The 111,146-nt window shown below is 57.3% G+C and carries 115 protein-coding genes and 4 pseudogenes (2 of these 119 running past the window's edge); 66 read left to right on the top strand and 53 right to left on the bottom strand.

From position 1 onward, the window contains the following. Positions 1 to 338 carry the 3' portion of a LamG-like jellyroll fold domain-containing protein gene (locus NLK58_RS08350; RefSeq protein ID WP_341582497.1) on the top strand. The gene continues 559 nt to the left of window position 1, outside the view, so 338 of the gene's 897 nt are visible here — the last part of the coding sequence; its start codon lies off the left edge, out of view; it ends in the stop codon at positions 336 to 338. A 418-nt stretch (positions 339 to 756) separates the two neighbouring features. Here NLK58_RS08350 and NLK58_RS08345 read toward each other — a convergent pair whose 3' ends face one another. Next, positions 757 to 969, bottom strand: a complete 213-nt coding sequence (locus tag NLK58_RS08345; protein ID WP_341582496.1) for a DUF6635 family protein — start codon at positions 967 to 969, stop codon at positions 757 to 759. Positions 970 to 1,662: 693 nt separating this feature from the next. Between NLK58_RS08345 and NLK58_RS08340 the strand changes: the two genes are divergently transcribed. Then, positions 1,663 to 2,106, top strand: coding sequence for a cupin domain-containing protein (locus tag NLK58_RS08340; protein WP_117618080.1), 444 nt, complete (start codon positions 1,663 to 1,665; stop codon positions 2,104 to 2,106). A 62-nt stretch (positions 2,107 to 2,168) separates the two neighbouring features. On the opposite strand, the gene NLK58_RS08335 is transcribed toward NLK58_RS08340, so the two are convergent. The 3 genes from NLK58_RS08335 to NLK58_RS08325 form a co-directional block, all read right to left on the bottom strand. After that, positions 2,169 to 2,459 carry a helix-turn-helix domain-containing protein gene (locus NLK58_RS08335; protein ID WP_117618079.1) on the bottom strand — a complete coding sequence of 97 codons (291 nt, stop codon included), beginning with the start codon at positions 2,457 to 2,459 and terminating at the stop codon, positions 2,169 to 2,171. Continuing rightward, positions 2,456 to 2,638, bottom strand: a complete 183-nt coding sequence (locus NLK58_RS08330; protein WP_117618078.1) for a type II toxin-antitoxin system RelE/ParE family toxin — start codon at positions 2,636 to 2,638, stop codon at positions 2,456 to 2,458. The genes NLK58_RS08335 and NLK58_RS08330 overlap by 4 nt, the downstream gene beginning before the upstream one ends. A gap of 371 nt (positions 2,639 to 3,009) precedes the next feature. Next, positions 3,010 to 3,507, bottom strand: a complete 498-nt coding sequence (locus NLK58_RS08325) for a DUF2780 domain-containing protein (RefSeq protein ID WP_117618077.1) — start codon at positions 3,505 to 3,507, stop codon at positions 3,010 to 3,012. Between the two features lie 104 nt (positions 3,508 to 3,611). On the opposite strand from NLK58_RS08325, the pseudogene dctP reads away from it, so the two are divergent. The 3 genes and pseudogenes from dctP to NLK58_RS08310 form a co-directional block, all read left to right on the top strand. After that, positions 3,612 to 4,286, top strand: a pseudogene (gene dctP / locus NLK58_RS08320) (TRAP transporter substrate-binding protein DctP); the annotation flags it as partial. Next, complete coding sequence (locus NLK58_RS08315) at positions 4,263 to 4,730, top strand: TRAP transporter small permease (RefSeq protein WP_227539522.1); 468 nt, start codon at positions 4,263 to 4,265, stop codon at positions 4,728 to 4,730. The pseudogene dctP and the gene NLK58_RS08315, both read left to right, overlap by 24 nt. Then, positions 4,720 to 6,024, top strand: coding sequence for a TRAP transporter large permease (locus NLK58_RS08310; RefSeq protein WP_341582495.1), 1,305 nt, complete (start codon positions 4,720 to 4,722; stop codon positions 6,022 to 6,024). The genes NLK58_RS08315 and NLK58_RS08310 overlap by 11 nt, the downstream gene beginning before the upstream one ends. A 49-nt stretch (positions 6,025 to 6,073) precedes the next feature. Here the strand turns inward: NLK58_RS08310 and NLK58_RS08305 are convergent, their stop codons facing one another. Beyond that, positions 6,074 to 6,388 (bottom strand): hypothetical protein, encoded by a 315-nt coding sequence (locus NLK58_RS08305; protein ID WP_227539480.1) that lies wholly within the window; start codon positions 6,386 to 6,388, stop codon positions 6,074 to 6,076. Here NLK58_RS08305 and NLK58_RS08300 point away from each other — a divergent pair. The 5 genes from NLK58_RS08300 (at position 6,293) to NLK58_RS08280 (ending at position 9,924) form a co-directional block, all read left to right on the top strand. Continuing rightward, complete coding sequence (locus NLK58_RS08300; RefSeq protein ID WP_341582494.1) at positions 6,293 to 6,727, top strand: thioredoxin family protein; 435 nt, start codon at positions 6,293 to 6,295, stop codon at positions 6,725 to 6,727. The two genes, NLK58_RS08305 and NLK58_RS08300, sit on opposite strands and share 96 nt — an antisense overlap. A 90-nt stretch (positions 6,728 to 6,817) precedes the next feature. Further along, on the top strand, positions 6,818 to 7,246 hold the full coding sequence (locus tag NLK58_RS08295) for a DUF4399 domain-containing protein (protein WP_117618074.1): 429 nt from the start codon (positions 6,818 to 6,820) through the stop codon (positions 7,244 to 7,246). A gap of 147 nt (positions 7,247 to 7,393) precedes the next feature. Next, positions 7,394 to 7,771, top strand: a complete 378-nt coding sequence (locus tag NLK58_RS08290) for a nuclear transport factor 2 family protein (RefSeq protein ID WP_117618073.1) — start codon at positions 7,394 to 7,396, stop codon at positions 7,769 to 7,771. 281 nt (positions 7,772 to 8,052) lie between these two features. Further along, a complete protein-coding gene (locus tag NLK58_RS08285; RefSeq protein ID WP_117618072.1) occupies positions 8,053 to 9,267 on the top strand; it encodes a serine hydrolase in 1,215 nt (404 codons plus the stop codon). Between the two features lie 117 nt (positions 9,268 to 9,384). Beyond that, on the top strand, positions 9,385 to 9,924 hold the full coding sequence (locus NLK58_RS08280; protein ID WP_162893695.1) for a hypothetical protein: 540 nt from the start codon (positions 9,385 to 9,387) through the stop codon (positions 9,922 to 9,924). A gap of 39 nt (positions 9,925 to 9,963) precedes the next feature. Here the strand turns inward: NLK58_RS08280 and NLK58_RS08275 are convergent, their stop codons facing one another. The 3 genes from NLK58_RS08275 to NLK58_RS08265 form a co-directional block, all read right to left on the bottom strand. Beyond that, a complete protein-coding gene (locus tag NLK58_RS08275) occupies positions 9,964 to 10,413 on the bottom strand; it encodes a hypothetical protein (RefSeq protein ID WP_341582493.1) in 450 nt (149 codons plus the stop codon). A gap of 418 nt (positions 10,414 to 10,831) precedes the next feature. Further along, positions 10,832 to 11,428, bottom strand: coding sequence for a DUF938 domain-containing protein (locus NLK58_RS08270; RefSeq protein ID WP_341582492.1), 597 nt, complete (start codon positions 11,426 to 11,428; stop codon positions 10,832 to 10,834). A gap of 141 nt (positions 11,429 to 11,569) precedes the next feature. After that, on the bottom strand, positions 11,570 to 12,379 hold the full coding sequence (locus NLK58_RS08265; RefSeq protein WP_117620320.1) for a class I SAM-dependent methyltransferase: 810 nt from the start codon (positions 12,377 to 12,379) through the stop codon (positions 11,570 to 11,572). Between the two features lie 71 nt (positions 12,380 to 12,450). Here NLK58_RS08265 and NLK58_RS08260 point away from each other — a divergent pair, with 71 nt between their 5' ends. Continuing rightward, a complete protein-coding gene (locus tag NLK58_RS08260; protein WP_162893694.1) occupies positions 12,451 to 13,491 on the top strand; it encodes an AraC family transcriptional regulator in 1,041 nt (346 codons plus the stop codon). On the opposite strand, the gene NLK58_RS08255 is transcribed toward NLK58_RS08260, so the two are convergent. Beyond that, on the bottom strand, positions 13,488 to 15,458 hold the full coding sequence (locus NLK58_RS08255) for a hypothetical protein (RefSeq protein ID WP_227539479.1): 1,971 nt from the start codon (positions 15,456 to 15,458) through the stop codon (positions 13,488 to 13,490). The genes NLK58_RS08260 and NLK58_RS08255 overlap by 4 nt on opposite strands. Continuing rightward, entirely contained in the window at positions 15,427 to 17,337 is a 1,911-nt protein-coding gene (locus NLK58_RS08250) for a 3-oxoacyl-[acyl-carrier-protein] synthase III C-terminal domain-containing protein (protein WP_117618066.1), read from the bottom strand. The genes NLK58_RS08255 and NLK58_RS08250 overlap by 32 nt, the downstream gene beginning before the upstream one ends. A gap of 234 nt (positions 17,338 to 17,571) precedes the next feature. On the opposite strand from NLK58_RS08250, the gene NLK58_RS08245 reads away from it, so the two are divergent. The 3 genes from NLK58_RS08245 to NLK58_RS08235 all read left to right on the top strand — a co-directional run bounded on the left by NLK58_RS08245 (position 17,572) and on the right by NLK58_RS08235 (position 20,447). Then, positions 17,572 to 19,263, top strand: a complete 1,692-nt coding sequence (locus NLK58_RS08245; protein WP_117618065.1) for a methyl-accepting chemotaxis protein — start codon at positions 17,572 to 17,574, stop codon at positions 19,261 to 19,263. A 122-nt stretch (positions 19,264 to 19,385) separates the two neighbouring features. After that, positions 19,386 to 19,958 (top strand): antitoxin Xre/MbcA/ParS toxin-binding domain-containing protein, encoded by a 573-nt coding sequence (locus NLK58_RS08240; RefSeq protein ID WP_205422287.1) that lies wholly within the window; start codon positions 19,386 to 19,388, stop codon positions 19,956 to 19,958. Further along, complete coding sequence (locus NLK58_RS08235) at positions 19,959 to 20,447, top strand: RES family NAD+ phosphorylase (RefSeq protein ID WP_341582491.1); 489 nt, start codon at positions 19,959 to 19,961, stop codon at positions 20,445 to 20,447. A gap of 411 nt (positions 20,448 to 20,858) precedes the next feature. Here NLK58_RS08235 and NLK58_RS08230 read toward each other — a convergent pair whose 3' ends face one another. The 4 genes from NLK58_RS08230 to NLK58_RS08215 form a co-directional block, all read right to left on the bottom strand. Beyond that, positions 20,859 to 21,527 (bottom strand): glutathione S-transferase, encoded by a 669-nt coding sequence (locus NLK58_RS08230; protein ID WP_341582490.1) that lies wholly within the window; start codon positions 21,525 to 21,527, stop codon positions 20,859 to 20,861. Between the two features lie 16 nt (positions 21,528 to 21,543). Beyond that, positions 21,544 to 22,506, bottom strand: a complete 963-nt coding sequence (locus NLK58_RS08225) for a DUF6635 family protein (protein ID WP_341582489.1) — start codon at positions 22,504 to 22,506, stop codon at positions 21,544 to 21,546. A gap of 90 nt (positions 22,507 to 22,596) precedes the next feature. Continuing rightward, positions 22,597 to 23,577: a ribonuclease Z gene (locus NLK58_RS08220; protein WP_117618061.1), complete on the bottom strand. Its 981-nt coding sequence runs from the start codon at positions 23,575 to 23,577 to the stop codon at positions 22,597 to 22,599. Between the two features lie 112 nt (positions 23,578 to 23,689). Then, positions 23,690 to 24,610 (bottom strand): patatin-like phospholipase family protein, encoded by a 921-nt coding sequence (locus NLK58_RS08215; RefSeq protein ID WP_341582488.1) that lies wholly within the window; start codon positions 24,608 to 24,610, stop codon positions 23,690 to 23,692. Positions 24,611 to 24,805: 195 nt separating this feature from the next. Between NLK58_RS08215 and NLK58_RS08210 the strand changes: the two genes are divergently transcribed. From NLK58_RS08210 to NLK58_RS08200, 3 genes are all read left to right on the top strand, one after another. Further along, on the top strand, positions 24,806 to 25,261 hold the full coding sequence (locus tag NLK58_RS08210; protein WP_117618059.1) for a GatB/YqeY domain-containing protein: 456 nt from the start codon (positions 24,806 to 24,808) through the stop codon (positions 25,259 to 25,261). Positions 25,262 to 25,412: 151 nt separating this feature from the next. Further along, the gene (locus NLK58_RS08205; protein WP_117618058.1) at positions 25,413 to 25,655 is read left to right on the top strand and encodes a hypothetical protein; all 243 of its coding nucleotides are present in this window, start codon (positions 25,413 to 25,415) and stop codon (positions 25,653 to 25,655) included. A 311-nt stretch (positions 25,656 to 25,966) separates the two neighbouring features. After that, complete coding sequence (locus NLK58_RS08200; RefSeq protein ID WP_117618057.1) at positions 25,967 to 26,605, top strand: SDR family oxidoreductase; 639 nt, start codon at positions 25,967 to 25,969, stop codon at positions 26,603 to 26,605. A gap of 322 nt (positions 26,606 to 26,927) precedes the next feature. Here NLK58_RS08200 and NLK58_RS08195 read toward each other — a convergent pair whose 3' ends face one another. Beyond that, positions 26,928 to 28,226 (bottom strand): OprO/OprP family phosphate-selective porin, encoded by a 1,299-nt coding sequence (locus NLK58_RS08195; protein ID WP_227539478.1) that lies wholly within the window; start codon positions 28,224 to 28,226, stop codon positions 26,928 to 26,930. Between the two features lie 326 nt (positions 28,227 to 28,552). Between NLK58_RS08195 and NLK58_RS08190 the strand changes: the two genes are divergently transcribed. After that, positions 28,553 to 29,248 carry a VWA domain-containing protein gene (locus NLK58_RS08190; protein ID WP_117618056.1) on the top strand — a complete coding sequence of 232 codons (696 nt, stop codon included), beginning with the start codon at positions 28,553 to 28,555 and terminating at the stop codon, positions 29,246 to 29,248. A gap of 68 nt (positions 29,249 to 29,316) precedes the next feature. Continuing rightward, positions 29,317 to 30,048: a molecular chaperone DnaJ gene (locus tag NLK58_RS08185; RefSeq protein WP_117618055.1), complete on the top strand. Its 732-nt coding sequence runs from the start codon at positions 29,317 to 29,319 to the stop codon at positions 30,046 to 30,048. A 5-nt stretch (positions 30,049 to 30,053) separates the two neighbouring features. On the opposite strand, the gene NLK58_RS08180 is transcribed toward NLK58_RS08185, so the two are convergent. Continuing rightward, a complete protein-coding gene (locus NLK58_RS08180) occupies positions 30,054 to 31,133 on the bottom strand; it encodes an alpha/beta hydrolase (protein WP_117618054.1) in 1,080 nt (359 codons plus the stop codon). A 260-nt stretch (positions 31,134 to 31,393) separates the two neighbouring features. Here NLK58_RS08180 and NLK58_RS08175 point away from each other — a divergent pair, with 260 nt between their 5' ends. Further along, positions 31,394 to 31,876: a hypothetical protein gene (locus tag NLK58_RS08175; protein ID WP_205422286.1), complete on the top strand. Its 483-nt coding sequence runs from the start codon at positions 31,394 to 31,396 to the stop codon at positions 31,874 to 31,876. 119 nt (positions 31,877 to 31,995) lie between these two features. Here NLK58_RS08175 and NLK58_RS08170 read toward each other — a convergent pair whose 3' ends face one another. From NLK58_RS08170 to NLK58_RS08160, 3 genes and pseudogenes are all read right to left on the bottom strand, one after another. Further along, the gene (locus tag NLK58_RS08170) at positions 31,996 to 32,439 is read right to left on the bottom strand and encodes a YHS domain-containing (seleno)protein (protein WP_117618053.1); all 444 of its coding nucleotides are present in this window, start codon (positions 32,437 to 32,439) and stop codon (positions 31,996 to 31,998) included. Between the two features lie 69 nt (positions 32,440 to 32,508). After that, positions 32,509 to 32,644 (bottom strand): annotated as a pseudogene (locus NLK58_RS08165) (glyoxalase); the annotation flags it as partial. 22 nt (positions 32,645 to 32,666) lie between these two features. Next, entirely contained in the window at positions 32,667 to 32,969 is a 303-nt protein-coding gene (locus tag NLK58_RS08160) for a 2OG-Fe(II) oxygenase (protein WP_117618052.1), read from the bottom strand. 123 nt (positions 32,970 to 33,092) lie between these two features. Here NLK58_RS08160 and NLK58_RS08155 point away from each other — a divergent pair, with 123 nt between their 5' ends. Together NLK58_RS08155 and mtgA are read left to right on the top strand one after the other, a co-directional pair. Beyond that, complete coding sequence (locus tag NLK58_RS08155; protein WP_117618051.1) at positions 33,093 to 33,320, top strand: hypothetical protein; 228 nt, start codon at positions 33,093 to 33,095, stop codon at positions 33,318 to 33,320. Beyond that, positions 33,320 to 34,012: a monofunctional biosynthetic peptidoglycan transglycosylase gene (mtgA, locus tag NLK58_RS08150; RefSeq protein ID WP_341582487.1), complete on the top strand. Its 693-nt coding sequence runs from the start codon at positions 33,320 to 33,322 to the stop codon at positions 34,010 to 34,012. Before NLK58_RS08155 ends, mtgA begins: the two co-directional genes overlap by 1 nt. Before the next feature lie 123 nt (positions 34,013 to 34,135). Here mtgA and NLK58_RS08145 read toward each other — a convergent pair whose 3' ends face one another. Both NLK58_RS08145 and soxC read right to left on the bottom strand, forming a co-directional pair. Further along, positions 34,136 to 34,714, bottom strand: a complete 579-nt coding sequence (locus tag NLK58_RS08145) for a c-type cytochrome (protein ID WP_117618049.1) — start codon at positions 34,712 to 34,714, stop codon at positions 34,136 to 34,138. Next, the gene (soxC, locus tag NLK58_RS08140) at positions 34,701 to 35,981 is read right to left on the bottom strand and encodes a sulfite dehydrogenase (RefSeq protein ID WP_117618048.1); all 1,281 of its coding nucleotides are present in this window, start codon (positions 35,979 to 35,981) and stop codon (positions 34,701 to 34,703) included. Before soxC ends, NLK58_RS08145 begins: the two co-directional genes overlap by 14 nt. A gap of 328 nt (positions 35,982 to 36,309) precedes the next feature. Here soxC and NLK58_RS08135 point away from each other — a divergent pair, with 328 nt between their 5' ends. Beyond that, positions 36,310 to 36,765 (top strand): DUF4112 domain-containing protein, encoded by a 456-nt coding sequence (locus tag NLK58_RS08135; RefSeq protein WP_117618047.1) that lies wholly within the window; start codon positions 36,310 to 36,312, stop codon positions 36,763 to 36,765. A 122-nt stretch (positions 36,766 to 36,887) separates the two neighbouring features. Here NLK58_RS08135 and NLK58_RS08130 read toward each other — a convergent pair whose 3' ends face one another. Next, entirely contained in the window at positions 36,888 to 37,799 is a 912-nt protein-coding gene (locus NLK58_RS08130; protein WP_341582486.1) for a DMT family transporter, read from the bottom strand. Between NLK58_RS08130 and NLK58_RS08125 the strand changes: the two genes are divergently transcribed. The 4 genes from NLK58_RS08125 to NLK58_RS08110 all read left to right on the top strand — a co-directional run bounded on the left by NLK58_RS08125 (position 37,782) and on the right by NLK58_RS08110 (position 41,351). Then, a complete protein-coding gene (locus NLK58_RS08125) occupies positions 37,782 to 38,822 on the top strand; it encodes a LysR family transcriptional regulator (RefSeq protein WP_341582485.1) in 1,041 nt (346 codons plus the stop codon). The two genes, NLK58_RS08130 and NLK58_RS08125, sit on opposite strands and share 18 nt — an antisense overlap. Before the next feature lie 137 nt (positions 38,823 to 38,959). Further along, entirely contained in the window at positions 38,960 to 39,949 is a 990-nt protein-coding gene (locus tag NLK58_RS08120; RefSeq protein WP_341582484.1) for a cyclase family protein, read from the top strand. Next, positions 39,949 to 40,575, top strand: a complete 627-nt coding sequence (locus tag NLK58_RS08115) for an NAD(P)H-dependent oxidoreductase (RefSeq protein WP_117618044.1) — start codon at positions 39,949 to 39,951, stop codon at positions 40,573 to 40,575. The genes NLK58_RS08120 and NLK58_RS08115 overlap by 1 nt, the downstream gene beginning before the upstream one ends. Before the next feature lie 62 nt (positions 40,576 to 40,637). Continuing rightward, entirely contained in the window at positions 40,638 to 41,351 is a 714-nt protein-coding gene (locus NLK58_RS08110; RefSeq protein WP_117618043.1) for an NAD(P)-dependent oxidoreductase, read from the top strand. Between the two features lie 170 nt (positions 41,352 to 41,521). Here NLK58_RS08110 and NLK58_RS08105 read toward each other — a convergent pair. Then, positions 41,522 to 41,716, bottom strand: a pseudogene (locus tag NLK58_RS08105) (YtoQ family protein); the annotation flags it as partial. Positions 41,717 to 41,852: 136 nt separating this feature from the next. On the opposite strand from NLK58_RS08105, the gene rhuM reads away from it, so the two are divergent. Further along, positions 41,853 to 42,782: a RhuM family protein gene (gene rhuM, locus NLK58_RS08100; protein ID WP_341582483.1), complete on the top strand. Its 930-nt coding sequence runs from the start codon at positions 41,853 to 41,855 to the stop codon at positions 42,780 to 42,782. Positions 42,783 to 42,837: 55 nt separating this feature from the next. Here rhuM and NLK58_RS08095 read toward each other — a convergent pair whose 3' ends face one another. The 4 genes from NLK58_RS08095 to fabG all read right to left on the bottom strand — a co-directional run bounded on the left by NLK58_RS08095 (position 42,838) and on the right by fabG (position 47,052). Beyond that, positions 42,838 to 43,035: a KUP/HAK/KT family potassium transporter gene (locus NLK58_RS08095; RefSeq protein WP_162893649.1), complete on the bottom strand. Its 198-nt coding sequence runs from the start codon at positions 43,033 to 43,035 to the stop codon at positions 42,838 to 42,840. Between the two features lie 560 nt (positions 43,036 to 43,595). After that, the gene (locus NLK58_RS08090) at positions 43,596 to 44,219 is read right to left on the bottom strand and encodes a PEP-CTERM sorting domain-containing protein (protein WP_117618040.1); all 624 of its coding nucleotides are present in this window, start codon (positions 44,217 to 44,219) and stop codon (positions 43,596 to 43,598) included. Between the two features lie 169 nt (positions 44,220 to 44,388). Beyond that, complete coding sequence (locus NLK58_RS08085) at positions 44,389 to 46,284, bottom strand: class I poly(R)-hydroxyalkanoic acid synthase (protein WP_341582482.1); 1,896 nt, start codon at positions 46,282 to 46,284, stop codon at positions 44,389 to 44,391. Positions 46,285 to 46,308: 24 nt separating this feature from the next. Continuing rightward, the gene (gene fabG / locus NLK58_RS08080; RefSeq protein WP_117618038.1) at positions 46,309 to 47,052 is read right to left on the bottom strand and encodes a 3-oxoacyl-[acyl-carrier-protein] reductase; all 744 of its coding nucleotides are present in this window, start codon (positions 47,050 to 47,052) and stop codon (positions 46,309 to 46,311) included. 277 nt (positions 47,053 to 47,329) lie between these two features. Here fabG and NLK58_RS08075 point away from each other — a divergent pair, with 277 nt between their 5' ends. The 11 genes from NLK58_RS08075 to hypE are packed head-to-tail and all read left to right on the top strand — an operon-like array spanning position 47,330 to position 57,313. Next, positions 47,330 to 48,466 (top strand): 4Fe-4S dicluster domain-containing protein, encoded by a 1,137-nt coding sequence (locus NLK58_RS08075; RefSeq protein ID WP_117618037.1) that lies wholly within the window; start codon positions 47,330 to 47,332, stop codon positions 48,464 to 48,466. Beyond that, positions 48,463 to 48,933, top strand: a complete 471-nt coding sequence (locus NLK58_RS08070; protein ID WP_117618036.1) for a cyclic nucleotide-binding domain-containing protein — start codon at positions 48,463 to 48,465, stop codon at positions 48,931 to 48,933. The genes NLK58_RS08075 and NLK58_RS08070 overlap by 4 nt, the downstream gene beginning before the upstream one ends. After that, on the top strand, positions 48,930 to 49,760 hold the full coding sequence (locus NLK58_RS08065) for an FAD/NAD(P)-binding protein (protein WP_117618035.1): 831 nt from the start codon (positions 48,930 to 48,932) through the stop codon (positions 49,758 to 49,760). The genes NLK58_RS08070 and NLK58_RS08065 overlap by 4 nt, the downstream gene beginning before the upstream one ends. Position 49,761: 1 nt before the next feature. Further along, positions 49,762 to 50,544: an oxidoreductase gene (locus NLK58_RS08060; protein ID WP_117618034.1), complete on the top strand. Its 783-nt coding sequence runs from the start codon at positions 49,762 to 49,764 to the stop codon at positions 50,542 to 50,544. After that, complete coding sequence (locus tag NLK58_RS08055; RefSeq protein ID WP_117618033.1) at positions 50,534 to 51,823, top strand: Ni/Fe hydrogenase subunit alpha; 1,290 nt, start codon at positions 50,534 to 50,536, stop codon at positions 51,821 to 51,823. The genes NLK58_RS08060 and NLK58_RS08055 overlap by 11 nt, the downstream gene beginning before the upstream one ends. Then, positions 51,816 to 52,316, top strand: coding sequence for a hydrogenase maturation protease (locus NLK58_RS08050; RefSeq protein ID WP_339750898.1), 501 nt, complete (start codon positions 51,816 to 51,818; stop codon positions 52,314 to 52,316). Before NLK58_RS08055 ends, NLK58_RS08050 begins: the two co-directional genes overlap by 8 nt. Continuing rightward, positions 52,306 to 52,590, top strand: coding sequence for a hydrogenase/urease maturation nickel metallochaperone HypA (locus NLK58_RS08045; RefSeq protein WP_227539476.1), 285 nt, complete (start codon positions 52,306 to 52,308; stop codon positions 52,588 to 52,590). The genes NLK58_RS08050 and NLK58_RS08045 overlap by 11 nt, the downstream gene beginning before the upstream one ends. Next, positions 52,587 to 54,923 (top strand): carbamoyltransferase HypF, encoded by a 2,337-nt coding sequence (hypF, locus tag NLK58_RS08040; protein ID WP_341582481.1) that lies wholly within the window; start codon positions 52,587 to 52,589, stop codon positions 54,921 to 54,923. The genes NLK58_RS08045 and hypF overlap by 4 nt, the downstream gene beginning before the upstream one ends. Further along, on the top strand, positions 54,896 to 55,171 hold the full coding sequence (locus tag NLK58_RS08035; RefSeq protein ID WP_341582480.1) for a HypC/HybG/HupF family hydrogenase formation chaperone: 276 nt from the start codon (positions 54,896 to 54,898) through the stop codon (positions 55,169 to 55,171). The genes hypF and NLK58_RS08035 overlap by 28 nt, the downstream gene beginning before the upstream one ends. Beyond that, positions 55,168 to 56,274, top strand: coding sequence for a hydrogenase formation protein HypD (gene hypD / locus NLK58_RS08030; RefSeq protein WP_339750901.1), 1,107 nt, complete (start codon positions 55,168 to 55,170; stop codon positions 56,272 to 56,274). The genes NLK58_RS08035 and hypD overlap by 4 nt, the downstream gene beginning before the upstream one ends. A 25-nt stretch (positions 56,275 to 56,299) precedes the next feature. Further along, positions 56,300 to 57,313, top strand: a complete 1,014-nt coding sequence (hypE, locus tag NLK58_RS08025; RefSeq protein WP_117620316.1) for a hydrogenase expression/formation protein HypE — start codon at positions 56,300 to 56,302, stop codon at positions 57,311 to 57,313. Between the two features lie 61 nt (positions 57,314 to 57,374). Here hypE and NLK58_RS08020 read toward each other — a convergent pair whose 3' ends face one another. Together NLK58_RS08020 and NLK58_RS08015 are read right to left on the bottom strand one after the other, a co-directional pair. After that, entirely contained in the window at positions 57,375 to 58,016 is a 642-nt protein-coding gene (locus NLK58_RS08020; protein WP_117618027.1) for a TetR family transcriptional regulator, read from the bottom strand. Between the two features lie 6 nt (positions 58,017 to 58,022). Beyond that, positions 58,023 to 58,784, bottom strand: coding sequence for an SDR family oxidoreductase (locus NLK58_RS08015; RefSeq protein WP_341582479.1), 762 nt, complete (start codon positions 58,782 to 58,784; stop codon positions 58,023 to 58,025). A 228-nt stretch (positions 58,785 to 59,012) separates the two neighbouring features. Here NLK58_RS08015 and NLK58_RS08010 point away from each other — a divergent pair, with 228 nt between their 5' ends. The 4 genes from NLK58_RS08010 to NLK58_RS07995 all read left to right on the top strand — a co-directional run bounded on the left by NLK58_RS08010 (position 59,013) and on the right by NLK58_RS07995 (position 64,326). Continuing rightward, the gene (locus tag NLK58_RS08010; protein WP_117618025.1) at positions 59,013 to 60,008 is read left to right on the top strand and encodes an NADP-dependent oxidoreductase; all 996 of its coding nucleotides are present in this window, start codon (positions 59,013 to 59,015) and stop codon (positions 60,006 to 60,008) included. 254 nt (positions 60,009 to 60,262) lie between these two features. Next, the gene (locus tag NLK58_RS08005) at positions 60,263 to 61,624 is read left to right on the top strand and encodes a glycine cleavage T C-terminal barrel domain-containing protein (protein WP_117618024.1); all 1,362 of its coding nucleotides are present in this window, start codon (positions 60,263 to 60,265) and stop codon (positions 61,622 to 61,624) included. 55 nt (positions 61,625 to 61,679) lie between these two features. After that, on the top strand, positions 61,680 to 62,609 hold the full coding sequence (locus tag NLK58_RS08000) for a methylenetetrahydrofolate reductase (RefSeq protein WP_341582478.1): 930 nt from the start codon (positions 61,680 to 61,682) through the stop codon (positions 62,607 to 62,609). Between the two features lie 13 nt (positions 62,610 to 62,622). Continuing rightward, positions 62,623 to 64,326 (top strand): formate--tetrahydrofolate ligase, encoded by a 1,704-nt coding sequence (locus tag NLK58_RS07995; RefSeq protein WP_376788085.1) that lies wholly within the window; start codon positions 62,623 to 62,625, stop codon positions 64,324 to 64,326. Here the strand turns inward: NLK58_RS07995 and NLK58_RS07990 are convergent. Continuing rightward, positions 64,318 to 65,436 (bottom strand): GlxA family transcriptional regulator, encoded by a 1,119-nt coding sequence (locus NLK58_RS07990; protein ID WP_117618021.1) that lies wholly within the window; start codon positions 65,434 to 65,436, stop codon positions 64,318 to 64,320. The genes NLK58_RS07995 and NLK58_RS07990 overlap by 9 nt on opposite strands. A gap of 331 nt (positions 65,437 to 65,767) precedes the next feature. On the opposite strand from NLK58_RS07990, the gene NLK58_RS07985 reads away from it, so the two are divergent. Continuing rightward, the gene (locus NLK58_RS07985) at positions 65,768 to 67,150 is read left to right on the top strand and encodes an L-serine ammonia-lyase (protein ID WP_341582476.1); all 1,383 of its coding nucleotides are present in this window, start codon (positions 65,768 to 65,770) and stop codon (positions 67,148 to 67,150) included. 26 nt (positions 67,151 to 67,176) lie between these two features. Here the strand turns inward: NLK58_RS07985 and NLK58_RS07980 are convergent, their stop codons facing one another. From NLK58_RS07980 to NLK58_RS07955, 6 genes are all read right to left on the bottom strand, one after another. After that, positions 67,177 to 69,747: an FAD-dependent oxidoreductase gene (locus NLK58_RS07980; RefSeq protein WP_341582475.1), complete on the bottom strand. Its 2,571-nt coding sequence runs from the start codon at positions 69,745 to 69,747 to the stop codon at positions 67,177 to 67,179. 233 nt (positions 69,748 to 69,980) lie between these two features. Then, positions 69,981 to 70,745 carry a PepSY domain-containing protein gene (locus NLK58_RS07975; protein WP_341582474.1) on the bottom strand — a complete coding sequence of 255 codons (765 nt, stop codon included), beginning with the start codon at positions 70,743 to 70,745 and terminating at the stop codon, positions 69,981 to 69,983. Continuing rightward, a complete protein-coding gene (locus NLK58_RS07970; RefSeq protein WP_341582473.1) occupies positions 70,742 to 71,272 on the bottom strand; it encodes an FMN-binding protein in 531 nt (176 codons plus the stop codon). Before NLK58_RS07970 ends, NLK58_RS07975 begins: the two co-directional genes overlap by 4 nt. Before the next feature lie 69 nt (positions 71,273 to 71,341). After that, entirely contained in the window at positions 71,342 to 72,880 is a 1,539-nt protein-coding gene (locus NLK58_RS07965) for a porin (RefSeq protein ID WP_341582472.1), read from the bottom strand. 307 nt (positions 72,881 to 73,187) lie between these two features. After that, positions 73,188 to 73,706, bottom strand: a complete 519-nt coding sequence (locus NLK58_RS07960; RefSeq protein ID WP_117618018.1) for a DsrE family protein — start codon at positions 73,704 to 73,706, stop codon at positions 73,188 to 73,190. Between the two features lie 342 nt (positions 73,707 to 74,048). Continuing rightward, entirely contained in the window at positions 74,049 to 74,663 is a 615-nt protein-coding gene (locus tag NLK58_RS07955) for a substrate-binding domain-containing protein (RefSeq protein ID WP_341582471.1), read from the bottom strand. Between the two features lie 13 nt (positions 74,664 to 74,676). On the opposite strand from NLK58_RS07955, the gene NLK58_RS07950 reads away from it, so the two are divergent. After that, complete coding sequence (locus tag NLK58_RS07950; protein WP_227539475.1) at positions 74,677 to 75,102, top strand: NAD(P)H-dependent oxidoreductase; 426 nt, start codon at positions 74,677 to 74,679, stop codon at positions 75,100 to 75,102. Between the two features lie 67 nt (positions 75,103 to 75,169). Here the strand turns inward: NLK58_RS07950 and NLK58_RS07945 are convergent, their stop codons facing one another. Next, positions 75,170 to 75,517, bottom strand: a complete 348-nt coding sequence (locus NLK58_RS07945; RefSeq protein ID WP_341582470.1) for a hypothetical protein — start codon at positions 75,515 to 75,517, stop codon at positions 75,170 to 75,172. 203 nt (positions 75,518 to 75,720) lie between these two features. On the opposite strand from NLK58_RS07945, the gene NLK58_RS07940 reads away from it, so the two are divergent. Both NLK58_RS07940 and NLK58_RS07935 read left to right on the top strand, forming a co-directional pair. Then, positions 75,721 to 76,005, top strand: coding sequence for a helix-turn-helix transcriptional regulator (locus NLK58_RS07940; RefSeq protein ID WP_341582469.1), 285 nt, complete (start codon positions 75,721 to 75,723; stop codon positions 76,003 to 76,005). A 34-nt stretch (positions 76,006 to 76,039) separates the two neighbouring features. Further along, positions 76,040 to 76,441 carry a DUF2784 domain-containing protein gene (locus tag NLK58_RS07935; protein ID WP_117618014.1) on the top strand — a complete coding sequence of 134 codons (402 nt, stop codon included), beginning with the start codon at positions 76,040 to 76,042 and terminating at the stop codon, positions 76,439 to 76,441. Between the two features lie 294 nt (positions 76,442 to 76,735). Here NLK58_RS07935 and NLK58_RS07930 read toward each other — a convergent pair whose 3' ends face one another. Both NLK58_RS07930 and NLK58_RS07925 read right to left on the bottom strand, forming a co-directional pair. Further along, positions 76,736 to 76,939 (bottom strand): DUF3185 family protein, encoded by a 204-nt coding sequence (locus NLK58_RS07930; protein WP_117618013.1) that lies wholly within the window; start codon positions 76,937 to 76,939, stop codon positions 76,736 to 76,738. Between the two features lie 306 nt (positions 76,940 to 77,245). After that, positions 77,246 to 77,917, bottom strand: coding sequence for a class I SAM-dependent methyltransferase (locus NLK58_RS07925; protein ID WP_341582468.1), 672 nt, complete (start codon positions 77,915 to 77,917; stop codon positions 77,246 to 77,248). Between the two features lie 61 nt (positions 77,918 to 77,978). On the opposite strand from NLK58_RS07925, the gene NLK58_RS07920 reads away from it, so the two are divergent. The 5 genes from NLK58_RS07920 to NLK58_RS07900 all read left to right on the top strand — a co-directional run bounded on the left by NLK58_RS07920 (position 77,979) and on the right by NLK58_RS07900 (position 83,487). Beyond that, entirely contained in the window at positions 77,979 to 78,884 is a 906-nt protein-coding gene (locus NLK58_RS07920; RefSeq protein ID WP_303287120.1) for a LysR family transcriptional regulator, read from the top strand. A gap of 129 nt (positions 78,885 to 79,013) precedes the next feature. Further along, the gene (locus NLK58_RS07915) at positions 79,014 to 80,114 is read left to right on the top strand and encodes a mandelate racemase/muconate lactonizing enzyme family protein (protein ID WP_117618009.1); all 1,101 of its coding nucleotides are present in this window, start codon (positions 79,014 to 79,016) and stop codon (positions 80,112 to 80,114) included. Between the two features lie 18 nt (positions 80,115 to 80,132). Next, a complete protein-coding gene (locus NLK58_RS07910; RefSeq protein WP_117618008.1) occupies positions 80,133 to 80,456 on the top strand; it encodes a hypothetical protein in 324 nt (107 codons plus the stop codon). Positions 80,457 to 80,528: 72 nt separating this feature from the next. Then, on the top strand, positions 80,529 to 82,559 hold the full coding sequence (locus NLK58_RS07905) for an alkyl/aryl-sulfatase (RefSeq protein ID WP_117618007.1): 2,031 nt from the start codon (positions 80,529 to 80,531) through the stop codon (positions 82,557 to 82,559). A 10-nt stretch (positions 82,560 to 82,569) separates the two neighbouring features. Then, positions 82,570 to 83,487 carry a homocysteine S-methyltransferase family protein gene (locus tag NLK58_RS07900; protein WP_117618006.1) on the top strand — a complete coding sequence of 306 codons (918 nt, stop codon included), beginning with the start codon at positions 82,570 to 82,572 and terminating at the stop codon, positions 83,485 to 83,487. Positions 83,488 to 83,500: 13 nt separating this feature from the next. On the opposite strand, the gene NLK58_RS07895 is transcribed toward NLK58_RS07900, so the two are convergent. Then, on the bottom strand, positions 83,501 to 83,776 hold the full coding sequence (locus tag NLK58_RS07895; RefSeq protein WP_227539474.1) for a hypothetical protein: 276 nt from the start codon (positions 83,774 to 83,776) through the stop codon (positions 83,501 to 83,503). A 191-nt stretch (positions 83,777 to 83,967) separates the two neighbouring features. Between NLK58_RS07895 and NLK58_RS07890 the strand changes: the two genes are divergently transcribed. The 4 genes from NLK58_RS07890 to NLK58_RS07875 all read left to right on the top strand — a co-directional run bounded on the left by NLK58_RS07890 (position 83,968) and on the right by NLK58_RS07875 (position 89,188). Continuing rightward, complete coding sequence (locus tag NLK58_RS07890) at positions 83,968 to 84,828, top strand: LysR substrate-binding domain-containing protein (RefSeq protein ID WP_117618004.1); 861 nt, start codon at positions 83,968 to 83,970, stop codon at positions 84,826 to 84,828. A gap of 68 nt (positions 84,829 to 84,896) precedes the next feature. After that, positions 84,897 to 86,780: a monovalent cation:proton antiporter-2 (CPA2) family protein gene (locus NLK58_RS07885; protein WP_117618003.1), complete on the top strand. Its 1,884-nt coding sequence runs from the start codon at positions 84,897 to 84,899 to the stop codon at positions 86,778 to 86,780. 91 nt (positions 86,781 to 86,871) lie between these two features. Continuing rightward, the gene (locus NLK58_RS07880; RefSeq protein ID WP_117618002.1) at positions 86,872 to 87,981 is read left to right on the top strand and encodes a histone deacetylase; all 1,110 of its coding nucleotides are present in this window, start codon (positions 86,872 to 86,874) and stop codon (positions 87,979 to 87,981) included. A 241-nt stretch (positions 87,982 to 88,222) separates the two neighbouring features. After that, a complete protein-coding gene (locus tag NLK58_RS07875; RefSeq protein ID WP_117618001.1) occupies positions 88,223 to 89,188 on the top strand; it encodes a putative zinc-binding metallopeptidase in 966 nt (321 codons plus the stop codon). Positions 89,189 to 89,206: 18 nt separating this feature from the next. Here the strand turns inward: NLK58_RS07875 and NLK58_RS07870 are convergent. Next, positions 89,207 to 89,776, bottom strand: a pseudogene (locus NLK58_RS07870) (NnrU family protein). Between the two features lie 149 nt (positions 89,777 to 89,925). Here NLK58_RS07870 and NLK58_RS07865 point away from each other — a divergent pair. Beyond that, positions 89,926 to 90,300, top strand: coding sequence for a hypothetical protein (locus NLK58_RS07865; protein WP_227539473.1), 375 nt, complete (start codon positions 89,926 to 89,928; stop codon positions 90,298 to 90,300). A gap of 40 nt (positions 90,301 to 90,340) precedes the next feature. Here the strand turns inward: NLK58_RS07865 and NLK58_RS07860 are convergent, their stop codons facing one another. The 3 genes from NLK58_RS07860 to NLK58_RS07850 are packed head-to-tail and all read right to left on the bottom strand — an operon-like array spanning position 90,341 to position 92,019. Further along, positions 90,341 to 90,685 carry a hypothetical protein gene (locus NLK58_RS07860; protein ID WP_227539472.1) on the bottom strand — a complete coding sequence of 115 codons (345 nt, stop codon included), beginning with the start codon at positions 90,683 to 90,685 and terminating at the stop codon, positions 90,341 to 90,343. Between the two features lie 23 nt (positions 90,686 to 90,708). Further along, entirely contained in the window at positions 90,709 to 91,368 is a 660-nt protein-coding gene (locus NLK58_RS07855) for a hypothetical protein (RefSeq protein ID WP_341582467.1), read from the bottom strand. A gap of 18 nt (positions 91,369 to 91,386) precedes the next feature. Next, complete coding sequence (locus NLK58_RS07850) at positions 91,387 to 92,019, bottom strand: helix-turn-helix transcriptional regulator (RefSeq protein ID WP_341582466.1); 633 nt, start codon at positions 92,017 to 92,019, stop codon at positions 91,387 to 91,389. A gap of 120 nt (positions 92,020 to 92,139) precedes the next feature. Here NLK58_RS07850 and NLK58_RS07845 point away from each other — a divergent pair, with 120 nt between their 5' ends. The 9 genes from NLK58_RS07845 to NLK58_RS07805 all read left to right on the top strand — a co-directional run bounded on the left by NLK58_RS07845 (position 92,140) and on the right by NLK58_RS07805 (position 100,339). Then, positions 92,140 to 93,021, top strand: a complete 882-nt coding sequence (locus NLK58_RS07845; protein WP_117617996.1) for a DMT family transporter — start codon at positions 92,140 to 92,142, stop codon at positions 93,019 to 93,021. Positions 93,022 to 93,080: 59 nt separating this feature from the next. Continuing rightward, on the top strand, positions 93,081 to 93,332 hold the full coding sequence (locus NLK58_RS07840; RefSeq protein ID WP_205422278.1) for a dimethylsulfonioproprionate lyase family protein: 252 nt from the start codon (positions 93,081 to 93,083) through the stop codon (positions 93,330 to 93,332). A 235-nt stretch (positions 93,333 to 93,567) separates the two neighbouring features. Then, on the top strand, positions 93,568 to 95,124 hold the full coding sequence (locus NLK58_RS07835) for a BCCT family transporter (protein ID WP_117617995.1): 1,557 nt from the start codon (positions 93,568 to 93,570) through the stop codon (positions 95,122 to 95,124). Between the two features lie 77 nt (positions 95,125 to 95,201). After that, positions 95,202 to 96,251 carry a mechanosensitive ion channel family protein gene (locus NLK58_RS07830; protein WP_303287107.1) on the top strand — a complete coding sequence of 350 codons (1,050 nt, stop codon included), beginning with the start codon at positions 95,202 to 95,204 and terminating at the stop codon, positions 96,249 to 96,251. 172 nt (positions 96,252 to 96,423) lie between these two features. Continuing rightward, positions 96,424 to 97,122 (top strand): Rpn family recombination-promoting nuclease/putative transposase, encoded by a 699-nt coding sequence (locus NLK58_RS07825; RefSeq protein ID WP_117617993.1) that lies wholly within the window; start codon positions 96,424 to 96,426, stop codon positions 97,120 to 97,122. 1 nt (position 97,123) lies between these two features. Next, positions 97,124 to 97,516, top strand: a complete 393-nt coding sequence (locus NLK58_RS07820; protein WP_117617992.1) for a DUF2750 domain-containing protein — start codon at positions 97,124 to 97,126, stop codon at positions 97,514 to 97,516. 313 nt (positions 97,517 to 97,829) lie between these two features. Continuing rightward, positions 97,830 to 98,528, top strand: a complete 699-nt coding sequence (locus NLK58_RS07815) for a crotonase/enoyl-CoA hydratase family protein (RefSeq protein ID WP_117617991.1) — start codon at positions 97,830 to 97,832, stop codon at positions 98,526 to 98,528. A 29-nt stretch (positions 98,529 to 98,557) separates the two neighbouring features. Further along, entirely contained in the window at positions 98,558 to 99,124 is a 567-nt protein-coding gene (gene yeiP / locus NLK58_RS07810) for an elongation factor P-like protein YeiP (protein ID WP_117617990.1), read from the top strand. Positions 99,125 to 99,154: 30 nt separating this feature from the next. Then, on the top strand, positions 99,155 to 100,339 hold the full coding sequence (locus NLK58_RS07805) for a YbfB/YjiJ family MFS transporter (protein WP_117617989.1): 1,185 nt from the start codon (positions 99,155 to 99,157) through the stop codon (positions 100,337 to 100,339). A gap of 77 nt (positions 100,340 to 100,416) precedes the next feature. On the opposite strand, the gene NLK58_RS07800 is transcribed toward NLK58_RS07805, so the two are convergent. The 9 genes from NLK58_RS07800 to paaX all read right to left on the bottom strand — a co-directional run. Then, positions 100,417 to 101,448: a carbohydrate kinase gene (locus NLK58_RS07800; RefSeq protein ID WP_341582465.1), complete on the bottom strand. Its 1,032-nt coding sequence runs from the start codon at positions 101,446 to 101,448 to the stop codon at positions 100,417 to 100,419. Positions 101,449 to 101,473: 25 nt separating this feature from the next. Continuing rightward, positions 101,474 to 102,949 (bottom strand): mannitol dehydrogenase family protein, encoded by a 1,476-nt coding sequence (locus tag NLK58_RS07795; RefSeq protein ID WP_117617987.1) that lies wholly within the window; start codon positions 102,947 to 102,949, stop codon positions 101,474 to 101,476. Between the two features lie 44 nt (positions 102,950 to 102,993). Then, the gene (locus NLK58_RS07790) at positions 102,994 to 104,097 is read right to left on the bottom strand and encodes an ABC transporter ATP-binding protein (RefSeq protein ID WP_117617986.1); all 1,104 of its coding nucleotides are present in this window, start codon (positions 104,095 to 104,097) and stop codon (positions 102,994 to 102,996) included. Between the two features lie 12 nt (positions 104,098 to 104,109). After that, entirely contained in the window at positions 104,110 to 104,943 is an 834-nt protein-coding gene (locus NLK58_RS07785) for a carbohydrate ABC transporter permease (protein ID WP_117617985.1), read from the bottom strand. A gap of 16 nt (positions 104,944 to 104,959) precedes the next feature. Continuing rightward, positions 104,960 to 105,865, bottom strand: a complete 906-nt coding sequence (locus NLK58_RS07780; RefSeq protein WP_205422322.1) for a carbohydrate ABC transporter permease — start codon at positions 105,863 to 105,865, stop codon at positions 104,960 to 104,962. Positions 105,866 to 106,013: 148 nt separating this feature from the next. Further along, complete coding sequence (locus NLK58_RS07775; RefSeq protein ID WP_341582781.1) at positions 106,014 to 107,270, bottom strand: sugar ABC transporter substrate-binding protein; 1,257 nt, start codon at positions 107,268 to 107,270, stop codon at positions 106,014 to 106,016. A 551-nt stretch (positions 107,271 to 107,821) separates the two neighbouring features. Then, positions 107,822 to 109,099 carry a hypothetical protein gene (locus NLK58_RS07770; RefSeq protein WP_162893693.1) on the bottom strand — a complete coding sequence of 426 codons (1,278 nt, stop codon included), beginning with the start codon at positions 109,097 to 109,099 and terminating at the stop codon, positions 107,822 to 107,824. Between the two features lie 475 nt (positions 109,100 to 109,574). After that, positions 109,575 to 110,471 carry an AraC family transcriptional regulator gene (locus NLK58_RS07765; protein WP_117617981.1) on the bottom strand — a complete coding sequence of 299 codons (897 nt, stop codon included), beginning with the start codon at positions 110,469 to 110,471 and terminating at the stop codon, positions 109,575 to 109,577. Between the two features lie 51 nt (positions 110,472 to 110,522). Next, positions 110,523 to 111,146 carry the 3' portion of a phenylacetic acid degradation operon negative regulatory protein PaaX gene (paaX, locus tag NLK58_RS07760; protein ID WP_341582464.1) on the bottom strand. The gene runs 342 nt beyond the window's last position, so the window shows 624 of its 966 coding nt (coding positions 343–966); its start codon lies beyond the right edge, outside the window; its stop codon occupies positions 110,523 to 110,525.

The following is a 111,146-nucleotide window of genomic DNA, read 5'->3' as shown; positions in this document are numbered from 1 at the left end:
ACGCTCCGTCATTGTTAGATGGCATGTGGCATCACGTAGCGGCGACCTATGATTCAGCAACGTCGACTAAACACATTTTTTATGATGGTTTACTTGTCGGGTCAAAGGTTGTGCCGGATCTCAATGTCTTTGGGTCAGATTTCTCATTAGGGAAGACTTATGGAACGGAATATTTCCAAGGTTTGCTGGACGACGTCCGAGTCTATGATGCGCCATTGAGTGCAGCACAAATCATGGCACTTGCAACTGCAACGGTTTCAGTACCTGAGCCTCCAACATTCCTGCTGTTCGGGTTCAGCTTGGCCGTTATCGCTTTCCGCAGGAGGAGTAAAAGATAGCGAACTAATACTGGTCATTTATCGAAAAGCCGGGACAGATTCATTTTCTGAGTTTCTGCCCGGTTGGGTCTGGTTGAAGCAACAGATAACGATACTTCATTTCGCCGACATTACCTTATTTTCAGCTCTGTTGATCGCGCCAGTCATTTTTATCAAATCTCGTTTTGCCTGGGGCCGGAAATGATTAAGCCTAGCTGTTACAGCTGTCGGAAAAAGTTTGAGCCATCTGCGCTGCGGGTTTCGTACTCAAAAAACTACTGCGAAGGCTGTGGCGTGGGGCTGTTTGGCGGGGATTACTTCGGTTTCCCCAAAAAGCCCGCCCCAACGACTCAGAAGAACCTGGCTGTCCATTTTGCAGTGCTGCTTCTCGGGGTTGCTGGCTTTTGGTTGTGGTTTTGGTTGTAGAAAACTCCGTTAACTAAAGTAAACCCGACTTGATCATGTCGAACATGTCCAGAATCCGCGCCACAAACTGGTCTTTCGGGCGAAAGCTGCTTTGGGTGCTGCGTGTAACGTCCCGCTGCAGGTGATCCAGTAGCTTGTGCAGGCGCCGACGATGCAAGCCGACCGCCGCCTGAACCGGATCGGAAATAACACCGGACAAGGCCGAAAACGCCGCCAATAAGGCCATGACAGCGACCATAACGCTGGCTGTTGTCGCCAGCGAAGGCTCCGGTGGAAACCAGCTTTAGTACCACCTGCCGATGGTTTTCACCAAGGATAAAGTCCTGGGCGGCCAGGGTCTTTGCGAGCATGGATGCGAGCACCACCCCGAGCCCAATGCCGCCAGGTGTAAACTTCTCGGAAAGTTTTGCCTTTCAGGGCCAGTAGGTTCAGGCCAGAGACCACAATATTGCGCCATTGCGCCGGAAAACCTCGGGGCCAATGGCCCCCTTGTGCATACAAGAGGCATAGGCGATCGCTTTGGAGAATGGGTCAGAGTTCAATGAACCGGGGCGAGAACATGAGTGCCACGCCGAAAGCCACCAGGGCCAGGGTATTGGTTACGAGATACGGGTAAAGAATCAGCCCCCAAATCAGGTTCGCAGTTGCCATGGAATGTCTGTCTCCGGTGGAAAGCTTCTACCTTAATCCGTTACGGGCCCCGTGCCCAAGAAACTATTCTTTGGTGGTTCAGGCGAGCCGACAACCTGGCGGATTCATTTTCGGTTTTCTGAGTGTGGTTTGCGCTCCCTGTTCTAAACTCCAATTACGACCAGGTGTTCTTGGGTGGGGCCCTTACGCCGTTTCACGACGAAGAAGTTACATACTAGCTCAGCGTGATGCTCTTAAAGGGCATGAAAAGCCGGGCAGGAGCACACTGATGAAAAGGCACTCAACCATCGTTAGACCGGGTGATTATGAGAACGCGCTGAGTGTAGTAGGTACGAATGTTACCGTTCTCGCCGCAAAGCAGATCACGCAGGGGCAGGAGTTTACATTTCAATCTGGGGAGAAAGGCATGGGGCCTCCCCCGCACAGTCATGATTGGGACGAGGCATTTTTTGTGCTCAAGGGAAGCGTCGACTTCAACTGCGAGGGCAGAATGGAGACCTGTATGCCGGGCACGCTGGTTTTCGTGCCGGGCGGAACCGTGCATTCATTCCAGTATGGGCCGGATGGCGGCGAAATGCTGGAAGTGACCGGTGCAGGGAGTAAGGCGACCCAGATGTTCGCAGCGGTGGACAAGGAAATCCCTCCGGGCCCACCGAACATTGAGGTCATCACGAAAGTGCTGAGTAAAAACGGCGTTACGTTGCACTTGTAGTGGAAAGCCGGCAACCTCTTGCTGTGCTTCTTGGATAGATCCCGCCACCCTCTTCTCGGATATCAGGCTAATGCCCGGTCGTCTTCAACCGCTTCCAGCTTTACCCGAAAACCACAGGCTGCGGCATATTTGCTGAGCGTTCCCCAGCTTGGATTGCTACGGCCACGCTCAAGCCTGGAGATGTTGCTTTTGTTCGTTCCGAGTTTCTTCGCGACATCTTCCTGGGTGAGGCCCGCTTTCGTCCTCATGGAAATCAGCTGGTCGATCAGGCTGAATTCTTCCTCGAGGGCATCGTATTCCTGACGAACCTCGGGATCTTTCAGCGCTTTCTGCTTAAACTGTTCGAAACTCATGATTTTTTGACCTCCTTCAATCGCTCTTTCGCGAGTTCCAGGTCTTTCTTCGGTATTTTCTGATCCTTCTTTACAAAGGCATGCAGAATTATAATTCGCTTGCCCTGCATGTAGCAGAAGATTCCTCTCCCGATTCCTTCTTTGGCTTTTGCGCGGATCTCGAAAAGCTCGTCACCCAATGACTTTGTGTGGGATCCATGGGTCCTCCCTTCATCGGGTAAAGCGCAGTGCTTGAAGGGTTAAGGACGTCATGGATCGGCCTCACTGGCGACTCGTCAATTCGGTTAAAGCGGGTTTTCTCGATCTTTACTCCCGCCCAATCAAGAAAAACGGGACAGATTCAGTTTCCGCCTGATGATGTTTCGGGCTCTCCTGTAACGTTCGGTCGGTCTGCCAGATGCCTCATGGAGGCTGCATAGCAACAGTGTCATTTATTTTCGGGAGCCATCACCAGCAGCTCCTGCAACATGCTGTAGCTTAGTCCCCAGATACAGGCATCGTGGTAGCGGCAACAGGGTAGGTTCAGCCCTCGTGTGGCCTTACCACTCGCTTATCCCGCCGGCGCCCAAAGGCTCTGTAATTGCCCCAGTATTGATGAGCCCACTCCCTGATCGCCCAGGAAACTCATCAGGATGGGAACAAACTGTTGGATCATGGCGCTTTCCATGCCCAGTGCGGAGAACGCCGACTGCACACCGTCCATGGACGAGATGTTGGAGAGCAGGCTGTCGCTCAGGCTGCTGCCACCCGCCAAAAGGCTGGATAGCCCCGTAGCTTTTCCGGTGAGCGTCCCCATTGTCTCGGCGCCGAGCTGGTTCTTGGCCAACTGCAGCAGTGCGCCTGTGCCACCCATTGCCTGAGTCTTGGTAACACCAAGCTGACCCTGCAGCTGTCCGACCAGTTGCTGCGCCTCACTCGTGACGTCTGTGGTTGAAGAAATCGCTGCCGAGCCTTTGGAAAGGGTGTCGTTCAGGCTCAAGGCGTCAACGGATGGAGCGAGGAGGTAGATGCTTGAAACCAGGAGGAACTGTTTGAGGATGGCGTTCATTGAGATTCCTTGAGAGAGTTGTTGGGACGTTAGTAACCTAAATATCGGGGCGCAGGATCTGAATAAAAGTGTGGTAAACCGAGACAGCTTTTCTCTTCTTCAACATGAAGATTTACAGCAACTCCCAGCTGGTCTCCGGAGACCAGACCAAGGAGTTCTCCGCCATGCGTTCCGGGCTGATCGATATGGCGGTCGGTTCTACCATTAACTGGTCGCCCCAGGTTCCGGAACTGAATCTGTTTTCCCTGCCGTTCCTGATGCCGGATTATGCCGCCATTGATGCGATTACCCGGGGGGAGACAGGTGAGGCGATCTTTGCCGCGATCAAGAAACGTGGTGTTACCCCGCTGGCCTGGGGTGAGAACGGCTTCCGCGAGCTGTCCAATTCCAAGCTGACCATTGATGAACCGGCCGATCTGGACGGGCTGAAAATTCGAGTTGTGGGTTCGCCGCTGTTTCAGGACACCTTTACCGCCCTGGGCGCCAACCCCACTCAGATGAGCTGGGCCGATGCCAAGCCGGCACTGACCACCGGTGCCGTAGATGGCCAGGAAAACCCGCTGTCGGTCTTCGACGTGGCGCGTATCGATCAGGTTGGCCAGAGCTACCTGACCCGCTGGCACTACATGGCAGACCCGCTGGTGTTTGCCGTCAGCAACCAGGTGTGGGACCAGTTCTCCGAAGAAGATCAGGCCCTGCTGAAGCAGGCCGCGATTGATGCCGGCCAGTGGGAGATCGAGAAATCCCGTGGCGAAGTGGACGCGATCCTGGCCACCATCGCCCTGATCGCGATCTGCGGGATCAGCCTTGGCAACGTCATCGTCCGCTACGCCACGGATGCATCGTTTGCCTTTACCGAGGAGTTTTCGGTTTTCTGCCTGGTCGTACTCACTTTTGCGGGAGCGGCGGTGGCTGCGCGCCACAACCAGCACATCCGCATCGAGCTGATTGAACACTACCTTCCACTCTGGGCGCGCAAGGTGGTTTACGTGCTGCAGTGGCTCGCTGGTGTGACCGTTCTGGGCATCATGACCTGGTATGGCAGTACCTTCGCCCTTCAGGAATACCAGTGGGAATCCCTGTCACCGGGGCTGGGGCTGCCCAACTGGATCTACGTAATCTGGCTGCCGTTGTTGTCAGTGGCCATCATCATCCGGATGACCCAGAACACGATTGATCGCCTGCGCGGCAAGATCGATCCGGAGGTGATTCATGAGTCCTGATCTGTTGATGATCGCCAGCTTCCTGCTGGCTCTGCTGATGGGTGTGCCGGTGGCTATAGCTCTGGGTGTGGGTGGTGTTGTCGGCATTGTGGCAGGGTTGCCTCTGGCCATGCTGGGTACCTTCGGCACCAACACCTACAACAGTGTGGCCAAGTACCCGCTGATTGCGATTCCGCTGTTTATTCTGACCGGCCTGATTTTCGAGCGTGCGGGGGTGGCCGCCAGCCTGGTGCGGTTTGCCCAGGCGATTATTGGTCCCCGGCATGGCGGACTTACCGTTGTCGCGGTGCTGGTGTGCCTCATCATGGGGGGGATGAGTGGTTCCGGTCCTGCCGATGCAGCCGCAGTGGCAATGGTCATGTTACCGAGCATGAAGAAGGCGGGCTATCCGCAGCCGTTCTCCGCTTCGCTGATTGCGGCTTCGTCGTCTACCGCGATTCTGATTCCGCCGTCCATTGCGCTGATTCTCTATTCCATTGTGGTGCCGGGCGTGGATTTGCGGGCACTGTTTGCCGCCGGGTTGTTCCCGGGCATCCTGGCGGGTGTGTCCCTGCTGGCGCCGGCGCTGTATTTTTCCAGGAAGTATCGCTGGGAAGATCCGGAGACGGTAGAGCGTCCGCCGCTCTGGCCCAGCTTCAAGGCGGCTTTGCCGGCGCTGTTTGCGCCGGTGATCATTCTCGGCGGGCTGCGTTCGGGGCTCTTTACGCCCACTGAGGCGGCGGTTGTGGCCGTCACCTATGGCGTACTGGTCGGCTGCCTGTTGTACCGAAATCTGGGCATCCGGGACCTGTGGAACCTGATGACCGAGGCGGCCGTTACCTCCGGTGTGGTCATGTTCATCATTGCGTTGGCCGGCATCTTTGCCTGGGCCGGCGCCACCCTGGGCACCTTCCAGCATCTGGCTGATGCGCTGCTTTCTCTCTCGGAAAACGGATGGGTGCTGCTGGGGCTGGTGATGGTACTGGTACTGATCGCCGGTATGCTGCTGGATGCAATTTCCATCTACCTGATCCTGATCCCGATTGTGCTGCCACTGATGAATCATTTCGGCTGGAACCCGATCTGGTTTGGCATTCTGCTGGCGATGAATATTGCCATCGGGCAGTTCACGCCACCGGTTGCCGTCAACCTGATGGTTACCACCCGTATCGCCAACATTCGCCTGGAACATACCATAGGCTGGGCGCTGGTTTTTATCGCGGCCATGGCTGCCAGCCTGCTGGTGGTGATGCTGATGCCGGGCATCGCGCTGTGGTTGCCGGAGAAGCTTGGTTATGTGGTGGGGCCTTGGTAGTGGCATTGTGGAAAACCGGGACACTGGATGTCTGCCTCGATCATGCCGTTTATGGCGATGACGCCCAGCCGAGCATGCCATCCTGTAGTACCTCGGTGTAGGAGGTCAGGTTCTTGAACGGACCGTCGTTCAGGCCGGCGAGTACGGCGTTGGCGATGTTGCCGATGGAGGAAGAGGGAATCAGTTTGCCATCCTCGGTCACGCCGGCCACTTCGATCACCGCCACGTCCAGTTTACCGAAGAAGCCGGACCAGGCGTGCTGGGCAACATGGGAGAGGTGAATGTCGATGTATTCCATCCGCCCTTCGTTGATTTTCTGCCGGCAGACCGAGTCACTCTGGTACGCCAGCAGTTCTTTCGTCATAAAACCCGAGTGAAAAACGTCTGCTCAGAAGAAGCTTTATCGGAACTGCTACAGTCCAGACCGGCTGTTCTTCTCCTCTTTGGCGGACCGCACTGCGGCGTCTGTCAGGCCATGAAACCTCAGCTCGAAAAGCTTGCCAGCGAGGAATTCCCGAAACTGGTGACCGCTTACATCGATTGCCAGGAAGCTGCCGGCCCGTTGTGTGCTGCTCGCGGTATCTTTTCTTTGCCTGTTGTCCAGCTGTGGTTTGGCGGGCAACGATTCGCGGAATTCGCGAGGGTGTTCTCCATCGGCGATGTGGGTGCTGCGCTGGAGCGGCCTTATGGGCTTTTGGAGTGAGGGGAAATAAGTCCGTCCCGGTTTGGCAGATATCGATACTCCATTTCGCCGGCTATACTGGCATTTCACGAATGTAAAGGAGGACGTGAAATGAACAGGATCGCAATCACCTTGTTTTCAGCTCTGTTGATCGTGCCAGTAAACGCGTTTGCTGAGAGCATGATGTCAGATGCCCCTGCAAATGCCGAAGTGTATTTTGTTCAGCCAAGCGATGGTGCAACGGTTGAGGGCACCTTCAAGGTCGTGTTTGGTCTGCGGAATATGGGTGTCGCGCCTGCGGGTGTCGAGAAAGCGGGTACCGGGCATCACCATTTGTTGATCGATACTGAGGTGCCGTCCGATTTGAGCAAGCCGCTTCCAGCCACCGATCAAATCAAGCATTTCGGCGGAGGGCAAACAGAAACCGAGATTACGCTGCAGCCTGGCGAGCACACTTTGCGGTTGTTACTGGGCAATTATGCGCATGTGCCGCACAGTCAGCCGGTCGTCTCTGAGCAGATCACGATCACGGTTGAATAATTGAGCGCGGGGTTTAGGGGCAGACAGGCCGGGGCAATCGACTCATTGTCGCCGCTCTGTTTTCTGGTATTCAGGGAGCCTGGTGCGCTACTGTTTATGAAATCCTGCGTATTCAACCTTGCCCGTTCTGGAACTTGGAGTGTATTCATGCAGCCAATGGATATTGTGGCTCAGTTCATCGCGGATATCCGTGCCCAGCGGCTGGATGAAGCAAAGGCCTTGCTGGCTGCCGAAGGGTTTGAATATGTGGGGCCGAACATGCGTTTCCTGAGCCGGGACGACATGCTGGCCTACCAGTTCGGTATGTTTGCCATTCAGAAAGACCTGGTTCTGCGTCAGCTCAGTGCCGACGGTGACCACGTGTTTGCGATCCTGGATTACCGTACCTACTTTGAGCCGATCGGGGATGTGCGCCTTGCCATCTGGTTTCGTGTGCGGGAAGGCAAAATCCAGTGCGTTGAAACTTTCTATAATGCGGCAGTGGTTGAAAACATGCTGGGAGGGAGCCTGCCTTCAGCCGACTGAAAAAAGAAACGTCCCGGGTTCCTTGTGATCATACAGAAACTCCGCTGGCTAAAGTAAACCCGATCTAATTATGTCGAACGTGCCCAGAATCCGCGCCACAAACTGGTCTTTCGGGCGAAAGCTGCTTTGGGTGCTGAAAGCGGGACTGAAACCGGGACGGATTTATTTCCCATGGCCTCCGGGGCTGCATAATCTCAAATCACGGCTGGCCGCGAGCTCCAGGATCATTGTTTAATAACGCCGCAATGACTCCAAAACCACATAATCAAGGAGCCTCCTCTATGGCGGAACTCAAACAGGTTGCCGGCCTCGCATCGGACCATCTTCCTAACATTGAAGGCCACCTTGACCGTCGCTATATCCAGCCTGGAAAATTGCCCGGCGCACTGACACTGGTGGCCCGGCGAGGGGAAATTGCCTATGTAAAAGCTCAAGGGCTGATGGATGTGGAGCGCAACAAGCCGGTCTGCCGGGATACGGTTTTCCGCATTTATTCCATGACTAAGCCGGTCACATCTATCGCCATGATGCAGCTTTATGAGCAGGGGCGGTTTCTGCTGGATGATCCCGTACACAAGTATATTCCGGCCTGGAAAAACCTGCGGGTTTATAAAAGCGGTGTCCATCCCAATTTCCTGACCGAACCCGCGACTCGCACCATGACCATTCGCGACCTGTTCACGCATATGTCCGGCCTGACCTACGGATTTATGAACCGCACCAACGTTGACGCTGCCTACCGGGACCTAAAGCTGGATGGCAGCCGGAGTATGACGCTGGAAGCACTGGTCAATCAGCTGGCGGAACTGCCGCTGGAGTTCTCGCCAGGTACGGCCTGGAACTATTCGGTCAGCACGGATGTGCTGGGGTATCTGGTGCAGCTGCTGGCTGATAAGCCTTTTGATGAGTATCTGCGAGAGCATATCTTTGAACCTTTGGACATGCCTGACACCGGCTTCCAGGTCCGCGACGATCAGCTTGACCGCTTCGCCGCCTGCTATCAGTACCAGCCCGGCGATCAGTTCAAGCTGCAGGACGATCCGCAGACGTCCCCTTTCCGGCACAAAAGTAAGTTTGTGTCTGGCGGCGGCGGGCTGGTTTCCACCATTGACGATTATTTCCACTTTGCCCAGGCACTTTGTCAGGGCGGAGAGTTTCGGGGGCGGCGGGTTATTGGTCGAAAAACTCTGGAATTCATGCGTCGTAACCACCTACCTGACAATCAGGACCTGCCAGGTCTATCCGTCGGTGCGTTCAGCGAGACACCTTATGCCGGGAGTGGCTTTGGCCTGGGCTTTTCGGTAAAGACTGATGTCGCCAAATCCCAGACCAACGGATCGGTCGGCGAGTACGGTTGGGGTGGCCTGGCGAGTACCAACTTTTTTATCGATCCTGTCGAGGAACTGGTGGTGATCTTCATGACGCAACTGATCCCCTCGTCGACTTACCCGATCCGTCAGGAGTTGCGGGCCATCGTTAATGGTGCGTTGGTGTGACCCACAGAACCCGATAACTCGGGGGAAAGCCGGGTAGGCCGAGCTATGAATGAAAACCGGGACGAATGTGAATGAAAACCGGGACGGATTTATTTTCTAATTGCCGAGCTCGATTATTTGCCCACCTTCGGCAACCGTCTCACTGTATTTCTCGCAGTTATTACGACAGCCGCCTACCAGGAGATGATGGCCCGTGGAGTGCCTTCGGAGTACGCCAAAACACTGGTGGGCGATCTGGGCTGGAAGGTTTACAACTGGATGCTAACGACCGTATCTGTGCCTTTTCGTGTCACTAGCCGCGACCCTGCAAAACGTATGGAGAGGGTTCTCCGGGCGCTAATGATTTTCCCGTTCAGTGCGCCGGGTGCTCCAGGTTATGAAGTGAAAGTATGGACGGAAGGAAGCAATACCTATACGCACTGGACCCACTGCCCACCACAAACCTTTGTTCGTCGCGTCATCGAATTGAATGGCGACCAAGGCGAGCTCGATGCCTTCTTTAAGTCCTGGTGTCTTTATGATTGGCCGGGTGCGGATGTTATCGCCAGCGACGGTCAGCACGGACATTACACTCGCCTGAATACCCTCTCCAGAGGCGATTCGAATTGCGATATGTGCTGGCATGGTTGTGCGAAGTCTGGAAAGGAGCGAACGTGAAAAACGGGCTGATCGAGTCAGCCCGCTCTCAGCCTTACCTTACTTCACCGGCAGCAAGGGGCACTGGAAGTAGGGCGGCGGGCCATCTGCAAAAGATCCCGGAGTGATAACCAGGTGATTCATGGATTCGTGATACTGGATGTCCTCATAGGATTTCAGAATCGGCACGAAGCCATGATACATGAACGCGGACTCGGTCCATTCCACCGTGTGAGTGAACCAGCGCCCACCGTTATAGGCGGAATTGCCAGGTGCTGCTTCGGCGACGGGCAGCTGACCTTGAGGGTTATTGGAATTTGTCACCACGTAGAGTGCGTCGAATGACTGAATGTTGTTGGCCCTGGGCGCAGGCAAGGTGGTGGTTCCTTTGGTGCCCCAGACTTCGCCATCACCCCAGAGGGCGGGCATGAAATTTGGCTGGCCGGGGTCGGCGTGAGCCAGACTGGCCATGAGAAAGCTTCCCAGTAAAAGCAGAGCGATACGTGACATGATGGATCCTCCTTGGCGGTATAGTTGTCGCGTTTTGCCTTCCGGCCCGCAGGATTTCCAACGGGCTAGGTGTAGCTTCTACCCGCCTCAGAGAGAGTTCCTCACATGACAATAAAAAAATCGTCACGGTTTCTTAACGACTTTCCGAAAGCCGGGACAGATGTATTTTTCGAGGGTCTTCCGGGTTGAATCAGGTTGAAGTGGTGTTGCTGGTACAAAGCACCCAGCATCTCGGCTAACCTTGTCTTCGAACGCACAGAAAGGGCTCTGTGTTTCCCAAGCCAGGAGACGCTGAGGCCCAGACAGGCCCTGGTAATCGTGCCCGGTTTTTGCTCGCTGTTCCAAAATGGCCGGGAAGTTGCCCGCCAGAGCGGTGTCGTGAACCAGGCGCAGATCAGTCAGTGGCTGAAACCGAAAGCTAATGGCTGAAAACCAGCAGCCGGTTGTTGGCTGGCATCGCGTAGTTTTCCGCCAGAATCAGGCCCACCGCCTCTGCCAGTGCAGATAGATCTTCCAGATCTCGTATGCCCATGTGGGGTGCTCGGGCTCTTAGATGCTGGTCAAACTGTCGGTTGCTGTCACTGGAAAACTGGCCCTGGTGATTGAACGGACCGTACAGGCAAAACACTCCGTCTTTTGGCAGGCGCTCCACGAAGTGGTCGAACATCTGTTCGATTTCATTCCATGCCATGATGTGGGCGGTGTTCGCTGAGAACGCCCATCGGAAGGAATTGACAGGCCAGTGGGCAGTCCCTACGTTCAGCTCAACCATGGGCAGGATATTCGGCAGCGCGGCCTGCTCCAGTCGAGGGCGACCTATGTGTGCCGCATCGGGATGGTCAGTCGGTTGCCACTGCAGGTGGGGCATGGCCTTTGCGAAATGTACGGCGTGCTGTCCAGTGCCTGTCCCCACCTCCAATACCCTGCCCGGTGCCTCAAAGATCTCACGCAGTCTCTCCAGGATCGGGGCTTTGTTGTTCTCACAAGCTTGAGAAAAGGGCAGGTTGGTAGTCATTGAGTCATACTCTCCGTTCTCTGAACGTTATCACAAACCGCTGCTGGTTTGGCGCTCCAGACCTGAATCCAGAGCCAGCAACTCCTGCAAATGCTGTAGCTCAGCCCCCGCCAGATGCAGTGACCCTGATATCGACAACCTTCACTCTTTTTTTTTCTGCGCCTGAATGGTTAAGGCTGGCATGGTGAATTCAACGGTCCCGTTATCGGTCAGAAAGTCCTTGAACGCCATGTCAGCTTCGCGCACCAGTTGCGTAAACTGCGCATCATCCAGAATCCCACCCAGGGTGAACACACAGGCGCGTTCGGTTGCGATCATGTTGCCGATAGTATCGAATCTCACGGTACCCAGTTGTTGTTTGATTCTCACGTCAGGGATGCCCGCTTCCTGCACAAGTTCGCGCAGGTGGCCCGCGTCACCGGCACTGAACGGCGCCCTGAAAGACTCCGCGACATCGGGGCCAAACAGGCTGTTCAGCACTTCAGCAAGCACCGCGTAACCCGGCGAACGGTGGATGCCATCGCAGACGGCAACCAGAAGGGTTCCGCCCGGTTTGAGCACGCGCCACATTTCCGCCAGCCCTTTTACACGGGAGTCAAAAAACATCAGGGCAAACTGGCTCAGAACCGCGTCATAACTGGCGTCAGCCAACGGAAGGTTTTCGGCCGGTGCCTGGAGCCATTTGATGTTTGGGCGCAGTTGCCGGGCCATATCCAGCATGTCGGGGTTGATATCCGCACCGGTGACGCATTCATCACCGACCATATCGGCGGCAGCCGAGGCCAGCACACCGGTACCGCAGCCCACATCGAGTATGGCTGTGCCACTGCGCAGGTTGGCTTGGACCGCAAGTCGCGGGCCCCACTGACCAAATAATGCGGGTACAAATTGTTGGTGATAGATTAAAGCAGGGCTTGGGGGTTTAGTTTCCACTTTGCTGAGTGAGGACATGGCAGCCTCCTTTTCCATCGTCGGGTCTCAATGGTGATCCGGTTCCCTTACGTCATATGCTAGGGACTACCATGAAAAGGAACCATAACCTGTCGTCCGATTCACTTGCCCAAACGTCCGGGACGGCAGGGGGCGTGGATGCACTCATCTCCAATGTGCTTGAGAACATCCGTCTGCAGGGAGCGGTGTTTTTTGCCTGGCGGCCCAGTTGGCCTTTCGCCACTGGCGTGCCGAATGAACGTCATTTCCGGGATCTGATTTTGCCGGCGTCTGATCAGGTGATCTCCTATCATGTTGTTATAGAGGGCCCCTGCTGGGCGACCGTGGAAGGCGAACCGCCCGTCAGGCTGGAAGGTGGCGACATTATCCTGTTCCCGCACGGCGACGCTTACGCCATTTCGAATCAACCTCGGGGGCCGTCTGACGAGGATATCGAGCCCGCCCAGCAATTTTTCGCGTTGATGGCGGCCGGTGAGCTGCCCCTGATCATCGAAAATGGCGGTGGCGGCCCTGGACAGAACCGACTGGTGTGCGGTTTTCTGGGGTGTGATCGTTATCCGTGGAACCCGCTGCTTGAAGGGTTGCCCCGTTACATCCTGCTTTCCCGCTCGGCGCTGGAGGGCCCTGTCAACGACCTGATTGATATTGTGCTCCGGGAGTGCGGCCATTCATGGGCCGGCAGCCGTTTCGTGATGCGGCGGCTGGGGGAATTGCTGTTCATTGAAGTCATCAGACAGTATCTGCAACACCAGGGTCTGACGAACAACCCCTGGATGCGGGGGCTTGCCGACCCGCTTATCGCAAAATGCCTTTCGTTGCTCCACAGTCGCATCGCGGAGACCTGGACTCTTGAAAAATTGGCCGCCGAGCTGAATTGTTCCCGATCCATTTTGGCTGAACGGTTCAGTAGGGTGATTGGGGTGCCACCCATGAAGTACCTGAGCCAATGGCGATTACAGGTGGCGGCGCGACTGCTGAGGGACCGGCCGGATAAAATCCTGTCGATCGCCTTAAGTGTTGGCTACGAGTCGGAGATGTCGTTCAGTCGCGCCTTCAAGCGTTCTATGGGCGTAAGCCCAAGCGTCTTCCGGCGGTCGGTCCAGGTTGGCTAGCGCCCCGCGGCCCAACTGCCCTGGGCCAGTTCCATGGCCCGATTGACTTCATCGGTTGGGATATCGCCCGGCTCACCCTTTTCGAGCGGGTCATAGTGAAATACATACAGCCGGGAGGCGAACTCGGCCACCGGCAATGAGGCTTCTCCGTAAAGCTCGCCGTGGCCCTGGGTTGAGGTGACAATCCCCTGGCCCCAGTTTTGCCCGCTGTCGTTATTGGGGTTAAAAAAGTAGACGCGCATAACCTCGTCTGAGTCCAGCGCAAGCCGCTGGATAGTGATGGCGTGCCAGCCAAGAAAGCGCGTGGCGCTGTCGGTCACCGCAATACCGGCCGGTTGCGGGTTGATGACCGGAATGTTGCCATTGTAGAAAGGATGGTAGGCCGCATAAAAATCCCGGATAAACCCTTCGAAGTCTTTAAGGCCACCGGTGAAAACGTCTACGGCAATGCGAAATCCGTGGCCAACATGATCGCCGTGGAATTCGGCGTTGACCCATTTGTGTGGATCTTCTCCACGCCCGACACTGCGTCGACCCATTTCAAAATAGATGCGATCCAGGTGCGGCACAGTCAGCAGTGATACCGCATCCACATCCACCGGCGGCTCGGTCGCCAGTCCGGCGCCGAGCTCCCGTGAAGAAATGCTGTTGCCTTCAAAGCGCATCACCACTTCGTCGTCGCGCGCCGCCCAGGCAAGGATTCGAAGCAGTTCTGCCGGCATGTTGTAGGCCCACATGGACAGGGCGCGCGATGACTGGCAGGTGGGATAGTTGCCCTGTCCGATTCCCAGCGGGAGCCCGAGCACGTTGAGCACGTCGGCGAGCAAGAAGCACTCGGGGGAGCGGCTGCTGCCAAAGACGGCCACAATTTTCTCGGCGGAAGCGTCGCAGAGTGACAGGCGTATCTGGCGCCACAGGGAAGGCGCTACCGGAGGTGCGTAGAGAATACCCCGCTCGAGCATCATGGCCAGGCCATAGGCACACTGGCCGGTCTCGGGAAACAGGGCCTCGTCAATCAGGGTATGAATCAGCGCGGGGTAGCAGTGAAACGCGTCGGCACCGGTGTAGCTCAGCCCCAAAGCCGTTGGAATCAGGGCGTTCCAGCGGCCACGCAGGTAGCGTATGAACACCGGCATGTAGGCCGACACCAGGCCGGTACTGTGCATGGCTCGGGCAAAGGCGATGGCCTCTTGCAGGAGGGCGGCGTCGTCCATTTCCGCCAGTCGTTCAGCGTAGACATCGAGGCCGGGATCTTCACGGCAACCCTCGGTGGGACTGAACACGGCGTTGATCAGTTGCAGCGCGTCGTCGCCAACTTCGCCACCCAGTGCGTCCGGTTTCTGCAGGCAGGCCGCAATCTGGGTCACCATCTGTTTGACACCAGCCACCTGGACCGGGCGTTGCTCGAGAATCCGCCAGACTTCGGCCACCAGATGTTCCAGAAGGTTCTCGTAGCCCAGGTACCGGAGCAGGTAGTGATACAGATTCTGAACGGCGTAGCCGAGCCCATCTGGCCGCAGCCGATCGCTCTCCTGGAGATCACTGACCACCAGATCGAGATTCATCGCCAATACCTGGACGAGAAAGTGATGGGCGTGTTCCGCCGAGATAGAAGGGTGTATGTAGTCGCCCTTGGCCACCGCCAGAAGGCGAATCTGGCTCAGGCTTTCGACCAGGGTCGCGACCGGCTCGCCATGGCGCACCGTACGCACGGCCAGGGAGGGCACCAGCGTCTGGGGATAGTCCCAGTCGCTACCCCCAAAGAACCCGGCCGCCTCAATGGCCGGCACGCGTTCGTAAAGCGCTTCCAGACCTTCGGGGCTGAACATCAGGGGCTGTGCCGCCTCGATCACCTTGAATACCGGCGAGACGCCCTCAATGGCATTGAGTTCAGCAAGGCGGTTGATGGCCGCGTCAATTCGCTGAAATGAAAATTTATGTATGGAACGCCTCCTTGATATCTTCAATCGAGGAATGCGCCTTCGTCGACGATGGGCTCATGGCGAGGGTGGTGGTCACCTCTGGCGCAACCATCGCCGGGTCCAGCGACAGGATCACGTAGCCACCGACGGCTCCGGCGCCGAAGCCCGGAGTGAAAACCATCGATCGTTTGCTGATCGCCCCGTCGAAGACGGCATCGGCCAGCGCGATCGGGATGCTCGCCGCTGAGGCGTTGCCGACCTCGGCGATGTTGAAGTAAATGTCCTTGGCGTCGATCCCCTGGGGCTCGGCAAGCTCGATGATCATTGTCTTGTTGGCCTGATGGGGCACGATTATGTCGATCTCAAGCCCGAGCTCGGAAAGCTCGCCCATCATCTGGTTCAGGTAGCGCTTGACCAACGCCTTGACCTCGGGGCCATAGACCGTGATGTCGTTGTCGAAATCGTGATTCGGCCAGATGATTGAGTTGACCTGACTGGCGGGTCCGCTCGCATAGGTCTGGACCACATGAATGTCACGTTCACCGTCGGACGGCGCGATCACCACGGCGGCGGCCCCGTCGCCAAAGATCATCCGCGACGGTCGGGCATTGCCGATCTTGTCCGAGAACTTTTCGGCCATGACCAGCAGGACCGGACGTTCAATCTCCCGCAGCAAGCGGACCGCCTCGGCGACGCCATACGGGAACCCGGCGCACGCAGCGACGATGTCGGCCGAGCAATGGGTCTGCATGATGCCCAACTGGCCTGAGAGCCAGGTGGCGGTCGACGGAATCAGTCGGTTCGAGGTACAGGAGCAGAACAGCACTGCACCGATCTCCTCGGACCTGCGACCGGCATGCGTCATCGCTGCCCGCGCGGCCTCAAGGGCGATATTCTCCAGTGGCTCGGCGGTATAACGGCGCCGTTCGATGCCGGTTTTGTCGGCGATTTCCTCCGCGCTCATGGGCGACCATGAGGATGGGGAGTTCCGGACCACATCCTCGTTTGAGCAGACGACCTCACCCTTGCGGATTGCCAGCGCCTCGATCTTCGGTTGGATTGGTGCATCGTCGCCGATCACCACCGGCGGATAGGGTCGCACGGGCTCGACGGAAGGATCTGGCGTCGGCGCTTGCTTCGCGCCGGTGATACCACTCTTTTCGTGGTTGATGAAGTCGAGCACGTGGCGGTTCTTCGGATAATACAGCACGACGATGTCGTCATCCTGCATCTCGGCCAATGGCTTCAGCCTGGCCTGGCTCCGGTCCCAGGGGTGCTGGTTGTGCAGCACCATCGCCCAGCGCCGGAGCGCCTCGAGTTCGGCCTGCTCGTCTGAGACATCAAGGATGTCGTCGATGCTGTAGCGCGGGTGGTCGGGATTATAGTTGCCGAGGGTGGTTGTCTTAGCGCCGGCAGTGGCGAGCGCCTCGGCAATCGTGGCCTTGATTGGCGGCAGTGACGCTGCGAGATGGAGCTTGTTTGAGAAGCCGTCAAAGAGCATGTCGAACAGCTCGTCTTCAGCCGTTTCGTTCCACTTCGCCGGAAGCTGCCCGTAGGCTTCGCGGACACTTGCGGACTTGGCTTCCCGCCCCTCCCAGGGGTGCAGCAAAGACACGAAGACATCGTCGCGGGTCCGCGGGACATCGCGCCAGCGCATCGGCTGCTTGTCGTACATCACCAGCGCGTAACGGTTCGCCCAGAAAAGGTGCAGGCCGATGTCGCGCAACAGGTCATAGCGCGTCGCATAGCCTCCCGCAGCCGCCCGTTCGGCGATTTCAGTGCCGGTCGGAGCCTTCACTTCGAAGTCGCGCCGAATGATCGCCTTCAACTGGTTGAGATCGGTGATGATCGAGAAGTCGAGCTCGGTAAAGATACTTGAGGGAAACACCAGCTTTCCATGTTTGTTCAGTCGAAACGGTTTCATGAATGCTCCTTGCAGATTCTGCCTGCGTCTCTGCCGGCCCCGGGAATCAGACTTTGCTCCGGTAATTCGCCAGTTTCTCGGTGGTGTGTACTAGGCAGTATAGCTGCTATTGGCCCTGTGCCTTCTTTTGGCCTCGCAGGCTAATGGGTGTCCCGGTTTTGGTCTTTTAAGTTCTGTTGAGCCCTGCCGATAACCCAAAAACGGTTCCTACTCTTACAGAGGACGCAAATAAAAATGAATGCAGTCGCTTCGGAAAGTCGTCCACGGCAGCCTTTGGTATTCCGTGTCAGCAGTGTATTGGTTCTGGTCCTGTTCGCCCTGGTTGTGATGATGCCGGGATTTGCCATGGCCGGGTTTGGGTTGGCTGCCGTGATAACCGGGTTGGCCTGGTGGTTGGGCCGTGACCGGGTGGCCAGCGCTGAAACGCCGACTGAACCCGATGCGGGCCAGAGTCACGGGGTGCTGGATATATCAAGGGACCAACCGGTCGGCTCCGGCCAGGCAGGGCGGATTGCCAGAGAACATAATGAACTGTTGGCCAGCATGCGGGGCGCCCTGTCGGATCTGCGCCATCATGCGGTGCAGGTGGCGGTGCAGTCGGCCAGGCTGCGCAAGCTCACCGGCGAGGCGCAGCAGAGCGCCAGCAAGCAGGAACAAGTCTCCGAGCTGATTGCCCAGTCCAGTGGTGAGGGTGCCACGGCACTGGAGGACATTACCCAGCGTACCGGGTCGGTCTCGGAGCTCAATTCCCGTAATCTCGACGGGGTGCGCGAGTCCAATCAGGCGTTGTCCCAGGTGGCCGAACGAATTCGGCAGGTCAACGACCAACTGCTGACCTTCCGCGAGACCGTGGCCGGGCTCAGCGAAAGCGCTGGCAAAATCGGCAAGATTCTAGAGATGGTGCAGGGGTTCTCGGACCAGACCAACCTGTTGGCGCTGAATGCCGCCATCGAGGCGGCACGGGCGGGGGAGGCCGGTCGCGGTTTCGCCGTGGTGGCGGATGAAGTCCGCCAACTGGCCCAGAAAATTGCGTCGGCGACCGGCGACGTGCATCAGATCATCAGCGACATGGATGCCCGGGTCGGTCACACCGAGAAGGACACCGAGCAGCTGCTTGAACAAACCGATCAGGCCCGGGAAGAGGTGACCTCGACCGCTTCCCAGTTCGACGACATGTTGCAGTACATTGAGCAGGCGCACGAGGAGCTTCTGTCCATCACCTCTTCCGTGGAGGAAGTTAGTATTACCAACCGTCAGGTGCACGAGCACGGCAACGAGATCCATCACCTTGGCGGCGAACTGGCGAAGGAGATTGCCGAATCGGACGCCTACTCCGAGCAGCTTCGCAAAGCCACCGAGGCCTCCATGGCGCTGCTGGCCCGCTACCGGATCGGCCGGGGCGCCTTCGAGGAAATTCTGGAGCAGCGCCAGGCGCTGGCTGCCGAATTCGAGCAAAGGCTCACTGAGCTGGCCCGGCAGGGTGTGGACATTTTTGACCGCCGCTATGAACCGGTTCCGAATACCTCGCCACAAAAATACCGGACCCGGTTCGTCGATCGCTTTAAACAAGCGTTCCAGGACCTGACAGACCGCAGTAAAGAGCGCCTTGATGGCACGGTCTACAGCCTGTTGGTGGACGTCAATGGCTACATTCCCGTTCATCATAGAGCCACGTCGCAGCCGATCACCGGCGACCCTGAAAAAGACCTTCTCTACAGCCGTGATCAGCGGCTCTACAACAGCAATGAGACTGAAAAACGAAGGGCCAGCCACACAGAGCGGTTCCTTCTACAAACCTATATCCGGGATACGGGGGAAATTCTCAACGACCTATCGATCCCCGTGCATGTAGATGGCAAGCATTGGGGTGCGGTGATCATGGGCTTTAATCCGGATCTTCTGCTGGCTGGTAACGACAGGAGTTGACGAAAACCGTGAAAACCGGGGCAGATTTCCCCCGGTTCACCAAGGTACGAGAATAATCATTTTGATGCTTTTTATTCGTCAAAATGATGCTAGTATGAGGGCGTCAAAGTGAGGTGATTGAGATGATTACGGCTAAAGGCGCATCTGTTGAAAAGCCCAAAAAGCGGGTAGCCTTGAAAGCAGGAAAAACCCATAAAATCAAAAGTATTGAGCTTCGCTACGATCCTGAGCTGGAGAAGTATGAGCTCAAAGGTGGGGCAAACCGGGTAAAGAAACTATCTGCCAGGAAGGGGATGGTTTTTGGAGTGGTTCCCCCTGAGATTTTCGAAAATCGCCAGAACTTTATTGAGGTAGCCAGGGCGGGAATTCCCGGCGCTTGGGTTAAAGGCTTGATAGATGCGACAGGTCTCAGGGACACCTTTGTCACTATCCTCGGTGTCACCTCCTCGAACCTCAGCAGGATCTACAAAAGAAAGGCCTTGAACAGAGAAGATTCTGAGGAGGTCCTGGATACGGTTCGACTGCTGCGGCAAGCAGCCCAGGTTTGGGAATCAGAAGATGCAGCAATGCAGTGGCTGAAGTCTGAAGTGCCTGCTCTGGGCGGAGTTAGGCCGATCAGTCTTTTCGACACATTTGAGGGCAGGCGCTGGGTGTCCCAGGTTCTCCGCAAAATCGAGTACGGGGACTTCAGCTGAATGCGGCTTTTTCGAATCGCGCCGGAAAAATTTCTTGAAAACTACACGGGGCTCGGTGGGTCTTTTGAAGACGGTGCGAGATGGAACCTTCCTCAGACACCAGTGATGTACTTTGGGCTGACGGCTTCGGTTGCCATGCTTGAGATGACCAATTACACCGCCAGCCCGAGAAAGGTTCCACCATCCTACAGACTTGGCTTGTATGAATTGGATGACGATGCAGCAATCAGCGAGCTGATTGAGAGCGATCTCCCTGAGGACTGGTCTGCATTTCCTTATCCAGAATCCACCCAGGAAATCGGCAATCAGTGGCTCCAGTCTCTTGAGGGGGTTGGGCTGATTGTGCCGAGCTGCGCCGTATCAGGCGGGCTAGAGCACATTATGGTCGTGAATCCACGACACCAAGACATCAAGAAGCTAAGGTTCAAGCATAGTTTCAAGGATATTTTTAACCCTCGGGCTTTTTCGGGTGTCTACTTGGAAGAATGACAAAGCCGGGCTATGGGAGGCTGGCTAATGGGGGTCCCGGTTTCCTGAGTGTGTAAAAATTATTCTCCAAATCCGAAAAAGTGTAAAAAAAGTACGATTGGTGTAAAAAGGCTTCAATTGGGTAAAAAGCTTGGCTGTAGAGGCGGAGACACGGAAGCGCATGCAATACGCAGGTTACGCGCATCTCGTAAACCACTACGGTATCACGGCCATCAAGCAGGCCTACGTTCCATTGTTCAGTCCAAAGCACTACATCACTGGCGGGGCCGAGAAGAATCCCCATTGGCGCGTGAGCTTCAACGGATTGGGTTCGCTGGATTACTGCATCATGGTTCGACGCACCAACGCGTTTCAGTCACTCAGGTTCAACTCCATGTCCCCGGACCAGGGATCGCCTGCCTGGCGGTCTACTCACGCAAAATCGTATTCTCCGCCCTTCTCAAGCGCCCTCTGGTAAGCAGGCCTGGCGTGCACTCGCGCCACCCAGGCGGTGATATGAGGCCGGTTCTTGCCGACGATACCCCGTGCTACTGAGGCTTCCAGCGGGAAGCTCATCTGAATATCCGCCGCGCTGAGGTTGTCGCCGAGAAACCAGGTGTTTTTCGCCAGGTGGGATTCGACAAAATCCAGGTGGGTCTTGATCATCGGGCCGATGAAAATTTCATTGGTTTTGTCGGAAATGCCTTTTGCTACGGGCTTGATAAAAAACGGCATCGGGCTGGTTTTTACCTTTTCAAACACCAGGCGCATCACCAGCGGGGGCATCAACGAGCCTTCGGCGTAGTGCAGCCAGTAAGTGTAATCCAGCCATGCCTGGCCGCCGGCCTTCGGCAACAGGGTGTCTTTGTCATGGGTGTGGGCAAGGTATTCGATAATGGCGCCGGATTCCGCCACCACCAGATTGCCGTCGGTGATCACCGGTGATTTCCCCAGCGGATGTACCTTTTTGAGGCTTGCCGGCGCCAGCATGGTTTTGGGATCACGCTCGTAACGCTGGATCTCGTAGGGCACGCCCAGCTCTTCCAGCATCCAGAGAACGCGTTGTGAGCGGGAATTGTTGAGGTGATGAACTGTAATCATGCAGACACTCCGTTCGTTAGATTAAACCCGACTTGATCATGTCAAACGTGTCCAGAATCCGCGCCACAAACTGGTCTTTCGGGCGAAAGCTGCTTTGGGTGCTGAGTGTGACGTCCCTCTGCAGGTGGTCCAGTAGCTTGTGCAGGCGCCGGCGATGCAAACCGACAGCCGCCTGAACGGGATCAAAAATAACACCGGACAAGGCCGCAAACGCCGCCAATAAGGCCATGACAGCGACCATAACGCTGGCTGTTGTCGCCAGCGAAGGCTCCGGTGGAAATACGCTGTAGTACCACCCGCCGATGGTTTCACCCAGAATAAAGTCCCTGGCGGCCAGGGTCTTTGCGAGCATGGATGCGAGCACCACCCCAAGCCCGATACCACCCGGGGTAAACTTCTGGAAGGCAAACGCGCCCAGCACCGTGCAGGTAATACTGTTGGTGATATCGGCCGATGCCGTGCGGGTTACCCGGTAATGACTGAGAGTGTCCGCCACCAGCGGCTCAATCAGCTTGTTGAACTGCTGGTGATCGACCGGCTCGCAGGTGTGGCGCTCATAGACCGCTTCCAGCGCCTCAATCAGATAGCTCTCCAGCAGCGGGCCCTCCTGACCATTGTTCAACAGGTCCACCAGGATCAGGTGCGAGATATGCTGTTGTACCCGAGTGGTAAAACCGGCGGGTACACGATTTGCCAAACCGTGCAGCCACATCAGGCCTGCTCGTTTGGGAACCAGAATTTTTACCAGGCATGCCAGGGCGTACACCGGCGCCCACAGAAGATTAACGGGCGCCCGCAACATGTCCCATCCGAGCGCCATCCGGTTGGTTGCGATGGCACCGGGGTAATGGAAATGGCGGTCAATAAACGCCGGTACCCGCGCCCGGCAGTCGTCAAAGTAGCGCTCGATACCGGAGCGGATTGCCTGCTCTATCTCAATTTCGGAGATGTTCTGCTCGGGCGATGTGACAATGGGCATAGTGACAGGCGTATCTGCAGGCAAGTGAGTGTCTGGCACATTACACCGCAATTGAGAAAACTGGGACAGATGATTTTCAGGACGTTCACTTTAAAAAGGGTTTTCTGTGCTCAGACAAATCAGTGACATATCCTTCTCCAGCCGGTAAGTGTCGAAATCCCGGGCCAGAAATAGCTGGCCCCGGTAGTGTTGCATGGCTTCGGTTGCCAAGTGGTTGATGTTGGGCGTGCCGCCCGGCGTGGACTGGTAGCGGGAGCTGAAATGGGTGAGTATCAGATTGGGCAACTGGGCCTGTTGGGCAAACCGGGCCACCTGTTCGGCGGAGCTGTGTTGTGGCCAGGGGCCAACCCGGTCGGCCACGTCCTGGGTGTAGGTAGCCTCGTGAATCAACACATGGCTGCCTTTGCAGGCGTCGGTCAGCAGGGCAGGGTTGTCATTGTCACCGGCGACGATCAGGCGGCGGGCAACGCGGGGAATCTGCGTGTAGTCGTCACTTCTTAGCAGGCGGCCATCTTCCTGTGTTACGTCATTGCCTTTCTGCAACTCGCCCCAGTTGGGCCCGGGTTCGACACCGTCCTGCTTCAGCTTGCCCTGCAACAGTTGTCGCTCCAGATTTCGCTCCGTAAACACGTAGGCACGGCAGGGTACCCGATGGGACAGCGCTACGTTCGTCACCTCGAAATAGTCATCCTGCCAGCAGAAGTCCGACGCTTCGGAATCGGTGAAGTTCAGGGCATAGCTGAGACTGGAATCGCTGTTTTCGAGCGTCGCGTTGATGAAACGTTGAGTCTGAACGGGGGCGATGATGTCCAGCGGTTCTGTGCGGCCCAGCATGGAGGCACTGGTGAGCAGCCCCGGCAGGCCGAAGGTGTGGTCACCGTGGATATGGGTGATGAAGATCGCCCGCAATTGCATCACCGAGTAGTGAGCGCGTAGCAGCTGGTGCTGGGTGCCTTCGCCACAGTCCACCAGGTACCAGGGTTTGTAGCCGGAGTGCGACAGGGCCAGGGCGGTTACGTTGCGTGACCGTGTCGGTGTGCCGGCAGATGTGCCCAGAAAGGTGAATTCCATCGTTCCTCGTTTCGCGATCAGAGTTGCCAAATCAAGGGTTGCCAGGTCAAAGGTGCCAGATCAAGAGTGCCAGGGAAATGGGAGTGGGAACATGGTAGAGCCCTTTGGCCGCTCAAGATCCTGGGGTTCGGGTATCCGGTTCGCTTCGATTACGGACGCCAAAGGCGTGCCGTTTAAGGTCTTTGATAATCTCGGGCATCTTGAAGGGCAGCAATGTCCTGACCGTTTTTAAAAGGCTGATAGCGACGTTCATCCGCTTGTACCAGAGCACCCGGCGAATCTTTTTCTTCATGGGGTGGTAGCCTTCCAGGTATAGCTCGTCCACACATTTGGCGTTGTTGGTGAGGCTGTAGCGGCTTAAATCCAGCGGCACCACTATGTCTGCGTTCTTCAACTGCTTGCGGGTATTAAAATCGATACCAATGTTGATGGCGTTGCTGATCACATCAAACGTATCTTCCGGCTTCGGGTACCGGCTGACATGGCTCAGATCAATGGCCACGGTAATCCCTGCGCCCATTTTCGCCAACGGTGAAATCGGGACATTTTCAACCAGCCCTCCGTCGACCAGAATTCGGCCATCCACCTCCACCGGCACAAACAGGCCGGGCACCGCCATGGATGCACAGACGGCGTCCGCCAGGTTTCCTTCCCTGAAGATCAACTGCTCGCCGGTTTCGATATCCGTTGCGCAAATGGCCAGGGGAATGTTGGCATCTTCGATCCGGACATCCCCCAGATCCCGGTGGATCATCTCCCGAATGGTGTTGGTACTGAACAGGCCACCACGCTCAAGGGTGAAGTTGATAATCTTCGACAGGTTCAGCGTTGAACAAATCGACAGTATGGACTCTGCCGGGCGGCCGAAGGCGTAATAGCTGGCGATTAGCGCCCCCGCACTGGTACCCGAAATACAGTGAATCTTGATTTGCTCTTCTTCGAAGGCTTTCAAAACGCCAATGTGGGCAATGCCCTTGGCAGCACCGCCCCCCAGAGCCAGACCGATACGGGTATTAAAGGGGTTGGGTTTCATTCATGAGCGCCTGTTAAGGTTTCAGAGGGGAAGTTTCGGATTGATTCTAACAGAATTAACAGGGCGTCGAGCCGGAGGAAACCTATGGGGCTCCTTCATTGTCCACGATTGAACCTTTTCCGATTTTTCGTTAAATCTACCCTTTCGCTTTATGCGAAGTCCGTCCCCCTTAACCCATAGAACAGGAGCTCGACAATGGCGGAACCAACACTCAAGGAACAACTGAACAGCGCCGTGAAAGACGCCATGCGGAACAAGGACAAAACCCGGCTTGTCACCCTGCGTATGGCTCAGGCCGCGGTTAAGCAGATCGAGATTGATGAACGCCGAGATTTGAGTGACGAGGACGTTCTGAAGGTGCTGGACAAAATGCTCAAGCAGCGCCGCGACGCTGCCAGCCAATACGATGCCGCCGGTCGCGAGGAGCTGGGCGATAAGGAACGTGCGGAAATGGTGATTATCGAGGAATTCATGCCCGCCGCCCTGAATGAGGATGACCTGGACGGCCTGATCCGACTGGCCATCAGCTCAACTGATGCTCAGGGTATGCAGGACATGGGACGTGTCATGAACAACCTGCGCCCCCAGGTGCTCGGCCGGGTCGACATGGGCCATCTGAGCAAGAAGGTGCGGGCCGCGCTGGCGGGCTAAGATCCAGCGCTGCCGCTCATTCGCCCGGGTCCGGTCGATTCCATTTACTGGCGGAAAATCTGTCCCGGATTTCGGAACTAAACCGCCCGAAGTTGGTCAAATCATAACCAGACTAGCAACGCTATCTGGGTGCGCCAAAGGAGGAAGTCTCATGCGCTATCTCGCTGCACTATTAATCACTGTATTCCTAGCTGGCACTGCGCTGGCCAGCCAGTGCCCGTCTCTGGTTAGCCAGATTGATCAACAACTGCAGTCAGCTCAACTCGATAGTAAGACTGAAGCCAGTATCAAAGCGCTCCGTGATCAGGGCCAATCACTGCACAGCCAGGGGAAGCATGCCGAGTCGGTTAAGGTACTTAAAAAAGCGATAAAAAAACTTGACGCTATGTCGTAGCAATCAAGCGCCTGGCAGTGGCAAATCCTGCCGCCGCCAGGTCCCTGATTATGAATGGCAGGCTAATGTACCCGCCCGGTCTACCGGGGATCTTCAAGGGCAAGCACGCCGCGCTCAAGGTCCAGGGTATCACTGGGTTCGGCCGCCTTCCGCGACCAGCGCCCGGATTTATCCAAAAGCTCCCTCCAGTCGTGTGTCGCGCATTCCCGTAACATTCCCGTAAACTGTCTCTCCGGTGCCCTGAATTGTAAGTGCAGCGCACTCGGCATATAAAAGATATGCACGCCAATCAGCTAATCAGGAGATCCGCCATGCATGTGTTCATTGCAGGAGCTAACGGGCAAATCGGGCAACATCTGTTACGGGAATTGGCCGACAGGGATCATGAGGCACGTGCCTTGATCCGGCACCCGGATCAGGGCCCGGAATTGCAGCAGTTGGGTGCTACGGAAACCGTGCTGGGCGATCTGGAGCAAGACTGTAGCGAAGCCATGAGAGGCTGCGATGCGGTCATTTTTACCGCTGGCTCAGGCCCGCATACCGGGCCGGATAAAACCATTGATGTGGATCAGGACGGTGCTATCCGGCTGGTGGATACAGCCAGGGCCATGGGTATAAAGCGTTTTATCATGGTGAGCAGTATGCGAGCTGAGGAGCCGGAAAAGGGGCCGGAAAAACTCCGTCATTACCTTCAGGCCAAACACAACGCCGATGAGCACCTGAAAAACAGCGGCCTGAATTACACCATTGTTCGTCCGGGTCGGCTGACCGATGATGACGGGACGGGCAAGGTTTCGGTGAGTGCGAGACTGGACGATTTCGGTACGATTCCACGGCAGGATGTTGCCCGCGTCCTGCTGGCGGTGCTGGATTTGGACACTGCCACCAATCGCGTCTTTGATGTGGTGTCCGGTGACACGCCAGTGCCTGAGGCACTGGCAAAACTGTAACCTCCATCAGGCTCTGCTGTTAAGACTGAAAAGTGCGGGCCTGGTTTGCAGCTAGTGTCCCGTCTGGCTAATTCGCAGTACATTAGCGAATTAGCCAGACGGGACACTAGGCCCCGGTACCACGTTCATTTCACAGCGATGGATCAAGCGCAACTCCCACCGTGGCACACGCGAGCTTGAGGCTTCAATTAAGGAGTATCTGGCGACCTGCACCGACGCGCCCAAGCCCTTTGCCTGGCGCAAAACGGCAGATCAGATCATTGAATCCATCGCTCGCCTATCCGATAAGCTCAATAATAAGGTGAGCTTTTGTTAAAGGGCGCTAGAATAAATATTGAATACGTGCGGTAAAACCAAGACCGTTATCTTCATCACCTACCAAATCATTCGCACCTGGACCATCCACTTCTGAATAAATAAGGTTCGCCATATATTTAACTTGTGATGAATAATAATAGCTCGTGCCCAAAGTATAAGTTGTTATCTCGGTGCCTTGCGTACTTGATGTCGCATCGGTACCACTTAAGCGAGCAACTAATTCCCATGCGTTTTTAACCCCTTTAGGCTGCTTAAATACCGCAGAACCTTTAGAGTATTGTTTTTGAAAGCCATCCAGGAAGTAACTCGCTGATAGGCTATAACCGTCATAGAGTTCGCCATCTAATATCGAAGTGGGATCTACAGTATTTAATTCACGGGCCGCGTATTCTGCCTCCACGGTCAGGCCTTTATACTGATACGCAGCCTCTAAACCTGCTTGTTGCAAGCTATTCAGGCTCACTAGATTACCGCCTGCGGCGTAATTTACTAGGCGCGTATTTGTGTTGCGTATTTCACCACGCGCGAAGGATTCCGTTAACAAACGCCCCCCCATATCACGTTTTGAATACCAGCTACCAAGATGTAATACGCCATTTTGTAAATCTTGTTGCCAAGTTAATCGGCCCGTTAAAGACAGCGCTAACGAGCCATCATCATTATTCCTGCCATTGGCACCAAATGCTTCATTTTTATAAGCACCAACAGCATAGCGAAAGCCAGTATCTTTAAAGTATTGGTAGGCCGATGCGCCCCACTGGAAGAAAGGCGACATACTATTTGCCACCGAGCTACGCGAGATAGTATTGATATATTTACTACTGGTTAGTGCGTTTAATGAGATATCTTCACGCAACTTACCAACTTGCACTTTCAGACCATTATCGAAACCGTTGTAACGTACTCGTGCCAAAACAATTTCACCAGCACCTTCAGCAAAATCGAGTAATAATTTATGATCCCAATCACCGTGCTCGCTCTCTACGTAGGTACGAATACGGCGAGGGAAAAAGTCACTGCTTGGGTCACCGCCGTTATCAGCATTGTAGGCACCTTCAAAGTAGTTGTAGTCAACCTGAACCCGGCCACCGAACTCTAAATTGAAAATGCTTGATTTTTTTAAGTCAGAGAATTCTTTTTGCAGATCATGTAGTTGCTGTTCTAATTTTTGGGTGTCGCTGTCTGCTAATGCAGTAGTACTCGCTAATGCTGCTGCAATAGAGAATGCCAGTTGTGTGCTATTTTTTTTCATGATTTTACCAGAACCTATTTTTTGTTTGATTGTTTTAATATGAGCTGCCATGTCGGCAACTATTTAAAAAATAGCGTTACCCTTTGATCGAAGAAATATTTAGAAGGTAAGTTCCATTGTGTTTATTAAGAATATTTTGATCATAAAAATCACGAACGAGAAAACAAGCACGAACGGGAACACAAGAAAGGTGGGCCCCGTCAGTCGGATGGCCTGAAGGTGCTGTTGTGACGTATCCTGGAAAATTGATGACAGCGGAGATGTGTTCGCGGTGATCGGATTCCATTGCTTCAGAAAAAACCGGGCCTGTGAATTGCCTCGTCTTTGCCCTACGCTTATAACGATAGTTTGGTCAGCCCAGGCGGTTTCAGACGCTTATGTCCGACAAAGAGCTACGCACCAAATCCGATAAACAGTCGATCGACCAGTTTATCCACCAGGTCCGGAAACTGCCAAAACAGGGCAGGGGGCAGGGCCGGCTGATTTTCGCCCTGGATGCCACCGCGAGCCGGGAGGCGACCTGGGATGAGGCCTGCCACTTGCAGAGTGAGCTGTTCATGGCGACCAGGGATCTGGGTGGTCTGGCCATTCAGCTGTGTTATTACCGTGGCTTTGGTGAATTCAAAGCCACCGGGTTCGTCACCGAGACCGGTCAGCTGTTGGATCTGATGAACGGCGTTTCCTGCCTGGGTGGCCGTACCCAGATCAGCCGGGTGTTGGCGCACGCTGTGAAAGAAACCCGCGCAAAGGCCGTCAAGGCCGTGGTGTTTATCGGGGACTGTTGCGAGGAGCCGGTGGACGAGCTCTGCCATACCGCCGGTGAACTGGGAATGCTGCGAACCCCGGTGTTCATGTTCCATGAGGGCGACGATGCCCATGCCCGGGCAGTGTTCCAGCAGGTGAGCAAGCTGTCCGGAGGTGCCTATGCCTCCTTTGATCGAAACAGCCCGCAGGTGCTCAAGGATCTTATGGCCGCTGTTGCGGTCTATGCGTCCGGGGGAGCCAGGGCCCTGCAGGACTTTTCCAGCCGCAGCTCCCCGGAAGTCAGGCGCCTGACAAAGCAGATCAGATAGCGCTTGTTTCCATTCACCTTCAAGCCACCTTCAATCCAACGATGGGCTGATGAGCCCGGGGTATCTGAGTGCAATTAACGCTACTGGTTATCGTACTGTCGGTTTTTGCATGGGTCTGGCTGCGCAACCAGCCGCCCAGCCAACGCAAGCCGGCCCTTATCAAGCTGTTGTTGTTTGCCGGTATCGCGATGGTGGTTCTGTTGGCCGTTACCGGCCGGGTGCACTTTCTGCTTGCGTTGTTGGTGTTTCTTTACCCATTGCTACGCCGTGTGCTGCCATCCATATTGATGGGGCGTATGGCCGGGGCAGGGAGCGGGGAAGCAAAAGCCAAACCGGGCAATCAATCCCATGTGTCCAGCGACATTCTCGAAATGAGCCTGGACCACGACTCCGGAACCATGAATGGCAAAATCCTGAAAGGCCCCATGGCCGGTCGGGCGCTGGCGGATCTGGGCGAGAGCGAATTTATCGAGCTGTTACGATACTGTCGGGAGCATGACGAGGACTCGGCCCGGCTGCTGGAGTCCTACCTTGACCGCCGGTTCGGAGACTCCTGGCGTGCGGACGACGTGGCCAGCGATGACGGCGGGGAATCCCGTGATCGTGCCAATTCCGGCGATGCCGGCGGTCCTTTAACCAAGAGCGAAGCCCTGGACATCCTCGGGCTGGAGCCCGGTGCCAGCCGGGAGGAGATCATCCAGGCCCACCGCCGGATGATGCAGAAACTGCACCCGGACCATGGCGGAAGTAACTATCTGGCAGCCCGTATCAATGAAGCCAAAGAGCGCCTGCTGAGCTGATCCCTTTAGGTTGAACCGGCTTCCACCCGCGACAGAAACGCCCCGATATGCTGGAACGCCTCTTCCGCCTCCGGCAGCAGCGGCGTAAACAGATGCCACACATGAACCATGTCGGGCCAGGTTTCCACTTCCACCGGTGAACCAGCCGCCCGTGCTTTCTCTGCGTACCGCCGGGCATTTTCCACCAACAGTTCCGATTCGCTGGCGTGAATCAGTGTTGGCGGAAGAGCGTGTAACTTTCCGCGCAGGGGTGATGCCATAGGGCTGGTGGGCAATACCCGCATGCCCAGAACGGTTCCCCACCATAGCAACGGCAGCGGTACCCGGGACATTTTTTTAACGATTGGTCCCAGCATGACATCGGTTTTCAGATTGGCCCGGCTGCCCAGTGAGGTCAGCATCAGTTCGGTGGAGGGTGACAATGCAATAGCGGCGTTCGGTGGTTGCAGGCCCTGATCTCGTATCCAGGCGATGAGTCCCAAGGCGTGGCTGCCGCCGGCGGAGTCCCCCGCAACCACCACGAAATCAGCCGGAGCCTTTCCGTCCGGGCCGTTGTCCAGAAGCCAGCGATAGGCCCGCTGGCAGTCGATGATGCCGTCCAGGTAGCGGTTTTCCGGCATCAGCCGGTAATCGATAGCGAATACGCAGGCGTGGGCCAGCCGTGACAACCGGTCAGTAATGGCGCGATGGCTTTTGGGGCTGCCGGCGATCCAGGCGCCGCCGTGAATGTAGAGAATGCGACGCTCGGGTTTTGCGCCGGGCGCAATGACCCATTCGCCCCTGGGGGAGCCGTTGGCAGGGGAATGGATTGCCGAGACCAGTTCCAGACCATCGCTCATGCTATCCATATAGTTCCGCAACGCCTTTACACGAGCGCGGCCATGGAGGCCTTCAGCGGCGGTATGCATACCCTCGACCATTTCAAGCACTTGTTGGCGAGCCTCACTTTGTTGCTCGCGGGTGGGCGCTTCGGTGTCATCCCCGGCATCGTGACGCCGGCGCAGGACGAACACCACGGCAGCAACCAGCGCGACCATGATCAGTCCGAGCCACATCATTGCGAACCAGGCGATTCCAAATATCATATACAGTCCTTACAGGGTTTCATCAGAGCCGCCCAAGACTAGAATTGCCCAGGAGCCCCTTGTTTGTCAGGACGTTACGGTAAGGGGCGGACCGGTTGACCACCAGTTGCGAGGCGCTCTCCTCCCACAGCGGATTAAACCACGAAACGTGTGGACATGTCCTTGAGCCCACCGGCGAGCTGGGCCAGCTTCTCGCAGATGAACTTGTGCCTCAGGGCCCTCAGTATGCAAAGATAGGGTTAAAGGACAGGAGCACCGCAATGACATCGCCCACTGACAATCTTCGGGGCCCCTGGATCACGTTTCTCGCGCATCTGTTCCTGATCCTCGTGGCCTGGACCGTCTTTATCAAATATCTGTTTCCGGTTGGCTTTGCGCTGGTCAGCGGTGAGGCGTGGACAACGTATATATACTGGGATCTTTGGCCGGCGGCTCATCTCTGGCTGGCCTGGGCGTTGTTGGTGCGACCACGATATACCCGCATGCTGGCCATTGGCATGTCGGTGGTTGAGATTTTCATTATCACGACGCTGTTCATCTGGTTTCTGGCGGATCCGGAGTGGTCCATCTGGCGCACGAACTGGTTTGTGAACAAGGTATTTGTGCTGGCCGCGTTTGTTCTGGTTCTGGGTACGGCTCTGTGTCGGCCGGAAGCTCTGAAGGGCCACTCGGAGCGGCGAATTGAGGTACCAGAACGGCGCGTTCTACAATCGCTCACGCATCGGCCCGATCGAGAGTATTGAGGATATTCATGGGCTGGATGTGGTTACCTTCCGCTTCGCGCCGATCTTCAACCCGGCGCCACAATATGGTCTTTCGAGAGTCTCGTCTGGCTAAAGAGTTTGACAGCTGCTTTGATTTCCTACTCCAGAACCCTCGGCCAATTCACATCCGCCTGTCGAATAAACCCGTCTGGGTCTTCCAGCCACTGGTCTTGCACGGATTGGTTGTAGTTCAGGTACAGCCGCCCGTCCTTGATGGTCCAGTACTTAGGGTCGCCTTTGGCGAGGTTGCCCTGGCTGACAGCCCAGGCGCAGTAGCCGCCATAGGCCGGCACGTAGCGTTCAGGGTTGTCTTTGAAGCGGGCCAGATGTTCAGCGTTTGCAAATCGCCAGGTGGCCCCCTGGTACTCGGCCGTGAAGTTGCTGGAGCCTTTGGTGGGTTGTCCGGTTTCGAAGTAACTGACGGTGTCGTACCCACCGGCGCCGGTATTGCTCAGTAAGCCGGTGTAGACAGGCGGTTCGGAAGCCATTGCGCTGGCTGTGAAGAGCAGAGCGATGACCATCAGCGGTAAGAGCCTTTTCATGCCATTTCCCCTTTTGGTGAAGGCGACTATTCCTCAGACACCGCTGATGGGATTTTGTTACGTCCCGGCTCAGTACGCGCCCTCGCCGTAAATCAATTCATAGCTGTGGCTGTAGATTTCCACAATGTTCCCGAACGGAAATCATCCGGTAGGGTTTCTCGCCCGGGTAATAGAAACGGGGCTTTTCCATGCGCCTCTTTCCACCTTCACACTGTTGGGGTGCAGGCTCAGGATTTGTTTAGAGCAAAGCTCAACAACCACCGATTCCCGCGTTCGATCCTTGAAACCCGGTGCTGGTAAAGATCTGGTCGAAACAGGTATACCCGCCCGAACAGGTTAAAAATGTTCTTCTCGCAGATAAATTTGCCACCGGCTTTGGGTTTCACCAGAACGCAGTTGAGTTTGTATAGCTGGCCCTCAGAAATCATGTCCACGTGGGGCACGACCTTATGGCCCTCAGGGTAACGTACCAGGTATATCTTCAAACGTTTGGAGTGGAACAGGATCCGGGTTTTTACGTTTGCTGGCATGGCAGATGCGTTCGCTCTTAAACGGGACTCGGGCATCAGTTTGCGTGGTCTGTAGGGTGGTGGTCAATCGTGCCTCCGGTCCCTCAGTGTGCAAAGATAGAACTAAAGGACGGGAGCACCGCAATGGCATCGGCCACTGACAATCTTCGGAGCCCCTGGATCACGTTTCTCGCGCACCTGTTCATCTGGTTTCTGGCAGGCCCGGAGTGGTCCGTCTGGCGCACGAACTGGTTTGTGAACAAGGTATTTGTGCTGGCCGCGTTTGTTCTGGTTCTGGGTACGGCTCTGCGTCGGCCGGAAGCTCTGAAGGGCCACTCGGAGCCGCGAATTGATGGGGTGGGTTCGAACTAATGGCCAAGATGTCTGGTGCCCGAAAATTCCTGCGTCTGCTTGGCTGGACCTTCGGTGGCGCGTTAGTGCTGATCGTGTTGGTGATGCTGTTGTTCCGGTTTGTGAATCCACCCACCTCAGCATTTATGCTGGGCTACCAGTTGGAGTACCCGCACAAATCGCTGGCCTATGATTGGGTGTCCATGTCCGAGATTTCCCCCTGGATGCCCCTGGCAGTAGTGGCCAGCGAGGATCAGCGTTTTCCTTATCACGCGGGCGTGGATTTCGAGGCGATTCGGCAGGCGCTCTCGGAGTACCGGGCCGGCGAGGGGCTTCGGGGTGCCAGCACCATCACCCAGCAAACCGCCAAAAACCTGTTTCTCTGGAACGGGCGCAGCTTCGTCCGAAAGGCCATCGAAGCGGTGTTGGCCCTGGGGCTGGACGGCTTGTGGCCGAAAAAACGTGTGCTGGAGGTGTATCTGAATATCGCCGAATTCGGGCCAGGCATATACGGGGTGGAGGCGGCCAGCCAGGCCTTCTTCGGCAAGCCTGCCCGGCACCTTTCAGAATATCAGGCCGCGCGGCTTGCAGCCGTGCTCCCGAATCCGAAAGTGTTGAGTGCTGCTTCGCCATCCTCCTATGTGCTGGAGCGGGAGGCCTGGATTCGTGGCCAGATGGCGCAGCTTGGGCTCGGGCATTTGCGGGATCTTTAGTCGGAAAACCGGGAAGGTCGACCGAACCGAACCAGATCCACTTTAGATGAACGGCTTGTTACAGGAAAAGAGAAATTTTTTATTTCTCTTTTCCTGTAACAAGCCTACTGCTCGCCTGGTCCGTCACTCACCACTTCTACAATCACTCATACACGCCCTGGCATCAACATCCGGGCGTGGGTCCGGGTGGGCGAAGCCATCCCGGTTGGGCATTTTGACTTCGGGCAGTGACTTGGCGTCGAGGGTTGTGTCTTCCTCCACAATGCCGTTCAGGTGAAGAACATAGGCGGTGACCGCATAGGTTTCATCCGGTGAGAGGGATTGGGGGGACTGGAACGGCATGGCACGGTGAACGTAGTCGTAGAGTGTGGTGGCAAAAGGCCAGTAGCTTCCCGCGGTCTTGACCGGAGAGTCACTTGCCAGCGTGCCCTTACCGCCTACCAGCCGGTCCATCGGACCACTTTTACCGTCGGCGCCGTGGCAACTCTGGCATTGGGCCTGGTAAACCTCCTTGCCCTCGGCCACGCTACCGGAGCCTTCGGGCAGACCTTCACCGCTGGGCGGTACATCAATGTCCCAGCCCGCGACTTCTTGATCGGTGGCGTCCCGGCCCAGCCCGTAATCTTCATCCTGAGCCATAACCGTGCCTGTCCCGACCAGGGATACAAGTACAATGGGTGCGATGGTTTTATACGTGAACATTGCTGACCCCTCCATCAGAGCTGACTTCCCATGTTTGTATGGCATTCAGGTGATAAACGGATTTCAGCCCTCGCACGTCGATTAACGCCTGACGGGTGGGCTGGACGTATCCGGTTTCATCAATGGCACGGCTCTGCAGAAGCGCGCTGCCCCCCTTCCACCGCCATGGCAGCCGGAACGCAGTCAGTGCCTTGGTCTCCACCGGGCCTTCGAGCTTCGCCTGAGTCCAGTTGCGGCCACCGTCGGTGGAGACATCCACCCGGGTAATCTTGCCCCGGCCAGACCATGCAAGCCCCCGGATTTCGTAAAAGCCCTTTTCCGGAAGGGTGTGCCCCCCTGACGGAAAGGTGATTACGGACTTGGCTTCCATCACGAAGGTGAACTGACGAGCGCTCCCGTCCGGCATCAGGTCGGTGTATTTGGACGTTTCTTCCCGGGTCATATAAGGCGCGTCACCGACTTCAAGCCGGCGCAGCCACTTGATCTGGGTATTGCCCTCAAAGCCCGGCAGGATCAGCCGCAAAGGGTAGCCCTGTTCGGGCCGCAAGGCCTCTCCATTCTGGGCATAGACCACCAGCGCATCGTCCATGGCTTTTTCCATGGGAATGCTGCGGGTCATCGCGGCGGCATCGGCGCCCTCTGCCAGGATCCACTTGGCCTTATCCCTAACACCCGCGGCTCGCAGGAGCGTAGACAGGCGCACGCCTGTCCATTCACAACAGCTGAGCAGGCCATGGGTGTCCTGAACGGTCTTGCCGCTGGGCTTTTTCCATTCAGTCAGAGTGTTGCCCGAACACTCCAGGAAACGCTTCATCGAGACCTGGGGGAAGCGTTTGATCTCTGCCATGTCGAAGATCATCGGCTTCTCGACCATGCCGTGCAGCATCAGTTGGTGCTGTTCAGGATCGATATCAGGAACCCCGCCGTGATGGCGTTCAAAGACCAGGCCATTGGGGGTGATGGTGCCATTCAGATCCTGTAACGGGGTAAAACTCCAGGAAGAGGTTTTGGTGGGTGTTAAGTCCGTCGGTGTGCGGACTACGCCATCCTCAAATCTTGAGGGCTGGCCATAGGCCGGTGAAAGAATGGGTTTACCCTGGGACAGGGACCATTCCGGCACATCAGGTGCCAGATTTCCTGCGCCGCCGCTTGCCGCCAGTGCCTGGCTGACCGGTAAAGGCAAACTGACTACCCCTACCGCTCCCAGGGTGCGCTTGAGAAATTGCCGCCGTTCTATCTGCCTATCCGTGCGGTTGATCTGAGCCATAGTCCAGTTCCTCGTTTTTGTCACTGCAGCTCTGTCACTGCACCAACTACCCGGAATCCTTCATCAATTGCCAAGATGGTGCTGGTCGACATTATGTGAGTGTTTTTTGATCAATCATTAACGGAATAGCATTGGTCCTGACACCTGTCAAACTGGATAGGAAAACAGCGCAGAATTGTCTTTGACGATCACCCGTGCCAGTTCGGGCTGATTCTTGCCTCCGTGCTACCCTGATGATCTGTCGCCTGCAATCCATACCAGCAGCCTGTCGGACTTAAGGCTGACAGGCTGCTGGCCCGCGATTCTGTTAACTGTTTGTGGAGATGTAATGGCAAAGCCTACCGAGGCCCAGCAACGGGCGATACTGGAGCGGCTGGATAAGTTCAGCCGGTTTACCGACAGCAGCATCGGTATTCCCTTCACCAAGTTTCAGATTGGCGTGGATTCCATTATTGGCCTGCTACCGGTAGTAGGCGACTTCGCCGGCTTGGTGTTATCCGGCTATGTGCTGATCGAAGCGCAGCGGGCGGGTGCCAGCAAGGATGTGAAGCTGCGTATGCTGCGCAATATGGGCATCGATTTTCTCGGTGGCCTGTTGCCGGTGGTAGGCGATGCCTTTGATGCCATCTACAAGGCCAATATTCGCAATACCCGGTTGCTGAAAAACGATCTGGAAAAGCAGCTCGCAGTGCAGCCGCCCCCACCACCCTTTCCCTGGAAGACCCTGATCTGGTTGTCCATTCTGTTTGCCGTTATTACGGGTGGGTTGATGCTCGTTTGGTAGTGGTGAGCACTGCGGTCTTGGTTGGGGTTAATGCAGATTGGCTATATTGCTTAATCCGCAGAGCGAGTTTGCAAAGAGATTTCTGGTTGCCGGAATCTCTGTCGCGATCGTTGCGTTTCTGATCAACCCTTGCCGCGCGATGTCCGGTTGCTCATCCGCAACCCCACGATCACAGTTAAAGCGCCCAGCCAGATTCCCAGTGAGTATCGCTCGTTAAACCATACTACGCCGATGATTAGTCCAAATACGGCAGCCACTGCGCCGAGTTGGCTGTAGAAAACCGGATTGGAGCGCTTCTGAAGCTCGAAGGCGCAGTAGTAGGTCAATGCGGTCAGAAGACCCTGGATGAGGATGACAGTTAAAAATGCAGACCCAAAACCCCCCGAGGCCAGCGGTGTTTCGGTTAGCCTGGCGAGTAAGCCCAGTACGATAGCCGAAGCGAGCAGGGTGCCGGCAGCCAGCGTCATGGGTTTTGCCTGGTCGGGCCAGGCGACCGAACGGTAGACATTGCCGACCGACAGCGCGGCCGGGATAAGCAGGCCGAGGGCGAACCACAGCAGATTGGACTGGCCCATTTCGGTATGGCGTTGCAGAACAATCCAGGCGCAGGCGGAAACCGCAACCGACAAGCCGGCCAGTTTCGTCCAGCTGAGTCTTTCCAGGCCGATCGTTGTTGCAATCAGAAAAGTGAATATCGGCGGTAAGGCGTACATGATGCCAGTGAAGCCGGCCCCCAGCTTCGTCACGAGGTAGAAGGCGATAACATTGGGTATCGCGATACCCGTCAGGCCACTGATAAAAAAGTAGATGGTCAGACGCTGTTCGAACAGGGCTCTGAAGTTCGCTGAGCAAAGCAACAAAATCAAGCCGGCAATGAGCGTTTGCCAGAATGCATAGGTGATGGCAGGCACACCCTGAGCCGTGGCTGCTTTCGCCAGGGCCAGCATCAGCGCAATCAGGAAACCATTGGCCATCAACAGGCCCCAGACAATGGCCTGAGGCGGAAAGGGCAGGCATTGTATCAAGGTTATCATGGTCAGCTCGCTCCAGGGTATGAATATAAACGTGGTGAGCCTGAGTGTGCCGGAATTCATTCAATTGATAATTGGAGCGATCCGAACAATACTTATTCCAAATTGGAAAGTATTCAGGAGCGTGAGGTGGCCACCGACAAGCTTGTTGCCATGAAGATTTTTCGGCGTGTCGCGGAATTGGGAAGTTTCACGAAGGCCGCGGATGATCTGAACATCACCGCCGCGACGGTCAGTAAACACATCGCGTTTCTGGAGCAGGACATTGAGACCCGGTTGATTAACCGGACGACGCGCCGGATGCATCTCACCGATGCGGGTCTGGCTTTTCTGAAGCGAACCCAGGCGCTTCTGGATGGCCTTGAGGATGCCGAACTGGAGGCTCGAGGCGTGCAGGCGGAGCCCCGCGGAACGATCCGGATCAACGTGCCCATGTCATTTGGCCTTACTCACATCACGGAAGCTATCGACAGTTTTCTGAAACGTTACCCTGATATCGACGTGGACCTGCAACTCAGTGATCGTATGGTCGATTTGGTAGAACAGGGCGTTGATATCGCGATCCGGGTTCGCAATGCGCTTTCCGATTCTAGCCTGCTTGCCAAGCCGCTCAGGAAATCCAGAAACATTGTTTGCGCCTCCCCTCAATATCTGGCGAGTGCGCCAGAGATCCATTCGCCGGCAGACCTCGCCCGGCACAATTGCCTGACGTTCGCTCTTCACGATAGGCCGAGGGTCTGGGAACTGGGTGCAGAGGAAGTTACCGTTAATGGTAATTTCCGGACAGATAGCAGCCTGGCGATCCGCCAGAGTCTGTTGCGGGGTTTGGGGGTTGGTTTGGTGCCGCGCTTTCTGGTGCAACAGGACCTAGATAGCGGATCGCTAATTCCGCTGCTTCAGGACTTCCCTCCGAAGCCTTATACCGTTTTTGCGCTTTTCCCACCGGGGCGTAAACAGCCGACGAAAGTCAGGCTTCTGCTGGAGCATCTGGATCAGTATTGGGGAGACAAACCCTATTGGGAATAGGGCGCCCCTGATCCGGGCTGATCAATTTGCTGCAATGATTATTTCCTTTTTGGAAATACTGTAGTTCTATTCCGTCCGTTTAACCGTTCTGAGCGATTTCATAGAGTGAAGACTCCAACCTGAAGGAGGACAACTCTATGAAGCGTCATACCGCATTATTCCATTCCGTAATTCTGTCCATGTTCCTGGCACCTGCAGCGGCCAATGCCGCCGACGTAGCCTCGAGCCCCTGGGGGCCTGACGATGAGATCGGCCGTCTGAACATGATGACCGCCGATTCAAGAAAAGCCGCGCTGGAAAACCTGAGTCCGGCCAAGACCTACGATCTGAGCGTTGAGTACTTCATCGGCATGCCCAGCTGGCAGGCGGCGGGCGACCCGCATTTTCAGATGTGGATGACCCACACGCCAAAAGGCACAGAAGTGGACGACCCCCTGTCTGTGGGCGAAGAGATGAATGCCCACGTGAGCTACACGGGGTCTGCCTTTTCGATGTATGCGCACACAGGCACCCACAATGATGCTCTGAACCACTTCGGACTGAACGGCAAGATCTGGAACCACTTTTCAGCGGACCAGCACTTGGGCGACCGGGGCTGGAACAAAACGGGCATTGAGAAAATGCCCCCGATTATTGCCCGAGGGGTTCTGCTGGATATTCCCGCTGCCAAAGGCCTGAAAGAGCTGGAGCCGGGCTACCGGATAACGAGAGAAGATCTGAAGCTTGCGCTGAGTGTCCAGGGTATCGATATTGCGCTGGGCGATGTGGTGCTGATCCGGACAGGGCGTATGCGGCATTACCAGGAGGCCGACCGGTTTATGGAGAACGCGCCCGGATTGGGCATGTCCGCCGCGCGCTTTCTGGCCGACGAGAAACAGGCTCTTTCGGTGGGCGCGGACAACCTGAGTTTTGAAGCGTTTCCATCGGAGGACGACGGTAACTATGTACCCGTGCACACGTATTTGCTGGCCCAGCAAGGCGTTACCATCATGGAGCTGGTGAATCTGGAAGAGCTGGCAGAAGACGGGGTGTATGAGTTTGCCTTTATCGGTGCGCCACTGAAGATCCGTGGTGGGGACGCAGCGCCGCTGCGGCCGGTCGCAATTCCTTATGAGGGGAGCAAGTGATGGATATTCATGCCGCTCTGGACTGGCGTTATGCGGTCCGTGAATTTTCTCCGGAACAGTTGAACACCCAGGCCGTTGAAACACTGCTGGATGCCGTTCGCAAAAGCGCCTCGTCCTATGGCTTGCAGCCCTACAAGGTGATCATGATCGAATCCGCAGCCGTGCGGCGAGACCTGTTGCCGCACGCCTTCGGTCAGCAGAAGGTGGTGGACTGCTCCCATTTGATTGTGTTTGCTACCGACACACGCATCGGCGATCAAACGGTGGATCGCTACGTAAACCAGTGCATGAAGGTCAGAGAGATTCCCTACCAGGATATCGCGGGCTACGCTGGCCATATGAAGCAAGCTTTGGCCTCGAAATCCCGGACGGAAAAAAGGGAATGGGCACACCAGCAAGCGTACATTGGGCTTGGTACCCTGCTAACGACGGCTGCTGTGTTGGAAATCGACAGTTGCCCAATGACCGGCATTGATTCGCGGGCTTTTGATCAGGTACTGGGATTGGCCCACCATGAGCTGGAAACCTCCGCCATTGTGGCTCTGGGGCGCAGAAGCGCGGGAGACCGCAGCGCTGGCTTGCCAAAAGTGCGGTTCGATTACGACGATTTCGTTATCCGGATATAGCGAATCGATTTGGGAGGCCACAGGTTCGTGGATCGGTGTTGGCAAACAATGGAGAGTACGCAATGACGGTTTTGGTGGTGGGCGCCACTGGTGCGACAGGACGGTTGTTGGTGGAACAGCTGCTTGAGCTTGGCAATCCGGTTCGAGCGGTTGCTCGAGCTCCCGAGAAACTGCCGCAAGCGCTGATAGACCACCCGGCCTTGTCGGTCATTCATGGGAGTATCCTGGATTTCAGTGATGACCAGATACGGCAGCACGTTGACGGCTGCTCGGCGGTCGCATCGTGTCTTGGCCACAACCTGACCTTCAAGGGGATGTATGGTTCGCCGCGGTGGTTGGTGACCGATACGCTTCGGCGATTGTGCGAGGCCATCCGGGCGTCCCGGCCATCGACAACGGTCCGAGTGGTGTTGATGAATACCGCGGGCAATAGCCACCCCGAGGAATCTCCGTCATTTGCTGAGGCGTGCGTGGTTGGACTGATTCGCGTGCTTGTTCCGCCCCATGCAGACAATGAAAAGGCTGCGGAGTATCTGTCGAAACAGGTCACCGCTGACGATCCGGCCCTTGAGTGGGTGGCTGTCCGACCAGACACCCTGATTGATGAAGATCAGGCAACGACCTATGACGTGGTTCCTTCGCCAACCCGCAGTGCGATTTTCAATGCCGGCAAAACGAGTCGGATCAACGTTGCGCACTTCATGGCGGAGCTGATTTCAAGCGACGAGACATGGCAGCAGTGGAAAGGGCGAATGCCTGTGATCTACAACAGGTGATTTACCGCGATCGATGAGTTTAAAGGTGAGCGAGGCATCAAACGGAGAAAACGTGGCAAAGCCTGATGCGAAACATCAGGCCTGCGTGGCTTTACCGGGTGCCGCAGAACTTCCGGCCGGAAGCCCTGAAGGCGCGTTCGCTATCAAACATGCGACACCCCGGTACCAACTTACTTCGCTGTGGTGACGTACTTCAACACCTCAACGATTTCCTCCGGTGTCTGCGCCCAGGCTATAGCCGCCGCGTCCACCTCCTTAAGGGGGTGAACGATGTCGTCGTTGTGGAGCGTAATGTAGGGCGTGCCCATGGCGGCGCAGTAGCCGGCATCAAAGGCGGCGTTCCACTGCTTGTATTTGTCACCGAACACAGTTGGTGTGGGATCGTAATAAAGTCGGTAACAACATAATAAAGTTGGTAACTCGGAGAGCTGGGCTGCTTGAAATGTTGAAAAGCACTGCGCAAGCTGGAAGAGGCTGAGCAATTGATCATGGGAAAACGGAATGGCTGAGCAACAGGTACGAATCTTCAAATCCGCAGATGGCCAGGCACAACTTGAAGTGGCGCTGGATCAGGAGACAGTCTGGTTAAACCAAAACCAGATGTCTTCCCTATTTGATACCTCCACTGATAACGTCGGTTTACACCTGAAGAATGTCTATGCAGAAGGCGAGCTTGAGGAAGATCGAACTACCGAGGATTTCTCGGTAGTTCGCCAGGAAGGCAATCGCCAGGTTCGACGCCGTATCAAGCATTACAATCTGGATGCCATTATTTCCGTGGGTTATCGAGTCAGTTCTAAACGCGCAACCCAATTTCGCCAGTGGGCGACTCAAGTTCTGAAAGACCATTTAGTTAAGGGTCATACCCTCAACCAGCGTCGGCTGGCCGAGCGAGGCATCGAGTTCGAGCAGGCTGTTAACCTGCTAAGCCGCACCCTCACTAATCAGGGTCTGGTATCCAATGAAGGCGAAGCGGTCGCCCGGGTGATCAGCGATTATGCCCGCTCCTGGAGTCTGTTGCAGGGCTACGATGAGCAGCAGCTGGCCGAGATTGGCATCAATCAACCGGACATGCAGCAGCTGGAGCTGGATGAGGCACTGAAGGCCATTGGTAAGCTCAAACATACTCTGATTGCCAAAGGCGAAGCCACGGAGCTGTTTTACCCGAACGTGGCCAGCCGGGCCGCACACCTGCTTTACTTTGTGATCAAAAATCACCCGTTGGCGGACGGCAACAAACGCTGCGGTTCGTTTCTGTTTTTGTGGTACCTGCGCCGTAACGAAGCTTTACTTGGACGGCCAGTGGAACAACTGATTAATGACAATACCCTAGTGGCATTGGCCCTGCTGGTGGCGGAAAGCCTTCCGGATCAGAAGACGCTGATGATTCGTTTGATTGAGCATTTTGTGCTTTTGAAAAGCGAATCTTGAGCGCCAAACATGGGAACTCTTGGTGCGAGCCAGATTTTAATAGTTACCGACTTTATTACCATGCAGTGCCGGCTCTACAGCTTGAGTCGGCGCGGGCCACATTGAAGGCCAGAATCGTGGTCACAAGCATGGTGGCATTCACACTCGCACCATAGGCGGCCGCCTGCTCGAAAATGCTGTTCATCCCCAGCGCTGCCAGGGTCAGAAACCAGGCCACCATGATCGGGCCGAACATCGCCCCTACCTCGTCCATAAACCTCCGTATCCGCGCTACCCTCCTCAAGTCCGGGTGCGTCAACAGCCACAGCTGCGTTGTAAGCTCGGGCACCGTGTTTTTTGCCGCTGTTGCCGTTCGCCATAGATCGCTTGGAAAATGTCGGAAACTCGTCGGCCGATGAGGTGGAGATAGACGATCTCTATGGTGAAGGGTTTGATCCGGTAGAGAGATCGTCGTGGTATGGCGAGCGAGTGGATGATCGGTATTTTGAGCCGTTGACCGAACAGCGTACCCACAGCAAGCTCAATGCGTTGCCGGACGATGTGAAGCGAGATTGCCCGGGTTGCTTCCGAGGGTGCTCAACAGAGATTCTGTTGGTGAAACTGTTTACTCCTCGCACGCCGTCTGTTTCAGATTTGAAACAGTCGTGTCGATATTGTTTACATGTATGCGGCATCTACCCCTGGTTCATCAGGAGGGCGATGTCGTTATGGTGGCACGTGATAGAGAGCGCGCCTAATCATCCATGATTATTGCGGAAGGCAAAACAAAAAAAGACCGCAAGATGCGGCCTTTTAACACGCAAGGTTTGGATGTTAGCCGCGGCGGCGCGCCATTCCCAGCCCCAGAAGCCCCAAACTAAACAGAGCAAGTGTTCCTGGCTCGGGTACTGCTACGGTTACTTTTACATCATCCAGAAAGTTACCAACGGTGCCAGTCTCGGGAACCACCGAGGTGAACATGATGCGAGTGTTGATTGCAGTGGCTACGAAGGAGTCGGAGAAGACGCTCCAGCCATTGGTCGTGTGGTCGGAGAGCAGCCAGGACATGGCCGCACCTCCGTCCGGAGTGACGGAGAACGCGAACTCTTCGGTGATGCTGCGTCGGGCCTGATAGGCAAAGCTCATGTCGTAGGCCTGGCCGATATCAGTGGCAATATCCTGGAAAATGCTAAACGCAGTGCCGGTGCCAGGATCGGAATTCAGTTCGGCAAACTGATCGCCTTGGTAGGCGGTTTCGCTGTTGAAGTTGTCCCAGATTTCGATACGGCTGCCATCCCAGCCAGCTACTGCACTGGCGTCAAAGGCCTGCCAGGCACCAGAAGCTACATCCGGATCTTCAAAACTGCCATTCACAATAAGGTTGGCACTGGCCGGTGCTGCGATGAAAAGAGAAACACTGAGAGTGCTGAGAACGGCGATACGGCTGAACAATGACATGGGGTACTTTCCTCAACTGCGTAGTTTTGATAGCCGGGAGTACTTAGCAATTGAGATGCCAGTTCGATATTTTTGTTGTTATTTCAATGTGCTTTCATCTTTCAGTCCTGCTTATGAGAAGACATGTGTAAGTTTATCTGACATACCCTGTTCATTTCTGTAACAGGTCTCACTGGGTGACTTTCGTACGTGCCGTTGTCCGTTTGCGTGGCGCTGTTTTTCGACGCGGAGGTTGTCGGGGCTTTTGCACAACCGGAGTCGGTGGCGCCGGCTGGTTCCGCACATAGGCGCCGGGCGCCGGCTCGATTACCGGCAGATTCCCTTCCGCGGCAGTACGGGCCTTCACTTCGCCACCGCCAAACTGTTCAGCCCAGGCGACCCAGTCGGGCCACCAGGAACCTTCGAACTGTTTGGCACCCTGAAGCCAGGCATCCGGATCCAGGTCGCTGTCCTCGTTGACGCGATAGCCGTACTTTTTCCGGTCCGGCGGATTGATGATCCCAGCGATGTGCCCCGAGCCGCCGAGGACAAAACGCACCGGGCCGCCCAGATAGCGTGAGCCGCGATAAGAGGAAATCCAGGGGGCGATGTGATCCTCGATGGCCGATGCAAAGTAACTCGGCACCTTGACTTTCCCCAGATCGATCGGGGTGCCCGCCAGTTCAATACCACCGGGCTCACGCAGCCGGTTGTGCAGGTACATGTTGCGCAGGTAGAAACTGTGCATGGTCGCCGGCATGCGGGTGGCATCCGCGTTCCAGTACAACAGGTCGAAGGGGGCGGTATCACGCCCCAGCAGGTAGTTGTTGACGAAGAAGGACCATATCAGGCTGTTGGCCCGCAGCATGTTGAAGGCGGTCGCCATGGAGGCACCCTCGAGATAGCCCTGTTTGTTCATGGCTTTTTCGAGCTTGCCAATGGCGTCCTCATCAATGAACACTTCCAGATCGCCGACCTCCGAGAAGTCCAACAGGCTGTTGAGGAAGGTGGCGCTCTTGACCCGGTCGTCGCCCCGGGCGGCCAGCCAGGCGAGGGTACAGCCGAGCAGGGTGCCGCCAATGCAGTAGCCGACCGTATTCAGTTCACGCTCACCGGTGGCTTGTTCAATGGCGTTCATGGCGGCGATGGGGCCTTCGAGCATGTAGTCTTCAAAACTCTTATGCGCCAGTTCCGGCCCGGGATTCACCCAGGAGACCACGAACACGGTGTGGCCCTGCTCGACCCAATAGCGGATGAACGACTTTTTCTCACCCAGATCGAGAATGTAGTACTTGTTGATCCACGGCGGTATCACCAGCAGCGGCCGACGGTGCACGGTGTCGGTGGTTGGCCGGTACTGGATGAGCTGCATCAGTTCGTTCTGGAAAATAATGTCACCCGGCGTGTTGGCCAGATTGTCTCCAACCGTAAAGGCGTCCGGGTCGGACATGCGAAAGGGCATGGGGCCGGCGCCCTCATCCAGATCGCGCAACAGGTTGGCCAGTCCGCGCAGCAGGTTCCTGCCCCGGGTCTGGATTGTCGCCCGCAGCACCTCGGGATTGCTCAGGATGAAATTGCTCGGGGCCAGGGCGTCGGTCATCTGGCCGGTGAAAAATCGCAGCTTGCGTCTGGTGTGGTCGTCCAGGCCGCGGACATCATCTAGGGTGTCCATGATCCAGCGATTCGACAGCAGGTACGCCTGCTTGATGACATTAAACGCCAGGACCTCATTCCAGGCCTGGTCGCGAAAGCGCCCGTCGCCCGGCTCCGGCTCCGCCACGGCCAGTGGCTTGTTGCTTAAGCTGCTGGCCAGCAGGCCCGAGCAGAACCGGGTGCTGTTCTTGAGAAGGCGCATCTGGGCCAGGATCAGGGTGTCCGGCTGGGTTGCGAGCCTGCCGGACAGGGAAACAAAGGGTTTGGCCATGCTTTTGACGCTGACCGGGTTGGGATTGCCCCGGCTCAACCGGCGCAGGATAGAACGCTTCAGCAGATGGCCGCCATGCACACCCGCCCGTACCAGCGACTGGCGCACGACGTTGGGCTCGAATTCCGGCGGGGGGCTGGTCTTAATCGGTTTGTCAGCCATGGTCACACTCTCCAGCTGGCGGTGCTACATGTACACGCCGCCGTTAACGTTGATTTGCTGGCCGGTGATGTAGTCCCCTTCCGCTGCCAGGAACACCACCGCGCGGGCGATTTCCTCGGGTTGACCAAAACGGCCCATCGGCACGCGGGCAATGATTTGTTGGCGGATATTCTCGGGCACCTGGGCGAGCATTTCGGTTTCGGTAAAGCCCGGGGCAATGGCATTGACGGTGATATTGTACCTGGCCATTTCCAGTGCCAGGGTCTTGGTAAACGCAATGATACCGCCCTTGCTGGCCGCGTAGTTGGCCTGCCCGAAGTTGCCGGCCTGGCCGACGAAGGAGGTGATGTTGATGATGCGACCGTACTTCTGGTCCATCATGATGTTCAGTACTTCGGAGCAGGTTGCGTAGACGCTTCCCAGGTTGGTATCGAGGACGTCGTTCCAGTCATCGTCGGTGAGCTTCTTCATGGACTTGTCTTTGGTGATGCCGGCGTTGTTCACCAGGATGTCGATGCGCCCCCACTGGTCATGGACCTGACGTATCAGGCTCCGGGCCGCGGGCATCTGGGAAAGATCAGCCTGGATGGCCAGCGCCCGGACACCGGTCGCCTCAATTTCCTTGACGACCTCGTCTGCCTCGGGCTGACGCGAGCGGTAGTTGATGGCGACGTCGGCGCCGCGCTGGGCGAGCTGAAGGGCTATGTGCCGACCGATGCCGCGAGAGGCACCGGTGACGATGGCAACCTTGCCTTTGAGGTCTTGCATAACACTCTCCTTGAATGGCCTTGAACTACGGCTTGAGTAATCGTTGTTGTTCGACAACTTCTAGTTTCAAGCTAGCAGAGCCCCCACAAGGTCACAAGAAATCAACGCAAGGCAACCGGTCAGGCCGCGCGCATGAGTTATCGCCAACGCAAAGAATTTCAGTCACTTTACCCACCCCCCATTCCACCTTTGACAAAATCCCTGGACTTGCTAAAGCTTGTCGTGAGCAATCAGTTGATTCCTTATTTTCTGATTGCCAATCACGGAAGGTCTCCTCATGGACAACTTTGACGATGCCTCTGTCATCACGCGGGACGGCTTGCAGTGTTTGCTGGATGCATTGGCTGAGCGCGGGTATACGGTTTTTGGGCCAACCGTTCGGGACCAGGCCATTGTGTACGATGAGCTCGCCCGTACCGGGGAGCTTCCCGCCGGTTGGACGGATGAGCAGGATGGTGGTCACTACCGGTTGAAGCGGCGTTCGGATGAGGCGTTGTTCGGTTATGCCGTGGGGCCCCATAGCTGGAAACGTTTTCTTCACCCACCGAAGGTGTCCTTGTGGCAGGCGACTCGCAACGGCGGCGAACTCCGCTTTGTTCCTGCCCGGGATGATCCGCCTCGATATGCGTTCTTCGGGGTGCGCGCCTGTGAGCTGGCGGCGATCGGCATCCAGGATCGTGTGTTGCTGGGGGACGACTATGCCGACCCTCATTACCGGTCACGTCGGGAGCAGGCTTTTATGGTGGCGATCAACTGCTCAGAGGCTGGCGGCACCTGTTTCTGTGACTCCATGGATACCGGGCCCGACGTCAGGGACGGGTACGATCTTGCCCTCACCGAGCTTCTGGGCGACGACAGCCACCTTTTCCTTATCCGGTCGGGCTCCGAACAGGGGGCGGCGATTCTCGCCGAATTGCCCCGCAAACCCGCGACAGATGCCCACCAGGCCGCCGCCACCGCTGTGGTGGAGAAAACCCGCAGTCAGATGGGCCGGAGTATGCCGCAAACCGCCATCCCCGCCTTACTGATGGATAATCTGGAGCATCCGCGCTGGGCCGACGTTGCCGACCGGTGTTTGAGCTGCGCGAACTGCACCATGGTTTGCCCGACGTGCTTCTGCACCACGGTTGAAGACACCTCGGATCTGGAAGGCGCCAGCGCGGAACGCAGCCGGCGCTGGGACTCGTGTTTCACGTCGGATTTTTCCTATATTCACGGCGGCAGTGTTCGCAACTCGACCCGGTCCCGCTACCGTCAGTGGATGACCCACAAACTCGCTACCTGGGTGGATCAGTTCGGCACCTCAGGCTGTGTCGGTTGCGGTCGCTGCATCACCTGGTGCCCGGTGGGCATCGATATCACGGAGGAGGTTCGCGCCATTCACGATGATGTTTCATCGGGAGAAAGGCAATGAAAAACATTGCCCGGATCGTGTGCGAGCATCCGTTCTTCAAGGATCTGGATAGCGATTTCTGCAATCTGGTCAGCGGGTGTGCCCGCAATGTTCGGTTCAATCCGGGGGAATACCTGTTTCGCGAAGGCACAGACGCCGATCACCTGCACCTCATCCGCTATGGTCAGGTGGCTCTGGAAATCGCGGTGCCGGGAAAACCGTCGGTCTGTTTTCAGACGCTCCATGAAGGCGACCTGGCGGGGGTGTCCTGGGTTCTGCCCCCCTATCACTGGGCCTACGATGCACGCGCCATCACGCTGACCCGTGCCATCGCGATGGACGCCCACTGCCTGAGGAAGAAGTGCGATGATGATCCGGCTCTGGGCTACGAAGTCCTGAAACGATTGCTGCCGATTCTGACCAGTCGGCTTCACGCGACACAAATGCAGGTTCTGGATGTTTATGGTACTCCGGAGCAGCCCGAGTGATTTCAGACGATCTGATGGTACCCGAACCGGTTCGGGTTCTGCGCCGACAGCAGGAACTGGAAACCATCTGGACACTGGAACTGGAGCCGGGACCGGCCGGCAACCGGCCCTGTTTGCCGGGCCAGTTCAATATGCTCTATGTGTTCGGTGTGGGCGAGGTGCCCATCAGCCTGAGTGGTGACACCGGACAGACAGAGACGCTGGTTCATACCGTGCGGGCGGTGGGCCCGGTCTCCAGGAAGCTGGCGGCCCTGAAACCGAGGGACACCGTTGGCCTGCGTGGCCCGTTCGGTGTCGGATGGCCGATAACGGAAGGCGAGGGTGCGGATTTGCTGATTGTGGCCGGCGGGCTGGGATTGGCACCCTTGCGACCGGCCATTTATCACGTGTTGCGCCATCGGGAGAGGTACGGTCGGGTTATCCTGCTTTACGGTACACGCAGTCCCGGCGATATCCTCTATTCCGCTCAACTGGAGGCATGGAGCAAGCGTCCGGATATTGAAGTCTATATTACCGTGGACCACGCCGACAGTGACTGGCAGGGCATGGTCGGTGTGGTTCCGGCTCTGGTGCCGACGCTGGGCTTCGACCCTGAAGACACCCTGGCGATGGTGTGTGGCCCGGAAATCATGATGCGCTTCACGGTCAACGCGCTGCGGGGTGCCGGTGTTGAGGATGGGGCGATTTATCTGTCCATGGAGCGAAACATGAAATGCGCGCTCGGGCATTGTGGCCATTGCCAGTTTGGAGCGACGTTTGTCTGTAAGGACGGTCCGGTGCTGTCGTTTGATCGGGTCCGCGGATTACTGAACCTCAAGGAGTTTTGACATGGCGCGCCCGGATCACAAGCCACGCCTTGGCGTCTGGAAGTTTGCGTCGTGCGATGGCTGCCAACTGAGCTTGCTGGATTGTGAGGATGAATTGCTGCAGGTCGCCGGGGCAGTCGATATCGCCTATTTCCCGGAGGCCACCCGCGGCAGTATTCGCGGTATTTACGATCTGTCCCTGGTGGAGGGGTCCATCACCACCGCCCACGATGCCGAGCGTATCCAGAGCGTGCGCCGGCGCTCGCGAACGCTGGTGACCATCGGTGCCTGCGCCACGGCTGGCGGCATTCAGGCGTTGCGTAATTTCGCCGATATTGATGATTTCATGGCGGCTGTCTACGCCCACCCGGAGTACATTGAAACCCTGTCCACCTCCACACCGATCACCGACCACGTGGCCGTGGATTTTGAATTGCGTGGCTGCCCCATCAGCAAACAGCAGTTACTGGAGGTGGTGTCGGCGTTTCTGTGCGGGCGACGACCGGTCACGCCGGCCCATAGCGTGTGTCTGGACTGCAAGCTCAGGGGCAATGTCTGTGTGATGGTGGCCCACGGAACGCCCTGTCTGGGGCCGATGACCCACAGCGGCTGCAATGCCTTGTGTCCGTCCTATAATCGGGGTTGTTACGGTTGCTATGGGCCCAACGAAAATCCCAACGCGCCTGCGCTGAGTGAGCGACTGGATCAGTTGGGCATGGGCCGGGCCGAGCGGTTGCGCTTTTACCGGACTTTCAACGCCTGGGCCGGCCCGTTCCGTGAGGAGAGCGAACGTCATGAGCCGTAAGACCATCAAGGTGGATTACCTGGCGCGGGTCGAGGGCGAAGGTGCCCTGAAGGTGACGGTCCGGGACGGCCAGGTGAGCGATGCGGAACTGCGTATTTTTGAGCCCCCGCGTTTTTTCGAGGCATTCCTGCGTGGGCGCGACTTTTCAGAGGCGCCCGATGTGACCGCCCGCATCTGTGGTATCTGCCCGGTGGCCTATCAGATGAGCGCTGTCCATGCGATGGAGAACGCGCTTGGTATCGAGGTGGAGGGGCCGCTGCGGGCATTGCGCCGGTTGCTGTACTGCGGGGAGTGGATCGAAAGCCACGCCCTCCACATTTACATGCTGCACGCCCCGGATTTCCTGGGGTACGCCGGGGCGGTGGACATGGCCCGGGATTATCCCGACATCGTCAAACGGGGGCTGTCCCTGAAGAAAGCGGGCAATGCCATCATGACGCTGTTGGGCGGTCGGGAAATCCATCCCATCAATGTGCGAGTGGGCGGATTCTATCGAACGCCGACCCGCAAGGAACTGGAGCCGCTGGCCGACACCCTGAAACAGGCCCGGGAGGACGCCCTGGCAACCGTGCGCTGGACGGCCGGGCTGGACATGCCGGAGGCCGGGCGGGACTACCACCTGGTCGCACTGCACCATCCGGACGAGTACGCCATGAACGTCGGGCGTATTATGTCCAATCGTGGGCTGGATATCGCCGTAGCGGATTACAATCGCCACTTTGTGGAGTCCCACGTGCAGCGCTCTACGGCGCTGCACTCGCACTTGCGTGAGCATGACTGTTATCTGGTCGGGCCGCTGGCGCGCTACAGTCTCAATTTTGGCCAGCTCTCGCCACTGGCCCGGGAGGCGGCCAAAGAAGCTGGTTTGGGTGTTACTTGCAACAACCCGTTCCAGAGCATTGTGGTGCGCAGCGTCGAGGTTGTGTATGCCTGTGATGAGGCTCTGCGTGTGATTGCCGGATACCAGGAACCTGAGCGACCGTTCGAACCGGCCGAGCCGAGGCTCTCGGAAGGCTTCGGTTGCACCGAGGCCCCACGCGGTCTGCTGTTTCACCGTTACCGGCTTGATGAAAACGGTGCCATCCTCGAGGCGCAGATTGTGCCGCCCACGGCACAGAACCAGCCCAGCATTGAGGCCGACCTGCAAGAGCTGGTTGGCGGCTGGCTCGATTTGCCGGCCGATACCCTGCGTGAACGCTGTGAGCAGACCATCCGCAACTACGATCCCTGCATCTCCTGCGCAACGCACTTTCTCAAACTGGATGTCCGCCATGAGTGATGTTTCCCGGCCCATCAGGGTTGTTGGTATCGGCAACCGGGATCGGGGGGATGATGCCCTCGGACCGCTGGTGATGGATGCCCTTGATGACCGTTTGCCGGAAACTGTCGACGTGGTTGAGCACAGCGGCGAAGTGGCCGGACTGGTGGACCTGATGACTGGCGCCGAAGCGGTGTACCTGGTCGATGCCGCTGTCATGGGGCTGGAGCCGGGGCACCTCCGGGTGTTCGACGCCAGCGCCGCGCCGCTGCCAGCCCTGGGAGGCGCGTTTTCGTCCCATGCGCTGGGGCTGTCTGAAGCGATTGAGCTGGCGCGCGCGCTCGATGTGCTGCCTCCGGTATGCCGGGTGTTCGCGGTGGAGGCGGCCAGCTTCGAAGCGGGCGACGGGCTGTCAAAACCGGTTGCGGACACCATTCCCGGGGTGACTCAGGCGGTGATTGATGCCATCGAAAAGGACACAGGATGCAGGATTCAGGAGAGCGATGATGCATGAAACGGCGCTGGTCAGGAACCTGATTCACAGGGTGGAGAAGCTTTGCGCGGACGAAGAGGCCGAACGGGTGGTGGAGGTTGCGGTATGGCTAGGCGCGCTGTGCCATATGTCGCCGGAACATTTCACCGATCACTTCCGTCAGGAGGCAGCCGGTACCTGCGCGGACCAGGCCCACCTCCGGATTGAAACGTCTGATGACATCAATCACCCCAATGCCCAGGATGTGCTGTTGCAGAGCCTGGAGCTGGAAACGGAGGATGGGTCGGGCCCATGAATGACAGATGCCGGGCGGAGCCCTCGCCAGTTCGTTGGCGTGTTCGTGTTTATGGCGTGGTTCAGGGCGTGGGGTTTCGGCCTTTTGTCTATCGCCTGGCGACAGGGTTGGGGCTGACGGGGTGGGTTGGCAATACCCCGGAGGGCGTGATCATTGAGGCTGAGGGTCGTCCCGAGGCGTTGCAGAACCTGGTGGATGCGCTCAAGCAACAGGCTCCGGTGCATGCGTGCGTGGAGGCGGTGTGTGCGGAACCGCTGGCCAGGCCTGCGGCGTTTCAGGCGTTCCGCGTACGCGAGAGTGAGGAGCGGGGCGCTGCCACCACACGTTTACCTGCGGATTTGGCGCCCTGCGGTCAGTGCACCGGGGAGCTGCACGATCCCGATAATCGGCGTTACCGGTATCCCTTCATCAGCTGCACAGACTGCGGTCCCCGCTACAGCCTGATCGAGGGTTTGCCTTACGATCGCGAACGCACGGCGATGAGGTACTTTCAAATGTGCCCGCGTTGTCTGGCGGAATACCGTAATCCGGAGAGTCGGCGCTTTCATGCCGAGCCCAATGCCTGTCCGGAATGCGGTCCGCGTGTCGCATTTTGCCAAGGTGATGGCTGCGTGCTGGCGGAAGGCGAGGCCGCCTTGTCCGAGGCGGTCAGGCGGCTGAGGGCAGGTGGCATCATCGCGCTTAAAGGGCTGGGCGGGTTTCAGCTGCTTGCAGATGCCCGCAATAGTCACTCGGTGCAGACGTTACGCGCACGAAAAGGGAGGCCCCGAAAGCCGCTGGCAGTCATGTTTGGTTCACTGGCATCTTTGCGGCAGATGTGCCCGGTCTCCGGGCCCGAAAGCCTGTTGCTCATGGGGGCCGAGCGGCCCATTGTCCTGCTCCATGCGCGCAACCATGATCTGGCGGCCAACCTCGCTCCGGGCAGGGCGGATCTGGGCGTGATGCTGCCTTGCACCCCGTTACACGATCTGCTGCTTGGTGATCTGGGGTTTCCCGTTGTTGCCACCAGCGGTAACCGCAGTGGCGAACCGATTGCCATCGACAACGAGGAAGCCCTGATGCGCCTGGGTGACCTGGCGGACGGATTTCTGGTTCACGATCGCCCCATTTTACGACCACTGGATGATTCCGTGGCCCGGGTGGTGGCGGGGCGTACGCAGTTGCTTCGCCGTGCACGTGGCTACTCCCCGAACCTGGCCCTGCCCATCCAGGTGCCTCCCGGCCGGGGCGCCACCGGAGGCCACCTGAAAACCACCGTGGCCATGAGCACCCGCGCCGGCGTAGTGTTGAGCCAGCACCTGGGCGATATGGACAGCATCCTGAGCCGGAAAGAGCTCGATCGCACCACGGATAATCTGCAGCAACTGTTTGCCACCATTCCCCGGCACTGGGCGCACGATGGCCACCCGGACTATTACACAACGCGCTACGCCCAGGCCCGTGGTGAGGAACAATGCGCTGTCCAGCATCATGTGGCCCACATAGCGGCCGTGATGGCTGAGCACGGGGTCAATGAGCCGGTGCTTGGGGTGGCGTGGGATGGCAGTGGTGTTGGCGACGATCAGACCTTGTGGGGCGGAGAATTCCTGCGCCTGGACTCACAAGGTTACGAGCGCGTGGCGCATCTGCGGCGATTCCGGCTGCCAGGTGGCGAGGCGGCCATGCGAGAACCCCGCCGTTCGGCCTTCGGGCTGCTGTATGCCTTGATGGGGGCGCAGGTCATGGAGTGTCAGGCACTGGCCCCGGTGAACAGCTTTTCCAAAGCGGAAAGAAAGCTGTTGATTCAATCGCTCAAGGCCGGCTTGAACGCGCCGGAAACCTCAAGTGTGGGCCGGCTTTTTGACGCCGTAGCCGCGCTGACTGGCATCTGCCTGCAGGCCAGTTACGAGGGGCAGGCAGCGGGCGAGCTGGAGGCAGCCCTGGATCGCACTGACACTGCATCTCCCTACCGGTTCGAGCTGTCGGTGCCGGAAGCCGACCGGCCCTGGCAGGTTGATTGGGCGCCGGCGGTTTACGCATTGTTGGAAGACCTTCGGAGGGGGAAGCCGGTATCCGGGATTGCGGCGGGCTTCCATCAGGGGCTGGTCAACGCCATTGTGGCAGTGGCGAAACAGGCTAAACTGTCGAGAGTTGTGTTGGCTGGCGGCTGTTTCCAGAACGCCTGCCTGCTGGAATTGACCATAACAGCCCTTGAGGGGGCCGGATTTCAGGTGTTCTGGCCGTGCCGGCTGCCGCCCAATGATGGCGGTCTGGCGGTGGGTCAGCTGGCCTGGGCGGCCGGCGCTCTTTGGGGCAGGGAGGGGGCATGTGTCTGGCCGTGCCGGGACGCGTGATCAGCATTGAGGGCGACGATCCACTCACCCGTCAGGGGCGCGTCGATTTTGGTGGCATCGTCAAGCCGGTCAATCTGGCCTACGTGCCCGATGTACGAGAGCAGGACTATGTGCTGGTGCATGTGGGGTTTGCCATTACCGTTGTGGACCCGCATGAAGCCGAGCGCGTTTTCCATTACCTCGAGTGCCTCGAGACCCTGGAGCAGGAGGCGGACGAGCTGGAGCCAGGAAGGCCGGTGCCGCAATGAAGTACCGTGACGAATATCGCGCGCCCGATGCTGCCCGGGGGTATGCCGATGCCATTGCCCGCATCACCACCCGTCCCTGGACTCTCATGGAGGTATGTGGGGGGCAGACCCACGCCATCGTTCGCTTCGGGATCGATCAGTTGCTGCCGGAAGCAATCTCCCTGATCCATGGTCCGGGGTGCCCGGTGTGTGTGACTCCCATCGCCTACATTGACAAAGCCCTCGAAATCGCCGCGCTTCCACGGGTCATCCTATGTACTTTCGGCGATATGCTGCGAGTGCCCGGGACCCAATCGGACCTGTCCGCTGCCAGGGCGCGGGGCGCGGATGTCCGGGTGGTGTATTCGCCGCTCGAGGCGCTGACGGTGGCCCGGCAGAATCCGAGGCATGAAGTGGTTTTTTTTGCCGTCGGATTTGAAACCACAGCCCCGGCCAATGCCATGGCGGTCTATCAGGCCCAGCGGGAGGGGCTCGGGAATTTCTCGGTGCTGGTCTCGCAAGTGCTGGTGCCACCGGCGATTCGCGCCTTGCTGGAGCGCCCGGGCAACCGGGTTCAGGGGTTCCTGGCGGCCGGCCATGTCTGCACGATCACCGGGTATGAAGAGTATGAACCCATTGCCCGTGAGCACGGCGTGCCCATTGTGGTGACCGGCTTTGAACCGCTGGATATCCTGGAGGGAGTCTACCGCTGCGTGCGTCAGCTGGAGCAGGGTGAGAGCTGTGTTGAAAACCAGTACAGCCGGGCCGTCCGCCGCCCGGGGAACGCCATGGCCCAGCAGGTAATGCAGGCGGTCTTCCAGGTGGTGCCCAGGCAATGGCGGGGCATGGGAGACATCCCTGACAGTGGTCTTGGGTTGTCACCCGCCTACCGATCCTACGACGCAGAAACCCGTTTCGGCGCAGTGAACGGCGAGGCTGAGATGCGGGGTGACTGCCTCAGTGGGGCAGTGCTGCGGGGCGAAATCCGCCCGGACCAATGCCCCGCCTTCGGCTCCCGCTGCACTCCGGAACGCCCCCTCGGCGTGACGATGGTGTCCGAGGAAGGCGCCTGCGCCGCCTATTATCGTTACCGACGACCGACCGGAGGTTCAGCGCGTGAGTGACAGCTGCGACAATCATTGCCCGCCGATGAACGATGACCATGAGGTGGTGAAAATAGCCCACGGTGGTGGCGGCCGGGCCATGGCCCAGCTGCTTGATGGTATTTTTCGTCCGGCGTTTGATAATCCCTGGCTGGCACGGCAACACGACGGCGCCGTGGTCGATATGCCCGGTGCCATGGCGTTCACGACGGACTCCTACGTGGTGCGGCCGCTGTTCTTTCCGGGTTCTGATATCGGTACTATGGCGGTGCATGGCACGGTCAACGACCTCGCCATGTGCGGGGCCAGGCCGCAATACCTGAGTGCCGGTTTTATTCTCGAAGAGGGTTTGCCGCTGGCTACGTTGCGCCGGGTTGTCGATTCCATGGCTGCCGCAGCCCTCGAAGCTGGCGTGCAAATCGTGACCGGCGACCTCAAGGTGGTGGAACGCGGCAAGGCGGATGGTTTGTACATCAACACCGCCGGAGTCGGGCGAGTTGTGGCGCCACAGCCGGTGGCGCCTGCCCGGGTGCGGCCTGGCGACCGGATTCTGCTCAGTGGCGACCTTGGACGCCACGGCGTCGCAGTGATGACTGCGCGGGAGAAGCTTGACCTGGAATCGGCGATTGAGAGCGACTGCGCTTCGGTCGCGCCGCCGGTCCTGGCGTTGCTGGAAGCGGGGGTGGATGTGCATTGCCTTCGTGACCTTACCCGCGGAGGCCTGGCCAGTGCGTTGGTGGAAGTCTCGGAAAGTGCCGGGGTGGCAGCGGAGATCCGTGAGGCCGATATCCCGGTTCGCGAAGATGTGTCTGCCTTTTGCGAGCTGCTGGGGCTGGACCCACTGCATGTGGCCAACGAAGGCCGCTTTATCGCCGTCGTGGCTGAACCGGATGTTGCCCGGGCAGTGGATGTGCTCCGGAGGTACCCGGTGAGCGAGGCGGCCGTTGAAATCGGCCATTTTGTGCAAGGGGCCGCCGGCTTGGTTACGGCTTCCAGTATGATTGGCGCCAGCCGGGTCATCGACAGACTCTCCGGCGAACAGCTGCCCCGTATATGCTGAAGCAAAGGGCCCGGAAGTATTGCTGATCTCGCTGGCTTGTGCTCGAAAACCTGGGCTCAGCTCATGGCTGGGCCACAAAAGCACAGGTCAGTGCCCGAAGATGGCTCCGCAGCGTCGGCTCGAACGCCATTTTGAATACCGTTAACGGCGGTTGTTCCATGGCCTTGCGCGCGGCGGCGGGCGGATGGGTCATATGCCAGCATCCGATCAGCGCCTGTTGGCATTGCATGAGAAAATGAAAACAGGCGGCGTCATCGCGACCGCTGGCGGACTTAATGGGTGCTGCCAGCTGTTGTGATTGTTCCAGTAAGAACAGTTTGAAATCGCGGGCCTCCTGCTCGGTCAGCCCGGTTTCCAGGGCAACGTGTAATATGGCGGTGAGGCCGCAAAAAAGAGGATGCGCGACCAAGAGTCCGGTCAGATCCTCGGGCAACGTCATCGACTCTCTGGATTGCGCCTCGTGCACCACGGCTCTGAAAGCACGCTTGTAGACGGCGATGAACAGCAGCTCTTTGCTCCTGAAATATCGGTACAGCGCAGCCTTGGTCAGCCCACTTGCTGCTGCCACATCGGCTAGTGTCAGCTTGTCATAGCTGCGACTAACGAACAGCTCTGCCGCCGCATCGAGAATCTGCTGTTCCCTTGTGATTTTTTCCGCTTCCGTGCGTGCGCGCTGCTTGCCACCACAAAGCCTGATTGTCATCGTTTCTTACGCCTGTAACCAGCCTGCGAGGCGCCTGGTAATGAGTCGGGGGGAAAGTTTGCCCAACCATACCATCAACCGGTTACGCAGTCCCGGGATGACGATGGCACTGCGGCGTCTGGCCAGTGCTGTGGTTGCCACCGCTTCGGCTGACATGGTGCCGGCTTTGAAGAGCCTGGTGTCCGTCATATTGGCTTCAGCTGCGAACTCTGACGCTGTCGCTCCCGGGCAGAGTGCGCTTACGGCAACGCCTGAGCCTCGTAATTCCTCGTGCAGTGCTTCGGAAAAGGACAATACAAAGGCCTTCGTGGCGTAGTAAATGGCCATGCCGGGCCCCGCCTGAAACGCTGCGGTGGAGGCGACGTTAACGATGAAGCTGTCCCGGTTCTCTTTCAGGTTGGGCAGGAGTTTCCAGGTCAGCGCAACCAGCGATGTCACGTTCACCTGAATCATGTTGAGCTGGCGTTCCAGTGAGAGGTCGCTGAAGCTGCCGCGGTCGCCAAAACCGGCATTGTTGATCAGGCCGGTAAGCTTCCATCCGGCTGAAGTAACGGCCGAGACAACGTTTTCGGCGCCCTCGGCTGTGGCCAGGTCGGCAGCCAGAACCTCGACGGATACGCCGGATCTTTCTGAAAGCTCGGTAGCCAGGGAGACCAGGCGGTCTTCACGACGGGCCACAAGAATCAGGTTCTGCTTTTCGGCAGCCAGAGCACGGGCGAACTCTTCGCCTATGCCGGCACTGGCGCCGGTGATGAGCACATAGTTCATGGTGTTTTCCTTATTAAGTGAACGATGGTCACTTAATATACGGCTGTCTCTCTGTTGTGTAAATAACCTTTGGTTACTAAGTTTTGGCGTTCTGGATTAGTCTTTGGGCGTCTTTGAGAAACCCGGCGTGGGCAAGGACTACGGTCGTGCCCTTTTAAGGAAGGGCTCCTGTCCCCATATCAGTGATTATCAACGGTTCTTTCACGCACTGCAGGAGATAGTCAGCCAATGAGTACCTATAAAGCGATTAACCTGGTGAAGCGGCCTGCGGGGACTGTCGGCCCGGAGCTGTTCGAGGTGGTGGAAAACACCGTTCCGGAACCCGCCGAAGGTGAATTTCTGGTCCGGCAGACCTATATGTCTCTCGACCCGGCCATGATGGGCTGGATGAGTGAGGACACCGATAGCTACATTCCCCGGGTGGAGTTGGGTGACGTCATGCGTTCATCGGGCATTGGCGAGGTCGTCGCTTCGAATCACCCGGATTTTGCCGTGGGTGACCAGGTCATGGGGATGTTTGGCTGGCAGGAAATGGCCCTGACGGATGGTACGGGCGTGAACAAGGTGGATAAAAGCCTGCCGCCGGAAATGGTACTGTCGGTTTTTGCCCTGCCCGGTCTGACCGCCACCCAGGGGCTGTATGGTTATGGTGACCCCAAGCCGGGTGAAACCCTGGTGGTATCCGGCGCCGCCGGCTCTGTCGGCTCGATCGTGGGGCAGTTGGCCAGGGCCGATGGTCTGCGGGTTATCGGTGTCGTCGGCAGCGATGAAAAGGCGGACTGGATTGTCAATGAACTGGGCTTCGACGGTGCCGTGAACTACAGGACCGACGACCTGGGCGCGAAACTGGATGAACTGGCCCCGGAGGGTATCGACGTCTACTTCGAGAACACCGGTGGTCCGGTCCAGGACTACGTGTTCGAGCGGATGAATGCGCACGGCCGTATTGTGGTGTGCGGGATGATTGCCGATTACACCTCAGCGAACCCTCGTCCCGGCCCCAACTGGATGCGCATCATCAAGAAACGCCTGTCGATCCAGGGTTTCACCATGCCTGATCATTGGCACAGGACGAAGGAGCTGCACGCCAAGCTCACACCCTATGTTCAGAAGGGACAGATCAAATACCGGACACACGTTCTGGAAGGGTTGGAATCGGCCATGAACGGCCTGAACCTGTTCCTGACCGGTGAGAACAAGGGTAAGTTGATGGTGAAGCTTTAATCCGGCGCGGCTGCTGTTATCCGGCCGCGTGCTGATCGAGGCGCAGCCGGTCGGTGCCAGTAAGGCTGTGAGGCTGCGTACTATGGCAAGCGATTTTTTCGGTGGCCTGACACGGGTTATCCAGCGGTGCTTTTCTGGAGCTGCGGCCAACCCTCTGCCGCTTTTAGTCGAATCCGTGTCGTATTGGTTCCTCCCGGAAAACCGAAAGACGGTCACATTAGGGCTATCGACAACCCGGTAAGGGGGAGATAGCAATGGCCGTTAAATTCGAACAAGTACCTCAGGATGATCCGCAACAACGGGCCGGTGCCGCGCGCCAGCCCGACAGCGTCGACCAGTCGGATCGCCGCGTACCCATCAACCTGCGTCAGTCCGGCCCCACGCCGGTGGAGATGCTGATTTCCACACGGGTCCGCAAGTCGCCGTATTGGCACCTGGCCTACGAGGCGGGCTGCTGGCGGGCGACCGTTTACAACCGCATGTACCATCCCCGGGGTTATGTCCGCCCGGAAGACGGTGGTGCCATGGTGGAATACGAGTCGCTGATACACGACGTTACCATGTGGAACGTGGCGGTGGAGCGCCAGATCCAGGTCAAGGGTCCGGATGCGGAGCGCTTCGTGAACTATGTGATCACCCGGGACGCTACCAAGATCAAACCCATGCGGGGCAAGTACGTCATCCTGTGCAACGAGGACGGCGGTATCCTCAATGACCCGGTATTGCTTCGGGTGGCCGAGGACGAATTCTGGTTCTCCCTTTCCGACAGTGATCTGGAATTCTGGCTGCGGGGCGTAAACGTCGGTATGGGCTTCAACGTCAGCATCGCGGAAATCGATGTGGCACCGGTCCAGATCCAGGGTCCCAAGTCCGAGGCACTTATGACGGATCTGTTCGGTGAGGGCGTGAAAGACATTCCCTACTATGGACTGATGGAAGGCCAGGTGGCGGGCCACGATGTCATCGTTTCCCAGACCGGTTTCACCGGAGAGAAGGGTTACGAGATTTACCTCAAGGAAGCGACTAAATACGCCGAGGACCTCTGGTACACAGTGCTTGCGGCCGGTGAACCGCACAACCTGCGGGTGATAGCGCCCGCACACCATCGCCGGATAGCCGCGGGCATTCTTTCCTGGGGCCAGGATGTGGATCAGGAAACCCTGCCATTCCAGTGCAACCTGGCCTACCAGGTGCCGCGCAACAAAGATGCGGATTATATCGGCAAGCAGACGCTGGAGAAGGTTCGTGAGCAGTTGGATGCCGGTCGTCCGCCGTTCAGCCACATTATGGTGGGCATCCGCTTTGGCGGCGGCAAGGTGACTGACTACGCCAATGATTTCTGGCTGATCAGCGGGCCCGATGGTGGCGAGCCGGAGGGCTATGTCACGTCACCCTGGTACTCGCCGGAACTGGAGACGAACATCGCGCTGGCCTATGTGCCGTTTGATCTGAGCAGTATTGGCAGCAGCTTGACCGTGCACCTTCCGGTGGAATATGCCGCGGCGGATGGCTCAACCGCTGTGGAGGCGGAGGTGGTGGAAGTGCCCTTCCGGCCATCGGTGAACCCCAACGCCCGTGAACGGGCCCGGGCGAAGGGTATTGACTTCGCCGACTAGCCTAACGGGAAGGGCAGGCGGTAGCAGGCACCGGCAGCAAGGGGGTACGCGGCTTATGAAACTGGCGAGCGAAAAACAGGCGTCCAACCCGCGCGATGAGGCGGCGGCGGAACGGCTTCGTGCCCTGGTGCGCTCGGCTTCGATTGAGGCGACACCCCGCCAGATACTGGCAGCGGAAGATCTGCCGGACCTGCTGCCCGAGGGCACCTGTGTCTATGTGCCATTCCTGCCAAAAGGGCAATTCAGCGACACTCTGGAAGCCTGCCGGCACCTCCTCAATATGGGCATGCAGCCGATCCCCCACGTACCCGCCCGTATGGCCGAGAGCCGCGGGCAACTGCGGGACTGGTTGGCACAGCTCGATGAGAGCAGGGTTGACCGGTTGCTGCTGATTGCCGGCGACAGCGATGCGGTGGTCGGCCCCTTTCCGGACACTCTGGCGGTGCTTGAATCCGGCTTGTTGGCGCAATTCCGGTTTCATGGTATTGGCGTGGCTGCCCATCCGGAGGGGCATCCCATGGCGGACCGGGCCACGTTGACCCAAGCCCTGAGCGTCAAGCGTGAATACGCCCGCACCACAGCCACGAGGCTGTGGGTGGTGACCCAGTTCACTTTCGACGCCGAGGTGGTCATCGACTGGCTGCAGAGCCTGGGCAATATCCTGGAAGAGGTGCCTGTCTACATCGGAATGGCCGGGCCGACGCGGGTAAAAACCCTTATTGCCTATGCCGCGCAATGCGGGGTGGGGGCGTCTGCCCGCATGATGCTGCGTCGCCCGGGCAGCGCCAAACTACTGCGCGCCTGGACGCCGGACGGCATGGTGCGAGCGTTGGTCCAGTACTGCCTGGACAACCCGGATACCCTGCTCCGGGGTATTCATCTCTTCCCATTCGGCGGTCTGCGCCAGTCGGCGCAATGGATTCAAGAGCACAGCGGGTCCGTTGAGGGCCAGAGAGGGCAGTTCCATGAGTCTTCAGTACAGTAAACTGACATCCGTAATGCCGGCGATTGCGGAGTTTCCGCCGCCGGGCACCCCGGACATTGAGATCGCCCGCTCGGTCCAGCCCCAGTCCATTCTGCTGTTGGCCCAACAGCGTTTTGGACTGCCGGGGGAAAGCCTTGTGCCTTTCGGTCACTACAAGGCCAAGCTGGATATGGCCTATGTCGATACCTCCGCTACCGCGCCCCGGGGCAAGCTGGTGCTGGTGACCGCCATTACCCCAACCCCGGCCGGCGAGGGCAAGACCACCACCAGCGTGGGGCTGAACGACGGCTTCAACCGCCTGGGTGTGCGTTCTTCCGTGTGCCTGCGGGAGCCGTCCCTCGGCCCCTGCTTTGGTATGAAGGGCGGCGCTGCTGGCGGAGGCCGGGCGCAGGTGATTCCGATGGAAGACATCAACCTGCATTTCAACGGCGACTTCCACGCCATTACCACCGCCCACAACCTGCTGGCATCGCTGATCGACAACCACATTCACTGGGGCAATGAAGCCGGGCTGGACCCACGTTACGTGAGCTGGCGCAGAGTCATGGACCTGACTGATCGCTCCCTGCGCAACATGGTGTGTGGCCTGGGTGGCGCAGCCCATGGTGTGCCCCGGGAAACCGGTTTCGATATCACGGTGTCGTCAGAGATTATGGCTATCCTGTGCCTGGCGGACGGGCGTGCGGATCTGAAGCAGCGATTGGGTAATATCATTGTTGGCCGGCGTTCCGATATGACACCGGTCACCGTTCGTGATCTGGGGGTTGAAGGCGCGCTAACCGTGCTGTTGAAAGAGGCGCTGCAGCCGAACCTGGTGCAGAGTCTGGAGCATAACCCGGTGTTCATCCATGGTGGCCCCTTTGCCAATATTGCTCATGGCTGTAACTCCGTGACTGCCACTCGTGCGGCCCTGGCTCTGAACGACGTTGTGGTGACCGAAGCCGGCTTCGGTGCGGATCTTGGTGCGGAAAAGTTCATTGATATCAAATGCCGGCACACGGGCTTGCGGCCAGACGCCGCCGTGGTGGTCTGCACCATTCGGGCCCTCAAGATGCAGGGTGGTGTCGCCCGGAGCCAGTTGGGCACTCCCAACCTGGCCGCGGTGCGGGACGGTGCCGCCAACCTGGAGCGACACATCCGCAACCTGCAGCAGTTCGGCCTGACCCCAGTGGTGTGCATCAACCGCTTTCCCGGCGATACTGAAGACGAGATGGCGCTGGTGCAGTCCATCAGTGAAGAGCTGGGCGTGAGGGCAGTGCCCGCCGACCACTGGGCAACCGGCGGCGAGGGCGCAACGGAACTGGCCCAGGCTGTGCTCGACCAGATGGACGAAGGCACACCGGAGGTGAAATTCCTCTACGAGGACAGCCTGCCGTTGGCGGACAAGATCCGCACCATAGCCACCCGTATCTATCACGCGGGAAGCGTTGAATTTACAACCCTGGCCAAACAGCAGTTGGAGGAATACGAAAGCCTGGGGTTCGGCCACCTGCCGGTGTGTATTGCCAAGACCCAGTACAGCTTCTCGGCGGACTCGACCGTGAAGGGTGCGCCGTCCGGCCACATGCTGCCGGTCAGGGAAGTGCGCCTCGCCGCTGGCGCCGGGTTTGTGGTAGCGATTTGTGGCGACATCATGACCATGCCGGGCCTGCCCCGCCGTCCCGCGGCACTGGATATCGCCCTTGATGAGAACGGCCTGGTTGTGGGGCTAACCTGAACCGGTGTCCTCGAAAATACCGTAGGTTGGCTCGGTGCGCGCACGTCTCAGTGCCTGCAGGGAAGAGGAAGGCAGACTGGCCATGGTATCGGTCAGGACATTGCCGGCGGGGCCCAGGCCCTGGGAGTAAACTTCCATTCGCTCGTATTTGGGCGCGCGCCCCATGGTTTTGCGATAGCAGCGACTGAAGTGGGTGGCGGAGACAAATCCGCACATGGAGGCAATCTCCACAATGGAGCAGGATGTCTGTTTGAGCAGCCGGCGTGCGCGGTTCAGCCGCACCCGCAGGTAGTAGCGTGAGGGCGTGCAGCCCATGTGCTTGAGGAACAACCTTTCCAGTTGTCGGCGTGATATCCCGGCCAGTGTCGCCAGTTCCTGAAGTTCGATGGGCTCTTCAATGTTGGCTTCCATCAACTGGGCGGCTTCCGCCAGCTTGGGTTGCGCGCGGGCCAGGCCCGGATGCATGGGCATGGGTTGTTGTTCACTTTCCTCCCGTACCCGGTCACAGACAAACATGTGGGAGACCGCGTTGCTGAGTTCCTGGCCATGGCGCCGGGCCAGGAAGCTGAGCATCATGTGCATGGGCACCGTGCCACCGGTGCAGGTCATGCGTTCCCTCTCTACAGTAAACAGGTGGTTGTTGGTCTGGACCCGTGGAAAGCCCTCCTGCATGGCTTCCAGGCATTCCCAGTGGGCGCTGCAGGCGTGGCCGTCCAGCAGGCCGGCACTGGCCAGCACATAAGCGCCGGTACAGACAGCCCCCAGCAGGACATGGCGCCGGGCCATCTGTTTCAGCCAGTTGACTTCCTTGCGGGAGAAACTCCGGGTGACATCAATGCCGGCAACAACGATGACCAGATCGAAGCCGTGCTCTTCCTGAATGGACGCATCCGGCACCATGGTGATGCCGTCACTGGCGCGGGCAGGGCCGCCCTCGGCGGTAAGCAGCTTCCAGGAATAGAGTTCGGCGCCTGCCAGTTGATTGGCCATGCGCAGGGGTTCAACCGCGGTGGCAAGGGCGATCAGAGTGAAGTTGTCGATCAGCAGGAAGCCGACCCGATAGGGCTGCTGGGCGGGCCTGTCTGTGTGCGAGCCGGTATCAGTGGTCATCAGCAACCCCCTTGCCCTGCCTGGGCCAGCTTTGGTGGCCGGTAACGGGATGTCTGTGTCGACCACCCTAACCTGAACACTAGCTGCTGCACTGGCATTGTGCAATAAGTGATCAGCTCCACGTTGGTTTCATTCTAAGGGGGTGGCTAAGGGGTGGCTAAGGGGGTGGCCAGAGTGCCAATGGTTCAGATGCGACACCGGCGATTCCAGGATGGTCTCAACGCCACCTGCCCTGCTGTCGTAAATCATCTTGTCAGTGTCGTCAGAGAGCATGCGGCGGGGCCGCATTGGCGTTATTGTTGGAGTGTGTCCCTCAACAGGAGGCCTGAAATTGGCGATCAGTCTGTTTGAGCTGTTCAAGGTCGGTATTGGCCCTTCCAGTTCCCACACCGTGGGGCCCATGGAGGCGGCACGACGGTTTGCCGGGGCTCTTGTGACCGAAGGGCTGCTTTCTTCCGTTTGCCGGCTCAAGGTGTCCCTGTACGGCTCTCTTGGTGCCACCGGCAAGGGCCATGGCACCGGCCCTGCGGTAATGATGGGGCTGGAGGGCGAACGACCTGACCGGGTCGATCCTGAGGAAATGCCGGCTCGCCTTGAGCGGATTCGCGACTGCGGAATCCTGTCGATCGCAGGGCAACACCCCGTTCGCTTCCGTGAGAATAACGATCTGGTCTATTACCGTCGCAAATCACTGCCTGAACACCCCAACGGCATGGTCTGCCAGGCCTTCGACGGTGAGGGGCAGTGCCTGTACGAAAAAACCTATTACTCGGTAGGCGGTGGGTTCGTGGTGGATGCGACCGCTGATGGCACCCTGAAAGTCCGCGAGGATGATACGCCACAGCCATACCCCTTTAACAGCGCCAAGGCGCTGCTGACGCTGTGTCGGGAGCACGACCTGACCATCGCCGACATCATGCTTGCCAACGAGCAGGCCTGGCGCACGCCGGGTGAGATTCGCAGCGGCATTCTGGAGCTATGGCGGGTGATGAGGGAGTGCGTACAGAGCGGCATTCACCACGAGGGCGAATTGCCCGGTGGTCTCAAGGTCCGGCGCCGGGCCGCGTCGCTGTATCGGTCGCTGATGGACAAGCAGCGGGTGGATCTGATTTCACCGTCCCTGAGTGCGCTGGACTGGATCAATCTCTATGCCCTCGCCGTCAATGAGGAAAATGCCGCCGGGGGGCGGATTGTAACGGCGCCAACCAATGGTGCGGCAGGCGTTGTTCCGGCTGTGCTCCACTATTACTGGGAGTTTTGTCCGCAGGCGAACGAGGAGGGCATTTTGCGCTTCATGCTGACCGCCGGGGCGATTGGCGTGCTGTTCAAGGAAAATGCGTCCATTTCCGGGGCCGAGGTGGGATGCCAGGGCGAGGTTGGTTCGGCCTGCGCCATGGCTGCTGCCGGCCTTGCAGCGGCGACGGGCGGTACCGCGGAACAGGTAGAAAACGCCGCCGAAATTGGCATGGAACATCATCTGGGCATGACCTGTGACCCCATTGGCGGGCTGGTGCAGATTCCCTGCATCGAGCGTAACGCCATCGCCTCGGTGAAGGCCATTGATGCCGCGATTATGGCGCTGCGGGGTGACGGCAAGCATTACGTGTCCCTGGACAAGGTGCTGCACACCATGCGGGAAACCGGCCGCGACATGCTGGACAAATACAAGGAAACCGCCAGGGGAGGGCTGGCGGTCAACATCATCGAGTGCTGACCGCCTTGCCTCTTGTCTGAAACCGGTCAGGATCTGATCCGTTCGTTGTCCGGATCAAACAGCGCCCGGTAACCCACTGCCTCAATGCGGATAGGGTAGTGTTCCTGGAAGTATTCCAGAGTCAGTTCACGGCCTTCCTGGGCGTACTCCGCGGGGATATAACCCAACAGGATGATTTTTCCCACCGAAGGCCCCCAGGCCACGCTGGTGTTGTAGGAGCGGCGGCCGTGGCTGTCCACCAGCACTTCGCCGGTTTGCGGGTCCAGAATCGGCCATTGGCCCACCGGATAGCGCAGCACGCCGTTAGCATCCTGATGCCCGGTCATGGTCATGGTGCACAGGTAGGCCGATTGCCGGGGCCACTCCCGTTGTTCCAGGTAAGCGGCTTTGCCGTGGAAATCGGCTTCCTTGACCTTGGGCCGTTGCAGTCCGGCCTCGTAAAGGTTGTATTCCGTTTCCAGGTCCACATTCTGCAGCCGCAGGCTTTTCTCCAGGCGCCGCGTGTTGGCGTAAGTTTCGATGCCCACCGGGGTAACGCCGGCGTCGTACAACAGGTCCCAGATTCGCAGGCCGTAACTGAATGGGAAGTAAAGCTCCCAGCCCTGTTCGCCCACATAGGATATGCGGAAAGCCCAGACCGGAACGCCCCGAATGTTCAGTTCCTGCGCGGTGGCAAACGGGAAATTGTCCGCCGACAACTGGTCCGGGTCGGTGACGAACTGCGCCAGGGTCTCCCGGGCCTTGGGACCCCAGAGCCCCAGGGTAGCCAGTTCGTCGGTGCGGTCGTGCAGTTGGATGTTGTCCAGGCCCTTCTCCCGGGCCATGCGGGTGATCCAGCAATAGTCCCGGTGGCCGGTGTCGCCGCCGCAGACGACCCGATAGTCTTTCTCGCCCCGCCGGATGATGGTCAGGTCGGAGCGCACGCCCCCGCGGCTGTCGAGGAAGTGGGTGTAGACGCCTTTGCCATGGGGCGTGGTGCCACCCACCTTGGCCACCGACAGATACTCCAGCAGCGCCTCCGCGTCGTCGCCGGAGATGTCAAAGATGGCGAAATGGGAGAGGTTGATCATGCCCACGGACTCGCTCATCTCCAGTTGCTCGGCGTTGGATACCTCCCAGAAATGCCGGGTGTCCCATTCGTGCTCCCGCACCGGGATACGGTCGCGGTATTTCGCCAGCAGGGTGGGCTCATTGGCGGCGTAACCGTGAGCACGCTCCCAGCCGGCGGCCTCCATAAAGTAAGCGCCCAGTCCAACTTCCCGCAGGTAGAACGGGCTGGTTCGCATCTTGCGGCCGGAGAGGTAGGGCTCACGCGGATGAACCGCCGGGGTGTAGATCTTTTTGGCAGTCTCATAGCAGCGGTTGTACACGAAGTCCGGTGTTTTCTGAAGCGGGTAATGGCGGGCAATATCGATGCTGTGAGGGTCCATCTCCGGGGATCCATGAGTCATCCAGTCCGCCAGTAACTTGCCCGCACCCGGACCGTCCTTGACCCAGACTGCTTCACAGAACCACAGGTTGCGGACTTCCGGGGATTCGCCCATCAGTGAGCCGCCATCCGGAGTCACCGACAGCAGGCCGTTGAAGGAATGCTTTTCCTCCCAACCCAACTCGCCCAGGATCGGGGTCATTTCGATGGCTTTTTCGTAGGCGTCCATGACCTGATCCAGTGAAAGATCCCGCATCGAGGGCGACATCCGCGCATCACCGGGCTCGGCAATGGCGCCAGGGTAGACCAGCCGAGGGTTTTCCGCCTCGTAATAACCCCACTCGATACGGCCACCTTCGGTGGTGGTGGGGTCGCCGGTGTCCCGCACATAGGCGGAGTTGCCCTGGTCGCGGAACAGCGGATAGACGATCTGTTTGCCGGTTCCGGCCAGTTCTTCGTAGGGGCCGAAGAACAGCAGGGGGTGTTCCAATGGCATCAGAGGCAGAGGCGCATTGGCGGTGTTGGCCATCAACGGCCCCCAGATACCCATGGAGAGCACCACGTATTCGGTTTCGATGTAACCCTTGTGGGTTTCAACACCACGCACCTGGCCGTCCTGGACATCAATGCGGATGCCCGGTGTGTAGGCAAAAGCCTGGAGTTTGCCGGTGGCCACGGCTTCTTCCACCAGATCGCCGGCTACGCTCTGGGAGCGGGGTACCACCAGCCCGGCGTCCGGGTCCCACATGGCGCCCTGGACCTGGCTTTCCTCCAGCAATGGAAACAGCTCCTTTGCCCGCTTGGGCGAAATCATGCTGACATTTGTGCCGAAGGCTTTCCCGGAACCCACCTTGCGGCGGAGTTCGTCCATGCGCTCGTCGTCATCGACGCGCGCCACTTCCATGCCGCCGCATTTCACGTAATTGCCACGCTTTTCATAAAAGGCCTGGCTGTACTTGGTGGTGTAAATGTTCAGCTTGTCGTGGGAAGTGGTGAAGCAGAAATCCGAGGCGTGGGAGGTGGAGCCGATGTCTGAGGGAATGGCGGATTTTTCCAGTCCTACGATGTCATCCCAGCCCTGCTCGATCAGGTGGTGTGCTACCGAGGAGCCAACGATACCGCCCTGGCCAATGATTACGACTCTTGCACGTTTCGGTAGTTGTGCCATTTTGGTTCCCCTTTGCCTGCAATGAACGCCCTCGCGCTGCCGCATATCGGCCAGGGCCCTGATTCAATGTGGCTCTAATTGCTCAGTGCAGGTGAATCCAATACGACACCGAGTCGTCCAAAAACGGCAGAGGCAGCCCCGAAGAATCCGGGCCACCGGCTGGCCCAATGTGTCAGTTTTTGTCGGAACGACCGGTATTGTGGAGAGATTCTTCGTGGCAATGCAGGGCTGCTTCAGCGCGGGCGACGGTACCAATTAATCAACCCGGAGATGGCTAACAGTAAAATAGCAAGTGCTGATAAGTCAGATACCCAAGGCCCAATGTGCATAATGCGCCCTGAATGAAGATCCAGTAACAACTGTTGCAAAGAGATGCCTTTGCCATGATAAGTATCGAGAAGCTGCGTCCTGACTGCCGCAGGTGTGGCGCGTGGACTTGACCACGTCACCTGCTTATTTGCGGATGGGACCGGAGTCCAGCTCAGAAACGATGCGGTCGTCTTGAATTGGCCGTTTGGCGTGTCAATAAAAAAGGAGTTGTCTTTCGAGCCGAATCTTCGGATACGTTCGGGCAAATTTTCTTGCCCAAGCTGATCAATCAGTACGCCGGTCCGAGTCAACAATATGACCGAACGTGACGTCGCTACGGCTAAAAAATCCGGGCCTTCCGCAATACCCAAAAGAGGACCGTCGATGGTTTGTTCAAGCTTTAATGGTTCCTTGCCGAGATATAGCTGATTGTTCATCCAGCTCACGATTGCACCACTATCGGTGCTGAAGGTAATGATGTCCTGAGGTCCCTTGCTCAGCCCGTACCATCTCAGAAGCGGAGGCCAGGTTAGAACATAGTCATCCATACCGACATCTTTCAAGTGATTGATTGCAGTGCCGGTGGTTGCAATCAATATCAGGAAAAAGGCCGAAACTATACCGATGTAGCGATGCGATAGGAGTAAAAATTTGCGCCGGGTTTGCCGGGAGCGTTTGAAGGAAATCACGGGCCATCTACCAACTGACTGAAATAAAGTGCCAAACGTGCCAACTTCGTGAGCGCGTGGACTGACAAGGTGGCACCAGTGATTCCGTCTATCGGTTGATCGAGCGTTTTGCCGCCCTCAAGTTCAGCGCCTTTGAACTGGTTCGTGAAAACGGGGTATCGAACCTCCCATCCTCTTGTCTCCCGGTACACGAGTACGTCCAGTTTGCGGATGGCATTTTCCTCCACCAGTATACCGACGGTAATCGGACGTGCTTTGCCGACTTCCTCTAGTATCCAGGCAGTCCGTGAACCTTGCTTCCAGTATCGTTCACGTAACGCGGCAGGTGGGTGTCCCAAAATGTCTCCGGCAACCTCTTTTTTTTCGCCTACAACCCAGAGCGCGGCCGGTTCTGGGATATCGCCGACAAACGATTCTCTCAAAAATGCTTGAGGTTCTTTATAAACCTCATCAGCCAAAGCGTGCATGGGAACCGGCAGAAAAGTGAGTAAAAGCAGAAGGTGCACGAGCCTGAGCGGGTAACTCATGAGGACAACCTTATTAATGAATTCTGAGCCAGGCGCGATACACACGCCTGGCTCCGGCAACAAGGCATTCTAGAAGGTGTAGGCTACGCCCGTCGAGAACGCTAAAACACTGTCTTCATTTTCACCAGCAGGAATAAAGTTGGTTAAACCGGCCAGTGTTTGTTCGTCAGTCCAGGTATATTCTGTGGCAAATGAAATCACCCAGTCTGGGACCGGACGATAGGCCAGACCAACGGTAGCGCGATTAACAATAGAACTTTTCTCTTTGTCGAGCTCGGTGATCTGACGATTGGAGAACTCAATACCGGTTATCCGGTTGCGAATAACAACCTGCTCCATCCGAACGGTCGGTTCGAGAGAGGGGTTACTGAAACCACGCCCCAGGAAGGTATTATCAAGCGCTTCCGGCCAGAACGGGTAACGAGCTTCTATCCAATAACCCGTGCGGCTTTCAGCGAGCCCACCGAGCGTGATCTCGCTGACGATTTCTGTGGTCTCACGGTCTTCAGCACCTACTTTTGCTTCCACTTCCTTGTCTACAGCGGCACTGGCGAAGCTAGCAGCAACATCATCAATGTTGCCCCAATCGGTGTGGACTACCTCGTATTCGACTTCAAACCCGCCCAGGCTGTGAAGCCCATCAATGGCAACGGACCACACCGATTCAGAATCCATAAAATCCGGCGTATAGCGACCGTAATATCCGGAAATCGCTAATTCCTGGCCAGATTGAGGCAACAGGGCCAACCGGCCGGTAACGGCCTTATTCCCGTTAAGATCGTTGGAGAACCCCCCACGGGAAGGGGCGAACTCAGCTTCAAATTTACTGACGCCCACCGTTGAACTGCCGTCAGGCTCCGCCGCCACTCCGCCCTCGAATTCGAAGTCGAGATTGACGCCGTTTACTGCGTAAAGTCTGTAGTCAACAAGGCCAGCCTGAGTTTCCACAAGTCCCGAAAAACCAAGTCCCAGTTCCGGCCATGCCGCCTTGGTTGGCAGGACGGGCGCCCCCCTGTCTACCAGCGTGCGGCGAGTCAAGTTCCACTGATTATCATCATGGTTGATGTTAAAGCGGCCCAAGGGAACAAGCAGCGCTCCCATATCCAGATTGACGCTGTCATTGATGCGGTATCTTGCCCAGGCCTGCTCCATCGATATTTCTGAGCCATTTGTTCCTTCAACCGCTTGGCCTGCGGAGAAGCCATCAGCTCCTGCTGAAGCACTTTTTTCCAGTTCAATTTCGCCAAACCGCTCAAATTCCAGCTCGAAGTAAGCTTCAAGGCGGTCGTTTATCTTCCCGTCGCCAGTCAGCACAAAGCGACGAAAAGTAAAGGTGTCTTGATCGGCGTCCAGATTGTTGGCCTCCGCACGAATGGAACCGTAACCACCGATATGGAAGTCCCTGGCACCGGGCCGCACGGAGGCATTGCCGTCAACCTGACTTGAGTCAGATGCCTTCATTGAATCTTCCAGGCTCTCGATTCGCATCTGCTGCTCTTCGATTACCTGCCATAACTGCTCATCGTTATTACGAGTCTCGTCGGCAATAACGATGGGTGCCGCCAGACTACCCGCAAGCCCAAAAACAAAAGCCGTTCTTTTTTTCACGATGCTATCTCCGCCATCTGTCTAAATGGATGCCTACAATGAGGCTTTGGATTGACGGCGGCAGTATAAGGTCCCATCTTGGTAATGTAAATGATAACAATTGTTATTAATAATTACGTAGTGCGATCTGACTTTGAGGACAGTTCTGACGAAACTGGCCCAGCTTCTCTGGCCCCGAGAAAAGTGGCGCAATCCAGAGATCATCGGTTCGGCGTCTTTGTCTCGGCCTTCATTCAAATAGATCTGTCCCCGCATTCAAATAGATCTGTCCCGGTTTTAGCGCGCACAGCAACAACCAATTTTTCGTTTAGGGGATTCGGACAACCGCGTACCCCTGCATCTGATAGCCGATGACCGAGACGAAACCATTATCTACCGGGTCGACCTCCGGAATGATCGTCGCCTCATCTACACCCATCCCTTTCAACGCGTAACGGCAAACTTCCAGTGTCACCCCGTCCTTCTTCATTTGTTTAAGAGTCGTCTGGAATTTCTGTACCTCGGCCAGCTCTGCCTCATCAAATGATGCGCTGTCAGTCGAAAGCAGTTTCACCACCGGCCCGTGAAAAACGATGGCGATGTTGGGCTCTTTCGCAAGCGCCTTCACTTCAGGTGCTTTGTAGGAGTTCTTTATTACCAAGAAAACGGGGTTAACGACCTTGGGATCTCCCTGGCTCACCTCGTAGACAGCGTCATAGTTCTTAACGCCCTTCAGGGCATTGTCGTACCCGGCTGCACCTGCAGGCACAGACATCAGGGCCATATAGACCGCCGCAAAGAAGACGGGGGGAATTCGGCGAAGTATGCTTTTATAATTCACGCTCATGACAAATCTCCTTGAGGGATAGGAACTTGTTTTTTTGTCAGCCAACCCATAAAAATGCTCCAGAATCTAAAATATTTTCCCTAAGCTAATACAGGTACGATATATCATAAATGTACCAATTTGGAGCAAGTTGGGGTTCTGGCAGTCGAACACACGAAGCTGAAATAGACCTGAAAACAGTTGCCAAGCATGTATTTGACGAGAATCAAGGCCGAAACTACAGTCCGAACAACATACTTACGCTACGGGCTCCAAATGCAAGACGTGACCCAGCAACCGAAACCGGGACAGATCTATTTGGGATGAAAATAGATCTGTCCCGGTTTTATAGGTCGCTTCCTCTCATCCAAGTCTTTGTCGAATGTACTCTCCAATGTCTTGCGTGAATACCCTGATCCGACTGACGCGTCTCAGATCCGGGTGGGTGAGCAGCCAGAGCGGAACGGCCAGTTCCGACAGGGGATCCGTCAACCGCATGAGTTCAGGGTCTGAATCCCCGAGATAGCAGGGCAGCACCGCCAGGCCCGTCCCATGGCGCACCGCCGTTTGCATACCCAACATGGAATCAACCCGATAGTGGCAGTGGTTATCCAGGCCTTGCTGTGTCAGCCAGGTTTCCAGGGCACTGTCTCCCATGTGCTTGTCTGGACCGACCCAGTGGTATCTGGCCAATGTGTCCAGGGGAGCCAGCACGTCTTGCCATTGGCGTCGTTGGCCGTAGACGGCCTGTTGAATGGATCCGGCCCGCTGGCCGACCAGGGTTTGCGGCGGGTTCCGGGTGGGGCGAACGGCAATGTCGGCTTCGCGCTTGCTCAGGCTGTGAACCTGATTGGAAATGACAACTTCCAGCTCGATGTCCGGATAGTGGGCGCGAAACGCCTCAAACGCCGGGGCTAGTGTCCCGTCTGGCGGGGCTCGATGTGTAGCCGCTGCGCGATCGCTTAAACAATGCCACACCCAGCCGGCGATATTGAAAGGCTGGTTTGACCGGGTGCTGGTCTATGGCGGGCTTTATTCCGGCAGCCGGCGTTACAACCGGGGCCATTTCCGGGGCAAGACGGCGATGTGCTCCGTGACTGCCGGCTCCCCTGAACAGGCGTTCATGCCCTTCGGTCGAGCTGGGAACATGGTTGAATGGTTATGGCCGATGCACGATTCGCTCTATTATGTGGGGTTCGATGTGTTGGTGCCTCAGGTTAGCTATGGCGTTCAAGGCGGCGGTATCCGGTATCAGGGCGAGGGTACGTTCAGAAAGCAACTGGAGCAGAAGAAAGCGGCCTGGGCGGAGCGGATCCCCACGCTTTCCTGCGAGCCCCCGATTCCGTTTACCGGTTGGGACGATTGGGATGAGAAAGGGGTGCTCAGGCAGGACCATCCAATGCGGTGGCGGCTTTGAATTTCGAACTGTGGTGTCCAGGAAGCCCTTGAGGGCTTCCGTCCGGTTCTGAAACGGGCCTTATCGTCTAACGTTCGATAAGGGTCCGACCATCGCTTGTCATGAGCAACCAGTCTGGCTTCAGTGCTCTGGCGGTGAGATAGGCCAGTGGCGAGATGACGCCGAGTAACGGCAGGACAACCAGGAAGGGGATGAAGCTTTTGGCGCTTCCGCCCTGGGCAATATGATCCCGGTACAACAGATACATAAGCAGCAACAGGGCAATTCCAAGATCCAGAACGACCTGAAGTGACTCCTTCTCAGTAAACAGGCTTAGAAGCCATAGCCAGAAATTCTGCTCTGAGGTGGCCAACACCCAGAGAGTGAAGCTTGTAAATGCGAGAAATAAAACGGGCGCGATTCGGGTAATAAGCATTGTGGATTGCCTCCGCACGTTGATGTTCAGAATTGGTTATGCTCTGGGTATGAGCATGCGCCGACGAGCTTTCCGGCGCACTTCCCGAAAAGGTAAAGGCTGGATAAATGACCGTTAAAAATAGGTCGATAGACCAGGGCAGCCAGATCGCACAACACAGTGCTTTTGGCCATAAGCTACGGTTCTGGAGAAACCAGAAAAGAATGAGCCAGCTTGAGTTGGCGGTGGGGGCGGAGCTTTCGCCGCGCCACTTGTCGTTTATCGAAACTGGCCGTTCGCGACCTAAGCGGGATGTGGTACTGCGGTTGGCGGAGACGCTCGATATTCCTCTACGGGAACGACTGAACATGGGTAATGATATCCTCGAAACCACCACAATGATTGCACGATTCGGTCCGGTGAATGATGTGTTTCTGTCCGAATTGCGGGTTGAGATGATCTTCCCTGCCAATGAGAGTGCGCGTTTGTTTTTCTCGAGGTTGGGGTAACTGGCTGCCACGAATCAGCTTTTGGGAGGCGTTTGTGAATAACCGGTGGGTACTGATACTTGCTGACATGCTGCTGATCCTGCATACCATGCTGGTCGCCTTTGTCATTCTGGGCTTGGTGGCGACGTTCGTTGGTCATTTCCTTGGATGGCGGTGGGTGCGCAATTTCTGGTTCCGGCTGAGCCACCTGATTGTCATAGGTATCGTCGTTCTGCAATCCTGGCTGGGCGTGCTTTGCCCACTCACAGCGTGGGAAATGGCACTTCGGGAGAAGGCGGGGCAAGCGGGCTATGAGGGATCATTCATTCAGCACTGGCTGCAATCCATCCTGTATTACAGCGCACCGGACTGGGTTTTCACCCTGGGCTATACGGTTTTCGGGGCGCTGGTCCTGGCCAGTTGGTTTCTGGTCAGGACCAGGCGACGCCGAGACTAGTGTCCCGTCTGGCTAATTCGCTAATCTACTGCGTAGCGCTGAGGCCTCTGGCCAAGGCGCCTGTCTGCAGGTGTGGTGGTTCCACATCAAGGGCTGGCAACACCGGCCAGAGGCCTCAGCGCTACGCCCTTCGGGAGCCACTGAGGGCCTTGATAGCCGCGTTGCGCCGCCTCGATTTGGAACCACCAAACCTTCACCACCGCGCCTTGCTCTCAAGGCCCTCAGTGGCTCAGTAGGTTCGCGAATTAGCCAGACGGGACACTAGTGGATTTCTGACGGAACAGCCGAGTGGATTTATTTCCTGACGAATGCCAGAAAAGCGCCTGCCGCAGTTGCGGCGGCGCCGCCGATCAGATACCACATGGTGTCGTCAGTAAAGCGGCCTGTGACGGTTTCAGTCAGCTGATTACCGAGAGACTGTGTCGATTGGTATCCAAAGTAGAGCAGGGCAATGCCCACTACGAGTAGAACGATACCGACCAGTTTTGAGCTTCCCATTGGATTATTCCCTGTAATGCGCAGATGTGCGCGGTATTCCGATAGTCTATGGAAGCTTGGCATCAGATTCCGGCTTTTCCAACACTTCTTTTCTCTCCCGCTCGTATTCCTCATAGGACTTGTTCGCGCGTTCAATACATTCAAAGTAGGTCGACGGCGGTTTATTTGCGCACTCGTTTCGCTGGTGTATGCGCACGTTGTCATAGACTGCCCTGTGGCTGCATCCGGCCGCAATGGTGACTAATACAACTATGAGCAGGGATCTTTTCATTGGTTGCAACTACGCTTTTTCTGAGGGTTCCGATTTTACTTCGGCTTAGTGGCGATCAGGAAATATACATCTTTTGACTTCTCGGGGACCCAGCGGTACTGAATCTGGAACCCGGCACGCTCAAGATCAGATTCCAGTTCCTCGCGGGACAGGAAATTCACAAAGGGGGTGACGCGCAGCAGTCTGGCCAACAGGGCGACGGGTTTGAGGTAGGGGCAGGTGTCCTGAAGGCATGCGGTGTTGCTGATAAAGACACCGCCGGGTTTTAGCATGCCGAAGACCTGCTCGATTGCCGACGTTGGATATTCGAGGAGGTGCAGTATGTTTAAGCCCAATACGGCGTCGAATGTCTGTTGCCGCTGTTGCAGGTCGTCAAGGGTGGCAACCTGGAAATTGAGATTGCCGGTCGGTTGTTCTGCCAAGCTTTCCCGGGCAATCTCAATCATCCGGGCAGACGCGTCTGTCGCAAGATAGCTGCGGACTTTGGGAGCGTGGATCAGCGCTGTCGATCCCGTGCCGCAACCAAATTCCAGGGCATCCATTTCTGAATGGAGGTATTTCTGTGTTAGGGCGATCTTTCTCAGATAGGCGTTCTGGTCCGCGATGGGGCGTCGGGCGTAGCGCGCGGCGCTGCGGTTCCAGAAATTGACATACGAATTCATGGGGTTTCCTCTGTGGACTGGCTGCTTTAAGTCACTGGGGCCCATTCTATCTCTGCAATTCTGTTGGTAGTATCGTCATATTCGTATTCCTGATATGCATAAGTGAATGAATTGGCGATCTGTTAACTTCGACTGGAACCGGGCTCGGGCCTTTCTTGTGACTGCCGAGGAAGGCTCTTTATCCGCTGCTGCAAAGGCTCTGGGGATTTCGCAGCCGACCCTTGGCAGGCAGGTCTCGGCGCTGGAAGAGGAGCTGTCCACAGTCCTTTTCGAGCGTGGAGGTCGGGGGTTGGAGTTAACGCAGAACGGTTTGGAATTGCTTGCCTACGTTCGGGCGATGGGCGAGGCTGCTAGCGGTCTGTCGCTGGCGGCAACGGGGCGAGCAACTTCCATTGAAGGCGAGATTGCGATTTCGGCATCGGAAATCACGGCCGCCTACATTTTGCCTCCCATCCTTCACAAGCTTCGCAATGAGTACCCGGGAATTCGCATCGATCTGGTTGCCTCCAACGAAGCCAGTGATCTTCGGCGCCGGGCGGCAGACATCGCCATCCGCAACTTTCGGCCGACAGAACCCGATCTTATTGCTCGTAAGGTGGGGCAGTTCTCAGCCACTCTTTACGCCACACCGGAAATACTGACGACTTTGCCATCCCCTTTTCCTGAGGAGCTCCGGGAAGGCCGGTTCATCGGCTTCGTGTCGAATAACGGGGCGTACATGAGTGCGCTGGCGGAGCGCGGTATCAAGCTGGGAGAGGAGCACTTTGTTGCCCGTACAGACAGTCATCTGGTGCATTGGCAGATGACCCGGGCCGGTATCGGCATTGGAGTGATGCCGCTTGAGCTGGGCGATGCCGAGCCCCGAGTTGAGAAAGTCTTTGAGGATATACTGTTCGGTGGCGATGTCTGGTTGGTCTCGCACCGGGAACTCAGGATGAACCTCCGGGTTCGGACGGTGTTCGATTTTCTCGCTGCTGAACTTGCTGAGTGCTTCAGGAAAGCTGAGAACTGACTCAACAGAATGGGGGCTTAGTGTTTGCTCCAGAGGGCTGAACCTGCAAAAGGCGTTATACCCGGATTAGGGGACTACACTTCAATTGGATGTACCATCGATCAGTTGGGTCAGAACTCGGGGACAGTCATGCGCATCGCCAGTATTGCAGCTTACACTGCAGATCTTGAATACACCGGCAAGGCCTACGCCTTTGCCGGTGGCCGTTCCCATCAGGTATTCACCAGCACAGTTGTGGTTTTAACGGCGGACACGGGCCTGGAAGGCTACGGAGAGGTTTGTCCCTGCGGCCCCAACTATATGCCAGCGTTTGCCGAGGGAATTCCGGCCTGCCTGTCCTTGCTGGCGCCCGCGGTGATCGGAGAGGATCCGAGGCAAATCTCAGCGATTCATGAGCGGATGAATCAGGCTCTTACCGGCCAGGCTGTTGCCAAGGCAGCCATTGATATCGCCTGCTGGGACCTTCTCGGCAAGGCGACCGGCCTTCCGGTCTATACTCTGCTTGGTGGCCTGCAGACGCCCTCCATGCCTTTGCACAGGATAGTTCCCCTGGCCGAACCGGCTGAGATGCAGGCGTCGCTGCGCCAATTCCGCTCAGAGGGTTTTCGCCATATTCAGATCAAGCTCGGGCACGACGTTGATGAAGATATTGAGCTGGTTCGAACCCTGAGCAAGCTGAAGCAACCCGATGAGCTCTGGATTGGCGACATTAATGCAGCATGGCGCCGGGACCAGGCGCTGCGCTTTTCCCGCGCGGTTGAGGGCGTAGATCTGTATCTGGAGCAGCCCTGCCGCCAGTACGAGGAGTGTCTGTCAGTGAGGCAGCGGGTGCGGCACCCTGTCAAGCTGGATGAGAGCCTGAACTCTCTTGGCGATTTACAGCGGGCCCTGCGGGATGACGCCATAGACGCCATTGCGCTGAAAGTCAGCAAATTTGGCGGCCTGACACCTTCCCGCGTTATCCGGGATGTGTGCGTGGATGCTGGAATACCCATGACGATTGAAGATGCTTGGGGCAGTGGTATCGCAACTGCTGCTTACGCGCATCTGGCGGCAAGCACCCCGGCAAGGGCGTTGCTCAATACGACCGATCTCCATAATTACAACACCACTCAGCTTGCGACCGGCGCTCCGGAGGTATCCGGGGGGCGTATGACGCTCAGCGACCGCCCTGGACTGGGTGTGGTCCCGGACTTCAAAATGCTGGCTTTGCATGATGTCTATGAATAACCGGAGTGAATCTGCCCAATGTCTGAAGATGCTCTCAAAACCTTGTCCGACCTTGCCAGCGACGCCCATGCTCGCATTCAGGCAACCCACCATCACATCAATCCGGTTGTGGAGGTTCGCCGGGGCATGCGTGATGCGGGTATACCGGCAGATGTGATGACCATTGACTGTCTTCGCACTCGCCGGCGTATCACGCTTATACTTCACGATGAGCAGCCCGGCACTCTTCTTTATCAATTCGTGACCATAGAGGATGAAGTGGGTAATGATTTCCAGCAGATGGCTCTTGGCGATATGACTGCCAGTAAGCTGTTTGACTGGATGCAGGAGTATTTTGGCTGACTGATACAGGACTCTGGCTGATACCGGGGTAAACTCGGGTTAACCAATAACAACAGATCGATAAGTTGCCACATGTCTCTATCTCGAAAGGTTCACCTTGTTCCGCTGTTCGGTATTGCGCTGGCCATCGCCGGGTGTGATACCGGTCCGGATTCCCCTCAAGCCAACAGTGCCGGGCACAGCGCGCCAACGGCCAGCACCGGCCAGGCCAATCAACAGGTGCTTGACCAACGGCCCTTCGACAACCGTGGCGATTTTGAGAACGCACGGCGTGGGCTGATTGCCCAGGATCCGGACCTGGTGATTGATCATCTTGAGGGCGGTGAGGTCTGGAATATGCCGGACTATGGCTTTATCGACCGTGAGGGTGAAAATGCGCCTGCCTCGGTGAACCCCAGCCTATGGCGCCAGGCGGCCCTGAACAACATTCATGGATTGTTCGAGGTCACCGATGGGCTTTACCAGATCCGGGGTTACGATCTGGCCAATATGTCGATTATCGAGGGTGATACCGGGTGGATTCTGGTGGACCCACTGACTGCCCGGGAAACTGCCAGCAAGGCCTTCCTGTTTGCCCGGGAACACCTGGGTGAAAAACCGGTGCGGGCGATCCTGTTTACCCATAGCCATATCGACCACTTTGGTGGCGTGCAGGGCATTCTCCAGCACCTCTCCGATGAAGAGAGGGCTAACCTGCGCGTCATCGCGCCAGCGGGCTTCGAGGAAGAGGCCACGAGCGAGAACATCATCGCTGGCCCTGCCATGACCCGCCGCGCCATGTTCATGTATGGCAAGCGTCTGGAGAGAAATGAGCGAGGCCATGTTGGTACCGGCCTGGGTAAAGGACCTGCCTTCGGTACCTTTGGCTTTGCCCCACCTACCGACCTGGTCAGTGAGACGGGGACTGAGCTTACCGTGGACGGCGTTCCGATGGTTTTCCAGGTGGTGTCCGGTTCCGAAGCGCCTGCCGAGTTCACGTTCTACCTGCCAGAGCAGAAAGCGTTCTGTGGTGCCGAGCTGGTCAGCCGCAACATGCACAACCTCTATACCCTCCGGGGCGCGAAGGTTCGCGATGCCAGGCTCTGGAGTAGCTTTATTGATGAAGCGAAGAACCGATTCACGGAAGCGGAAGTATACTTTGGCAGCCACCACTGGCCGCTCTGGGGGCAGGAGAATATCCAGGATTTCCTGGCGGTGCAGCGGGATACCTACAAATTCATCCATGACCAAACGGTGCGTCTGATGAACCGTGGCGCCACGCCAAGGGAGATTGCCGAGCAACTGCAATTGCCGCCTGCGCTGAACGAGGATTTTCATAACCAGGGCTACTACGGCACCGTGTCCCACAATGCCAAGGCGGTATATCAGCATTACCTGGGCTGGTTTACCGCCAACCCGGCACAGCTCAACCCGCTGCCCGAAAGTGACTCGGCAAAACGGTATGTCGAGATGATGGGCGGTGCCCAAAAGGTTCTGGAAAAAGCCCTGCAGGATTTTGAGGCGGCTTCCGATATGGACGCGGCCGAGGGCCGGGATACCTACCGCTGGCTTGCGGAATTGCTCAACCACGTTGTCTTCGCCGAGCCGGATAACGACGACGCGAAACGGCTGTTGGCCAGTGTCTACGACCAGCTCGGTTACCAGGCGGAGTCGGCGCCGTGGCGGGACTTCTACCTGACCGGCGCCTATGAATTGCGTCACGGCTCGCCGGACGAAGGCCTCAGGCCAGCCATGATGAGAGAGGTGCTGCTCAACACGCCGGTGGCGTTGTTCTTCGATAGTATGGCCGTTCGGCTCAAAGCCGAGGACGCGGAAGGCGAAAGCGCTACTATCAAGATCACCTTCACGGACCTTGAGGAAAGCTACCTGCTGACCTTGCGAAATTCGGTGTTGCACAACCGCCTGACCAGCGAGGACACGCCGGCTGATGCCACCCTGCGATTGACCCGGCCGCTGTTCGTGGATTTGTTGATCGGCAAGGCAGGGCTGAAGGAACTTCTGTTCAGTGACGAGATCAGCTTTGAGGGAAGTAAGCTCGACCTGATAGGCTTCTTCAGCATGCTGGATCAGCCTCAGGGCCGATTTAATATTGTTATACCCTGATGAGTACCCTATGAAATCTGTTGCACTTCTTGATGGCGGCCTGGGCCAGGAAATCTATCGCAGGGCCACGACTGTCACCTCGCTGCTCTGGTCAGTGGCGGTGATGCGGGAGCAGCCGGAGCTTGTTACCGATGTTCATGTTGATTTTATTCGGGCGGGGGCTCGGACCCTGACACTGAATACCTACGCCGCAACCCCGACCCGTCTGGCCAGGGAGGGCATCGGTGATGAGATAGAAGCGATTCACCGAAAGGCATTTGAGGTTTTGCAACGCGCCATCGAGATAACTGGTGCAAACGTTGATATCGCCGGTTGCCTGCCGCCTCTGGTCGGTAGCTATAGGGGCCAGCCAGCCCGATCATTCGATGATTTGAAGGCAGAGTACGACACACTTGTGAAACTGCAGCCCGGTGCGGATGTCTTTCTCATCGAAACCATGACCAACATCCTCGAGGCGAAAGCCGCCTGTGCGGCCGCCAGTGAGTCAGGCAAGCCCTTTGGTGTGGCATTCCGGCTGGAAACTGATGGCAACCTCCGGTCCGGGGAAACGCTTGCGCAGGCTGTCGAAGCGGCCAAGGCGTTCGCACCAACGGCCATCATGCTGAACTGCTGTGATCCAGAAGTGCTTTCGAAGGCAATGCCCGAGCTGGCCGTGCTGTATCCCTGTACTGGCGGTTACGCCAACGCCTTCAAAACGGTTGAGCCTATGGCTGGCGGGGCGCTGGTAGACGCACTCGAAGCCCGGCCAGATATTTCGCCAGAGGCCTACGCAGTGCAAGTGAGGCAGTGGTTGGACGATGGTGCCCGCGTGGTTGGTGGCTGCTGTGAAATCACGCCTGAGCACATCCGCCATCTGGCCGATGCGCTGTCAGGCGACTTCGAACTGGTTCGTTTCTCTCAATTGGCCGGCGCAGTAGATCAGCCTTAAGTCCGACAGGTTGCTAGCCCACGAGCCGGTGGCTTTTTGCCCGCCGGGCTTCCAGGGCGCGCTTGGAGCGACGCGCCTCAATGTATTGCACCGCGTCACTCCTGATGGGAAGGTGCAGGGCGCCTTCCAGATCGTGGCGGTCGTACCCGAGATCTGAGAGGGTGTCATCCTTTTCCTTCAGCAATGACTGCGCCATCCGGCGGAATTGCTGGCGTTTTGAGTACCCCTGAATCCATGAGGTGATCGGCTGCATTGCGGCGGTTGCCTGTTGCTCTGTTCTGTTCAACATATCGACGGCCCCGACTGTGGGTGAATGGCTTGCAGCAGCTCGCCTGGAGATTTCGTTTTACTCGCACGCGGGTGCCAACAGCCGTTATTCTGGAACTCTTTATGCCTTCAATCAAACGAAAAGAATTTAATATCTCGTTCAGTTATGCTTAAGTCAGTTTCACGCCAGAAACCGACACAAGAGGTCCTTCCGTGAAGATTCCGCTACTCGATAACGATGTACTCAGGAGCTTCGTTGCCATTGCTGAGTGCGGCACTTTTACCAGTGCGGCGAGATTGGTGCACCGGACGCCCTCGGCCCTTAGCATGCAAATCAAGCAGCTCGAACAGAATCTGGGCAGAACGCTGTTCATTCGTGAACCACGGCGCGTCACTTTGACGGCTGAGGGTGAGACTCTACTCGATTACAGCCGCCGGTTGTTGCGGTTAAATGAGGAGGCAGTGCGGCACTTCATCTCACCGACGCTTGAGGGGAAAGTGGGTATCGGCACCTCCGACGACGTAGGTACCCGGATTCTGCCAGAGGTACTTGCGGAATTCGCGAGATCTTACCCGGCGGTTCTGGTCGATGTGGTTGTCGGCTCCAGCAAGCAAAACCTGGCTCTTCTGGACGCTGGTGAGCTGGATATGACTCTGGTGACAGTGGCGGAGGAGGGCGGTATTACCCGCGGTGAGGTGGTTCATGAAGAGCCACTGGTCTGGGCCGCTCGGGAAGGGTCGTCAGCCTTCCAGCGTTCGCCACTGCCAATTGCCATGGCTCATGAAGGCTGTGCCTGGCGCCGGATGACTCTTCGGGCGCTCGACAGAGCCGGTGTGCCATACAGAATTGCCTACACCTGCGAGCATTGCTCCGGGCAGGAAGCCGCCATGCTGGCTGATCTCGCCGTAGCGCCGTTTCCGAAAAGCCTGATACATCCACCGCTGAAAGAGATTGCCGGGGATAGCCTGCCGGCAATTGGCTTTTATCAACTGGCGCTGGTACGTCGGGGTTCCAACCCTCTGAATGATGCCCTTGCATCGCATGTGAAAGATGCATTCCAGGGTCTACGCTAAACAGATCTGCCAGGGACGGTCGCCTGCGAAATCCGCAGCCTGACTGAATCCAAATCAAGGAAAAACCCATGACTGTCTACTTCATTCAGGCCTTTATCTACCTGGTTGCCGCGGTGATCGCCGTGCCCCTGGCAAAACGTTTTGGCCTGGGCTCCGTGCTCGGCTATCTGGTTGCGGGTGTGGTGATCGGCCCGGTGACAGGGCTGGTCGGTCAGGAAGCGGACACCATTCAGCATTTCGCCGAGTTTGGTGTGGTCATGATGCTGTTCCTGGTCGGCATGGAGCTTGATCCCAAGGCGCTCTGGGCCATGAGGGTTCGTCTCGTCGGCCTTGGCGGACTTCAGGTGGTGTTGACGGCAGTAGCCGGTATGGCGGTGGCCGCATGGCTTGGGCTCCGGTGGCAGACGGCGCTTGCAGTGGGGTTGATCTTTGCACTCTCATCCACCGCGATTGTATTGCAGACCCTAAACGAGAAGGGACTGGTCAGAACCGAAGGGGGGCGCAGTGCCTTCTCAGTCTTGCTGTTTCAGGACATCGCGGTTATTCCCATACTTGCGCTTATCCCTTTGCTGGCTCTGCCGGAACTGAAAGACGCTGCGGGCCCCTCTGATGATCCTGGCAGTAGCCTGAGCCTGGTGGCCAGTCTTCCGGGCTGGGCTAACGGGCTGGTCGTGGTGGCTGCCATCGGAGCGGTAATCGTTGGTGGTCACTATTTGAGCCGGCCTTTGTTCCGCTATGTGGTGCAGTCAGGATTGCGAGAGGTTTTCACCGCGACGGCATTGATGCTGATCATCGGAATTGCTGCCCTCATGAGCCTGGTCAACCTGTCTCCCGCATTGGGTGCATTTCTGGCAGGCGTGGTATTGGCCAACAGCGAATTCCGGCATGAGCTGGAGGCGAATATCGAGCCGTTCAAGGGCCTGCTGCTGGGTCTGTTTTTTATCACCGTTGGTGCTGGGGTCAATTTTGACGTGTTATCTGAGCAATGGGGCACGGTCGCTTCCCTTGCGGTCGCGGTCATTGCTGTCAAGGCGGCGGTTCTGCTCGGCCTGGCGCTGCTTTTCAGGGTCCACGGCAGCAATGGTTGGTTGTTCACGCTGGGGCTGGCCCAGGCCGGCGAATTTGGCTTTGTTCTTTTGACTTACAGCGTCCAGAACCACGTGATTCCTGTGGAGATGTCGCAGATTCTCATGCTGGTAGTGGCGCTCTCAATGTTTCTTACGCCGTTGCTGTTCATTGTCTACGACCGGATCGTGCTGCCGCGTTATCGGCGTTCAAAGAACGATGACCGGGAGGCCGACACCATCGATGAGCAGGCTCCGGTGATTGTGGCCGGTGTTGGTCGTTTCGGGCAGATCGTTTGCCGTTTGTTGCGTGCCAATAATGTTCCAATTGTGGCGCTGGACCATGAGATCGAGCAGATCGAGAACCTCAGGCAGATCAACATCAAGAGTTTCTTCGGGGATGCAAGCCGGCCGGAATTGCTGGAGACAGCGGGTATCGAGCAGGCCCGCCTGCTGGTGGTGGCCATAGACGACCGTGATCGGGCGGTGCAGATGGTGGAGCACGTGAAGCAGTTTTTCCCCGGTGTCTGGGTGCTTGCCCGCGCCTTTGACCGTGGTCACGGATACCGGTTGAGGGAAGCGGGCGCGGATGATGTTGTGAGTGAAACCTATCACTCAGCTCTCGAACTTGGCGGCCACGCACTTACGGCTATGGGTGTGCATCCGATGCGTGCCCGGCAGATGACCTGGGCGTTTGTGGACAATGAACAAGCCCACGAGGACGAATTGTTCGAGGCCTGGAAGGAAATCGAGGAAGGTATCCGGTTTAGCCCCCGTTACGGCGAGTTGTTTATGAAGCTGGAGGAGGCGTTAAGCAGCGCCATGCAGCGGGATTGGGAAGAGCCGAAGCAAGAAGATGTTCCGATCTGGAGGCCGCCTGACCGCTGACAGCAAAGTAACGCTGGTCTATGCTGATTGGAGATCGTGCTGACTGCACGAGGGCTGTGGCGCACTTCCATGCGTAATCGTGGAGATACATGTGTCAGCAAAAAGAGAAGTCACTCTGGTTTATGACGAGCGCGTTCTGAATCACGCGCCCGATGTGAACGCCGCCTTTCTTCCTGGCCGTCTGGACAAAAGAGTTCGAGGGATCCTTGCTGGGCTGAATGTTCAATGGAAATACCCCGAGCACCCCGGACGCATTCAGGCCATTCTCGATTTGTTGGTCCGAGAGCCGGTTGAGGGGCTTCGATTCGCTCCCGGCAAGTCCGCCACCCGGGAACAGCTGGCTCGTGTTCACACTACGTCGTATCTGGACGATGTGTTTTCCCTGCGTGACAAAAATGCCTGGCTGGATGTGGATACCACTGCGGTGTCACCCGGAAGCATCGAGGCTGCCGAGGTGGCCGCAGGTACCGCGATTGCTGCGGTGGAGGCAGTTTGTTCGGGCAGTACTGGCAGCGCCTTCGCCCTGATCAGGCCCCCTGGGCATCATGCAGAGCCGGTTCGGGCCAGAGGGTTCTGCCTCATTAACAACGTTGCCGTTGCAGCAGCCCATGCCCAGGCTGAGCTTGGCTGTGAAAGAGTGCTGATTGTCGATTGGGACGCCCACCATGGTAACGGTACCCAGGACATCTTCTGGGCGGATCCGAATGTGATGTTCTTCGATATCCACCGGGCTTCACCTTTTTACCCTGGCAGTGGCAATTTGCACGATGTCGGGGCGGGGTTGGGCGAGGGCACCACAGTGAATGTGCCCATGCCGGGTGGCGCTGGTGATGTCGCTTACCTCAGGGCTTTCAATGAAATTCTTGTGCCGGCCGCGGAGTACTTCAAGCCGGATCTGATTCTGGTGTCGGCAGGTTTCGACGCCCATTGGTACGACCTTGCGATGAATGTTTCCTTCGAGGGTTTTGCCGCCATGACGGGAATTGTGCAATCGTTGGCGGATCGGCTGTGTGAGGGTCGGCTTGCCTTTGTTCTGGAAGGCGGCTACAACACGGAGTCACTGGCCCACGGTGTGCGATCTGTTCTGGATGTACTGGCCGGCGGGAGTGTCCCGGAGCCCAGAGTGTGTGGTATGGAAGCCGTGGAGGAAGCTATCGCGTTTCACCTGAGCGCATTCGCCGGGGAGTCCTCCGGAGAATGACCCGGTTATGTCTGGCGTTGTAGAGGGCGGCATGGGGCGGCTTTGCCCCGTGATACCCAGTTACTCATCTTCGGTCTGTTATCTGTAAGGGGAGCGGGGACAGGTCTGTTGCGGCGCCTTCTGGTGCAGCGGGATCTGGATAACGAATCCCTGGCTGGTGTTCCTTTGCTTTAGGGTATAGGTTCGGTAGAGCGGCGATCCGTTTTTTTGCACACTGCCGTTCAAAAGGAGCTCCAGCTCAATGAAGGTTTATTCCAACCCGGTTGGTTCCGGTAATCTTTGGTTTGATAATCTGACCACCGCCGAGGGTGCCCCTGTCGCTTATGACCCCCAGGCAAGGGCGTTCCTCCCCATGCCGCCCTTTTGTGTGAACCGGGGGATCATTGGTTGCAACTGGATCGCACCAGAGCAGGGGGCATTTTGTCGTTCCTGTGCCATGACGGCCCTGGCGCCGGATCCGAGCATTCCAAACGCCATGCCGAACTGGGCGAAAACCGAGGCGGCAAAGCGCTGGGTGCTGGACAATCTCGGCCGCTGGCACTGGTTCCGGCCGGAAGATCCGGGGACGCGCCCGGTTTTCCATATGCTCGCGGAGGGGCTGACGCCAGTTGCCATGGGGCACGCAAACGGCGTGGTGACCATCAGCGTGGCCGAGGCTGACCCGGTAGTGCGTGCAACCAGGAGACAGGCCCTGGATGAGCCTTACCGAACCATGGTGGGCCATATGCGCCATGAGATTGCGCATATGCTCTGGTGGCGTCTGAGTCTGCGGGACGACTTTCTGAATGCGTTCCGGGAGATGTTTGGTGATGAGCGCGCTGACTACCCCACAGCACTTCAACGGCACTATCATCAGGGCCCGCCGGCTGACTGGAGGCTGTTTTACCTGACCAGCTATGCGTCGGCCCATCCGCACGAGGACTGGGCCGAAACCGCGGCCCACCTGCTGCACCTGACCGACATCACCGACAGTTTTGTGGCATCCGGTCTGACGTCGCCGGAATTGCCACGGTCCGGCTGGGATCCCTACTCAGAGCCTGATACTGCGTTGCTGATTCATGTGGCAGCGTCGTTGGCCATTCGGGTCAATCACGTGAACCGTTCCATGGGCCTGTCGGACCTGTATCCCTTCGTGCTCTCGGAAACGGCGCAACGCAAGCTTGCCTTCGTCCATGACTGGTTGCGACGGGGTGCTCAGGGGCGCTGATCCGCGGATCAGCCCCGATCACACCGGCGCCACGCCAAACAGCCATTGGTGTGCCCAGAATACCGTCACCACATACACCGCAAGGCCGCCGACAATTGCAATAAGGTCATTTGCCTTGCTGGCCGGTAATGTGGGAATCGGTCGCTGGCTTCTGTGCTTCATGGAAATCCGGTCGGCCACGGCTCATGCGAGGACTGAGCCGAACAGCAGCAGGTCCTGCAGCATGCCGTTGGCCAGCAGGTGAGCCAGCGCCCAGAGTTTGACCGCAATCAGCATCGGGTGCTTGAGCCTTGCCTTGATTTTGCCCGGGAAGTAGGTGGCAAACAGCAGCGGGAACACCGGAATCAACAGCAACATGGCCAGGTGCCGAAGCCAGGCCGGGGGCGTATAGATCACGGTTGGGTCCATTCGGGCGGCAGCGTAGCCCCAGATGATCAGCAACAGGCCAACAAGGGAAGCGAGCGAGTAGAGACCTTTGTACGCAGCCTCACCGAGGGATGCGTGCAGTCGATTACGCAGCGGCTCGTTGACGATGGACAGCGAATGCACGCCGAGAAACAGAACCAGACCAACGATCAGTGTGGTCATTTGCCAAAACTCCTGGTCAGTTTGTTGATGGAATCGTTGTCCGCGAACGGACCATGGGTATGAATTCAAAGACAGTATAGGAAACCGGGACAGAACATGCCTGAGCGTTTATCATCGGCGGCCTGATTCACCGGATTGAAAAGGCGCCCATGAAGTTTCCCACGGTCACTGTTGTATTGGTATCTGCTGCCCTGCTGTTTGTTCTCTGGGAGCAGACCCGCAAACAGCCAGAGCCAATCGATGCCAGCCGGCTTACCAATTTGCGGGCCAATCCGGTTGAACTCAGTTCTGCGGTCGACTGGATTTTTACCCAGCTTCCCGGGTTCTGCGTGGACGCCACTGGCGAGAGAGAGGGGACAAAAGCTCACGCTGATTGTGTCAGCAAGGGTGAAGCCCGCACATCCACTTGCCGGCGGATGCTTTTCGACAGATTCCCGGGCGTCGTTGCCTCAGAGGCCGTATTCAGGGACGTCTCACTCACAGCAATGGAGTGCCTGGTTCCCAGATCGGGTTTGGTCAAGTAGACAGTGCCCAGCAGGTCATGGCTATGGCCCGTAGTGGATGTCAGCATTCCGAGGTAACTTGGGTAACCGTGCACTCCGGGTCGCCGAAGGAATCGTATTCGACATAGCAGCCCTGGCCCGGTTTTGATGCTGAAGGCAGAGAGAACCCCACACGGGTGTACCGGTTATCGACGGAGGTTTGCAGGGAGGGATCGCTGGCATCCACCGAAATATAGTCCAGCATCGTCAGCGAATCCTCGGCTTCCGCCTGGCTTTCCGGGCACAGGTTGCGCCAGTCAACTTCCGAACGGCCTGCTTCGGTTTCGATCACATAGCCGGTCTGTTGGGTCCCTCCGGGGTTGCTTGCAGCGGGGGAGAGCCCCTGAGCATAGGCTTTACTTCTCACAATGCCGATTACTTCTCCGCCCCTCAGCGCCCGAAAAACCTCGGGTTTCGTTCAATGAACGCATCTATCCAGCGTTCCAGGAATGATCGTCCACCAGGGAATTTAAGGTAACGCCAGCCCAGGAAGGATATAACCAGCGCACCCAGCGTATCAACAATCAGGTCCCACATTGTATCTGTCAATCCCGACGGATCGCCCAGCATCGGCTTTTGCATATTCGTCCCGAACACGGAATCCATGGCGAATTCAAAAACCTCCCACAGGGTACCCACGCCCAGCGCAAACATGAATGCGAAAAAAGCCACGAAACCCGGGTTCATGTGCACCTGAATTTTTTCGGTTTCATTCATGATGTGCACCAGCAGAAAACCGAGAATGCCGAGCAGAAAGCCCGACATGGTGTGCAGTGCCATGTCCCACCACCAGAACCGTGTGTAGTAATCGCGTATCTCGCCAAGGAACAGGGCGGCGAAAACAAACCCGATGGCAGCCAGTTGCAACTCGGGCGGAATGTGAATCCGAAAACGGCGTTCAAACAGCACCGGGAAGAACGTAATTGCAATAATCATTGCGGTCAGAAATGCGGTAAACCATCGCTGGCCCCAGATGGCCAATATTGCCTCGGCAAGCAGTATCAGCTGTAAGGCAACAGTGATCCGTTGATGAGTAACGCGAATGCGCATGGGCCTCTGGCTCCGGGGTCAGTGGTTTAAGTGAGCTTCTGCGCGGTAGCCTGAAGGCGTTATTCCGAACCTTGATTTGAACGCCCGGCTGAACTGGCTGGAATCATTGAATCCGCATGTAAGCGCAATGGCAGTGATGTTGTCGCTCCGTTTACGAAGCATGTCCCGGGCCCGGATCAATCGCTGTTCCTGAACGTATTGATAAGGGGCGCAGTCGAAGGTTGCCCTGAAAAGCCGGGCAAAGTGGTAGGGGCTCAGATTGACCCAACTGGCCATATCGGCCAGCGTCAGTGGCTGGCTTAGTTGAGCGTTGATGCGTTCTTGCAGAAGTCGGCGGTATCGAAGTGATAGCGTGCCTGTCACTTCTGGGAGTGTTTGTGGTAAGTCGGAGTGACGGCTGACAACTTTCCCGTTCAATACACGTCTGGCTTGTTCGCCCTTGTCTATGTAGATGCTCAGTGCATGGTGTCGGGGCCGTTCGTACCGCACCTCGCCCTGATGATTTTGCCACTGCGCCAGAGCCCGCCCCTGATCCAATTCCAGCATTCTCTGGGGGGCAACGCCAGCGGTTCTCAGGGTATCAACAATATCCCGGGTAGCCTTACGTGATTGCGTCCGCGGGTGTGATGCGGATTCAGGATCGGTTTGCATATCTGGCCTCCGCAAGAATCATCCATGGTTCAGCAGGATCTGACAAGTTTTGCTGTCTTTTCCGTCCTATCCTGACCGCCTGAATTACAAATGTTCCCGTTACCTACAGGAATCACTGCCATGCCAATCTCTGTTCATTATGGTTTGACGGTATTGATCTGGGGCCTCACCTGGACGGCGATTCGCCTGCAGGTTGAAGCAGCGCCTGTCGACATTTCCGTCTTCTACCGTTTTGTGATGGCCTCCACCGTGGCTCTGGTGGTTCTGGCTCTGATGCGACGCCTGCAGAAACTGACGCTGAAGCAGCACGGATGGCTTGTGCTTCAGGGGTTGACCCTTTACAGCGTGAATTTCCTGTTGATCTACCGTGCTGCAGAATCCATGACCAGCGGCCTGCTGGCGGTGGTGTTTTCATTAGCGGCCCTGTTCAACGCCCTGAATGGCTGGCTGTGGTTGCGGCTGAAACCCACTGCTCGCCTGTATCCGGCAATTTCTCTGGGCATCACGGGTGTGGCTTTGTTGTTCTGGCATGATCTGCAGTTGGGTAACACGACTGCGACCAGCATTCTGTTCGCGGTTGCTGGCACCTTCTGGTTTTCGATGGGAAACCTGGTCAGCATCAAGGTACGGATGTCTCAGGTGCCTCTGTTCCTGGCAAATGCCTGGGCGATGGTATACGGAGCGTTGATTCTGGGCGTCTGGTGTCTGGTGCAGGGCGTGGAGTGGGTCGTTCCCACGACGGCAACCTTCTGGGGCGCAACCGTGTTTCTGGCGGTTCCGGGTTCTATCGTCGCATTCTATTGCTACATCACGGTGATTCAGACCCTCGGCGCAGACAAGGCCGGCTACGCAACGGTGCTTTTCCCGGTGGTTGCTCTGAGCGTTTCGACCTGGCTGGAAGGTTTTGAATGGACGGTGACGGCCGTGTTGGGGGCGTCCCTGGCGCTGCTCGGGAACTATGTCCTGTTCCGAGGCCGGCCATCCCGGTGCGGCATTGTTTGATCTACAGCAAATCACTTATCCTGATGGGCCACCTTCCAGAGAACCGCAGGAGAGGTACCATGTCGAGACTCTCAGACCACGTTGAGCACGGCCATGATGGTATCAGTGAATCCTACATCTGCCTGACCGGCTCTGTCTCAGACAGCAACTATAGTGTGTTTACACCCGGTGCTCTGTTCTTCAACCCACCTGAAAAAGCCCACCGCATGACAACGGGTGATTTCGAACCTACGTTGCTGGCCTACGCCTGGACAGGGACTGGGGAGAAGCTCGCCAACCAGAAGATGAGCTTTTCTTCGCGCAAGCGGTAATGGGGCAAAGTAGCCGGTCGACCAGGTCCAGTAGATCCGGGACACCTTGATGTCAGTAACCATAGAACAATCCCGGAGTAAAAAGAACTTTATGAGATTCTTATTCAAGCCGTGACGAGGCAAAAACACCTGTATTGATGCTTTCCGCCACTATGTGCGTATTTACCCCACTGTAAGTGCAAGTTCGAGGCATTTCGTGTAGTCTGCGCGGCTTTTTCTTCGAGAGGCAGATCCCATGACCATACAATCTCAGTCCGCCCCGCAGGTAAAATCCGGGGCGCTGGCTGACAGCGACCCGGTGGTGCTGGCGCTCACCATCGGCTTTATTCTGCTGTTCGTCGGCGCTTCTATTGTTGATAGCAGCTACGTTGCCGATCTTATAGGAAGTGGATTTGCCTGGACCGCAACCTACCTTGGTTCGTTTTTTCAGCTCTTGTTGTTGCTGACGTTCTTCATCGCCATTGGCACAGCGCTCAGCCGTGCAGGCGCGGCGCGTATCGGCGGACTGGATCGGCCTGAAATCAGCCGTTTCCGCTGGCTGTCGATGATCATGTGTACGTTGCTGGCGGGAGGCGGCGTGTTTTTTGCCGCTGGCGAGCCGGTTTATCACTTCGTTGTGACGCCCCCGGCGTTTGATACGGAAGCCGGTACGTCGGCCGCAGCAGCGCCCGCCATGGCCCAGTCATTTACTCATTGGGGATTTCTCGCCTGGGCGGTGCTGGGCTCGTTGACTGCTCTCGTTCTGACCCGGGCCCATTACGGGCAGGGCAAGCCTCTCCAGCCAAGGACTCTGCTGTATCCGGTGTTTGGCGAGAAAGTGATTAAGGGCCGCCTCGGGGGTGTGATTGATGCTTTCTGCGTTATTGCGGTGGTAGCTGGAACGGTTGGTCCTATCGGTTTTCTGGCCACCCAGATGAGTTTTGGTCTGCACGAACTGTTTGGCGTGCCTGACGGGTACGGCACCCAGTTGACGGTATTGGCGGTTCTTGCAGGTGTTTACATGACCTCCGCCATGACCGGTCTTCACAAAGGCATCCAGCTGCTCAGCCGCTTTAATGTGATACTGGCGCTGGTTATTGCCGGGGTGATCTTTGTTTTTGGCCCGACATTGTTCCTGACCAACATCTACACACAATCCATGGGTGAATACGTAACTTCTTTTTTCGCCATGGCAACCATGACGGCAGAAACTGCTCCGGCCTGGTGGATGAAATGGTGGACGGTGTTTTTCTTTGCCTGGTTCATCGGCTACACGCCGCTGATGGCCGTGTTTGTGGCCAGGATTTCCCGTGGCAGAACCGTACGGGAAATGGTTCTGGCCGTGGCCCTGCTGGCACCCATTGCGACGACCATCTGGTTCACATTGCTGGGCGGCTCGGGCATCTATCACCAGCTTGCCGGTACGTTTGACCTCACGGGCGCGCTGAACAACTTCCGCTTTGATGTCGCCACGCTGACCGTGGCCCAGGCACTGCCCGGCGGTACCTGGATGGCGGCCGCGATTCTGCTGCTTACCACCATATTTGTTGCCACTACAGGTGATTCCATGAGCTACTCAATCGCCATGGTGGGTGCTGGTCACGATGAACCAAGCCCCTGGATTCGCGTGTTCTGGGGTGGTGCCATGGCACTGATGGCGGCCATTCTTCTGTACATGGGGGCTGGCCAGATTGGCGTGCTGCAGCAGTTCATCGTACTGACAGCGATTCCGGTATCGCTGATCATTCTGCCGTCGCTGTGGACCGGGCCGAAAGCGGCCATGGCGATGGCACGGGAGCAGGGGCTGGTCTAGTCTTGCATAAGCCGGGCGCCCGGGCGGCCCCGGTTCTTTCTGTGCAACCCAGATGAACAAGGACTCGCGGGGGACTGATGCTGGAAGCGTTTGAGGCTGGTTTCAAGGCGTGGATGTGGCCCGGATTCTCGGCGATCCTCGCGGTTGCCGCCACCTATGTCGTTTACCGGCTGGCGCTGGCGGTCTTTCGCCATTTCTCCGAGCCGGGAACGGTGCTGCGATTGTTTCTCGACGCCGCAGCCCGGGCGCTCGGCGTGGTCTTCTGTCTGCTGGTGCTGGCCGGGGCGCTGGAGGCGGCGCCAGCGGATTTGCCGTTGATGGCAGCCATGCAGCAAGTCACCACTTTATTGCTTGTTCTGGCGATCACCTGGGCGGCGGTTCGGCTGACTTCCGCGATTGGTGAGGTTATCGTGGCGCTGAACCCGGTGCTCGAGGGGCAGTGGAAGCGCGCCCGCAAGGTCGAAACCCAGACCCGGTTTCTGGTTCGCGCCCTGAATATCCTCATTGTCATTATCGGCTTGGGTGCGGCCCTGATGACCTTTGAGTCCGTCCAGCACATGGGTGCCAGCCTGCTCGCATCGGCGGGGGTCGGCGGCCTGATTCTGGGTTTCGCCGCCCGCCCCGTGCTGAGCAATTTGCTGGCGGGGATGCAGATTGCGCTCACCCAGCCCTTCCGGATAGATGATGTACTGAACGTTCAGGGGGAGTGGTGCTGGGTGGAAGAGGTGACGTCCACCTATGTGGTTTTGAGGGTCTGGGACCTTCGCCGACTGGTTATTCCACTGCAGTGGTTTATCGAGAATCCGTTCCAGAACTGGTCCAGAAATACCGCGGATCTGCTGGGAACCGTATTTATCTGGGTGGACTACACCATGCCGGTGAAGGCGCTTCGGCAGGAGTTCAACCGGTTGCTGGCTCAGTCGGGACTCTGGGATGGTAAGGTGGCTACAGTGCAGGTGACCGATGCCAGCGACCAGGCCATGCAGGTGCGGTTCCTGATGAGCGCTTCGGATTCAAGCCGGAACTGGGACCTCAGATGTGCGGTTCGTGAGGGGCTGGTAACCTTCATCCAGGAAAACTACCCGGCCCAGTTACCGCGCCTGAGGGCCCGGATGGTTGAAAGCTGACGGTTTCTGCCGATACGCCAACTCGTTCAGCAATCACTGAACTTTTGTTAAAGGATACTGGGTCTGGCTGTGGGTGCCGGTCTGGGACTGGCCTGTTTTTTTTGAGTTTTTGGTGTTATCCGATGAGGTGAGGGGGTGTGGTAGAATAACCGCCATTCATTCAGGTGGCCTCATGAGCGACTTACTCGATCCGACCAACGATTACGTTTTCAAGCGTTTGTTTGCAGAAGCCCCGGATCTGTTGGTGAACCTGATTAATGATCTGCGCCCTGATCTTCCGGATATTATGTCGGTTGATATTCTGAACCCGAATATCGAAGCCAGTGAACTGACTGGCAAATACATTATCCTGGATGTCCTGGCTCGGGATGGGGAAGGCCACTGCTATAATGTCGAGATACAGGTTCGCAGGTACGGTGCTTGGCATAAGCGCGGTTTGTTTTACCTTGCGCGTACTCTGGGCACGCAACTGGATGCTGGGGAGGACTACCAGCACCTGAGAGCCTCGGTCGGGCTGCACCTGCTGGATTTTGATTTGTTCACTGCAACTGAGAACGAACGTAGGCAAGCGGTGTGTCGGTTCGAGATGCGTGACGAAACCCAGCCGGACATATCGCTGGGGAACATTTTGCAGATGAACCTGATCGAACTGAACAAGGCAGACCGAATCGGTCTGGAGCCGGGACCGTTATCGGCCTGGATCACTTTCTTTAAGCACTGGCAAGAGGAGCTCACCATGGCTAATGTGGCACATGAACCGGTTAAAAAGGCAATGAGCCGCATCCGTGAACGTACTACAGTCAGTCTTCCCGGATTCCGTGTTAGGCTCCGAAACCTACCCGAAAGCAACTTGTTGGAGTGGCGTGCCTGATATGAGCAGTGATGAACTTACCCCGGTAATCGAAATGGACGGCGAACTGCGGTACGACTACTTCCTGAACCAGGTGGGCGAGGAGCGCGAAATCTGGATTCTGGTTAATACCGGGAATCGCTTCCTGAAAATTGCCTCCGACGATGGCGACGTAGAGTACCTGCCCGTTTGGCCTGCCCCGGCGTTTGCCGCCGACTACGCCAAGGGTGCCGATGACCTGTCTCCCCGAAGTATTTCATTGCCAGACTTTTTCAGGAAATGGGTGCCCGGGCTGACCAGGGATGGCCTGGATGTCGGCGTCTTTCCCGGCCTTGATAAAACCGTTTGGATCACCGAACCCGAGGAGCTCAAGCGGGATCTGCAGGATGTGATGTCGGATTTCAACAGAGGCTGACCCGTGACATGCACCGCCACAGGTCAGCCTGCGGCTGCAATCCTAAGCTATTCGGTAGCTCGAGCGTGCTGTTTAAGGCGTAGCCGGTCATTAAAACGCCATAATCCCTGAAGCCCTGTGATTGCAGGGCTGAAGACACCTGTCCGAGCTGTTCCCACAAAGTTATCCACAGTTTTTGTGGGTAAGATTATTCAGAGCTCCGTGCCCTTCGAATTCTTGCAAAGATTGTTGAAACTCGGACGCGGCTGACCCACAATCTGGTCCGACTAAGTAAACAAACGCTCACTTTAATTTTGGCAGAGAGGTAAGGCAGGTGACTGAGCTGGTAGGTTACGAGTTGAAAGACGGTGTTGCGACGATCACCATCAGCAATGGCAAGGCGAATGCCCTGAGTCATGAGGTTATTGAGGGCCTGAATCAGGCGCTGGATCGTGCGGAGCAGGACAAGGCCGTTGTTATCCTCACCGGCCAGCCGGGCATTTTCTCCGCCGGTTACGATCTGAAGGAAATGCAGAAAGGTCCGAAGGAAGCTGCGGCGCTGGTAACTACCGGCTCCAAACTGACCCGTCGCCTCGCGGCGTTTCCGTTGCCGGTGATCGGCGCGTGCAGCGGCCATGCCATTGCCAAGGGAGCGTTCATCCTGCTGTCCGTAGATCATCGCATTGGTATCGAAGGGCCCTTCAAGCTGGGCCTGAATGAGGTTGCGATTGGCATGACCATGCACCATGCCGGTATCGAAATTGCCCGCCACCGTCTGGCGCCGGCTCATTTCTACCGCTCGGTTGTAAACGCTGAAATCTACAGCCCTGAAGGCGCGGTCGAGGCAGGGTTCCTGGATGAGGTGGTTGCCCAGGACAAACTGATCGAACGAGCCACCGGGCTTGCGCTCCACTTCAAGACTCTGAACATGCGTGCGCACCGGGAAACCAAGGTTAAAGCCAAGGCGGATTACCTGGCGCTTCTGGATCGTTGCATTGAGCAGGATTCAGAGCATTTGGGGCTGAACGGTTAAGCGAAACTCCCTTTACGGAAACAGAAGACATGCCCAGAGCCAGTGAGATCAAAAAGAATTCCGCTGTTGAATACGACGGACGGGTGTATTTCGTGAAAGACATTGAGCGCTCGGTCCCCCAGGGCCGTGCCGGTGGCAGCCTGTACCGGATGCGAATGTACGATGTGGTGACCAGCCAGAAGCTTGACGAGACATTCAAGGATTCGGACATGCTCAACCTGGCTGACCTGACGCGCCGGGAAGCCACCTTTTCCTACGCGGATGGCGATGAGTACGTGTTCATGGATACCGAGGACTTCACCCAGTACAGCCTGAACCGGGACGCCATTGCCGAAGAGCTGCTGTTCATCTCCGAAGACACGCAGGGCGTTATGGTTATCCTGTTGAAGGACTCGCCGGTTGCACTCGCACTTCCGCCCACCGTTGAACTGGTGATTGAAGAGACGGATCCGTCCGTCAAAGGCGGCTCTGCGACGGCCAGAACCAAGCCCGCCCGTTTTGCAACTGGTCTGGTGGTACAGGTGCCTGAACATATCTCCACCGGAGATCGCATTCGCATTAACGTGGAGGAGCGCAAGTTCCTGGGCCGCGCCTGATCTGAACTCGTTCCGATGTAAGGGCACCGCGTGAAACCGATAGAAACAATAAAAGTGCTGGTGGCCAGCGTGATCGCCGTTGTGGTCATGGTGGGGATCGCCCGGTTTTCCTACACGCCGATGATCCCGGAAATGGTTGCTGCGCTGGGGCTGAGCAAATCCGTTGTCGGCATGCTGGCTACCGTGAACTATGCCGGCTACCTGACCGGGGCGGTGCTCATTACCCGGATCAGCGATCTCGGTCTCAAGGTCAGGCTGTACCAGCTCGGACTGGTGGTCGCCGTGGTTTCGACGGTGCTCATGGGGTACACCACCAACATGTGGTTGTGGTTCATTCTGCGCTTTATCTCCGGGCTGAGCACTTCAGCGGGCATGTTGCTGGGAGCCGGCCTGCTGATGAGCTGGCTGATCAAGAATAACCAGAAATCCGAGCTTGGTGTGTTCTTTTCCGGCATCGGGCTTGGGATTGTCCTGACTGCCGTGGTGGCCGAGCTGATCAAGGACCCGTTCACCTGGGATCAGCAATGGGTGATCTACGGGTTGGTGGCGCTGGCACTTCTGGTTCCTGCCTGGCGCTGGATGCCGGACTACCGGGCCTGCGCTCTGCCCCGCACAGGGGGTGAAGGTACCGGGGATGAGCGGAGCCGCTTCATCCGTATACTGCAACTGGCGTATTTCTGCGCCGGCGTGGGCTATGTGGTGACAGCCACGTTCCTGGTGGCCATCGCCGAATCCATGCCCGAGCTCAGCGGCCAGGGCTGGCTGGTCTGGCTGATTGCCGGTCTTGCCGCCACCCCGGCCTGCTGGCTCTGGGATGTATTCTCCCGTCGCTGGGGGCAGTGGCTGGCACTGTACCTGGCCTACACACTGAACTCGGTGAGTATCCTGATGCTGATCATGAACACCAGCCTGACCAGTGTGATGCTCAGTTCCGTGATTTATGGTGCCAGCTTTATCGGTATTGTCAGCATGATGCTGGCGATGGTCGGGCGCGTGTTCCCCGAAAATCCCTCCCGGCCCATGAGCCGGCTGACCTTCAGTTATGGCATAGCGCAGATGGTGGCACCGGCAGTCGTCGGCTATCTGGCGGATGTGGAGGGTAATTACACCAACGGTCTTTGGTTGACTCTGGTTGTTATGGCGCTGGGTGTACTCATGCTTCATCTGGCAAGGCGGGCACAGCAGCGTCAAGACGAAACTGCGGTCGTCGGTTGAGCTGCCGGAGGTTGTCCCGGTGACCCCTCAGCAGAAGCGTCGGTTCGACAATGCCCAGGCACGCCGGGAGGGGCGTCTCAAGACCCGGGCACAGTTGGCTGAGTCCGGTGCCGGGAAATCCTGAGCAGGCTCTCCAGGTCAGACTGGCTCGGCAGTGAGGTAAATGCCCCAGCGCGGGTTACCGCGTGGGCGCCGCAGGCGCTGGCGAACTGAAGCATTTCTTTCAGGGCTTCAGGATGTTCGCCCAGAGCAGTCAATCGCGCCGGAGACACTTCCGTTTCTGAGAGGCGGTATAGCAGGCCGCCGACAAAGGCATCGCCGGCCGCTGTGCTGTCTACCATGGTTACCTCTACAGGTTGAATCAGCCCTTTATGGCTGCCTGTGTAATAACGCATGGGTGCTCCTCCGTCGGTGATCACGATCAATGCGACGCCGGCGTTCTGGAGCCTCCTCAGGACAAGATCCTCATCCTGATCACCGCAGAGGAAGGCCAGTTCTTCTGCGCTGAGTTTAACCACATGTGCCCGCTTGATGCAGGACCATACAGCGCCGAATGGGTCGCTGTTCTCTGGCCACAGATTTTCCCGCAGATTCAGATCAAAGCTGATGACAAAATCGGCACTCCTGGCTTTTTCCAGGCCCGCCAGGGTTGTTTCCCGTATGCCGGGCTCGGCCAGCGTATTGGAACAGAAATGGAAAATTCCCGGCTCCTGAAACCATTCATCCTGAAAGTCCTCCGAACGAAACAGCGTATCCGCGGAAGGGTTGCGATAGAACTCGAAGCTTCGCTCGCCATGGGCGTCCAGTGACACAAAGGCCAGTGCCGTTTTGGCTTCGCGGGTCTGCAGCAGGTAGTCGGTATTTACGCCGTTGTCTTCCAGTGATGCCTTGAGGAAATCCCCGAACATGTCCGCTCCGACCTTGCCCGCAAAGTAGCTGCGACCGCCCAGCTTACCAACCGCGGCTGCGACGTTCGCCGGAGCACCACCGGGAAACTTGGTGAAGGTTTCCTGCCCGGTTGTTTCTGTCGTCCCGGTTCCGGGTGTGTTGCCGACGTTGCTGGAGAGCATGTCGATCAGTGCTTCTCCAAATGCGATAACCTTTTGCATTGTCTGTTTCCTGCCTGGGGCGTCTTTAAGTGACTGACAACGATTCCAGGGTCGCCAGAACACCATCGGATTCCAGCCTTTTGACGGCGGACTCAAAGGCCGCGCAAAAGGCCCGGGAATGGATCAAATCCCTGCTGAACAGATCCTCCATGCCCAGAAACGTCTGGTTCAGGCTGTCCCGGTCCTGCACTGCGGTTTGCAGGCGTTCAGCAAGCGGATCCCGAACTTCATGCAGGTGGCCGGCTTCGTCCTTGCCTTTGAGGTATACCGCCCAGCTTGCGATGACCAGGGCCACGCGGTCCAGGGGCCGGGATTCCTGAATAAGCGCTCGAATGGTTGGCACCAGGAACTTGGGGATCTTGCTGGATCCGTCAAGGCACAGCCTGGCCAGTTGGTCGCCGACCTGTGGGTTGGAAAAGCGGTCGATCAGTGTCGCCTTATAGCCAACGAGATCAACGCCCGGAATGTCACCCAGAATCGGGGTAACATCCTCATCCATGAAGGCCCGGATAAAATCGGTGAAACGGCTGTCTGCCATGACTTCATGGGTGTAGCGATAGCCGGCAAGGTAACCCAGGTACGCCATGGCCGAGTGGCTGGCATTCAGCAGCCGGATTTTCATCAGCTCGTAGGGGGCCACATTGCCTGTGAACCGGGCACCGGCGGACGCCCAGTCCGGGCGGCCGTTGCAGAAATTGTCTTCCAGAACCCACTGGGTGAAGGGTTCGCAGATGACTGGCCAGCGATCCTCGATACCATGGGAGAGTTTCAGCCACTCGGTATGGGCGGGCGTGGTTCCCGGTGTAATTCGATCCACCATACTGCAGGGAAAAGTGACCTGTTGATCAATCCACTCTGCCAGCCCGGCATCACGCATGTAGGCGAATGCCAGTAAAGCGCTGCGCGCTGCATGGCCGTTGTGGGGCAGGTTGTCGCAGGACATGATGGTAAATGGTGCCAGTCCCCGGTTTCTGCGGCGGGCAAGGGCTTCGGTCAGAAAACCAAACACGGTGCGCGGCTGCTGGGGATGCTGCAGGTCATGAACCACATCCGGATGCTCATGATTGAAAAGCCCGGTATTGTCATCAACGTTGTAGCCTCCCTCGGTAATGGTGAGGGAAACGATTCGGACGTCAGGACTGGCAAGCTTTTCGATCACCCGGTCGGGGTCGTCCGGAGCAAACAGAAAATCGGTGATCGCACCGATGACACTCAATGCATTGGTGCCATCGGAGCCCAGCTCGATCAGGGTATAGAGGTAGTCCTGTTCTGCCAGGACGGACTGCATGGTTCGGTCTGCCTCACGCAGCCCGACTCCGCAGATGGCCCAGTCGTCGTTGCCGCCTTGCTGCAACAGTCTGTCTGTGTACATGGCCTGATGGGCACGGTGAAAGCCGCCAACCCCGATGTGGATGATGCCATGTTTCAGGTTTGCCCGATTGTACTGCGGGCGCGAAACGCCGCTTGGCAGGTCGGACAGTGTGGTCTTGTTCAGCTTCATAGGTTCACCCTGTTTTCCGGTCGGCGGGGCCGGCCCTTCGCGTGTCAGGCGGCGATCTGCTCGAGTCTGGGCAGGGCCTGGTCCTGGTCATCGAACAGGTGGCACTGGTCGAGCTCGAGGCTCAGGCCGATCTGCTGGCCAAAGTTGCATGTGAAATTGCCCGGTGTCCGGACCGTAAGCGTTTCGCCGGTACCGGTTTTGACGTAACAGTAGGTGTCACTGCCAAGATTTTCTGCTATGTCCAGACGGCCGGTGAGGTGGCTTTCCGCAGGGTCGGAGACATAAATGTTCTCAGGCCGCACGCCCAGGGTTACGCGGCTGTCCTTGCGCAATGATGTCCCCTCGACCGGCAGGGTGAGTGTGGCGCCATCTTCGAGCTGGATTCGGGTTCCCTGATGATCGCATGCAAGCACGGTAGCAGGCAGGAAACTCATTTTCGGCATGCCGAGAAAGCCCGCGACAAACCGGTTGGCCGGGCTGTGATAGAGCTCCATGGGCGAGCCGACCTGCTCGATCTGCCCCTGGTTGAGTACCACGACCTTATTGGCGAGGGTCATGGCTTCGACCTGATCGTGAGTCACGTAGATCATGGTGGCTTTCAGGTCATGGTGAAGCCGCGCAAGTTCAAGCCGCATCTGCACGCGAAGTGCGGCATCGAGGTTCGACAGCGGTTCGTCAAACAGGAATACCTTGGGCTGGCGGACGATGGAGCGGCCAATGGCAACGCGCTGGCGTTGCCCACCGGACAGTTCCTTGGGTTTACGCTCAAGCAAAGGCTCCAGCTCCAGAATGCGAGCTGCTTCGGCCACCTTGGCTTTGATCGTCTCTTTGGGCTCCTTGGCCAGCTCCAGCGCGAATGACATGTTCTTGCGCACGGACATGTGGGGATAGAGCGCATAGCTCTGGAAGACCATCGCCAGATCCCGCTTGGCGGGCGCGAGTTCGGTGATTTCCCTGTCGTCCAGGTAAATATGACCACTGGTGACCTCTTCAAGGCCGGCGATCGAGCGCAGCAGGGTCGACTTGCCACAGCCTGAGGGGCCAACGAAGACAACAAACTCGTGATCCTTGATGTTCAGGTTGATGCCTTTGAGGATTTCCACATCCCCAAAGGATTTTTTCAGGTTTTTTATTGTTAAATCAGCCATGGGAATTCTCCGTTATTTAACTGCGCCAAAGGACAAACCGCGAACCAACTGTTTCTGACTGATCCAGCCAAAGATCAGGATCGGAGCGCAGGCCAGGGTTGAGACTGCGGACAACTTGGCCCAGAACAGTCCTTCGGGACTCGAGTAGGAGGCGATCAGGGCAGTCAGGGGCGCTGCCTGCGATGCGGTGAGGTTCAGCGACCAGAATGCCTCGTTCCAGCTCAGAATCAGTGCCAGCAGAACGGTGGACGCCAGCCCGCCTTTGCTCATGGGAAGCAGAACCCGCCAGATCTCCTGGAACAGCGTTGAGCCGTCCATACGCGCGGCTTCCAGTACCTCTTTCGGGATTTCCTTGAAGTAGGTGTAAGCCATCCAGATCATGATTGGCAGGTTGATCAGCGTGAAAATAATGGTCAGCCCAATGCGGGTATCCAGCATCTGCAGGTCTTTGAACAGCAGGTAGATCGGGACCAGTACGCCGACAGGTGGCAGCATCTTGGTGGACAGCATCCAGAGCAGGGTGGCCTTGGTGCGTTTGGTCTCGAAAAACGCCATGGAGTAGGCGGCGGGTACCGCCAGCAGCATCCCGATAATCGTTGAGCCGAAAGACACAACCACCGAGTTCCAGGCAAAGTGGAAGTAGTCGCTGCGCTCATTGACCAGCGTGTAGTTCTCCAGCGTGGGTGTGAAGAACAGTTGGGGCGGCGTCGCGAACGCGTCGATTTCGGTTTTGAAGCTGGTCAGCAGCATCCAGAAAATCGGAAAGAAGATGGCCAGGGCTACGCCCCAGGCCAGGATACCCATAAGGGCCGTTGTCAGGCTTCGGCGTTGTTTCAGGCTAAGCATGGTGTCACCTCCGGCGTTATTGTTTATCGGTCAGACTCTTGCCGACGACGCGAACCAGGAAGAACGCGGCGATATTGGCAAGAATGACGGCAATCAGTCCGCCCGCTGACGCAAGGCCAACGTCGAACTGGAGTAACGCCTGGCTGTAGATCAGGTAGGCGAGGTTGGTGGTTTCGTAGCCGGGGCCACCACCGGTTGTTGTGAAGATTTCCGCAAACAGTGAGAGCAGGAAAATGGTTTCGATCATCACCACCACGGCAATCGGGCGGGCCAGGTGGGGGAGGGTCAGGTGCCAGAACAGGGCCCATGGGCCAGCGCCGTCCAGTCGCGCGGCTTCCTGCTGCTCCTGGTCGAGCGACTGCAGTGCGGTCATCAGCAGAAGGATCGCGAAAGGCAGCCATTGCCACGACACGATCATGATGATGGAGAAAAGCGGAAACTCCGAGAACCAGTCAATGGGTTGCGCGCCGAAAAACTGCCAGATGGCGGCAAAGACCCCCGACACCGGGTGCAGCAGCAGGTTTTTCCAGACCAGTGCATTTACCGTGGGCATGATGAAAAACGGCGAAATCAACAGGATTCTGACAATCCCCTGACCCCAGAACGCCAGATTAATGAGCAGTGAAATCAGGACACCGAATACGACTGTGATCAAGAGTACCGAGCCGACCAGCAGCAGTGTGTTGGTCATGCCGGCCATGAATCCCAGGTCAGTCACGAAAAACCGGAAGTTCTCCAGGCCGACGTACTCGTTTTCGCCGGGATAAAGCAGGTTATACCGGATCAACGAGAAGTAAATCGTCATGGACAGGGGAACAACCATCCAGAGCAGAAGCAACAGCACCGATGGCGATACCATGAGCCGGCTGACTCTGGCTTTCTGTTTGCTGACACCTCCTGCAGTCGGAGCCGTGTCTTGCATTGTGCGGATTGCGTCCGCATCCAAAGTTTTTGTTTCCATGCCAATGCCTCCGGGAAGGGGCCCTGACGGTGTGGGCTGCCCGTATAAGCCGATGGAGCGGCATGACGGGACCCACAGGTGCCAGTTGTGTTAGTTCATAGCGACGTGATTACTTTGAGTAGTAACGCGCCCGGGTCATTTCGCGGGTCGTAATCGACTGGGCGCCCATCAGGGCCTGTTCCGTCGACATGGAGCCGGCGAGCGCCCCGGAGAAAAGTTTGCCAACCTGGGTTGCAATGGCCTGAAACTCCGGGATGGCGGCAAACTGAACGCCCACATAGGGGGCCGGCTTCAGGGTGGCGTCATTGGGATCGGCCCTATCCATCGACTCGAGGGTTTTGGCCGCAAACGGCGCGGCAGCAAGGTACTCGGCGTTGTCGTAAGTTGATGCCCGAGTGCCCGGAGGAGTGGTTGCGATGCCGGTTGTCTCCGCCACCAGGGCGCTGTATTGCTTGGATGTCGCCCAGGTGATAAAGGTCTTGGCGGCTTCTTTTGCATCCGAGCTGACCGGAATGGCCAGTGCCCAGGACCACAGCCAACCAGCGCCCTTATCGGTCTTCTGGCTTGGTGCCAGTGCAAAACCAACCTTATCAGCGACCTTGCTCTGGGATTTGTCGGTAACAAACGCGCCGGCTACCGTGGCGTCTACCCATAGGCCGCATTTGCCGGAATTGAACAGTGCGAGGTTTTCATTGAAGCCATTGGAGGATGCCCCCGGGGGACCGTAGTTACCCAGCAGGTCGACGTAGAACGTGAGCGCGTCTTTCCACTCCGGGCCGGTGAATTCAGGTTTCCACTCTTCGTCAAACCAGCGGGCACCGAACGCGTTGGCGATGGTGGTGATCAGCGCCATGTTTTCGCCCCAGCCGGCTTTGCCGCGCAGGCAAACCCCGTATTGTCCCTCGTCGGGCTTGTGGAGGGTTTTGGCGAACGACTTCATCTGTTCCCAGGTGGGCTGGGCCGGCATGGTTAACCCGTTTTTTTCGAAAAGATCCTTGCGGTAGTAGGTCATCGAGCTTTCGGCATAGAAGGGCAGCGCGTAGAGCTTCCCGTTCTTCGAGAGGCCGCCAAGGACCGACGGGAAAATATCTTCCTTGTCATAGTCTTCCGGCAGGTCATCCATAACCGTCAGCCAGCCTTTTTCTCCCCAGATCGGGGCCTCGTACATGCCGATGGTCATCACGTCGAACTGGCCACCGCCGGTGGCAATATCCGTGGTCAGGCGCTGGCGGAGGACATTTTCCTCAAGTACGACCCAGTCGAGGTCTATATTCGGGTATTCTGCTTCGAAGGCATCAGACAAACCTTGCATGCGAATCATGTCGCCGTTGTTGACGGTGCCAATCGTGACTTTGGTGGCCGCCATGGCCGGGAAGGATGCGGTCAGGATTCCGGCTGCGACCAGCGCAGGGAAAAAGCTGTTGGTGCTCATGTTCGAACCTCTGTTTATTTTTGGAGTAGGTCGATCCGGGCTAAATCTGGAAACCCGTCAACATTGTTGTCGGTACACCCAATCGGGTGCTGAGTCCTATGAGCCCATTACACGCTGAGTATGAAAAGCGGACAAATACATACTTCGCCAGATTTATGTACTTTTTTGCCATTCGCCGAGCTGTCCCCTTAAGCGTCAGCCACCGTGAACCACCTTTTGAGCGGCTGTCGGTAAAGCATTGTCCTGTTAGAAAAGGAAAAATCTGACGCGATAAAGTTGTGTATTCCGGCGAACGTGACCGATTTGCACACGGCCATCTCGATGTGTTATCGAATGCCCGGTGACGCAGTCGGGCCAGGATCCAGCACTCGAGCTTCGGTTGCCAGATCGATTTCGGCAGAGATGCTAATCGGAAACACTATCAATTGAGTACAGACCCCGATTAAAGAAAACGGGGTCTGTACCCAATTTTTCCGGAGCGGAAACTAGAAAACTACAGAGGCTTCCAGCATAAAGCCATCCCAGTCATCCCCGATCTGACCGGGGGAATTCGCGCCCTCTTGCTGGCTCACGTACTCCGCCTTTACTAGCGCCACATCATTTAGCCAATAACCGCCGCCGACCTGGGTACGTGTCAACTCGTCGTCGGGACCGGCATTGTCGGACTCATTAGTCACAAGGGTGTAGCGCACTGCACCGTAGAGTTTTGAAGGCATTATGTAGTAGCTGGCCTCCGTGCCGTAAAATTGCATTTCGCTTGTCTGCTGCAGGAACTGGGTGGCCTGGCTAGCAACGGTTTGATTCCCTGAGCTGTCTCCAAAACTGAATTTATCTTCAGCCCGACCGAACCAGATGCGGGCATAGAGCGGGATATCCTCACCCTCATACTGGGCACCGATCTGCCACACATCGACTTCCAGACCCGGCACCAGACCGGCATGGGTATCACGAGCACCGGCACCACTGCCCGGGAAGTTGTAGTTATCGCCGTCACCCTGCACCATACCCATCGTCTGAACCTCACTGAACGGGCGCGGATTATCGCCGGTAACCTGATCACCCAGGTCATTGAAGGCATAGCCGCCGCCGACACTGAAGCCCATGGGCAGGTCCAGAGAACCCTTGAAGAAGTAATCATAGCCACGATCCCCGCCGAAATCCTCGAAGAAGGTGGGCACAGTCACGGTGGCGTCCCAGTTCACCCGTTTGAGAAAACCGCTGCCGATATCATGGCTTCCCAAGACGGTGAAGCCGGATTCCGCGGTAACCATATCGGCGGGTGAGTTGCCAATCAGTGGGTTGCCCTGTACCACGGCACCGTCCGAATATCCCCCGAAGTTGCGCACCGCGGTGACAACTCCGCCCAAACGAAAAGTGAGGTCATCAGTGAGCATATAATTGATAAACGACAGGTCGTTGGAGATTTCGAACTGATCGTCAGTGCCAAAGTCATTCGGTTCTTCGCTGAGTTCCACAAAGGCATTGATGCGTTCTGAGACCTGGATATCGAAGCCGAGAGAAAAGCGTATCCGGTTGAAGCCTGAGTCGGTCGACCGATCAGCAACATTGAACGCATTATCGTCAGCTTCCAGTTCCTGGAAGGAGCTCATGATAGCGCCCTTGATTTCTACTTTACCGTCGAATAATTCCGTGCCAGGGGCGGGGCTGGAGGCCAGCCCCAATTCTGTGGCGTAAGTGGGGCTGGCGGCCATCCCCAGCAACGCACAAACCGTCCCCAGTTTTGAAGCGCTTATTAATCTCATTGATTTTACCTCATGTGATGGATGCTATTTGTTTTATTTCCACGCTGAGTAGTCGCATTAAATCTATGCGGAACTTCGTTTATCTGTAAGTGACTTTAGTTGCCGTCATGGCGGAGGAGGATGCGGTCAGGATTCCGGCTGCGACCTGCGCCGGGAAAAGGGTGTTGGTGCTCATGTTCAAACCTCTGTTTATTTTTGGAGTAGGTCGATCCGGGCTAAATCTGGAAACCCGTCAACATTGTTGTTGCCGGTACACCCAATCGGGTGCTGGGTCCTATTACACGCTGGGCATGAAAAGCGGACAAATACATAATTCGCCAGATTTATGTACTTTTTTTCCATCAGGTGAGCTGTCATCGGTTATGCGAGTCGACGTGAACTTTGCCTTGAATGGGGGCTAACACGTCATCTTTCTGATTCGGGAGGAAAATGATATGCAGCTATAAGGTATTGTTTGAAAAAGGTAAAAAGCGGGTCAGCCCCGGTAAAGAACATCCATTGATGCCTTTCGATAGTCCGAAGGTGTCATTTTCTTGAGGTGAAAAAAGCGGCGGTTGAAGTTTGCGATGTTGTTGAATCCGACCGAAAAGCAGATTTCAGTAATCGGCTCGTCGGTATGGGCAAGATGTTCGCAGGCTTTGTTGATGCGCAGGGTATTGACGAACTCAATAAAGCGCTGGCCAGTCGCTTTCCTGAAGAATTTGGAAAAATAGGTCGGCCCCATGTTCACATGGTCTGCGACTTCTTCAAGCGAGATGCTGGTGTCATAGGACTCAAAGATGTAATTGACGGCCAGATTGAGCCGATGGAGGATCTTCTCATCGGTGATCGGAATGTAGGTTGATGAGGAGAGCACCCGGTAATCATCAATGCCCGCAAGAAGCTCTATCAGCGTCCAGAATCGGGTCAGGCGCCTGAAACCTCCGGAAGTTGCAATGTCTTCGAACAGCTCCACGGCCCTGGCAATGCTGTCGGGGTTCAGAAACTCAATGCCATACTGCGCGCGCTCCCAGAACGGAGCCAGCAGCCGTGCTTCCGGGAAGAAGGATTCGCATCCTTTCACAAACTCATGGGAGAAGTTGATGACGCGGTCGCGTAACTCGACGCGCTCCCCCTTATCCAGCTGGCTTATCCAGTTGTGGGGCAGGTTGGGGCCAACCAGTATCAGGCTGTCAGGTGAGAAATTGCCAATGTAGTCGCCAACGAACACCTTGCCTGACGTCGCTGTGATCAGGTGTAGTTCATACTCCTCATGGTAGTGCCAGCGCACAAGGGGGCTGGGGTATCCATGATCAAGGTAGCGGATCGATTCGTCACCTTGCTGATCGACCCACTCGAATTCGGGCTGCAGGCGCTGTTTGCTGGAGCTCATGAAACACCGTTATTCCGACCTTTCAGTTCAGAGTACAACAGTTCGCTGTATTCAGACAGCGGATTCCGGCGTTTCTTCCTGAGTCGTGGTCATGTCTCTCAGCCCTCCAAAGCGCTTGAAGAATTTCTCGCCGGGGCCGGGGAGGGGGCCGGAGGCATTTTCCAGGGTTTCATCCAGCCATTGTTCCGCCCGCACATAAATCTTCCGGTACAGGTTCCGGCAGAGTTGCTTGGCGCTGCGGCCTTCCCAGTCGCCCGGTAGCAACTCGTCCGGCAGTAGTGGGTCTCGAAGCAGAATTTTTCGGTACTCGTGAATCAGCAATATCCGGAGGATCAGGCATTCTTTCGGGCTGAGCGTGTCTTCCGATTGCAGCTCACGCCAGAGGGGCCGGAATTGAGCCAGGAAGCGCCGGTACCGACCTCCCAGCTCGTCCAGGTTCCAGCTCTCGCGCACCTGCAACCTGAGTGCCTTGGGGCTTTTCTGCTCCATGGGCATGGTCTGCATCACGATAGTGTCTTCCAGGGCGCCCCACTCCTGCAGCATGGGAATCAGTTCGCTGCGGGTAAACCGGGGGTGCTCCATCAAGCCCGGCGCCATGCTGCCAAAGCTGAGCCACTTCAGTTCTTCGCGGACTTTCTGGCGAAGTTCCGGAGCCAGCTGATTCAGGTACACAAG

This window comes from Marinobacter metalliresistant (assembly GCF_038098645.1).
Classification (GTDB): domain Bacteria; phylum Pseudomonadota; class Gammaproteobacteria; order Pseudomonadales; family Oleiphilaceae; genus Marinobacter; species Marinobacter metalliresistant.
The sequence above is the reverse complement of the archived record's forward strand: the minus strand, read 5'-3'. Positions and strand labels throughout refer to the sequence as shown.

Coding starts and splice junctions, on each gene's coding strand:
- NLK58_RS08345 (WP_341582496.1), bottom strand. CDS start 969: ATGGCCTTATTGGCGGCGTTTTCGGCCTTGTCCGGTGTTATTTCCGAT.
- NLK58_RS08340 (WP_117618080.1), top strand. CDS start 1,663: ATGAAAAGGCACTCAACCATCGTTAGACCGGGTGATTATGAGAACGCG.
- NLK58_RS08335 (WP_117618079.1), bottom strand. CDS start 2,459: ATGAGTTTCGAACAGTTTAAGCAGAAAGCGCTGAAAGATCCCGAGGTT.
- NLK58_RS08325 (WP_117618077.1), bottom strand. CDS start 3,507: ATGAACGCCATCCTCAAACAGTTCCTCCTGGTTTCAAGCATCTACCTC.
- NLK58_RS08310 (WP_341582495.1), top strand. CDS start 4,720: ATGAGTCCTGATCTGTTGATGATCGCCAGCTTCCTGCTGGCTCTGCTG.
- NLK58_RS08300 (WP_341582494.1), top strand. CDS start 6,293: ATGGGAGAGGTGAATGTCGATGTATTCCATCCGCCCTTCGTTGATTTT.
- NLK58_RS08305 (WP_227539480.1), bottom strand. CDS start 6,388: ATGACGAAAGAACTGCTGGCGTACCAGAGTGACTCGGTCTGCCGGCAG.
- NLK58_RS08295 (WP_117618074.1), top strand. CDS start 6,818: ATGAACAGGATCGCAATCACCTTGTTTTCAGCTCTGTTGATCGTGCCA.
- NLK58_RS08290 (WP_117618073.1), top strand. CDS start 7,394: ATGCAGCCAATGGATATTGTGGCTCAGTTCATCGCGGATATCCGTGCC.
- NLK58_RS08285 (WP_117618072.1), top strand. CDS start 8,053: ATGGCGGAACTCAAACAGGTTGCCGGCCTCGCATCGGACCATCTTCCT.
- NLK58_RS08275 (WP_341582493.1), bottom strand. CDS start 10,413: ATGTCACGTATCGCTCTGCTTTTACTGGGAAGCTTTCTCATGGCCAGT.
- NLK58_RS08270 (WP_341582492.1), bottom strand. CDS start 11,428: ATGACTACCAACCTGCCCTTTTCTCAAGCTTGTGAGAACAACAAAGCC.
- NLK58_RS08265 (WP_117620320.1), bottom strand. CDS start 12,379: ATGTCCTCACTCAGCAAAGTGGAAACTAAACCCCCAAGCCCTGCTTTA.
- NLK58_RS08260 (WP_162893694.1), top strand. CDS start 12,451: ATGAAAAGGAACCATAACCTGTCGTCCGATTCACTTGCCCAAACGTCC.
- NLK58_RS08250 (WP_117618066.1), bottom strand. CDS start 17,337: ATGAAACCGTTTCGACTGAACAAACATGGAAAGCTGGTGTTTCCCTCA.
- NLK58_RS08245 (WP_117618065.1), top strand. CDS start 17,572: ATGAATGCAGTCGCTTCGGAAAGTCGTCCACGGCAGCCTTTGGTATTC.
- NLK58_RS08240 (WP_205422287.1), top strand. CDS start 19,386: ATGATTACGGCTAAAGGCGCATCTGTTGAAAAGCCCAAAAAGCGGGTA.
- NLK58_RS08235 (WP_341582491.1), top strand. CDS start 19,959: ATGCGGCTTTTTCGAATCGCGCCGGAAAAATTTCTTGAAAACTACACG.
- NLK58_RS08230 (WP_341582490.1), bottom strand. CDS start 21,527: ATGATTACAGTTCATCACCTCAACAATTCCCGCTCACAACGCGTTCTC.
- NLK58_RS08225 (WP_341582489.1), bottom strand. CDS start 22,506: ATGCCCATTGTCACATCGCCCGAGCAGAACATCTCCGAAATTGAGATA.
- NLK58_RS08220 (WP_117618061.1), bottom strand. CDS start 23,577: ATGGAATTCACCTTTCTGGGCACATCTGCCGGCACACCGACACGGTCA.
- NLK58_RS08215 (WP_341582488.1), bottom strand. CDS start 24,610: ATGAAACCCAACCCCTTTAATACCCGTATCGGTCTGGCTCTGGGGGGC.
- NLK58_RS08210 (WP_117618059.1), top strand. CDS start 24,806: ATGGCGGAACCAACACTCAAGGAACAACTGAACAGCGCCGTGAAAGAC.
- NLK58_RS08205 (WP_117618058.1), top strand. CDS start 25,413: ATGCGCTATCTCGCTGCACTATTAATCACTGTATTCCTAGCTGGCACT.
- NLK58_RS08200 (WP_117618057.1), top strand. CDS start 25,967: ATGCATGTGTTCATTGCAGGAGCTAACGGGCAAATCGGGCAACATCTG.
- NLK58_RS08195 (WP_227539478.1), bottom strand. CDS start 28,226: ATGGCAGCTCATATTAAAACAATCAAACAAAAAATAGGTTCTGGTAAA.
- NLK58_RS08190 (WP_117618056.1), top strand. CDS start 28,553: ATGTCCGACAAAGAGCTACGCACCAAATCCGATAAACAGTCGATCGAC.
- NLK58_RS08180 (WP_117618054.1), bottom strand. CDS start 31,133: ATGATATTTGGAATCGCCTGGTTCGCAATGATGTGGCTCGGACTGATC.
- NLK58_RS08175 (WP_205422286.1), top strand. CDS start 31,394: ATGACATCGCCCACTGACAATCTTCGGGGCCCCTGGATCACGTTTCTC.
- NLK58_RS08170 (WP_117618053.1), bottom strand. CDS start 32,439: ATGAAAAGGCTCTTACCGCTGATGGTCATCGCTCTGCTCTTCACAGCC.
- NLK58_RS08160 (WP_117618052.1), bottom strand. CDS start 32,969: ATGCCAGCAAACGTAAAAACCCGGATCCTGTTCCACTCCAAACGTTTG.
- NLK58_RS08155 (WP_117618051.1), top strand. CDS start 33,093: ATGGCATCGGCCACTGACAATCTTCGGAGCCCCTGGATCACGTTTCTC.
- mtgA (WP_341582487.1), top strand. CDS start 33,320: ATGGCCAAGATGTCTGGTGCCCGAAAATTCCTGCGTCTGCTTGGCTGG.
- NLK58_RS08145 (WP_117618049.1), bottom strand. CDS start 34,714: ATGTTCACGTATAAAACCATCGCACCCATTGTACTTGTATCCCTGGTC.
- soxC (WP_117618048.1), bottom strand. CDS start 35,981: ATGGCTCAGATCAACCGCACGGATAGGCAGATAGAACGGCGGCAATTT.
- NLK58_RS08135 (WP_117618047.1), top strand. CDS start 36,310: ATGGCAAAGCCTACCGAGGCCCAGCAACGGGCGATACTGGAGCGGCTG.
- NLK58_RS08130 (WP_341582486.1), bottom strand. CDS start 37,799: ATGATAACCTTGATACAATGCCTGCCCTTTCCGCCTCAGGCCATTGTC.
- NLK58_RS08120 (WP_341582484.1), top strand. CDS start 38,960: ATGAAGCGTCATACCGCATTATTCCATTCCGTAATTCTGTCCATGTTC.
- NLK58_RS08115 (WP_117618044.1), top strand. CDS start 39,949: ATGGATATTCATGCCGCTCTGGACTGGCGTTATGCGGTCCGTGAATTT.
- NLK58_RS08110 (WP_117618043.1), top strand. CDS start 40,638: ATGACGGTTTTGGTGGTGGGCGCCACTGGTGCGACAGGACGGTTGTTG.
- rhuM (WP_341582483.1), top strand. CDS start 41,853: ATGGCTGAGCAACAGGTACGAATCTTCAAATCCGCAGATGGCCAGGCA.
- NLK58_RS08095 (WP_162893649.1), bottom strand. CDS start 43,035: ATGGACGAGGTAGGGGCGATGTTCGGCCCGATCATGGTGGCCTGGTTT.
- NLK58_RS08090 (WP_117618040.1), bottom strand. CDS start 44,219: ATGTCATTGTTCAGCCGTATCGCCGTTCTCAGCACTCTCAGTGTTTCT.
- NLK58_RS08085 (WP_341582482.1), bottom strand. CDS start 46,284: ATGGCTGACAAACCGATTAAGACCAGCCCCCCGCCGGAATTCGAGCCC.
- fabG (WP_117618038.1), bottom strand. CDS start 47,052: ATGCAAGACCTCAAAGGCAAGGTTGCCATCGTCACCGGTGCCTCTCGC.
- NLK58_RS08075 (WP_117618037.1), top strand. CDS start 47,330: ATGGACAACTTTGACGATGCCTCTGTCATCACGCGGGACGGCTTGCAG.
- NLK58_RS08070 (WP_117618036.1), top strand. CDS start 48,463: ATGAAAAACATTGCCCGGATCGTGTGCGAGCATCCGTTCTTCAAGGAT.
- NLK58_RS08060 (WP_117618034.1), top strand. CDS start 49,762: ATGGCGCGCCCGGATCACAAGCCACGCCTTGGCGTCTGGAAGTTTGCG.
- NLK58_RS08055 (WP_117618033.1), top strand. CDS start 50,534: ATGAGCCGTAAGACCATCAAGGTGGATTACCTGGCGCGGGTCGAGGGC.
- NLK58_RS08050 (WP_339750898.1), top strand. CDS start 51,816: ATGAGTGATGTTTCCCGGCCCATCAGGGTTGTTGGTATCGGCAACCGG.
- NLK58_RS08045 (WP_227539476.1), top strand. CDS start 52,306: ATGATGCATGAAACGGCGCTGGTCAGGAACCTGATTCACAGGGTGGAG.
- hypF (WP_341582481.1), top strand. CDS start 52,587: ATGAATGACAGATGCCGGGCGGAGCCCTCGCCAGTTCGTTGGCGTGTT.
- NLK58_RS08035 (WP_341582480.1), top strand. CDS start 54,896: ATGTGTCTGGCCGTGCCGGGACGCGTGATCAGCATTGAGGGCGACGAT.
- hypD (WP_339750901.1), top strand. CDS start 55,168: ATGAAGTACCGTGACGAATATCGCGCGCCCGATGCTGCCCGGGGGTAT.
- hypE (WP_117620316.1), top strand. CDS start 56,300: ATGAACGATGACCATGAGGTGGTGAAAATAGCCCACGGTGGTGGCGGC.
- NLK58_RS08020 (WP_117618027.1), bottom strand. CDS start 58,016: ATGACAATCAGGCTTTGTGGTGGCAAGCAGCGCGCACGCACGGAAGCG.
- NLK58_RS08015 (WP_341582479.1), bottom strand. CDS start 58,784: ATGAACTATGTGCTCATCACCGGCGCCAGTGCCGGCATAGGCGAAGAG.
- NLK58_RS08010 (WP_117618025.1), top strand. CDS start 59,013: ATGAGTACCTATAAAGCGATTAACCTGGTGAAGCGGCCTGCGGGGACT.
- NLK58_RS08005 (WP_117618024.1), top strand. CDS start 60,263: ATGGCCGTTAAATTCGAACAAGTACCTCAGGATGATCCGCAACAACGG.
- NLK58_RS08000 (WP_341582478.1), top strand. CDS start 61,680: ATGAAACTGGCGAGCGAAAAACAGGCGTCCAACCCGCGCGATGAGGCG.
- NLK58_RS07995 (WP_376788085.1), top strand. CDS start 62,623: ATGCCGGCGATTGCGGAGTTTCCGCCGCCGGGCACCCCGGACATTGAG.
- NLK58_RS07990 (WP_117618021.1), bottom strand. CDS start 65,436: ATGACCACTGATACCGGCTCGCACACAGACAGGCCCGCCCAGCAGCCC.
- NLK58_RS07980 (WP_341582475.1), bottom strand. CDS start 69,747: ATGGCACAACTACCGAAACGTGCAAGAGTCGTAATCATTGGCCAGGGC.
- NLK58_RS07970 (WP_341582473.1), bottom strand. CDS start 71,272: ATGAGTTACCCGCTCAGGCTCGTGCACCTTCTGCTTTTACTCACTTTT.
- NLK58_RS07960 (WP_117618018.1), bottom strand. CDS start 73,706: ATGAGCGTGAATTATAAAAGCATACTTCGCCGAATTCCCCCCGTCTTC.
- NLK58_RS07945 (WP_341582470.1), bottom strand. CDS start 75,517: ATGCTTATTACCCGAATCGCGCCCGTTTTATTTCTCGCATTTACAAGC.
- NLK58_RS07940 (WP_341582469.1), top strand. CDS start 75,721: ATGAGCCAGCTTGAGTTGGCGGTGGGGGCGGAGCTTTCGCCGCGCCAC.
- NLK58_RS07930 (WP_117618013.1), bottom strand. CDS start 76,939: ATGGGAAGCTCAAAACTGGTCGGTATCGTTCTACTCGTAGTGGGCATT.
- NLK58_RS07925 (WP_341582468.1), bottom strand. CDS start 77,917: ATGGGCCCCAGTGACTTAAAGCAGCCAGTCCACAGAGGAAACCCCATG.
- NLK58_RS07920 (WP_303287120.1), top strand. CDS start 77,979: ATGAATTGGCGATCTGTTAACTTCGACTGGAACCGGGCTCGGGCCTTT.
- NLK58_RS07915 (WP_117618009.1), top strand. CDS start 79,014: ATGCGCATCGCCAGTATTGCAGCTTACACTGCAGATCTTGAATACACC.
- NLK58_RS07910 (WP_117618008.1), top strand. CDS start 80,133: ATGTCTGAAGATGCTCTCAAAACCTTGTCCGACCTTGCCAGCGACGCC.
- NLK58_RS07905 (WP_117618007.1), top strand. CDS start 80,529: ATGTCTCTATCTCGAAAGGTTCACCTTGTTCCGCTGTTCGGTATTGCG.
- NLK58_RS07900 (WP_117618006.1), top strand. CDS start 82,570: ATGAAATCTGTTGCACTTCTTGATGGCGGCCTGGGCCAGGAAATCTAT.
- NLK58_RS07895 (WP_227539474.1), bottom strand. CDS start 83,776: ATGTTGAACAGAACAGAGCAACAGGCAACCGCCGCAATGCAGCCGATC.
- NLK58_RS07885 (WP_117618003.1), top strand. CDS start 84,897: ATGACTGTCTACTTCATTCAGGCCTTTATCTACCTGGTTGCCGCGGTG.
- NLK58_RS07875 (WP_117618001.1), top strand. CDS start 88,223: ATGAAGGTTTATTCCAACCCGGTTGGTTCCGGTAATCTTTGGTTTGAT.
- NLK58_RS07865 (WP_227539473.1), top strand. CDS start 89,926: ATGAAGTTTCCCACGGTCACTGTTGTATTGGTATCTGCTGCCCTGCTG.
- NLK58_RS07855 (WP_341582467.1), bottom strand. CDS start 91,368: ATGCGCATTCGCGTTACTCATCAACGGATCACTGTTGCCTTACAGCTG.
- NLK58_RS07850 (WP_341582466.1), bottom strand. CDS start 92,019: ATGCAAACCGATCCTGAATCCGCATCACACCCGCGGACGCAATCACGT.
- NLK58_RS07845 (WP_117617996.1), top strand. CDS start 92,140: ATGCCAATCTCTGTTCATTATGGTTTGACGGTATTGATCTGGGGCCTC.
- NLK58_RS07840 (WP_205422278.1), top strand. CDS start 93,081: ATGTCGAGACTCTCAGACCACGTTGAGCACGGCCATGATGGTATCAGT.
- NLK58_RS07835 (WP_117617995.1), top strand. CDS start 93,568: ATGACCATACAATCTCAGTCCGCCCCGCAGGTAAAATCCGGGGCGCTG.
- NLK58_RS07830 (WP_303287107.1), top strand. CDS start 95,202: ATGCTGGAAGCGTTTGAGGCTGGTTTCAAGGCGTGGATGTGGCCCGGA.
- NLK58_RS07825 (WP_117617993.1), top strand. CDS start 96,424: ATGAGCGACTTACTCGATCCGACCAACGATTACGTTTTCAAGCGTTTG.
- NLK58_RS07820 (WP_117617992.1), top strand. CDS start 97,124: ATGAGCAGTGATGAACTTACCCCGGTAATCGAAATGGACGGCGAACTG.
- yeiP (WP_117617990.1), top strand. CDS start 98,558: ATGCCCAGAGCCAGTGAGATCAAAAAGAATTCCGCTGTTGAATACGAC.
- NLK58_RS07800 (WP_341582465.1), bottom strand. CDS start 101,448: ATGCAAAAGGTTATCGCATTTGGAGAAGCACTGATCGACATGCTCTCC.
- NLK58_RS07795 (WP_117617987.1), bottom strand. CDS start 102,949: ATGAAGCTGAACAAGACCACACTGTCCGACCTGCCAAGCGGCGTTTCG.
- NLK58_RS07790 (WP_117617986.1), bottom strand. CDS start 104,097: ATGGCTGATTTAACAATAAAAAACCTGAAAAAATCCTTTGGGGATGTG.
- NLK58_RS07785 (WP_117617985.1), bottom strand. CDS start 104,943: ATGCTTAGCCTGAAACAACGCCGAAGCCTGACAACGGCCCTTATGGGT.
- NLK58_RS07780 (WP_205422322.1), bottom strand. CDS start 105,865: ATGCAAGACACGGCTCCGACTGCAGGAGGTGTCAGCAAACAGAAAGCC.
- NLK58_RS07775 (WP_341582781.1), bottom strand. CDS start 107,270: ATGGCGGCCACCAAAGTCACGATTGGCACCGTCAACAACGGCGACATG.
- NLK58_RS07770 (WP_162893693.1), bottom strand. CDS start 109,099: ATGAGATTAATAAGCGCTTCAAAACTGGGGACGGTTTGTGCGTTGCTG.
- NLK58_RS07765 (WP_117617981.1), bottom strand. CDS start 110,471: ATGAGCTCCAGCAAACAGCGCCTGCAGCCCGAATTCGAGTGGGTCGAT.